The sequence below is a fragment of the Pedobacter paludis genome, from assembly GCF_003173575.1.
Taxonomy (GTDB): Bacteria; Bacteroidota; Bacteroidia; order Sphingobacteriales; family Sphingobacteriaceae; genus Pedobacter; species Pedobacter paludis.
The window spans coordinates 288,358-403,700 of the sequence record NZ_QGNY01000004.1 but is presented as its reverse complement, the minus strand read 5'-3'; the positions used below and the strand labels follow the sequence as shown (position 1 = coordinate 403,700).

At 36.1% G+C, this 115,343-nt stretch carries 104 protein-coding genes and 6 tRNA genes (2 of these 110 only partly in view); 61 read left to right on the top strand and 49 right to left on the bottom strand.

What is annotated here, in order from left to right:
• The 12 genes from DF947_RS13140 to DF947_RS13085 all read left to right on the top strand — a co-directional run.
• Positions 1 to 433, top strand: partial view of a sugar isomerase gene (locus tag DF947_RS13140; RefSeq protein ID WP_109930476.1) — the 3' portion only. 851 nt of this gene lie to the left of the window's left edge; 433 of the gene's 1,284 nt are visible here — the last part of the coding sequence; its start codon lies off the left edge, out of view; the stop codon is at positions 431 to 433.
• Positions 434 to 447: 14 nt separating this feature from the next.
• A complete protein-coding gene (locus DF947_RS13135) occupies positions 448 to 1,827 on the top strand; it encodes an FGGY-family carbohydrate kinase (protein WP_109930474.1) in 1,380 nt (459 codons plus the stop codon).
• Between the two features lie 238 nt (positions 1,828 to 2,065).
• Positions 2,066 to 3,097 (top strand): GntR family transcriptional regulator, encoded by a 1,032-nt coding sequence (locus DF947_RS13130; RefSeq protein ID WP_109930472.1) that lies wholly within the window; start codon positions 2,066 to 2,068, stop codon positions 3,095 to 3,097.
• Positions 3,098 to 3,442: 345 nt separating this feature from the next.
• Positions 3,443 to 4,735: an MFS transporter gene (locus DF947_RS13125; protein WP_109930470.1), complete on the top strand. Its 1,293-nt coding sequence runs from the start codon at positions 3,443 to 3,445 to the stop codon at positions 4,733 to 4,735.
• Positions 4,736 to 4,765: 30 nt separating this feature from the next.
• Positions 4,766 to 5,749, top strand: a complete 984-nt coding sequence (locus DF947_RS13120) for an NAD(P)-dependent oxidoreductase (RefSeq protein ID WP_109930469.1) — start codon at positions 4,766 to 4,768, stop codon at positions 5,747 to 5,749.
• 1 nt (position 5,750) lies between these two features.
• Positions 5,751 to 7,205, top strand: coding sequence for an FGGY-family carbohydrate kinase (locus DF947_RS13115; protein ID WP_109930467.1), 1,455 nt, complete (start codon positions 5,751 to 5,753; stop codon positions 7,203 to 7,205).
• Positions 7,205 to 8,653, top strand: coding sequence for an FGGY-family carbohydrate kinase (locus DF947_RS13110; protein ID WP_109930465.1), 1,449 nt, complete (start codon positions 7,205 to 7,207; stop codon positions 8,651 to 8,653). The genes DF947_RS13115 and DF947_RS13110 overlap by 1 nt, the downstream gene beginning before the upstream one ends.
• Positions 8,646 to 9,245: a histidine phosphatase family protein gene (locus tag DF947_RS13105; protein ID WP_109930463.1), complete on the top strand. Its 600-nt coding sequence runs from the start codon at positions 8,646 to 8,648 to the stop codon at positions 9,243 to 9,245. Before DF947_RS13110 ends, DF947_RS13105 begins: the two co-directional genes overlap by 8 nt.
• Before the next feature lie 12 nt (positions 9,246 to 9,257).
• Positions 9,258 to 10,208: a glycerophosphodiester phosphodiesterase family protein gene (locus DF947_RS13100; RefSeq protein ID WP_109930461.1), complete on the top strand. Its 951-nt coding sequence runs from the start codon at positions 9,258 to 9,260 to the stop codon at positions 10,206 to 10,208.
• Between the two features lie 21 nt (positions 10,209 to 10,229).
• Complete coding sequence (locus DF947_RS13095; protein ID WP_109930459.1) at positions 10,230 to 11,468, top strand: MFS transporter; 1,239 nt, start codon at positions 10,230 to 10,232, stop codon at positions 11,466 to 11,468.
• A gap of 37 nt (positions 11,469 to 11,505) precedes the next feature.
• Positions 11,506 to 12,903 (top strand): FAD-dependent oxidoreductase, encoded by a 1,398-nt coding sequence (locus tag DF947_RS13090; RefSeq protein ID WP_109930457.1) that lies wholly within the window; start codon positions 11,506 to 11,508, stop codon positions 12,901 to 12,903.
• A 3-nt stretch (positions 12,904 to 12,906) separates the two neighbouring features.
• Entirely contained in the window at positions 12,907 to 13,839 is a 933-nt protein-coding gene (locus DF947_RS13085; RefSeq protein ID WP_109930455.1) for an endonuclease/exonuclease/phosphatase family protein, read from the top strand.
• Here DF947_RS13085 and DF947_RS13080 read toward each other — a convergent pair.
• Positions 13,836 to 14,603 carry a DeoR/GlpR family DNA-binding transcription regulator gene (locus DF947_RS13080; RefSeq protein WP_109930453.1) on the bottom strand — a complete coding sequence of 256 codons (768 nt, stop codon included), beginning with the start codon at positions 14,601 to 14,603 and terminating at the stop codon, positions 13,836 to 13,838. The genes DF947_RS13085 and DF947_RS13080 overlap by 4 nt on opposite strands.
• A gap of 197 nt (positions 14,604 to 14,800) precedes the next feature.
• On the opposite strand from DF947_RS13080, the gene DF947_RS13075 reads away from it, so the two are divergent.
• Complete coding sequence (locus tag DF947_RS13075; protein ID WP_109930451.1) at positions 14,801 to 18,190, top strand: DEAD/DEAH box helicase; 3,390 nt, start codon at positions 14,801 to 14,803, stop codon at positions 18,188 to 18,190.
• Positions 18,191 to 18,221: 31 nt separating this feature from the next.
• Here DF947_RS13075 and DF947_RS13070 read toward each other — a convergent pair whose 3' ends face one another.
• Positions 18,222 to 19,022: an SDR family oxidoreductase gene (locus DF947_RS13070; RefSeq protein WP_146202913.1), complete on the bottom strand. Its 801-nt coding sequence runs from the start codon at positions 19,020 to 19,022 to the stop codon at positions 18,222 to 18,224.
• Positions 19,023 to 19,357: 335 nt separating this feature from the next.
• The gene (locus tag DF947_RS13065; RefSeq protein ID WP_109930448.1) at positions 19,358 to 19,939 is read right to left on the bottom strand and encodes a thymidine kinase; all 582 of its coding nucleotides are present in this window, start codon (positions 19,937 to 19,939) and stop codon (positions 19,358 to 19,360) included.
• Positions 19,940 to 20,062: 123 nt separating this feature from the next.
• Here DF947_RS13065 and DF947_RS13060 point away from each other — a divergent pair, with 123 nt between their 5' ends.
• Positions 20,063 to 21,229, top strand: coding sequence for a hypothetical protein (locus DF947_RS13060; protein ID WP_109930446.1), 1,167 nt, complete (start codon positions 20,063 to 20,065; stop codon positions 21,227 to 21,229).
• Positions 21,229 to 22,023, top strand: coding sequence for an SDR family NAD(P)-dependent oxidoreductase (locus tag DF947_RS13055; RefSeq protein ID WP_109930444.1), 795 nt, complete (start codon positions 21,229 to 21,231; stop codon positions 22,021 to 22,023). The genes DF947_RS13060 and DF947_RS13055 overlap by 1 nt, the downstream gene beginning before the upstream one ends.
• A gap of 6 nt (positions 22,024 to 22,029) precedes the next feature.
• Here the strand turns inward: DF947_RS13055 and rodA are convergent, their stop codons facing one another.
• From rodA to purH, 7 genes are all read right to left on the bottom strand, one after another.
• Positions 22,030 to 23,295, bottom strand: a complete 1,266-nt coding sequence (rodA, locus tag DF947_RS13050; protein ID WP_109930442.1) for a rod shape-determining protein RodA — start codon at positions 23,293 to 23,295, stop codon at positions 22,030 to 22,032.
• A 1-nt stretch (position 23,296) separates the two neighbouring features.
• Positions 23,297 to 25,306 carry a penicillin-binding protein 2 gene (mrdA, locus tag DF947_RS13045; protein ID WP_109930440.1) on the bottom strand — a complete coding sequence of 670 codons (2,010 nt, stop codon included), beginning with the start codon at positions 25,304 to 25,306 and terminating at the stop codon, positions 23,297 to 23,299.
• The gene (locus tag DF947_RS13040; RefSeq protein WP_109930438.1) at positions 25,306 to 25,821 is read right to left on the bottom strand and encodes a rod shape-determining protein MreD; all 516 of its coding nucleotides are present in this window, start codon (positions 25,819 to 25,821) and stop codon (positions 25,306 to 25,308) included. Before DF947_RS13040 ends, mrdA begins: the two co-directional genes overlap by 1 nt.
• Positions 25,814 to 26,653 carry a rod shape-determining protein MreC gene (mreC, locus tag DF947_RS13035; protein WP_109930436.1) on the bottom strand — a complete coding sequence of 280 codons (840 nt, stop codon included), beginning with the start codon at positions 26,651 to 26,653 and terminating at the stop codon, positions 25,814 to 25,816. Before mreC ends, DF947_RS13040 begins: the two co-directional genes overlap by 8 nt.
• A gap of 115 nt (positions 26,654 to 26,768) precedes the next feature.
• Positions 26,769 to 27,140, bottom strand: a complete 372-nt coding sequence (locus DF947_RS13030; RefSeq protein WP_109930434.1) for a four helix bundle protein — start codon at positions 27,138 to 27,140, stop codon at positions 26,769 to 26,771.
• A 36-nt stretch (positions 27,141 to 27,176) separates the two neighbouring features.
• Positions 27,177 to 28,199 (bottom strand): rod shape-determining protein, encoded by a 1,023-nt coding sequence (locus DF947_RS13025; RefSeq protein WP_109927103.1) that lies wholly within the window; start codon positions 28,197 to 28,199, stop codon positions 27,177 to 27,179.
• A 165-nt stretch (positions 28,200 to 28,364) separates the two neighbouring features.
• Entirely contained in the window at positions 28,365 to 29,891 is a 1,527-nt protein-coding gene (gene purH / locus DF947_RS13020; RefSeq protein WP_109930432.1) for a bifunctional phosphoribosylaminoimidazolecarboxamide formyltransferase/IMP cyclohydrolase, read from the bottom strand.
• A 173-nt stretch (positions 29,892 to 30,064) separates the two neighbouring features.
• Here purH and DF947_RS13015 point away from each other — a divergent pair, with 173 nt between their 5' ends.
• Together DF947_RS13015 and DF947_RS13010 are read left to right on the top strand one after the other, a co-directional pair.
• Complete coding sequence (locus DF947_RS13015) at positions 30,065 to 30,697, top strand: response regulator transcription factor (protein ID WP_109930430.1); 633 nt, start codon at positions 30,065 to 30,067, stop codon at positions 30,695 to 30,697.
• Between the two features lie 140 nt (positions 30,698 to 30,837).
• Positions 30,838 to 31,485 (top strand): response regulator, encoded by a 648-nt coding sequence (locus tag DF947_RS13010; protein ID WP_109930428.1) that lies wholly within the window; start codon positions 30,838 to 30,840, stop codon positions 31,483 to 31,485.
• A 1-nt stretch (position 31,486) separates the two neighbouring features.
• On the opposite strand, the gene purN is transcribed toward DF947_RS13010, so the two are convergent.
• Complete coding sequence (purN, locus tag DF947_RS13005; RefSeq protein ID WP_109930426.1) at positions 31,487 to 32,065, bottom strand: phosphoribosylglycinamide formyltransferase; 579 nt, start codon at positions 32,063 to 32,065, stop codon at positions 31,487 to 31,489.
• 241 nt (positions 32,066 to 32,306) lie between these two features.
• Here purN and rpsT point away from each other — a divergent pair, with 241 nt between their 5' ends.
• From rpsT to DF947_RS12935, 13 genes are all read left to right on the top strand, one after another.
• Entirely contained in the window at positions 32,307 to 32,561 is a 255-nt protein-coding gene (gene rpsT, locus DF947_RS13000) for a 30S ribosomal protein S20 (RefSeq protein WP_109930424.1), read from the top strand.
• Between the two features lie 77 nt (positions 32,562 to 32,638).
• The gene (gene radC, locus DF947_RS12995) at positions 32,639 to 33,337 is read left to right on the top strand and encodes a RadC family protein (RefSeq protein ID WP_109930699.1); all 699 of its coding nucleotides are present in this window, start codon (positions 32,639 to 32,641) and stop codon (positions 33,335 to 33,337) included.
• Positions 33,338 to 33,431: 94 nt separating this feature from the next.
• Positions 33,432 to 34,292, top strand: a complete 861-nt coding sequence (locus DF947_RS12990; protein ID WP_240615379.1) for an endonuclease/exonuclease/phosphatase family protein — start codon at positions 33,432 to 33,434, stop codon at positions 34,290 to 34,292.
• A gap of 4 nt (positions 34,293 to 34,296) precedes the next feature.
• A complete protein-coding gene (locus tag DF947_RS12985; RefSeq protein ID WP_240615378.1) occupies positions 34,297 to 35,055 on the top strand; it encodes a prolipoprotein diacylglyceryl transferase in 759 nt (252 codons plus the stop codon).
• Between the two features lie 7 nt (positions 35,056 to 35,062).
• Entirely contained in the window at positions 35,063 to 36,457 is a 1,395-nt protein-coding gene (locus tag DF947_RS12980; RefSeq protein ID WP_109930421.1) for a radical SAM protein, read from the top strand.
• Between the two features lies 1 nt (position 36,458).
• Positions 36,459 to 36,647: a hypothetical protein gene (locus tag DF947_RS12975; protein ID WP_109930419.1), complete on the top strand. Its 189-nt coding sequence runs from the start codon at positions 36,459 to 36,461 to the stop codon at positions 36,645 to 36,647.
• Between the two features lie 553 nt (positions 36,648 to 37,200).
• Entirely contained in the window at positions 37,201 to 39,600 is a 2,400-nt protein-coding gene (gene pheT / locus DF947_RS12965; RefSeq protein WP_109930416.1) for a phenylalanine--tRNA ligase subunit beta, read from the top strand.
• A gap of 31 nt (positions 39,601 to 39,631) precedes the next feature.
• The gene (locus DF947_RS12960; protein WP_109930414.1) at positions 39,632 to 39,922 is read left to right on the top strand and encodes a hypothetical protein; all 291 of its coding nucleotides are present in this window, start codon (positions 39,632 to 39,634) and stop codon (positions 39,920 to 39,922) included.
• A gap of 33 nt (positions 39,923 to 39,955) precedes the next feature.
• Positions 39,956 to 40,246 carry a cell division protein ZapA gene (locus DF947_RS12955; protein WP_109930412.1) on the top strand — a complete coding sequence of 97 codons (291 nt, stop codon included), beginning with the start codon at positions 39,956 to 39,958 and terminating at the stop codon, positions 40,244 to 40,246.
• 288 nt (positions 40,247 to 40,534) lie between these two features.
• Positions 40,535 to 42,106, top strand: a complete 1,572-nt coding sequence (gene rny, locus DF947_RS12950; protein ID WP_109930410.1) for a ribonuclease Y — start codon at positions 40,535 to 40,537, stop codon at positions 42,104 to 42,106.
• Positions 42,107 to 42,427: 321 nt separating this feature from the next.
• A complete protein-coding gene (locus DF947_RS12945) occupies positions 42,428 to 42,928 on the top strand; it encodes an Mpo1 family 2-hydroxy fatty acid dioxygenase (RefSeq protein WP_240615377.1) in 501 nt (166 codons plus the stop codon).
• 111 nt (positions 42,929 to 43,039) lie between these two features.
• Positions 43,040 to 45,826, top strand: a complete 2,787-nt coding sequence (locus DF947_RS12940; protein WP_240615376.1) for a TonB-dependent receptor — start codon at positions 43,040 to 43,042, stop codon at positions 45,824 to 45,826.
• A gap of 91 nt (positions 45,827 to 45,917) precedes the next feature.
• Positions 45,918 to 47,390, top strand: a complete 1,473-nt coding sequence (locus tag DF947_RS12935) for a hypothetical protein (protein WP_109930406.1) — start codon at positions 45,918 to 45,920, stop codon at positions 47,388 to 47,390.
• A 117-nt stretch (positions 47,391 to 47,507) separates the two neighbouring features.
• Here DF947_RS12935 and DF947_RS12930 read toward each other — a convergent pair whose 3' ends face one another.
• The 5 genes from DF947_RS12930 to DF947_RS12910 all read right to left on the bottom strand — a co-directional run bounded on the left by DF947_RS12930 (position 47,508) and on the right by DF947_RS12910 (position 52,753).
• On the bottom strand, positions 47,508 to 47,804 hold the full coding sequence (locus DF947_RS12930; protein ID WP_109930404.1) for a hypothetical protein: 297 nt from the start codon (positions 47,802 to 47,804) through the stop codon (positions 47,508 to 47,510).
• A gap of 292 nt (positions 47,805 to 48,096) precedes the next feature.
• Positions 48,097 to 48,372 (bottom strand): hypothetical protein, encoded by a 276-nt coding sequence (locus tag DF947_RS12925; RefSeq protein ID WP_146202912.1) that lies wholly within the window; start codon positions 48,370 to 48,372, stop codon positions 48,097 to 48,099.
• Positions 48,373 to 48,506: 134 nt separating this feature from the next.
• On the bottom strand, positions 48,507 to 49,658 hold the full coding sequence (locus DF947_RS12920; RefSeq protein WP_240615375.1) for a hypothetical protein: 1,152 nt from the start codon (positions 49,656 to 49,658) through the stop codon (positions 48,507 to 48,509).
• 165 nt (positions 49,659 to 49,823) lie between these two features.
• Positions 49,824 to 50,651 carry a lysophospholipid acyltransferase family protein gene (locus DF947_RS12915; RefSeq protein WP_109930398.1) on the bottom strand — a complete coding sequence of 276 codons (828 nt, stop codon included), beginning with the start codon at positions 50,649 to 50,651 and terminating at the stop codon, positions 49,824 to 49,826.
• A 350-nt stretch (positions 50,652 to 51,001) separates the two neighbouring features.
• Positions 51,002 to 52,753: a lysophospholipid acyltransferase family protein gene (locus DF947_RS12910; RefSeq protein ID WP_109930396.1), complete on the bottom strand. Its 1,752-nt coding sequence runs from the start codon at positions 52,751 to 52,753 to the stop codon at positions 51,002 to 51,004.
• A gap of 97 nt (positions 52,754 to 52,850) precedes the next feature.
• Between DF947_RS12910 and DF947_RS12905 the strand changes: the two genes are divergently transcribed.
• The 3 genes from DF947_RS12905 (at position 52,851) to DF947_RS22380 (ending at position 55,514) form a co-directional block, all read left to right on the top strand.
• Positions 52,851 to 53,750, top strand: a complete 900-nt coding sequence (locus DF947_RS12905; RefSeq protein WP_109930394.1) for a ComEA family DNA-binding protein — start codon at positions 52,851 to 52,853, stop codon at positions 53,748 to 53,750.
• A gap of 217 nt (positions 53,751 to 53,967) precedes the next feature.
• Positions 53,968 to 55,122 (top strand): acyl-CoA dehydrogenase, encoded by a 1,155-nt coding sequence (locus tag DF947_RS12900; RefSeq protein ID WP_109930392.1) that lies wholly within the window; start codon positions 53,968 to 53,970, stop codon positions 55,120 to 55,122.
• Between the two features lie 215 nt (positions 55,123 to 55,337).
• Positions 55,338 to 55,514, top strand: a complete 177-nt coding sequence (locus DF947_RS22380) for a DUF6496 domain-containing protein (RefSeq protein WP_167398017.1) — start codon at positions 55,338 to 55,340, stop codon at positions 55,512 to 55,514.
• 86 nt (positions 55,515 to 55,600) lie between these two features.
• Here DF947_RS22380 and DF947_RS12890 read toward each other — a convergent pair whose 3' ends face one another.
• Positions 55,601 to 55,987 (bottom strand): hypothetical protein, encoded by a 387-nt coding sequence (locus tag DF947_RS12890; RefSeq protein WP_109930389.1) that lies wholly within the window; start codon positions 55,985 to 55,987, stop codon positions 55,601 to 55,603.
• Positions 55,988 to 56,214: 227 nt separating this feature from the next.
• Here DF947_RS12890 and rpsU point away from each other — a divergent pair, with 227 nt between their 5' ends.
• From rpsU to DF947_RS12790, 20 genes are all read left to right on the top strand, one after another.
• A complete protein-coding gene (gene rpsU / locus DF947_RS12885; protein ID WP_109927127.1) occupies positions 56,215 to 56,409 on the top strand; it encodes a 30S ribosomal protein S21 in 195 nt (64 codons plus the stop codon).
• Between the two features lie 156 nt (positions 56,410 to 56,565).
• A complete protein-coding gene (locus DF947_RS12880; protein ID WP_109930387.1) occupies positions 56,566 to 57,450 on the top strand; it encodes a tyrosine-type recombinase/integrase in 885 nt (294 codons plus the stop codon).
• A 14-nt stretch (positions 57,451 to 57,464) separates the two neighbouring features.
• The gene (hpf, locus tag DF947_RS12875; RefSeq protein WP_109930385.1) at positions 57,465 to 57,812 is read left to right on the top strand and encodes a ribosome hibernation-promoting factor, HPF/YfiA family; all 348 of its coding nucleotides are present in this window, start codon (positions 57,465 to 57,467) and stop codon (positions 57,810 to 57,812) included.
• A 229-nt stretch (positions 57,813 to 58,041) separates the two neighbouring features.
• Positions 58,042 to 58,114 (top strand) — tRNA-Thr (locus tag DF947_RS12870).
• A 39-nt stretch (positions 58,115 to 58,153) separates the two neighbouring features.
• Positions 58,154 to 58,236, top strand: a tRNA-Tyr gene (locus DF947_RS12865).
• A gap of 87 nt (positions 58,237 to 58,323) precedes the next feature.
• Positions 58,324 to 58,396: transfer RNA gene (locus DF947_RS12860), tRNA-Gly, on the top strand.
• A gap of 86 nt (positions 58,397 to 58,482) precedes the next feature.
• Positions 58,483 to 58,554, top strand: a tRNA-Thr gene (locus DF947_RS12855).
• 125 nt (positions 58,555 to 58,679) lie between these two features.
• Positions 58,680 to 59,867 (top strand): elongation factor Tu, encoded by a 1,188-nt coding sequence (tuf, locus tag DF947_RS12850; protein ID WP_025143265.1) that lies wholly within the window; start codon positions 58,680 to 58,682, stop codon positions 59,865 to 59,867.
• Positions 59,868 to 59,921: 54 nt separating this feature from the next.
• Positions 59,922 to 59,992: transfer RNA gene (locus DF947_RS12845), tRNA-Trp, on the top strand.
• Between the two features lie 108 nt (positions 59,993 to 60,100).
• A complete protein-coding gene (gene secE, locus DF947_RS12840) occupies positions 60,101 to 60,298 on the top strand; it encodes a preprotein translocase subunit SecE (protein ID WP_025143264.1) in 198 nt (65 codons plus the stop codon).
• Positions 60,299 to 60,307: 9 nt separating this feature from the next.
• Complete coding sequence (gene nusG, locus DF947_RS12835; RefSeq protein WP_109930383.1) at positions 60,308 to 60,847, top strand: transcription termination/antitermination protein NusG; 540 nt, start codon at positions 60,308 to 60,310, stop codon at positions 60,845 to 60,847.
• A 145-nt stretch (positions 60,848 to 60,992) separates the two neighbouring features.
• Entirely contained in the window at positions 60,993 to 61,436 is a 444-nt protein-coding gene (rplK, locus tag DF947_RS12830) for a 50S ribosomal protein L11 (protein WP_010601094.1), read from the top strand.
• Positions 61,437 to 61,456: 20 nt separating this feature from the next.
• Positions 61,457 to 62,155, top strand: a complete 699-nt coding sequence (rplA, locus tag DF947_RS12825; RefSeq protein ID WP_109930382.1) for a 50S ribosomal protein L1 — start codon at positions 61,457 to 61,459, stop codon at positions 62,153 to 62,155.
• 2 nt (positions 62,156 to 62,157) lie between these two features.
• The gene (gene rplJ / locus DF947_RS12820; protein WP_109930380.1) at positions 62,158 to 62,679 is read left to right on the top strand and encodes a 50S ribosomal protein L10; all 522 of its coding nucleotides are present in this window, start codon (positions 62,158 to 62,160) and stop codon (positions 62,677 to 62,679) included.
• A 65-nt stretch (positions 62,680 to 62,744) separates the two neighbouring features.
• The gene (gene rplL / locus DF947_RS12815; RefSeq protein WP_109930378.1) at positions 62,745 to 63,122 is read left to right on the top strand and encodes a 50S ribosomal protein L7/L12; all 378 of its coding nucleotides are present in this window, start codon (positions 62,745 to 62,747) and stop codon (positions 63,120 to 63,122) included.
• 157 nt (positions 63,123 to 63,279) lie between these two features.
• Positions 63,280 to 67,083 (top strand): DNA-directed RNA polymerase subunit beta, encoded by a 3,804-nt coding sequence (rpoB, locus tag DF947_RS12810; protein WP_109930376.1) that lies wholly within the window; start codon positions 63,280 to 63,282, stop codon positions 67,081 to 67,083.
• An 89-nt stretch (positions 67,084 to 67,172) separates the two neighbouring features.
• Positions 67,173 to 71,459: a DNA-directed RNA polymerase subunit beta' gene (gene rpoC / locus DF947_RS12805; protein WP_109930374.1), complete on the top strand. Its 4,287-nt coding sequence runs from the start codon at positions 67,173 to 67,175 to the stop codon at positions 71,457 to 71,459.
• 141 nt (positions 71,460 to 71,600) lie between these two features.
• Complete coding sequence (locus tag DF947_RS12800; RefSeq protein WP_109930372.1) at positions 71,601 to 71,912, top strand: DUF3467 domain-containing protein; 312 nt, start codon at positions 71,601 to 71,603, stop codon at positions 71,910 to 71,912.
• Between the two features lie 80 nt (positions 71,913 to 71,992).
• Positions 71,993 to 73,216 carry an OmpP1/FadL family transporter gene (locus DF947_RS12795; protein WP_109930370.1) on the top strand — a complete coding sequence of 408 codons (1,224 nt, stop codon included), beginning with the start codon at positions 71,993 to 71,995 and terminating at the stop codon, positions 73,214 to 73,216.
• Positions 73,217 to 73,308: 92 nt separating this feature from the next.
• The gene (locus tag DF947_RS12790; protein ID WP_109930368.1) at positions 73,309 to 74,592 is read left to right on the top strand and encodes an SGNH/GDSL hydrolase family protein; all 1,284 of its coding nucleotides are present in this window, start codon (positions 73,309 to 73,311) and stop codon (positions 74,590 to 74,592) included.
• 47 nt (positions 74,593 to 74,639) lie between these two features.
• Here the strand turns inward: DF947_RS12790 and miaA are convergent, their stop codons facing one another.
• The 4 genes from miaA to DF947_RS12770 form a co-directional block, all read right to left on the bottom strand.
• Positions 74,640 to 75,566, bottom strand: coding sequence for a tRNA (adenosine(37)-N6)-dimethylallyltransferase MiaA (miaA, locus tag DF947_RS12785; protein WP_109930366.1), 927 nt, complete (start codon positions 75,564 to 75,566; stop codon positions 74,640 to 74,642).
• Positions 75,567 to 75,634: 68 nt separating this feature from the next.
• Positions 75,635 to 76,282, bottom strand: coding sequence for an IS1096 element passenger TnpR family protein (locus tag DF947_RS12780; protein WP_109930364.1), 648 nt, complete (start codon positions 76,280 to 76,282; stop codon positions 75,635 to 75,637).
• A 107-nt stretch (positions 76,283 to 76,389) separates the two neighbouring features.
• Positions 76,390 to 77,844, bottom strand: coding sequence for a CCA tRNA nucleotidyltransferase (locus DF947_RS12775; protein WP_109930363.1), 1,455 nt, complete (start codon positions 77,842 to 77,844; stop codon positions 76,390 to 76,392).
• 89 nt (positions 77,845 to 77,933) lie between these two features.
• Positions 77,934 to 78,500: an L-threonylcarbamoyladenylate synthase gene (locus tag DF947_RS12770; protein ID WP_109930361.1), complete on the bottom strand. Its 567-nt coding sequence runs from the start codon at positions 78,498 to 78,500 to the stop codon at positions 77,934 to 77,936.
• A 195-nt stretch (positions 78,501 to 78,695) separates the two neighbouring features.
• On the opposite strand from DF947_RS12770, the gene DF947_RS12765 reads away from it, so the two are divergent.
• Positions 78,696 to 79,253, top strand: a complete 558-nt coding sequence (locus DF947_RS12765; protein WP_109930359.1) for a DUF4136 domain-containing protein — start codon at positions 78,696 to 78,698, stop codon at positions 79,251 to 79,253.
• Here DF947_RS12765 and DF947_RS12760 read toward each other — a convergent pair.
• Together DF947_RS12760 and DF947_RS12755 are read right to left on the bottom strand one after the other, a co-directional pair.
• Entirely contained in the window at positions 79,246 to 80,457 is a 1,212-nt protein-coding gene (locus DF947_RS12760; protein WP_240615374.1) for a glycosyltransferase family 4 protein, read from the bottom strand. The two genes, DF947_RS12765 and DF947_RS12760, sit on opposite strands and share 8 nt — an antisense overlap.
• Positions 80,458 to 80,480: 23 nt before the next feature.
• A complete protein-coding gene (locus DF947_RS12755) occupies positions 80,481 to 81,299 on the bottom strand; it encodes a 2,3,4,5-tetrahydropyridine-2,6-dicarboxylate N-succinyltransferase (protein WP_205940790.1) in 819 nt (272 codons plus the stop codon).
• Between the two features lie 179 nt (positions 81,300 to 81,478).
• Between DF947_RS12755 and DF947_RS12750 the strand changes: the two genes are divergently transcribed.
• Positions 81,479 to 81,883 carry an RNA-binding S4 domain-containing protein gene (locus DF947_RS12750; protein ID WP_109930696.1) on the top strand — a complete coding sequence of 135 codons (405 nt, stop codon included), beginning with the start codon at positions 81,479 to 81,481 and terminating at the stop codon, positions 81,881 to 81,883.
• On the opposite strand, the gene DF947_RS12745 is transcribed toward DF947_RS12750, so the two are convergent.
• The 3 genes from DF947_RS12745 to DF947_RS12735 all read right to left on the bottom strand — a co-directional run bounded on the left by DF947_RS12745 (position 81,880) and on the right by DF947_RS12735 (position 83,856).
• Positions 81,880 to 82,650 (bottom strand): EcsC family protein, encoded by a 771-nt coding sequence (locus DF947_RS12745; protein WP_109930353.1) that lies wholly within the window; start codon positions 82,648 to 82,650, stop codon positions 81,880 to 81,882. The genes DF947_RS12750 and DF947_RS12745 overlap by 4 nt on opposite strands.
• 59 nt (positions 82,651 to 82,709) lie before the next feature.
• A complete protein-coding gene (locus tag DF947_RS12740) occupies positions 82,710 to 83,192 on the bottom strand; it encodes a nucleoside deaminase (protein WP_109930351.1) in 483 nt (160 codons plus the stop codon).
• A 67-nt stretch (positions 83,193 to 83,259) separates the two neighbouring features.
• Positions 83,260 to 83,856 (bottom strand): OmpH family outer membrane protein, encoded by a 597-nt coding sequence (locus DF947_RS12735; RefSeq protein ID WP_109930349.1) that lies wholly within the window; start codon positions 83,854 to 83,856, stop codon positions 83,260 to 83,262.
• A 479-nt stretch (positions 83,857 to 84,335) separates the two neighbouring features.
• Between DF947_RS12735 and gyrB the strand changes: the two genes are divergently transcribed.
• Both gyrB and amyA read left to right on the top strand, forming a co-directional pair.
• Positions 84,336 to 86,294 (top strand): DNA topoisomerase (ATP-hydrolyzing) subunit B, encoded by a 1,959-nt coding sequence (gene gyrB, locus DF947_RS12725; protein WP_109930345.1) that lies wholly within the window; start codon positions 84,336 to 84,338, stop codon positions 86,292 to 86,294.
• 187 nt (positions 86,295 to 86,481) lie between these two features.
• The gene (gene amyA, locus DF947_RS12720) at positions 86,482 to 87,972 is read left to right on the top strand and encodes an alpha-amylase (RefSeq protein ID WP_109930343.1); all 1,491 of its coding nucleotides are present in this window, start codon (positions 86,482 to 86,484) and stop codon (positions 87,970 to 87,972) included.
• 169 nt (positions 87,973 to 88,141) lie between these two features.
• On the opposite strand, the gene DF947_RS12715 is transcribed toward amyA, so the two are convergent.
• The 6 genes from DF947_RS12715 to DF947_RS12690 form a co-directional block, all read right to left on the bottom strand.
• Positions 88,142 to 89,068 carry a hydroxypyruvate isomerase family protein gene (locus DF947_RS12715; RefSeq protein WP_109930341.1) on the bottom strand — a complete coding sequence of 309 codons (927 nt, stop codon included), beginning with the start codon at positions 89,066 to 89,068 and terminating at the stop codon, positions 88,142 to 88,144.
• 29 nt (positions 89,069 to 89,097) lie between these two features.
• A complete protein-coding gene (locus DF947_RS12710; protein WP_109930339.1) occupies positions 89,098 to 90,093 on the bottom strand; it encodes an FAD:protein FMN transferase in 996 nt (331 codons plus the stop codon).
• A 15-nt stretch (positions 90,094 to 90,108) separates the two neighbouring features.
• Complete coding sequence (locus tag DF947_RS12705) at positions 90,109 to 91,428, bottom strand: Gfo/Idh/MocA family protein (protein WP_109930337.1); 1,320 nt, start codon at positions 91,426 to 91,428, stop codon at positions 90,109 to 90,111.
• A 35-nt stretch (positions 91,429 to 91,463) separates the two neighbouring features.
• On the bottom strand, positions 91,464 to 92,423 hold the full coding sequence (locus tag DF947_RS12700) for a formylglycine-generating enzyme family protein (protein ID WP_109930335.1): 960 nt from the start codon (positions 92,421 to 92,423) through the stop codon (positions 91,464 to 91,466).
• A gap of 147 nt (positions 92,424 to 92,570) precedes the next feature.
• Positions 92,571 to 93,848, bottom strand: a complete 1,278-nt coding sequence (locus tag DF947_RS12695) for a type IX secretion system plug protein (protein WP_109930333.1) — start codon at positions 93,846 to 93,848, stop codon at positions 92,571 to 92,573.
• A gap of 531 nt (positions 93,849 to 94,379) precedes the next feature.
• Positions 94,380 to 96,287: an ABC-F family ATP-binding cassette domain-containing protein gene (locus tag DF947_RS12690; RefSeq protein WP_109930331.1), complete on the bottom strand. Its 1,908-nt coding sequence runs from the start codon at positions 96,285 to 96,287 to the stop codon at positions 94,380 to 94,382.
• 276 nt (positions 96,288 to 96,563) lie between these two features.
• Here DF947_RS12690 and DF947_RS12685 point away from each other — a divergent pair, with 276 nt between their 5' ends.
• The 3 genes from DF947_RS12685 (at position 96,564) to DF947_RS12675 (ending at position 98,916) form a co-directional block, all read left to right on the top strand.
• Positions 96,564 to 96,974, top strand: coding sequence for an Rrf2 family transcriptional regulator (locus DF947_RS12685; RefSeq protein ID WP_109930329.1), 411 nt, complete (start codon positions 96,564 to 96,566; stop codon positions 96,972 to 96,974).
• Positions 96,975 to 97,047: 73 nt separating this feature from the next.
• Positions 97,048 to 97,698, top strand: coding sequence for an NAD(P)-dependent oxidoreductase (locus DF947_RS12680; protein WP_109930327.1), 651 nt, complete (start codon positions 97,048 to 97,050; stop codon positions 97,696 to 97,698).
• Positions 97,699 to 97,884: 186 nt separating this feature from the next.
• Positions 97,885 to 98,916, top strand: a complete 1,032-nt coding sequence (locus DF947_RS12675) for a quinone-dependent dihydroorotate dehydrogenase (protein ID WP_109930325.1) — start codon at positions 97,885 to 97,887, stop codon at positions 98,914 to 98,916.
• A gap of 7 nt (positions 98,917 to 98,923) precedes the next feature.
• Here the strand turns inward: DF947_RS12675 and DF947_RS12670 are convergent, their stop codons facing one another.
• From DF947_RS12670 to DF947_RS12610, 12 genes are all read right to left on the bottom strand, one after another.
• The gene (locus DF947_RS12670; RefSeq protein WP_109930324.1) at positions 98,924 to 99,607 is read right to left on the bottom strand and encodes a 2'-5' RNA ligase family protein; all 684 of its coding nucleotides are present in this window, start codon (positions 99,605 to 99,607) and stop codon (positions 98,924 to 98,926) included.
• Between the two features lie 27 nt (positions 99,608 to 99,634).
• A complete protein-coding gene (locus tag DF947_RS12665; protein ID WP_109930322.1) occupies positions 99,635 to 100,300 on the bottom strand; it encodes a DNA alkylation repair protein in 666 nt (221 codons plus the stop codon).
• 291 nt (positions 100,301 to 100,591) lie between these two features.
• Complete coding sequence (locus DF947_RS12660) at positions 100,592 to 100,915, bottom strand: putative quinol monooxygenase (protein WP_109930320.1); 324 nt, start codon at positions 100,913 to 100,915, stop codon at positions 100,592 to 100,594.
• A gap of 81 nt (positions 100,916 to 100,996) precedes the next feature.
• A complete protein-coding gene (locus tag DF947_RS12655) occupies positions 100,997 to 101,851 on the bottom strand; it encodes an AraC family transcriptional regulator (RefSeq protein WP_109930318.1) in 855 nt (284 codons plus the stop codon).
• 240 nt (positions 101,852 to 102,091) lie between these two features.
• Positions 102,092 to 103,330 carry a dipeptidase gene (locus DF947_RS12650; RefSeq protein WP_240615373.1) on the bottom strand — a complete coding sequence of 413 codons (1,239 nt, stop codon included), beginning with the start codon at positions 103,328 to 103,330 and terminating at the stop codon, positions 102,092 to 102,094.
• A gap of 256 nt (positions 103,331 to 103,586) precedes the next feature.
• Complete coding sequence (locus tag DF947_RS12645) at positions 103,587 to 104,063, bottom strand: DinB family protein (protein ID WP_109930316.1); 477 nt, start codon at positions 104,061 to 104,063, stop codon at positions 103,587 to 103,589.
• A 188-nt stretch (positions 104,064 to 104,251) separates the two neighbouring features.
• On the bottom strand, positions 104,252 to 104,710 hold the full coding sequence (locus DF947_RS12635) for a hypothetical protein (RefSeq protein WP_109930312.1): 459 nt from the start codon (positions 104,708 to 104,710) through the stop codon (positions 104,252 to 104,254).
• A 148-nt stretch (positions 104,711 to 104,858) separates the two neighbouring features.
• On the bottom strand, positions 104,859 to 106,331 hold the full coding sequence (locus DF947_RS12630) for a serine hydrolase (protein ID WP_109930310.1): 1,473 nt from the start codon (positions 106,329 to 106,331) through the stop codon (positions 104,859 to 104,861).
• A 185-nt stretch (positions 106,332 to 106,516) separates the two neighbouring features.
• A complete protein-coding gene (locus tag DF947_RS12625) occupies positions 106,517 to 107,215 on the bottom strand; it encodes a hypothetical protein (RefSeq protein WP_109930308.1) in 699 nt (232 codons plus the stop codon).
• Positions 107,216 to 107,751: 536 nt separating this feature from the next.
• A complete protein-coding gene (locus tag DF947_RS12620; protein ID WP_109927167.1) occupies positions 107,752 to 107,922 on the bottom strand; it encodes a spore protein in 171 nt (56 codons plus the stop codon).
• 33 nt (positions 107,923 to 107,955) lie between these two features.
• A tRNA-Cys gene (locus DF947_RS12615) sits at positions 107,956 to 108,029 on the bottom strand.
• Between the two features lie 68 nt (positions 108,030 to 108,097).
• Positions 108,098 to 108,844, bottom strand: coding sequence for a TrmH family RNA methyltransferase (locus DF947_RS12610; protein WP_109930306.1), 747 nt, complete (start codon positions 108,842 to 108,844; stop codon positions 108,098 to 108,100).
• On the opposite strand from DF947_RS12610, the gene tamL reads away from it, so the two are divergent.
• Positions 108,835 to 111,258 carry a translocation and assembly module lipoprotein TamL gene (tamL, locus tag DF947_RS12605; RefSeq protein ID WP_109930304.1) on the top strand — a complete coding sequence of 808 codons (2,424 nt, stop codon included), beginning with the start codon at positions 108,835 to 108,837 and terminating at the stop codon, positions 111,256 to 111,258. The two genes, DF947_RS12610 and tamL, sit on opposite strands and share 10 nt — an antisense overlap.
• A gap of 6 nt (positions 111,259 to 111,264) precedes the next feature.
• Here tamL and DF947_RS12600 read toward each other — a convergent pair whose 3' ends face one another.
• The 5 genes in view from DF947_RS12600 to DF947_RS12580 are tightly spaced (at most 55 nt apart) and all read right to left on the bottom strand, a layout consistent with a single transcriptional unit that may run on beyond the window.
• Positions 111,265 to 111,840, bottom strand: a complete 576-nt coding sequence (locus DF947_RS12600; RefSeq protein WP_109930302.1) for a 2'-5' RNA ligase family protein — start codon at positions 111,838 to 111,840, stop codon at positions 111,265 to 111,267.
• A 55-nt stretch (positions 111,841 to 111,895) separates the two neighbouring features.
• Entirely contained in the window at positions 111,896 to 112,426 is a 531-nt protein-coding gene (locus DF947_RS12595; RefSeq protein ID WP_109930300.1) for a hypothetical protein, read from the bottom strand.
• The gene (locus tag DF947_RS12590) at positions 112,423 to 114,741 is read right to left on the bottom strand and encodes a patatin-like phospholipase family protein (protein WP_240615372.1); all 2,319 of its coding nucleotides are present in this window, start codon (positions 114,739 to 114,741) and stop codon (positions 112,423 to 112,425) included. The genes DF947_RS12595 and DF947_RS12590 overlap by 4 nt, the downstream gene beginning before the upstream one ends.
• Before the next feature lie 27 nt (positions 114,742 to 114,768).
• On the bottom strand, positions 114,769 to 115,236 hold the full coding sequence (locus DF947_RS12585) for a TspO/MBR family protein (protein WP_109930298.1): 468 nt from the start codon (positions 115,234 to 115,236) through the stop codon (positions 114,769 to 114,771).
• Positions 115,237 to 115,280: 44 nt separating this feature from the next.
• Positions 115,281 to 115,343 carry the end of a M28 family metallopeptidase gene (locus DF947_RS12580; RefSeq protein ID WP_109930296.1) on the bottom strand. It continues 1,287 nt past the right edge of the window, so only the last 63 of its 1,350 coding nucleotides appear in the window; its start codon lies off the right edge, out of view — the gene reads right to left on this strand; it ends in the stop codon at positions 115,281 to 115,283.

The window sequence follows — 115,343 nt, the reverse complement described above, 5'->3', positions numbered from 1 at the left end:
TGGCGATGACGATTTAACCGCTGGAAGCATTAAACCTTATCAACTTTTCTTAATTTTTAATGAGCTTGTAGAAGGTATGGATGCAAAAGGTATGAACCATGCGAGCGGTTTGGGCTGGATGATTGATGCTTCTCATAATGTAAAAGATCCTTTGGAAGATTTACTACAATCAGTGGAGGCCATTATGATTGCTTATGCACAAGCTTTGTTGGTAGACAGAAAGGCTTTAAACAAAGCTCAGGAAAACAATGATGTAGCAAAAGCCCAGGAAATTTTACAAAATACTTTTAGAAGCGATTTAAGAGCTTTGGTTGCAGAAGCCAGATTAAGAGCAGGAGCAGCCTTGTCGCCGATTGGTTTATACCGTGATTTAGATTGCAGAAAAAATTTGGTTAATCAACGTGGATTAAATACTGTTGCAACCGGTTTATAATATTGATAGAGAAGATGCCAAAGCCAGTTGTAGCTATATTTGATGTTGGGAAAACAAATAAAAAACTGTTTTTAATCGATGAAAATTATAAAATTGTTTACGAACGTTCTGCCCGTTTTGTAGAAACTGTTGATGAAGATGGCGAACCATGCGAAAATCTGGAAAGCCTGCGGACATCTGTTTACGATTCTTTGCAACAGGTTTTGAAAATGGATGAGTTTTACATCAAGGCTGTAAATTTTTCTACCTATGGCGCTAGTTTTGTTTATTTAGATGAAAACGGAACACCATTAACGCCACTTTATAATTACCTAAAAGAATATCCAGAAGCACTTAAAGAAGAATTTTATTCTACCTATGGAGGCGAGGAGAAAATTTCTTTAGAAACAGCTTCACCAATCTTAGGCAGTTTAAACTCTGGAATGCAGCTTTATAGATTAAAAAAGGAGCGACCTGCAGTTTTTGATCAAGTTAAGTGGGCATTGCATTTACCGCAATATTTAAGTTATTTAATTACCGGAAAAGCATCTGCAGATATTACGAGTATCGGTTGCCATACCCAGTTATGGGATTTTAATAAAAACGAATACCACAACTGGGTTTCAAAAGAAGGCCTGGATCAGAAATTTGGTGAATTTACGCCAGCTGACGCTAGTTCGGAAACGGAATATGAAGGCGCTAAATTTAAAGTAGGTGTTGGTTTGCACGATAGTTCTGCTGCATTAATTCCATATTTGGCCAATTTTTCTACACCGTTTATTCTGCTTTCAACAGGTACTTGGTGTATCAGTTTAAATCCATTTAATCAGGAGCCGCTAACGGCTGATGAGTTGAAACAAGACTGTTTGTGCTACATGCATTTTAAAGGCAAAGCAGTTAAGGCATCGAGAATTTTTGCTGGCTACGAGCATGAAATTCAGCTAAAAAGAATTGCAGATCATTTTGATAGAGCAGCCTATTTGTTTAAGCACTTAAAGTTTAATCCGGGCATGATTTTAAAACTGGCAAATAAAATTCCAGAAAATCAGGCTCAACAAACAGAATTTACCGCGAACTCTGCCTTTCCCGATCGCGATTTAAATATTTTTCAAACTGCAGAAGAAGCATATCACCAACTTATTTTCGATTTGATTAAACAGCAGATTTATTCTTTAAAATTGATTTTAAATTCTGGCGTAAGGAGGATTTTTGTAGATGGTGGTTTTGGAAAAAATGCCATTTACATGCACTTGCTGGCTACATCCATTCCCGATATTGAAGTTTATGCGTCGTCAGTTTCCCAAGCCACTGCAATTGGAACAGCCTTGGCCATAAATGATGCCTGGAATTCAAATCCCGCACCCAGTGATATTATTCAATTAAAGTACTATTCTGCCATTCAAAGAACTTTATAAAAAAATGTCTGTCTGAGCCCGTCGAAGATCCTTTTTAGTTGAAAAAACATTTGTCCTTCGACAAGCTCAGGATGACAATGTTTTTTCAATGTTATTTAAGGGTTCTTTTTAAACAAATTCACTTGTCAGTCTGAGCCTGTCGAAGACCTTTTAATAATTAAAATTGCCAAGATTCGTGTCCCCACGAACCTAAAAAAATTAAAGATTTTCGTTATCTTCGAAATCCAGTAAAAACAATTTGAAACCCGAAGATTTAATAGCGCACATCCATGTAGATGAATATTCCTCTACACCTAAATATAAGCAGCTAACAAATGCTATATTGTCTGCCATTGAAAGCGGGAAGCTAAAAAAAAATAGTCTTTTGCCATCCATAAATGAATTAAGTTTTGGCTTGGAAATGTCAAGAGATACCGCTGAGAAAGGCTATCGCCATTTAAAAAAACTAGGTGTGGTAGATTCCGTTCCAGGAAAGGGTTATTTTATCATTAATACAGATTTTTCCAGAAAATTAAAAATCTGCCTATTATTCAACAAACTCAGTACGCATAAAAAGATCACTTACGATGCTTTTACAAAGGCAATTGGAGAGCATGCTGCGATAGATTTTTACATTTACAATAACGATTTTGCTTTATTTAAAAAGTTGTTAATCAGTAAAAAAGACGATTACTCGCATTTTGTAATTATTCCACATTTTTTGGAGGGAGGTGAAAATGCGCATGAAATTATCAATACCATCCCGAAAGAAAAACTCATTATTTTAGATAAGCTATTGCCAGGAATAACCGGGGATTATGCTGCCGCTTACGAAAACTTTGCACAGGATATTTATGCGGCTTTAGAACAGGCTTTAGATCGTCTTTCAAACTACAATACCCTAAAAATTATCTTTCCAAAAAACAGTTATTTTCCACAGGAAATTTTGACGGGTTTTTATCGTTTCTGCCAGCAATATGCCTTTGCACATAAGGTAATCCATAACATTAAGGATGAAGAGATTACAGTTGGCGAAGTTTACATCAATTTAATGGAAGACGATCTGGTTATGCTAATCGAACGCCTCATTACTTTGAAATTAAAAATCGGTGAGGATGTTGGTGTAATTTCTTATAATGAAACACCGCTTAAAAGAATCATTTTGGATGGCATCACAACCATTTCTACCGATTTTAATCAACTTGGAACGCAAGCTGCTGAATTTATTTTGAGTGGCAGAACCGATAAGATAGAAATCCCTTTCTATTTAAACCTTCGGAAATCATTGTAAGTCTAAAATAGATGCGATTGTATTTTAGCTATTTTCCTAGCTAACATTTTCTAACGTTTTATCCATTCGGTTAGCGTAAAACCTAGTCGCAGCGTCCCGCTACGACATTCAAGTATAATAACTCACGAAACCTAAAATACCTTGCTTTAACTATTAGCCAGATCAAAATTACATCATATATCACATTTTTGTTTCATTATGTTTCTTTTTTAGTTTTATTTTGTTTTATTAACTTTAATTTATTTAATTTGAAATAAGAATTTAAAACTAACCAAATCAACTTAAGGCAAATGAAACTAACCAGTCATTCTGTTTGAAGTTAAATCAACCTGTTTAATTGTAACTATGAGCACACAAATTAATGCGCAGAATTCTTTCCTTGATCGGATTGGGATTCCAAAAAACCTTGCCTGGGGTTATCTCGGGATTTTAATTTTTATGATGGGTGATGGTTTAGAGGGAAGTTGGTTAAGTCCTTATTTGATTAACCGTGGAATGACCATCCAACAATCGGCCTCACTGTTTACGGTTTATGGCGTTACGATTGCAATTTCTTCTTGGTTTTCCGGCGTTTTGGCTGAGGGTTATGGACCAAAGAAAACAATGTTAATGGGCCTCATTTTATATATTTTGGGTACTGCTGGCTTTGTGGGCTACGGCGTTCCAAATCTTAACTATGGGGTTATGTTGGTAACCTATGCAATTAGAGGTTTTGGGTATCCATTTTTTGCCTATTCATTTTTGGTTTGGATTACATATAGAAGTCCGCAAAAGAAATTGGGAACAGCTGTAGGCTGGTTCTGGTTTGTTTTTACTGGCGGATTAAACGTTTTTGGCGCTTATTATTCCAGTTGGGCAATTCAAAATTTAGGTTATTTAAATACGCTTTGGAGCTCTATTTTTTGGGTATTGATTGGCGCCTTCTTCGCTCTAATTTTAATCAAGGATAAATTTAAAACCAGTGCGGTTGCAACGGGCGCAAGCAAAGCTGAGGAACTTAAGAAAGGACTAACCGTTGTTGTAGAAGAACCGAAAGTGTTGCTTGGTGGAATTGTAAGAATCATTAACACAACGGCACAGTTCGCTTTTCCGGTTTTTTTGCCAACATATATGGCTACACATGGCTTTAGTACAACAGAATGGATTCAGATTTGGGGAACCATATTTATTGCAAATATCGCTTTCAACCTAATTTTTGGCTTCGTTGGCGATAAGCTGGGTTGGAGAAATACAATCATGTGGTTTGGAGGCATAGGCTGTGCCTTAACCACTTTGTTATTCTTCTATTCACCCGTTCTTTTTGGAAGTAATTTTTGGGCAATAATGGCTTGTGGAATTTTATGGGGCGCTTTATTGGCTGGATATGTTCCGCTTTCTGCCTTGGTTCCATCTTTGGTTAAAAAGGATAAGGGCGCTGCAATGGCCATTTTAAACTTCGGGGCTGGATTAGCCGTTTTCGTAGGACCATTAATTGTTTGGTTGTTTATCGGAAGTCTGGGTGACGAAGGCGTTGTTTGGATTTTGGCCGGATTATATTTTCTTAGCGCCATTTTAACCAGGTTTATTACGCTTCCAGACAATGCAAAAACAGCACATTCAAACGAACCGGAAATACAAGTGATTCCGGCTTTAGATTAAGAACATCTTTTTAATATAAAATAAAAATATATGAGGATTTTAGTTACCGCTCCATATAACGAACAAGGAATACGTGTTTTAGAGAAAAATTTTGGTGAAGTTGTTTATAAGACCTGGAAAGAAAATGGCAGATCTTTCAGTGAAGATGAATTGAATGCGCTATTAGATGAAAGTAATGCAGATGCCCTAATTACCGAGCACGATCATGTAACTGAAAAGGTGATTGAATTACATAAAAACTTACAATTTATTGGGGTTTGTAGAGGAACGCCCTCTAACGTAGCGGTTGAAACCGCAGAAAAATATGGAATTCCGGTTTTTCATACACCTGCCAGAAATGCTCAAGCCGTAGCTGAAATGTTCGTAGCTAACGTAATCAATCTGTTAAGGATGACGATACCAAGCTGGCAGTGGCTAACTGGCGAAAATTGGGAAGCTGGAGCCCATACTTCATACCTCCAATTTAAAGGAAACGAGTTAGCCGAAAAAACAATTGGAATGGTTGGTTTTGGAGCTGTTGGGCAACGGATTGCGGAAATTGTTAAATGTTTCCCTTGTAACATTCAGTTTTACGATCCTTTCTTAGAAAATTTCGATCCAATTTATCATAAAACAACACTCGAAGATATTTTTGAAACCAGCGACATTGTATCAATACATTTACCTGTAAATAGCCATACAGTTGGGATGATTAACACTAACTTAATATCCAGAATGAAACCAGACGCTATTTTTGTAAATACGGCTAGAGCAAGTGTTGTAGACCGGGATGCTTTATTGGATGCTATTCAAAATAATAAGATTAGAGGGGCGGTGCTTGATGTTTTTGATCACGAGCCACCTGATGAAAAAGATTATCTATTGATTCATTCTCCAAATGTTTTAGCTACTCCGCATACGGCCGGAGCCACGCATGAGGTCGAGGATCATCATGTTAAAATATTGAATGCAAAATTAATGCACTGGCTTAAAGAAAAACAACTGGTTGATCAAAAACAGGATAATCAAATTTAAAATGGCCTTAAAAGAACAAGCTTACTTGGTGGTTGATATTGGTACGGGTAACGTTCGCGTTGCCCTAGCCAAACCTAATGGCGAAATCATTAGTATTGAAAGAGAAAATCTTCAATATCATAAAGATAACAATTACCCAGAAGCATTATATTTCGAACCAGATACACTTTGGGTACAAATTCAGCGCTTGGCAAAAGCTGTTTTAGTTCATTCGGGTGGTTATGAAGTTGAAGCAATAACCTCCACAAGCCAAAGAGAAGGAATTGTTTTAGTTGGTAAATCAGGTAAATCTTTAATCGGCTTGCCAAATATTGATCATCGGGGTAGGGAATGGGAAAATCTTATTGAAGATAAAACCGATGTTTATAAATTAACAGGGCGATACCCAACTTCTCTTTTTTCTGCTTTAAAAGTGGTGGGTATTCGGAATAAAAGACCGGAAATCTGGTCAGATTTTTCCACTTTTATGAGCATTAGTGATTGGGTAGAATATATGTTTTCAGGCGTTTTTCACTATGAACATTCACAGGCATCAGAAACCTTATTATACGATGTTGAAGGAAAAAAATGGTCAGATCATTTATGTTCGATCTTTAGTTTAAACCTAGAGGATTTACCTAACCTTACCCATTCTGGAAGTATTTTAGGCAAAATCAAACCTGATGTTGCCTCTCTTTTTAGTATTTCTAGTGAGGCAGTGATTATTGTTGGGGGTGCTGATACACAGCTTGCAGTTAAGAGTACACAACCATCAGAAGCTGATGTTGTAATTGTTTCTGGAACAACTACGCCAATAATTAAGCTTACCAAAAGTTATGAGCTTGATGAACAACAACGCACTTGGACAGGCAGACATATAGACGAAGATAGTTTTATGTTGGAAGCTAATGCAGGCGTAACCGGATTAAACTATCAAAGGTTAAAGGAAGTATTTTACCCAAATGAAGGTTATGATGTTATTGAAGAAGAGGTTAATGCGTTAGACTGCTTTCAGTGTGTGGCTTCTTTAGGTTCCTTATTGGCCGACGAAAAAACGCCATTAACGCGTGGTGGCTTTTTATTTGATGCACCAGTTTCACATCAACTTAGTCGTGGTAGTTTTGTTTGGGCAACTTTATGGGATATTGCCTGTAGCATAAAGGAAAATTACAATAGTCTTTGCAATGTTACAAGCCATAATCGGGATTATATTTGGGCATGTGGTGGCGGGGTTCAAAGCAAAACCTTAAGACAGTTTATTGCAAATTTATTGGGTAAGAAAATTATAATTTGTGATAGTTACCGCCAGTCATCAGTTGTTGGTGGAGTTTTTATCTGTAACGAAGCTTTAGGAAAAACACAACCAGAACGCGAAATTTTGGAAACGGTTTATCCACAAGATAAAGAAGAAGATAAAATCAATTATTTGGAATGGAAAAAAACCCGTTCATCTTTTAGAACATTGTTAAATCATTAATGGAGGCATATTTTTTAGGTATAGATATTGGTACTCAGGGTGCGCGGGTTATTCTACTAGATAATAATGGTGGAGTTGTCGGCGAAGCCGAGGAAATTTTTCCACTTAGTGATTCCTCTCGTGAAGAACAATCTCCACAAGATTGGTGGTTGTCTTGCCTAAAATCCTTGAAAAAATTGCTGGCAGAAGTTAAAATCGATAAAAGTAAAATTTTATCAGTTTCTGTTACCTCAACATCAGGAACAGTAATTCCAATCGATAAAAATAATGAACCGCTCCACAACGCAATTATGTACAGTGATAAACGCTCGGCTAAAGAAGGCGAAGTTTGTACTAAAGCGGCATTAAAATTTCATAATAAAGGTTTTACGGCTTTTGGTTCTTCAAGTGGTTTGGCTAAAATGTATTGGTTTGTTCAAAATTATCCTGCCAAAGCAGAAAAAATTCAAACATGGATTCATGCTGCGGATTATGTTACGGCTAAGTTGAGTAATGTATGGGGAATAACCGATTATACAAATGCCTTTAAATCCGGTTATGATGTAAGCGATTATTTTTGGCCAGAATATATTTCAACCGAGCTGGGCATAAAGAAAGAATGGTTGCCTCAAGTTGTTCCCTCGGGTTCGGTAATCGGAAAATTAGACGAAAAATTGGCGAATGAACTTGGCATAAATCAAATTTCCGTTACAGCCGGAATAACAGATGGCTGTGCATCGCAAATTGCTTCGGGTGCAATAAAACTTGGCGACTGGAATACCACAATTGGAACTACTTTGGTTATAAAAGGAGTAACCAAAAACGAAATCTTAGATCCCGAAGGAAGAATTTACAGTCACCGCCACCCGCTAGGTTATTGGATGCCAGGTGGAGCGAGCAATACGGGCGCAGACTGGGTATCGGAAGAATTTGGGAACGATTTAAAACAGCTCAATGAATCGGCTTGGAAACTTATTCCAACGGGTAAAATTTCATATCCTTTAATGCAAAAAGGAGAGCGTTTTCCAATTTTAGCTCCCCAAGCTTATGGTTTTGAAGATGGAAATTTATCTTTTGAAGAACGGTTTACCGCAAATATGGAAGGTGTTGCCTATTTAGAAAGATATGCTTTTGAACTGATTCATCATCTTTCTGGCGAAAAAATAAATGTTGTTTACACCGCTGGCGGGGGAAGTAAAAGTGATGCTTGGTTAAAAATCAGAGCTAATGTTTTACGTTGCCCGATTGTGAAAATGAAACACGTTTCCGGTGCAGTGGGCGCAGCAATATTGGCCTCATCTTCAACTTATTTCGAGAACTTGGTTGAGGCCGTAAAAGCATTAACCATAGTAGAAAAAGAAGTTTTTACTGATGATGAACTGGCCCATAAGTACGATATTTATTATAAGGAGTTTTTAAAGACCTTTATTGAAAAAGGCTTTATAAAAAGAGAAGAAATTTATGCTTAAAGTATATTTATTGCGCCATGGCGAAACGGCTTACAACGCTGACGGAAATCGTTATTGTGGCAGGACAGATATTGAACTTACAACAAAAGGCTTGCGACAGGCTAAATTTGTTTTTGAACAGTTAAGAGATACCAAAATAGATGAAGTTTATGCTTCGCCACTTTTTAGGGCAAAACGAACAGCTGAAATTGCTTCTGGTGAGCGGAAAGTAATTACCGATGAACGCTTAATCGAAATTGATTTTGGTAGCTGGGAAGGTAAAACCAGAGAAGAGTTTATTGCGGAAGATGCTTCGCTGTGGGAGAATTGGAGTAATGAACCCGAAAAATTTAAGGCCGGGGGCAGTGGAGAATCGGGCGCAGAAATTATTGATCGATTAAATAGCTTTTACGATGAAATGATCAGTAAACACAATGGAAAAACCATTCTTGTTGTGGGCCATAACGGCGTTAATAGATTGTTCATGGCGGGCAGATTGGGTATGCCATTAAATAATTACAGACAACTGGCTCAAGAAAATTCTTCCATTACATTGTTGGAATTTGATGAAGCAGGGGTAATGACTTTAAAACTTTTGAATAGCAAAATATAATTCAATACAGAAATGAAAATTAACTTTAGAATTCTTGTTTTTTGCAGCTTGGTTTTTGGTATTGCAAGTGCCAATGCTTATGGTCAGAATGCAATAAACACACTCAAGATTAAAAATGTAAACGAACTTCATGAATTTTTTAAATATACTGGGAAAAACACTCCAATTATTAGCGGCCACAGAGGCGGGACGGTAAAGGGATTTCCGGAAAATTGTGTTGCAACTTTCGAAAACACCTTAAAGTATACCCCTGCATTCTTTGAGATCGATCCTCGCCTAACAAAAGATAGTGTGGTGGTTTTAATGCACGATGCTACTTTAGAAAGAACAACTACAGGTACAGGAAAAGTATCAGATTATACCTACGCCGAACTTCAGAAATTTAGATTAAAAGATCCAGAGGGAAATGTTACCCAATACAAAATCCCAACATTAAAGGAAGTGATGGATTGGAGTGCCGGAAAAACGGTTGTAAATCTCGATCGTAAGGATGTTCCGCTTGAAATGCAGGAACGCATTTTAAGAGAAAATCCAAATAAAGTGATCATGATTACCGTACACGATGCCAAACATGCAAAATTCTACTACGATAAAAATCCCAATAGGATGTTTTCTGCCTTTGTAAAAACCAAAAAAGCTTTGTCGGAATATGAATCAGCTGGCATTCCCTGGAAAAGTATGATTGCTTACATCGGGCCAACAAATACTCCAGAAAACAAGGAACTTTTTGATCTGCTTCATGCTAGAGGTGTAATGTGTATGATTTCTGCCGCACCAACTTACGATAAGCTGGCAACAGCAGAAGAACGGGCAAAAAATTACAGAGAAACGTTTATTCAAGGTGGCGACATCTTAGAATCTGACCTGCCAATTGAAGTTGCAAATGCCATTAAAACTATTATTCCGAAAGATAATCCAAAGAATAAATTTATCGGTAAGCTAAGCCTGCCAAAAGCAAAATAATACCATCTGATATAATCCATTATGGCAATATCAATCTTACCTGAAAGAAGACGCTGGTTTATCATTTTTGTGATATTCTTGGCCATCGTTTTTAACTACTTCGATCGGCAGATTGTTTCCATACTGAAACCGGTTATTAAGAAAGAATTTCAGTTACAAGATGATGGTTACGCCTTCATCCTAAATATTTTTACCATTTGCTACGCCATTATGTATCCGGTAACAGGCTGGTTGGTTGATCGGTTTGGTGCAAAACTGATTATGTTTTTTGGGATTATCGGTTGGTCTGTTGCCTGTATTGGCGGTGGCATTTCTAGAACAGTTGGTCAGTTTACTTTTTTTAGAGGGATGCTTGGAATGGCAGAACCCACAAATTTCCCCGCTCAGCTGCGGGTGGTTACCATTTGGTTTCCAGGTAAATTTAGAGCAACTGCCAATAGCCTTTGTGTCGCCGGAAGCTCCATTGGTGCTATAATCGCACCTCCCTTGGTTGCTTGGTTAGCAATAACATACAATTGGCATGTTGTATTTATTGTTGCCGGCGCTGTTGGCTTAATTATAGCATTACTTTGGGTATTAATTTACAAAGATCCTCCTGCTAAAATTCTTCAAGAATCTACAGGGAATTCATCATTAAAGGAAGATACTGGTTTTAAATGGCCACAACTCTGGACAACTAAAAGTTTATGGGGCGTTTTGTTAATTCGTTTCGTCACCGATCCTGTTTGGTACTTCTGTCTTTTTTGGTTGCCCGGTTATTTGCAAGAACAATCCGGACTTACGCTAAAGGAAATGGGCTTGTACGGATGGATTCCATTTTTAGTGGCAGATTTAGGAGCAATAGGTACTTCGGCTTGGTCTGATTATATGGTTAGAAAAGGAAAAAAACCTTTAAAGGCTAGAAAAATTATGCTCAGTTGTGTTGCCATACTAACCCCTTTCTGCATACTTACACCTTACCTACCAAGTGCTTTCTCTACGCTATTGATTTTTAGCACGGTTGCCGTGGCTTGTCTCAGCTGGTTATTTACAATTAGTGTGGTGGTTGCCGAGGCCTTTCCAACAAAAAATGTGGCAAGTGTTTTAGGTATTGCAGGAGGTTTCGGCGCCTGTGGAGCGGTTCTTTTTAACTATTTTGTTGGTCAATTGATGGGGAAAATAGGCGCAGAGCAAATATTTATAGTAATGGCATTTTTACACCCCATTGGGGTAATCATTTTATGGACGATGATTAAACCTGAGAAGCCAAAACAGGATTAAGTCTTGAACTCAATTTAATACGATTAGATTTTTTAGCATGGATAATAAAATTTTCACAATAACCGAACCCGCAAAGGAACTTCCAGTACGGGCAAATGTTGATGTTTTGGTAGTTGGTGGTGGTCCGTCAGGTTTAATTGCTGCCCAGGCTGCCACAGACGATGGCTTGAAAGTTATGCTTATTGAAAGCCGAAGTTTTGTAGGTGGAAATATGACCATTGGTTTGCCAATTCTAGGTTTTCTGGGTCAAAAAGGGAATCAGATTATTAAGGGTTTGCCTCAAAAATTTATAGATCGATTAAAAGAAAAGAATGCGGCCAGTGAGCATCGCCCTTGTCCGCTTCACATGAGCTTAACTTTGGTAGAGCCCGAAGCAGTAAAAAATGTGGGTTTAGAAATGCTTCTAGAAAGTGGCGTAGATGTTCTGCTGTATGCTTTTTGCGTGGGTGTAATCAAGGATGGAAATGTACTCAAAGGCATTATCATCGAAAGTAAATCAGGGCGGGAAGTTATTTTAGCTAAAACCATAATAGATTGTACCGGAGATGCTGATGTTGCTTTTAAGGCTGGTGTTGAATGCGAACAAGGAAATGAACAAGGTGGAGTACAACCCCCAACGCTTATGTTTTGCCTAGCAAATGTGGATACAGAAAAACTGAGATTAAGCATTTCTGAAGAACCGAGGACTTATTTAACCGACTTTATTCCCAATGAATATTTTGGGCAGAATAATCAGTTTATCGTAGTAGGTTTACGTTCCCTAATTCAAAAGGCTCAAGAAGACGGTTTTCATTTACCTACAGAACGAACAATCGTAATTACGGGTTTAAGAGAGGGCGAAGTTTGGGTAAACATGACCAGAGTAAACGGAGTTGATGGAACAGACCCTGCAAGTTTATCTTTTGGAGAAGCAGAGGGAAGAAGACAGATTACAGATATTCAGAAATACTTAATTAAATATGTACCCGGTTTTGAAAACGCATATTTTACCAAAATGGCTCCATTTATTGGAATTAGGGAAACACGGAGAATTGTTGGAAAGTATGTAATGACGGCTGCCGACGTTTTAAACTGTGGCCGATTTGATGATGCAATTGCCGTTGCCAGTTACCCATTAGATCTTCATCACCCACAAGGCGGTGGCTGTACGTTAGAATGGTGTGGAGATTGTTACGATATTCCTTACCGATCTTTAATTCCCGAAAAAATAAAAAATTTAATTGTTGCAGGAAGATGTATTTCTACGACACATGAAGCCATGTCTGCGATTCGCGTTATGGCGCCATGTATGGCAATGGGTGAAGCGGCGGGTAGGGCGGCGAAATTATCAGTACGTTTAGGCATTTCGCCCGATCAGCTCGATACGGAATTATTACGTAAAGAACTTGCCGAAAAAGGCGCCTTTTTAAATCCAATGGAAATGGCTCAATCCTAATTTATGAAATCAACCAGAAGAAATTTTGTAAAAGGAATTGGTATTGTCGCATCAGCCAGTTTATGGCCACTAAAATCTACCGCAAATCTATTATCTGGTGAGCATGCTTTCGCTACAAACACGCATAAAATTTTAGGATGCAACATTAGGGTAGCGCTCCCTGAAGATGACGCCGTTGGCCGAGGATGGAAGGCAAGAAAAGACAGCTGTATAAAAGTTATACAAGCGCAAAAACCAGATATTATTGGTTTGCAGGAAGTATTGAGAATCCAGGCAGAAGATTTTCAAAAAGCTATGCCCGATTATTTTGCTTTTGGCTTTGATGGCCCAGAAATGGATGTGAACAAAGAAACGTATAACGGCATTGCTAAAAATCTTGTTATTTTCTCCAAAAAGAAATATGCTATGGTTTCGGCTGGCTGTTACTGGCTATCGGAAACACCAGAGATTGGGGGCAGTTTAGCCTGGAATACGGCAAGAGCAAGGCATGTAAACTGGGTAAGATTGTTGGATAAAAAATCTGGAAAGGAATTTAGGGTTTTGGCTACGCATTTGGATCATAAGGCACAGGAAGCCAGAAATAAACAAGGTGAAATGATTGTAAGAGAAAGTGCACAGTACACAGCCGATTTCCCCCAAATTTTAATTGGAGATTTTAATGTGGATATGAAAAATCCGGTTTTTAAAATTATAACCAATGGTGGTTGGAGCGAAAGCTATTTAACAGCTAACGGACCAAATGAACCGGGACCAACCTTTCATAACTTTTTAGGTCCAGAATATTTAAAGACAAAAGGAACCCAAACGGGCAAGATAGATTTCATTTTTACGAAAGGCAAAATTAAAACCGAAAGTGCAAGCATTATTTATGATCAGATAAATGGAATTTACCCAAGCGATCATTATTTTGTAAGCTCTAACATAAGTTTTATTTAAGAAGCAACTATAACCTTAACGCCTTTTTCTTCTATTTGATTGATAACCGTTGGCGACACTTTATCATCTGTAATGATATATTGAACTTGCTCAAAACCACAAATTTTACCGAGGCCTCTTTTATCGAATTTTGTACTGTCAGCCAAAATTACAACGGTTTGTGCAGTTTCAATCATCTTTTGATTAAGTGTTGCTTCAGAAAGATTGGTAATTGAAAAACCAAAATCCAGATCAATTCCATCGACACCAAGAAATAAAACACCGCAAGAAATTTCTCCAAGAATTTTCTCTGCATAAGAACCTGCAACAGATGAAGAATTCGCTCGGATTAACCCGCCAAGCTGGAGTACTTCAAGATTTGGCCTTCCACTTAATTCTAACCCAACTTTTAAGGCAGGCGTAATCACGGTTAAATGTTTGGTTGGGTATAGGCATCTTGCAAATTCAAAAACAGTAGTTCCAGAACCAATACTAATCGAATCGTTCTTTTCAATTAAGGCAAGCGCAGCTTTTGCAATCTTTTGTTTTTCGTCAGAATTTATAAAGGCTTTTTCATTTATGGTACGCTCATTTGCGTAAGGATTATTTATAGAGCCACCGCCACGCGTTCTAAACAATAAACTTTTATCTTCTAACAGTTTTAAATCTTTACGGATGGTTACACCAGAAACTTCCATTAAATCGGTAAGTTCCAAAATGCTCACTTTTCCGTCTTCTTTTAGTTTTTTAAGAATGAATTCGTGCCTGTCTGTAATGTTCTTCATGTATTTGGTTTTGAGGCTAATTTATAGCAAATGCTTTAGCAAACTTAAATGAAAATTAGATTATTCAAAATAATATTTACTTAAATTACCATTCAATGTATTTCTTTTTAAACAATTAGGTGTTTAAAAATACCAATAATGTAAGGCATTTTAAACCCTTTAATTCGCTAATTTAGAGCTTTTACATTTTCGTATTAATGAGTGAACAAACTGCAGGCGGGCAATCGATAGAACAGAATCCTTATGATTACATTATAAGCGATTTTAATCTTAAAAACTTAAGCAGTATTGTAATTTTAAAACATGTAAACCATCAGGTATATACCGATACGAAAGGCTATTTTAATGTTTTTCCAGAGCAGATTGAAATTGATTTCGGAGCATTTAGCTATGAAGATTCTACACTGCCTTTTCCAATTGTACAAGTACAGCAAAATGAACATTCTGTAAAACTTTCCTGTAGATGTGCCACTCCTAAAAACAAACTCTGCGAACACCAAACACAGGTTCTTTACAATATTTTACAGCGCCAGGATTTACTTATTTTCTTTGATGAAAACCTACGGAGGCAAAAAATGTCCAAAATTGCACTTGATTATGGCCTGGAAAAAGAGCGTAATTTCGATGATGTTTTCTTATTGAAATATCAGGATGGATTAACAGAAATTAAGCCTAGAATGAAATTTTTGCAACCCTTTAATTTAGAGGCGAAGCAACATTTGGAAACGCTTTTATTGCCAGCAAAAAAAATCAAAACCATTTCCTCTTCAACAAAAAAGGCAAATGAAAAAATGTTCATGGTTTTGAGTCAGCATCGTTACTACAATAATCTTACTATAGAATTATTTGAGGCAGAGACCACAAAAGCCGGAAAAGTTAAAAACCCATTAAAAGGCTTAAATCCTGCCGAGTTGCTTTTCAAAACTGACGATGGTAATCTTATTAAGTTTTATAGTGGCATTTCTACGTTTCAGCAAAACTACAATACCGATCAAACAGAGGCTGAACTCGAAGCCTTAAAATCCATCGTTAAAAATCCGCTAGATATTCCGGTTTATCAACACGATGCCAAGCTTTCGTCCAATATACAGGCATCATCTATAAAGCCGGTTAAGATCCATATTTTGGATGTTGATTTAAGGCTGTCAGTAAATCAAAGAGATGATTATTACGAAATAACAGGGCGTTTGATTATTGAAGGCAAATCTTACGAATTGGATAATCTTGTTTTATGCTACCAATACTTCATTCAGCTAAAAGATGATCTTTACTTAATTACCCGACCAGATTTTTTGCGTGTAATTGGCTTTTTTAAAAAACAAAGCAATCGGTTAATTCTTCACAAAACAAAATATCCAGAGTTTCAAAAAACGATTTTAATTCAGTTGGAAGGCAGTATTAAGGTAGATTATTCTTATTTAAAACCTGCTTCAAAAAGTCAGATCGAAGAAAAGGGTTTCGATTTAGAAAATGAACAACTCATCTATTTATCCGAGTCGGAAGATTACATTTTAATAACGCCAGTTATGCGTTACGGAAATATGGAAATCCCTGTTTTATCTAAAAAGCAAATTCAGGCACAGGATAAACTTGGAAATCTTTTTACACTCCATCGAGATGAGGAAGCCGAGTTGCAGTTTATTGCCAATGTTTTAAAACAGCACCCTTATTTCTACGAACAGGAAACTAATGATTCTTTTTATCTTCATCGCAAAAGATTTTTGGAAGACTTATGGTTTCTAGATGCATTTGAGATATGGCGTAACAAGGGAATCCATATTTTGGGTTTCAATAAGCTTAAAAACAACAAATTAAACGGGCATAAGCCAGAAATTAATATCGAGGTTTTAAGTGGAACCGACTGGTTTGAAACTAAGGTGAAAGTGAAATTTGGCAAACAGAACGTTGCACTTAAACATTTACATAAATCCATTAGGAACAAAAGTAAATTTGTAACGCTTGATGATGGTACGCAAGGAATTTTACCCGAAGAGTGGATTGAGAAATTTATTGGATATTTTAATGCAGGCGAAATTGTAGAAGACAAACTGCTTACGCACAAAATAAAGTTTGAAACGATAAATGATTTATATGAAGATGCGCTTCTTGATGGTGATGTAAAAAATGAGCTACGTGTTTATAAACAGAAATTTGAAGGTAGAGACGCCATTGAAGAAGTTGAAGTGCCAGAAACACTTACGGCAACCTTGCGCCACTATCAGAAAGATGGCTTAAACTGGCTTAATTTTTTGGATGATTTTAACTTTGGATCGTGTTTGGCAGATGATATGGGTTTGGGGAAAACCATTCAAATTTTGGCTTTTATCTTGTCTCAGCGGAAAAAGGTAAATCATAATACCAATTTAGTTGTTGTTCCGGCATCTTTAATTTTTAACTGGAAGGCCGAGATAGAAAAATTTGCCCCCTCTATAAAAGTTAAAACCATTTATGGTAATGAGCGAACAAAAACTACAGATACTTTTGATAATTTTGAAATCATTTTAACTTCTTACGGAACCTTGCTTTCTGATATTCGTTTCTTAAAAGATTATCGCTTTAATTATATCTTTTTAGATGAATCTCAGAACATTAAAAATCCAGAATCTCAGCGGTATAAAGTGGCTAGAATGCTCCAATCGAGAAATAAGGTTGTAATGACAGGAACGCCAATTGAGAACAATACTTTTGATCTGTACGGACAACTTTCTTTTGCCTGCCCGGGTTTGTTTGGAAGTAAACAACAGTTTGCAGATTTATATTCCACTCCAATTGATCAGTTTAAGGATAGCCGACGGGCAGAGGAATTGCAGAAAAAAATTAAGCCATTTATCTTACGTAGAACTAAAGAGCAGGTAGCGAAGGAACTTCCGGATAAAACCGAAATTGTATTGTACTGCGAAATGGGCGATGAACAGCGAGAGATTTACGAAGCCAATAAAAAGGAAATTCAGGATTATATTCTTAATAAAACCGAAGATGAGTTGCCAAAAAGTTCTATGCATGTGTTGAGGAGCATTACCCGATTGAGGCAAATCTGTAATTCTGCCGCATTGCTGGCTGATGGGAAATCTTACATTCAGGCTTCCTCGAAAATTGAAGTTTTGTTAGAGCAAATAGAAAGCAAAGCTAAGAACCATAAAATTTTGGTTTTTTCTCAGTTTGTCAGCATGCTCGATTTAATAAAAAAACAGCTGGAAATACGCGGAATTAAATATGAATATTTAACCGGTCAAACGAAAAAGAGGGGAGCGGTTGTAGAGTCGTTCCAAAAAAACGAGGAGATTCCGGTTTTCTTAATCAGTTTAAAGGCTGGTGGGATAGGACTTAATTTAACCGAGGCAGATTATGTTTATTTAGTAGATCCATGGTGGAATCCTGCGGTCGAAAACCAAGCGATTGACCGGGCATACAGAATTGGACAACATAAAAATGTTATGGCTGTACGCTTAATTTGCCCGGATACGATAGAAGAAAAAATCATGAAACTTCAGTCCACGAAAAAAGATTTGGTTAAGAATTTAATCCAAACCGAAAATGGCTTCTTTCAAAATTTAACAAAAAAAGAGCTACTAGGTTTATTGAGTTAAGTAGCTATTGGTTGGTGTCTCACCGACCAAATTAAATCTCTACTTTAAATTCATAACCCAAAAATTCTGGCACATTCACACTCTCCACAACTTTCCAGTTTTTCTTTTCAGCAATAAATTGGGGTTCAATTAATTCAGATGATTTAGCGGTTTTAGTGTAAAAATCCTGTTTTGCTGGGTGCGTTGGAGAACATGCATTATATGTTCTGCCAAAAGCTTGTTTGTTCAGGATTTCGCAGGCAATGCCAACCGCATCAATTTGATGGATTAAATTTACTGGGGCCAAGCCATTAGGAACATAGGTTTTTCCAGCAAAAAATCTACCTGGGTTGCGTTCGGGGCCAATTAATCCGGCGAAGCGGATAATAGTATAATTATCAGAATGAAGCCCCTTCAATATTTCTTCAGCTTCTAAAACCACACGTCCAGAATCTGTATCGGGATTGGTTTTGCTATGCTCGTTAACAAATATGTTTTCATCCGCATAAACACTCGTAGAACTGATTAAAACAATATTTTTTACATTGTTTTTTGATGCCTTTATAATTGCGTTTATTTTGTTCGGATAATCTTTAAGCTCGGTAGAGTTCCTTTTGGGCGGAATACAGATGAACAATACATCTGCATTAAAAAAAGAATCATCAGCAATAATTTCTTCGGCGATAAAGCTAACCAAATACGGTTCAATTTTATGGATGGAAAGCATCTCCAATTTTTCTGGAGTGGTTGTAGAACCCTTAACAAAATAGTTTAGTTCAATTAATTTCTTGGCTAAGGCCAATCCAAACCAGCCACAGCCCAAAATAGAAACAGTTTTAATTTCTTGATCCATAAATGTATTTCTTATTTTTTTGAAAATGTTTGGTTCTGTAATGCTTTGCCGATTACAGTCCTGCCATTCGCTGTAGCCCTCATTGAAAAAATTCGGGGCTGTCGCTGCTGTCAGGTTTAAGAACAGCAAAGGTAACCCAGCCGTTTAAAAAACAGTAGATTTTTGGCCACCTAGCCCCGGGTGTAGCCAGTACCCTGCAGGGCTAATGAAATTGCCCGAAGCGTACAGGCGAAAAACGGGAACAAACGCTAAATTTTTTTGCAGGCACTGCGCTCCAAAAGAATTTTTAGGTTAGGAACGGTTTACAGTTTAGCAATTAAAAAAATTAACCCTAGCTATCCTCGTTCTAAGTTATAACAGGCTCTGCAACGTGGTTCGTAACTTTCCTTTTCGCCTAGCAAAACAGTAGATTCGTTGGCAACTGTTCGGTAACTAAAAAGTGCGGGATTTCCACAACAAACGCAAACGGCATTTACCTTGGTAACGTGCTCTGCAATGGCCATTAAAGCAGGCATAGGGCCGAAAGGTTTTCCTGTAAAATCCATATCCAAGCCTGCAACAATTACCCGAATTCCCTTAAGCGCCAGCTTATTGCAAACATCAGGAAGCTCATCATCAAAAAACTGAGCTTCATCTATTCCCACAACCTGGGTATTTGTTCCAAGCAATAAAATAGCCGATGCACTATCAACCGGTGTAGAATTAATCGAATTTAGATCGTGCGACACCACTGCGGTTTCATGATAACGCGTATCTGTTCTAGGTTTAAAAATCTCTACATTTAATTTCGCAATCTGTGCTCTTTTTAGTCGTCGGATAAGCTCTTCGGTTTTGCCAGAAAACATAGAGCCACAAACTACCTCTATACTGCCCGAAAATTCGCCTCTTCTTCTAAAATTTTGTTCGCTAAATAACATGCTCGATTTTTTACTTCCTTATGTCTGTGCTATAATTTTTAAACCGAACAAATATGAGAATTATGTGTTATTTTTGAATACATAGTTACCAACATAAATTAGCCAAAAATTCGTTTAAACTTTATGATGAACCAACAAGATATTTTCAGGAAAATAGGTAATATTTTATCAGAATTAAATGAGCAATATCAGTTTCTAGCTCAAAATCCGGATCAATTAAATGATTTGGAGGTAGAACTTTTTCTCGCTAATGCCAATTTTCTGTCTGATCATGTTCAAATTGTAAAGAAACTGAATACCATTAATACGCAAGATAAAACTCCGAAAGTAGAAGTCCCTAATTTGAAAAACGAGGAGATAAAAGAAGAACTTCCAGCACAAGGATTAGCTTACCAAGTAGAGGAAAGTTTATCTGATTTGGAAGAGCTTGCAGATGTGGCAACTGCCGAGGAAGAGGAAGAACGTGTTGATGTGAGGCAGGGGCAGGAAGTTTTTGATGATGAAAAAATTCATGAGGAAACAGCACAGAAGGTTTTGGAACAGGATTTTTTTAAGCCCGATCAAAGTGATAATACGTTTGAATTTGTTTTGGGAAATCATAGTGAGGATGATCAATTTGATTACGAAGCCAAACCTGTTGAAGATATTTTTGATAGACCTTTAAGTAAAGCCGAGGAAGAAATTCTTGCACAGAAGAAACGAATTCATGAAAAGGATGAACTGCAGGCTGAAACCCCGGATGAAACTGAAAATGCAGCAGATGATGAAATCGGACCGGAACCATTCTTAATCTCTCACGATGAAGAAGCAAAAACTTCAGAACCTGAGTTGGAGTTTCCTACGGCTGATGAAATTACGGAACCAATTGAAGCACTAAAAGATGTAGATTTTGATGAACCGATCATATCGCCACCCGTAGCTGAACGCCCAATTTTTACACCTGAAGCAGTGCCGGTAAAACCAATTGTTGAACCCATTTCTTCGAAACCTGCACCAAGCTTAAATGATTTGCTTGCCAGAACGAATAATACAACTGAGCCGGTAAAAGCACCAATTGCTGATCTAAAACAAGCCATAAACCTAAACGAAAAACTGCTTTTTATTAAAGACTTATTCAATGGTTATAATCTGGCCTATTCTGAAGCGATAGATATTGTAAACAAAATGAACAATTTCGAAACAGCCGATAGTTTTCTTCAGAATAATTATGCCGTAAAAAACAATTGGGCAACAAAGCAGGCAACGGTTGATCAGTTTTATGAGTTGTTAAACAGAAGATTTTCTAAATAATGGATTTAAAACTAAAAGATAAAACAGCTTTTATAAGCGGTTCTACTGCTGGAATTGGTTACGCAATTGCCGAAAGTTTATTAAAAGAAGGTGTTTCTGTAATTATTAACGGCAGAACAAAAGAAAGTGTTGATGCTGCGGTTGCAAGTTTAAAAAGCACTACTGGAAGTGAAAGCGTTACAGGCTTTGCAGCCGATTTTTCGAAAGTGGAAGATGTAAACCAACTGATAGAAAATTTGCCTGAAGTTGATATTCTAATTAATAATGCGGGTATTTTTGAGCCAAAATCTTTTGAAGAAATATCTGACGACGACTGGTTTAGATTTTTCGAAGTTAATGTAATGAGTGGCATCAGATTATCCCGTCATTTATTTCCAAAAATGTTGATGAAAAACTGGGGCCGGATTATTTTTATTTCGAGCGAATCTGCAGTTTTTATACCTGATGAGATGATTCATTACGGAATGACTAAAACCGCTCAATTGGCAGTTAGCAGAGGACTTGCAGAATTGACAAAAGGTACAGCAGTAACCGTAAATTCGATTTTACCGGGACCAACAAAATCTAAAGGTGTTGGTGGTTTTATCGAAGATCTGGCAAAATCAGGCAATTTAACTGTTGCTGAAGTTGAAGATGATTTCTTTAAAAATATGAGACCAACCTCACTCCTAAAAAGATTTTTAGACGTTGAGGAAATCGCGAATGCAGTAACTTATTACGTTAGTCCTTTAGCCTCTGGAACAAATGGAGCGGCAATAAGGGTAGAAGGAGGCTTAGTCCGTTCAATCTTATAAGGTGATTTAAATAAAGCCCATTCTATTCGAGTCTAGCTTAAGAAATATAAAAAGCAGAATAGTAAAACTCCACAACGATGATCCGCCATAACTAATTAATGGCAACGGAATTCCGATTACTGGGATGATACCAATCGTCATACCAATATTAATAAATACGTGGAAGAATAAAATACAAGCCACACTGTAGCCGTAAACTCTTGAAAAAGTAGACCGTTGCCTTTCAGCAAGATTAACCAACCTTAACAGTAAGAAAATATATAATCCAATAACGACAGAGCATCCCATAAATCCCCATTCTTCGCCGATTGTAGAAAATATAAAGTCGGTGCTTTGTTCTGGTACATAGCCATATTTTGTTTGTGTACCCTGCAAAAAACCTCGGCCTGTAGCCTGTCCCGATCCTATGGCAATTTGCGATTGAATTACATTATAACCCGCTCCTTTATTATCGGTTTTTAAACCCAGCATAAGCTCAATGCGGCTTCTCTGGTGTGGCTCTAAAACTTTGGTGTAAGCAACCTTTACCAAGAACAAATATCCAATTGCAATTAATGTAACAAATACCGTTGTAATAATTAACTTTTGCTTCCGCTTGTTCGCATAAATAAATAACGCTCCAATTGTGGTTAAAACCAAAATCAATATATAAGTTGGAACTAAGAAATCGGCCACAAAGAGTACGATCATTCCTAGGAAAATTAAAAGAAAATAGCCTGATAAACCTTCTCTATACAATGGAAACATGAAGGCTAAAAAGACCAAGGCAGAACCGGTATCCGGTTGAAGCATAATTAATAAAAGCGGAGCAAGAACAATAGCCGCCGCAATAAAAATTGATTTAACATCCCTAAACTTAGGGTTAAAAGTGCTAACGTAACGTGCCAAAAGTAGGGCCGTTCCGAATTTAGCAAATTCGGATGGTTGCAGTCTAAATGAGCCTATGGGAATCCAAGCTTGGTTTCCGCCAACATTTCGGCCCACAAAAAGTACAATTATAAGTAATACGAGGGTTATGCCATAAATAAATGGGGCGAAGACGTTAAATAACCTCCCGTCAAATAATAAAATTGATAAACCTAAAATTAGTCCGGTAATTACATAAATTAACTGCTTGCCGTAACTACTGGCGAAATCAAAACCAACGGCTTTATCCGGATTATAAATGGAGGCGTAGATATTTGTAAAACCAATGGCACAAAGCGCAATGTAGATTAAAACTGTAATCCAATCTACATTAAAAAAAAACCGATTGCCCTGTTGCTGTATCATTTTATTTGGTTTCTGGTTTTGTACCTACAATAACAGTTCTGTTCATTGCTGGCTTAGTGGAAACAGACTGTTTTATTACTGCAGATTTTATTTTTAGGCTATCTTTAACTCGCTTTACAGAATCTGCTTTTTTAATGGTTAGGCTATCGGCCTTGGTTAATTTTAGTTTTTTGTTCTGATCTATAAGTGGCGGAAGTAGGTTTTGTCCTTTCATCCACTCTACTTGGTTGGCCCTAGCTCCAGTTACCGTTCTCTTCAAATATTTTTCTACCATATAACTCGCAATCGGAGCAGCATAAGTACTTCCATAACCTGCATTTTCTACAATAACTGCAATCGCTATTTTTGGGTTATCTCTTGGCGCAAAACCGATAAAAACAGAGTGATTCTTGCCATGTGGATTTTGAACCGTACCTGTTTTACCGCACATTATAATATCGGGAATTCGAGAAAGTGTTGCAGTTCCCCATGCGCTGTTAACTGCCTCCTGCATGCCGTCAATTACAGGTTCAAAATATTTGGGATCAATATCTACATAATTTTTAGTTACGTATTCTTTTTTAACCAATTTTTTATCGCCCATTCCTTTAATTAGGTGAGGCTTAATGTAATATCCGCGATTGGCAATAATGGCCATTGCATTTGCAATTTGTAGTGGCGTGGCCGTAATTTCTCCTTGGCCGATGGCTTGAGAGATTACCGTAGTATATCCCCATCTTTTACCGTAAATTTTATCGTAATGATCAGCACTGTAAAAATAGCCTTTACGTTCAAAAGGCATATCGATATCCAGTTTAGAGCCGAAGCCAAATTTTGCAACCTTATCACGCCATTCCTGATAGGTTTGGCGTTGATTTTTCATGCCGTTTTTGGTAATTAAATTCTGAAAAACATGACAAAAATAAGTGTTGCAACTTCTGGCTATTCCACGTCGCATCGCAATATTTCCATCAACGTGTTCGCATTTTACCTTGTGGTTTCCGGCCATGTAATATCCGGGGCAGTTAAATGTTGTATTTGGATCTATAACCCCCTCTTGTAAAGCAATTAAAGCATCAATAGGTTTAAACGACGATCCGGGAGGATAATAACCTTGTATCGGGCGCACAAGAGATGGCCGGTAAGGATTGCCCACAATAAAATCCATATAGTTATTGCCAAAACCTTTTCCAACCAAAATATTCGGATCGTAACCGGGACTGCTCACTAAGGAAATGATTTCGCCCGTTGAAGGCTCGATTGCTACAACAGCACCAACTTTATTTTGCATCAACTCTTCGCCCAGTTTTTGAACATCGATATCAATTCCAGAAATTAAACGTTCACCAGAAACTGCATTAACATCGTATTTGCCATTTGCATAACTGCCTTGCGGTGTATTTCTAGCATCATATACGGTATTTACAACACCCTTTTCTCCGCGGAGGACTTCCTCGTAAGATCGTTCTAACCCACTTTTCCCGATGTAATCGCCCGATCGGTAATATCCATCAGATTTATCAATATCGGCTTGGCTCACCTCTTTAACATATCCAAACAACTGGCCCGCAACACTATCTGGATAATGGCGAATGGTTCTATCTTGAGTAGAAAAACCGGGAAAGCGATACATGATTTCCTGAAGACGGGCATAACTCTGAACAGAAATCTGTTTTGAAAAAGGGGTAGACTGATAATTGGATTTTGCTTTTGCTTTTTTTAAACTTTTGCGAACATCATCAAAAGAAATTTCCAGGGCATTTGCAAGTGCTAGGGTATCAAAAGATTTAACCTCGTTTGGAATAACCATTAAATCGTAAACAGGCTCATTCTGCACAATAACCTTCATATTGCGATCCAGTATGGCGCCCCTAGCTGGATATTTGAATTTTTTCTTCAATACATTACTCTCAGCGGCAACGAATGCTGCATCACTAAAAATTTGAATATAAAAGAGCTTTGCCAATAAAATTAAGGCTATAACTATAAATAAACCCTGAATAATATATTTCCGATTAAATAATTGCTCCATTAGCGAGATGTTCTTTTATAGAATATAAACTCTACCAGTAAAATAATAAGTAGTGTAAAGATACAACTTAAGCCGCATCTCATTAAGGTATAACCAATTTCTGTTAACCTAAATGTTTCTAAAAAAAAGAGCACAAGATGATGCGTTAAAACGCAAAGAAAAGCATATAATGAAAACCATTGGAAACCCATATAACTTAAAGAAGGTTCAGGGTCATCAATAGCATCTTTATTTAAACTGATCGAGATAAATGAAATTCTTACAAAGGCCAAAACAACGCAGGCTGTAGCATGAACGCCCATGGTGTCATAAAAAGCATCCATGGTTAAGCCGGTTCCAAAAGCCACCAGATAGAGGAGGATGTTTGGCATACCGAAAGGTAAGAGAAGCAGAAACAAAACGTAAATAAAAGGTGTAGAAAGATCATAAAAACCCATATTCTTGAGCAAGAATATTTGCACAAAAAGTAATAAGAGCCATCTGATGATGTTGATAATTATTATTCTACTATTCATTTGGCTTAGCTATGCTTTCTAAAGCTTTTTGTTCTTCGGCTTTTTTGTCTTTTACCACATAAACATACTGCAATGTGCTAAAATCGTTAAATAAATTCAGTTCTGCGGAAAGAAAATTATCATTTGTAGCAACATTGGTACGACTAATTTTGCCTACAAGAATTCCAGAAGGGAAGGACGCAAAACCGGAGGTAACGATGGTATCTCCAACATTCATTTTAATGTGATTGGGTACTTCCTTTATAAAGGCTTTTCTGATATCGAAATTTCCATCACCCCAAACTAAAGATCCAAGAGCATTATTCTTTTTTACCACAACGCTAATTCTCGTATCCTTATGTAATAGAGATTGAATTGTTGCCAAATGCTCAGATACATCTCTAATAAAACCAACAACACCACGCTGGGGTGAAATAACAGCCATTCCGCTTTTAATTCCATCAGAGGTACCTTTATTAATCGTCATTACATTATTGCGCAAAGTAACCGAGTTTTTAACAACTTTTGCCGCTAAATAAGTGTATTGTTGGTGGGTGTTGGTATCAATAACCTTAACATCTTTTGCAGAATCGATTGTAGTTAAGGCCAATAGCTTGGTTTTAAGTTTAGCATTTTCGGCCGCAAGACTATCATTAACCATTCCCAGGTTTAAATATCGCTTAAAAACATTTAGTCTTTCGTAAGCAGTACCAACAATTTCATTAGTAGAATTCAAGGTTGCACTTCGCTGATAAGCGTTGTTTTTAACTGTTAGGAAAACCCCAATGGTAAAAAAGATAATAAACAGGAAAAATGCGTTGTATCTGCTTATGAAAATCCAAAGGTTACGCATATTGATTTACGATTTTAGATTTACGATTAACACAGTTTGCAAACCAAGCCCTTTAATAGAATTTACGATTTTAGATATAAGATGTACGCTTGCTTTCATAGTTTCTAATCAAGATTTAAGATGTTTTACGATTTTGTTCGTTTTTTCTAATCGTGATAATGGAAGAAACCATTATTGAAAGTAATTCATTTCCTTCTTTCCAGTTTTTAGAAATTTCAACTTTCAAATCAGGATTAAATTCTTCCAATAACTCAAAAAAAAACATAGTTTCATCTAATTCTTCTTCAACTATTTTTAGTTTATTCAAAAAATCTGCGGTAGATTTTGCTCTGCAGGCCGCTCGATAATTTGCACCAACCGAACTTGAACATCTAACCAATTGATTTGAATAATTTTTATTTAGTACATTAAAAGGCAATGTAGATATTAGTTTTCCGATTGAGATAGAATATGCTTTAGTTCTTGTTTTTAAGGTTTCGCTATACATCAATCGTCAATCTAAAATCTACATTCGTAAATTAGCTTATTGCATTAAGAATTTATAACTGCCAATATTTTTAAGGGCTATGCCAGTTCCACGTACAACTGCACGTAATGGATCTTCGGCCACGTGAACAGGTAATTTTGTTTTCGCTGCAACACGTTTGTCCAAGCCTCTTAATAATGCACCACCGCCAGTTAAATAAATACCTGTTTGATAAATATCTGCAGAAAGTTCTGGTGGCGTAATCTCTAGCGCTTTTAAAATCGCCTCTTCAATTTTAGAAATCGATTTATCCAAACAATGCGCAATTTCGGTATAAGAAACAGTAATCTGTTTTGGAACGCCTGTCATCAAATCACGACCTTGAACCGCAAAATCAGCTGGAGCATCCTGTAATTCTGGTAAAGCGGCACCAACTTCGATTTTGATTTTCTCTGCTGTACGATCACCAATCATTATGTTGTGCTGGCGACGGATATAGTTTACAATATCAGAATCGAAGTTATCTCCCGCAACGCGGATAGATTGATCACAAACAATTCCGGATAATGCGATAACGGCAATTTCTGTTGTACCACCACCAATATCGATGATCATATTACCCATCGGTTCTTCTACGTCAATTCCAATACCTACGGCAGCGGCCATCGGCTCATGAATTAAATAAACTTCTTTTGCTCCGGCAATTTCGGCAGAGTCACGCACGGCACGCTTCTCTACCTCGGTAATACCCGAAGGAATACAGATTACCATGCGTAAAGATGGAAACATCCAGCCTTTACCGCCATTAAGCATACGAATCATACCTTTAATCATTGCTTCAGCAGCGTTGAAATCGGCAATCACACCATCCTTTAAAGGGCGAACTGTTTTAATATTATCGTGGGTTTTACCCTCCATTTGCATGGCCTGACGACCAATAGCAATAACTTTGTTTGTAGTCCGATCAAAAGCAACAATAGATGGCTCATCTACAACTACTTTGTCGTTATGTATAATTAGGGTGTTCGCTGTGCCTAAATCGATGGCAACTTCCTGCGTAAACCAATTGAATAATCCCATGTATGAGTTATATTTTCTTTAATTTGTTAAATCTATACTATTCCTAATGTAAAAATAGCTTTTTTATTGTTTAGTCGGTTAGTTTTTTGGTTGGACAGCTTTTTGGTTTTTTCGTTTGGGGCGAAATGCTAAACAACTAACCATCTTATCAACCAAACACCTAAACTAATGTTTAAAATGTCTTACCCCAGTTGTTACCATTGCAATGCCCATTTCATTTGCTTTTGCAACAGAATCAGCATCTTTAATAGATCCACCGGGCTGTAAAACAGCAGTAATTCCTGCTTCGGCAGCTATTTCCACACAATCAGGAAAAGGGAAGAAGGCATCAGATGCCATGGCGCTTCCTTTAACACTGAAACCGAAAGATGCTGCTTTTTCGATGGCTTGTCTTAATGCATCAACACGGGAAGTTTGGCCAACACCGCTAGCAATCAAAACATCATCCTTAACCAAAACGATGGTGTTTGATTTTGTGTGCTTTACAATCTTATTTGCAAAATATAAGTCTTTTAATTCTTGTTCGGTTGGTGCTTTATCTGTAACAGTTGTCATTTGCTCCGGACCCTCGATAATTAAATCTTTGTCCTGCTCGATAACACCATTTAATAAAGTTTTAAATTGCTTTTTGCTCAATTCTACATTGTTGCGTTGTAAAATTACGCGGTTTTTCTTTTTGCTAAACAATTCAATTGCTTCAGGCTGATAAGATGGCGCAATTAAAACTTCGAAAAACAAATTGTTTATTTCTTGGGCTGTTTCTAAATCAACTTCTACATTGGTGATTAATACACCGCCAAAAGCAGAAACAGGATCGCAGGCCAAAGCGTCAATCCATGCTTGTTTTACAGTAGAGCGAGATGCGATACCACAGGCATTTGTGTGTTTTAAAATGGCAAAGGTTGGATCTTCGAATTCATCAATTAATGCTACTGCCGCATCCACATCTACCAGGTTGTTATATGAAAGTTCTTTTCCGTTAAGCTTGGTAAACATAGCATCCAAATCGCCATAGAATACGCCACCTTGATGTGGGTTTTCACCATAGCGCAAAGTTTTGGCTGTATTTACACTTTGTTTAAAAACATCCAGAGGTTCTTCTGTATTGAAATAATTAAAAATTGCTGTATCGTAATGAGAAGAAGTATGGAAAGCGATTTTAGCATAATTTTTACGTTGTGCTAAAGTAGTCTCTCCATTTTGCTCTTCTAGCTGAGCCTGCAAAGTAGGGTAATCGTTTTTTGATGCGATAATTACAACATCGTTAAAGTTTTTGGCGGCAGCACGAATTAATGAAATGCCACCAATATCAATTTTTTCTATAATTTCTTCAGGTGTTCCGCCGGCTTTTAAGGTTTCCTCAAATGGATACAAGTCAACAATAACAAGATCAATTTCAGGGATTTCGTATTCTGCAATCTGTTCCTGATCGCCTGCCAAGGCTCTACGGTTTAAAATCCCACCGAAAACTTTTGGATGTAGAGTTTTAACTCGTCCACCCAAAATAGACGGGTAACCGGTTAAATCTTCAACAGCCGTAACCGGAAGGTTTAAGTCTTTAATAAATTGTTCTGTACCACCTGTAGAAAATAACTGTACGCCTTGGGCGGCCAATAACTTTACCAAAGGCTCTAAACCATCTTTATAATATACTGAAATTAAAGCGTTTTTAATCTTAATAGGCTGACTCATTCTACTGTAAATTTTGAGCCGCAAAGGTAGTAAAACACGATGGTTTTTTTGTTATGTTGGGTTCTTAAAAATTGATGATTTTTTAAAAATAAACATCTAAACGTTTAATGTGCAACAAAATTTTATAAATTGCTGAAGCTTAGTATTAGTTTTTGTGCCAAAACAGTTAAATAATGGATATCTCTATAGTAGAAGATCATAAGCTTGTTGCCCAGTTTTTAAAAACATCGCTGCTGCAATTAAATTTTGTCGAATCGGTTAGGATTTATAATTCGGCTACAGAGTTTCTTCGTAATTTAGATATACTAAAAACAGACCTGTTAATTTTGGATGTTTACCTGCCCGAGGTAAATGGTTTGGATTTGGTTTCTGAACTTAGGCATACCAAAACAAAGGCTGCTTTAAGGATTGTAATGTTTTCTTCATTAATCGATCGAGATTTAATAAATAATGCACTTGAACGCGGTGCAAACGGCTTTTTTCCCAAAGATATTTCGCTCGATGAACTTTCTAAAATGATCAGATTGATTTTTAACAATCCATTGGAAACTTATTTGGGAGAAGGTTTAGTCCGAGCTGTTTCTTCGCAAAAAGAAGGTTTTAAGACTGACATACACCTTTCTCCAATAGAAAAACGCCTTACCAAATCATTGGAAACTTCTAAGACCATCAATGATATCGCTTTAGAGATGGATTTGAGCTTTGAAACGGTTCAATTCTATGTTAATCAAATTATGCGAAAATTTGAAGTTGACAGCATGGATCAGCTACAATTCAAATTAGTGGAGCAGGGTTTTGTTTGCTAATTGGGTAAATTTGGGAATCGAGTGTGGATAATTGGGGAATTATATTCTCAAAAATTAATCTCTGTTTGTTGTAATCTAGCTTTTTAATATCGTAAGGCATTGTTTTTTAGCATGGTGTTGTTTTTGCATCCCACTGTGTAATGAACATCTCCATTATTGACGACCACAAGCTTGTATCCCAGTTGCTCAAGCTCTCTCTCTCGCAATTCGATTTTATCGAGGCGATAAATATATTTAGTGATCCTGAAAAATTTTTCGAGCACCCAGATTTTTGGGGAACCGATATCTTAATAACCGATATGTTAATGCCCAAAATGAATGGGGTTGATGTGGTTAATAAATGTAGGGAACTGCAAAGTAAGGATAAGCTTAAAATTTTGGTGCTTTCTACTGTTGATGATGTTACAATTATAAATGATACATTTACCATTGGAGCCAATGGCTATTTAGGTAAGGATGTATCTATCAAAGAATTAATCAAAGCGATAAAATTTGTAGATAAAGAAATTAATCGCTCTTATTTAGGCGAAGGCTTAAAAAAGATTCTGACGGAATACCCGCTTTCCGATTCTTTTAAATTTAATTTATCACCAAGAGAAAAACAACTTCTAAAAAATGTTTGTGTAGGTAAAACGGCGAAAGAGATTTCTTCAGAACTGGATTTGAGTATAAATACGATTCAGAGTTATATGAAGAAGTTGATGAAAAAGATGGAAGTAAAGCGTACCCCAGATCTTATTTTAAAAGCGATTAAATACGGTATGTATCAGCCACACTATGTAGCATAATTTATTTTTTGATTTTCTTAACTAAACCCTCTATTATTCTAGGGTAGTGTAGGTGCTCGAGTTGCTGACCTTTGAATTTTACCATTTCAAGATTATCGTTTTTGTCAATCTTATACTTGGCCTGATAGATATATTCACCTTCATCGTAATTTTCATCAACATAATGAATGGTAATTCCGCCTTCAGTTTCTCCTGCAACCATAACCGCGTTGTGGACATGATCTCCATACATGCCTTTTCCCCCAAATTTTGGTAAAATTGCAGGGTGTATATTAATTATCCGCCCTGGGTACGCTGCAATTAAATTTTGTGGAACCAACCATAAAAAACCAGCAAGCACGATAAAGTCTATATCAAGGTTTTTGAGGAGGTCTATAACGTTGTCGGTTTTGTAAAACTCATGCTTGTCAAAAATGTGGCTTGGAATTTCGAAGTTATCCGCCCTTTGTAAAACATAAGCGTCGGCATTATTGGTTAAAACCAATGAGATTTCTATGTCGGTACTGCGTTTAAAATGTTCCATCAGCTTTTGGGCATTTGAGCCAGAACCTGATGCAAATATGGCTATTCGTTTTTTCACTCGAAATTCGTTTTCCTCAAAAATAGTATTTTAAGCGTGTATTCATAATAGAAACTCATTTTTATTAAATTAAATAATTTGCTTTTTATGATTCAAAATGGCGTAATTTTGGGCAATAGAATTAGGGTTTTATTTTAGTTAAGAAAAAACCTAAAAGTGTTTGCATTTTAAAAACATTAATTCTATATTTGCAACCCGAATTATAGGAAACGATTAGTAAAAAATAAAAGGCTAAATAGAAATGGCAAATCATAAATCTTCATTAAAAAGAATTAGAGCAAACGCAACAAAACGTTTACGTAACAGATATCAGGCAAAAACTACACGTACTTTCATTAAAAGACTGCGTGCATCAGAAGATAAAAATTCTGCTTCTGATTTATTGCCTAAAGTAATCTCTATGTTAGATCGTTTAGCTAAAAAGAACATCATTCACAAAAACAAAGCAGCTAACAATAAATCAAAATTAACGAAATTCGTTAACGGTTTAAAATAAGCTAACTAAAGCTAGTTTTTTACAATATTTAAAAGGCATCCCAACCAAAAGTTGGGATGCCTTTTTTGTTTAAAAAAATGGAAAATTACGAACAGAAATTGGGTATTAAGCTTTGGGCAGAAGAAGATCGCCCGCGAGAGAAGCTTTTGCAACATGGCAGAAGGCACTTAACAGATGCCGAACTTATAGCCATTCTAATTGGTTCTGGCAATAGAACCGAAACAGCGGTAGATTTAAGCAAGAGAATTTTAGCTTTTTATGAAAATAATTTAACCAAACTTGGTAAGGCATCAATAAGCGATCTCTCTAAATTTAAAGGAATAGGGGAGGCAAAAGCAATAACTATCGTTGCTGCTTTAGAACTTGGTTTAAGGCGTAAGGAAACTTTAAGTGATGAAATTTTTCAGGTCACTACATCGAACGATGTTTACAAATATCTTCACCAAACTTTTGCAGATCTTAACCATGAAGAATTCTGGATTTTATTGCTAAATAGATCTAACCATATAATTGGAAAACACCTGATTAGTAAGGGCGGACAGGCAGGAACAATAGCCGATCCAAAAATAATTTTTAAAGTGGCCTTGGAAAATAACGCGGCCAATATCGTTTTAGCGCACAATCATCCTTCGGGCAGCTTAAAGCCAAGCGACAGCGATAACAAATTAACTAAACAACTTATTGCTGCAGGTAACTTTTTAGGCCTTTCAGTTGTCGACCATCTTATTTTTGCAAATAACAGATACTACAGTTATAAAGATGATGATATGATGTAGCCCAAAAGATTTCTCCCTCAAATTTTTACGATACTTTCTATAACAATTTGATAACTTAAAACTCAATTAACACTAAATTGGTAATATTGGCAAAATGAAAATTGAATACAATATGAAAGTTTTTAAAATCGTCTTCTCGTTGTTGCTTGTTTGTGGCTTTGCATTCGCTCAGAAAAAGGAAAGTATCCCAATTAACGTTATCACGTATAACATCCGCTTAAATGTAGCTTCTGATGGTATAAATGCCTGGCCAAATCGAAAAGACAATGTTAAGGCTTTAGTGAAATTTCACGATGCAGATATTTTGTGTGTGCAAGAAGCTTTGCCCGAACAGTTTGATGCTCTGTTGGAAAATTCAAATTTCGATGTTGTTGGCGTAGGCCGCGATGATGGCAAAAGAAAGGGTGAGTTTTCTGCCGTTTATTTTGATAAATCTAGATTCACTAAAAAGGACGGAGGAACTTTTTGGCTTTCTCAAACACCGGGTGTGCCATCGAAAGGATGGGATGCAGCTTTAAATCGCATTTGCAGCTGGGTAAAATTATACGATAAATTAAATAAGAAAGAATTTATCGTCTTTAATACACATTACGATCATATAGGTGTTCAAGCAAGGATTGAGTCTGCAAAACTCATCAAACAGAAAATTCAGGAAATTGCTCCAACTTTACCTGTAGTTTTTACTGGAGATTTGAATGTTACCCCAGAAACTGAAGCCGTTGCCACCATTAAATCTTTTTTAATTGATACAAAAGATGTTACGGAAGAACCACCATATGGCCCAACAGGTACTTTCAATGCTTTTGATTTTAACAGTGATTTGAAAAACAGAATCGACTATGTTTTTGTAAATAAAAAATTTAATGTTCAGAAATTTGCCGTACTTACGGATAGTAAGGACAAAAGATATTTTTCTGACCACCTTCCTGTTTTTGTTAGACTTTTCTTTAAATAAACATTTGGAACAAGCTCATTCATCACACTTTCCTTTTCAATTTGAGCTTTTTGGGCAATTTTATCATTGGCATTATATATTCGAAACTCTAGCTTTTATAGTAGGTGTTCGAGTTTACTACTTTTTAAAGAAGGGCATAAATGATCCAATATCAGATGAAAATCGATTGTGGATTATGCTGGGTGCTATGCTCGGCGCCTTAATTGGTTCTAGAGTGGTAGCCATTTTAGAAACTCCAGAAGTTTTGAAAAACCTTACATTTTTAATGCTTTATCAAAGTAAAACCATTGTTGGTGGGTTGCTTGGCGGTTTATTTGGTGTAGAACTGATTAAAAAAATAATTGGGGTTAAAATTGCCTCCGGAGATATTTACATCATCCCGATTTTGGTTGCACTTTTTATTGGCCGAATTGGTTGCTTTTCTATGGGGATAGATGAGCCAACATACGGTATAGAAACAACCTTTTTTATGGGGATGGATTTGGGCGATGGAAAATTAAGACATCCTATAATGCTTTATGAAATGATGTTTTTGGTAGGATTATTTCTGTTATTTCAGGGCATCAAAAACAAGCATTTGATCAATGGAGATCGATTTAAGCTCTTCATGGTTTTGTATTTTTTATTTCGATTTCTGATAGAATTTATAAAACCGTATCATCCATTATGCTTAAATTTAAGCAGCATTCATTGGTCTGCAATATTTATTTTTTTATATTACTTCAAGTTTCTAATCAGAATAACCAGAGTCACTTTTAGCTAATCAACTTATGGCAAATACCCGCGATTACATTTATTACGATTATACGAAAAGTCTTTGCCCTGAATGTTTGCAGCTGTGCGATGCAAAAATTGTATTTCAGGATGCAAAAGTTTTTATGTTGAAAAACTGTAGAGTCCATGGCGATAGTAAAGTGATGATTGCCGATGATGTTGAATATTATAAGCAGATTAGAAACTACAACAAACAATCGGAAATGCCCCTTAAATTTAATACTAAGGTGCATTATGGTTGCCCATACGATTGTGGTTTATGTACCGATCACGAGCAACACTCTTGCTTAACCGTAATCGAAGTTACGGATAGATGCAATTTGGCATGCCCGACTTGCTATGCCATGTCTTCGCCCAATTACGGTAGGCACAGAACATTAGAGGAAATTAACAGGATGATGGATGTGGTGGTTGCGAATGAAGGAGAGCCTGATGTTGTTCAGCTCTCTGGTGGCGAGCCAACTGTGCACCCAGATTTTTTTGCGATTTTAGATTTAGCAAAAACAAAGCCGATTAAACATTTAATGGTTAATACAAATGGGATTAGAATTGCAAAAGACATCAATTTTGTAGAGAAGCTGGCAAGCTATATGCCCGATTTTGAAATTTATCTGCAGTTTGATAGTTTCAGCCCAGAGGTGTTAACTAAACTTAGAGGGGAAGATTTAACGGAAGTTAGAAAGCGGGCAATAGATCATTTAAATCAATTCAATGTTTCAACAACCTTGGTGGTTACATTACAAAATGGCTTAAACGATCATGAAATTGGCGATATTTTGGATTACGCACTGAAACAAAAGTGTGTTCGAGGCGTAACTTTTCAGCCAACGCAGGTAGCAGGAAGAAATGACGATTATAACGATCAGAAAGGAAGAATTACCCTAACCGAAGTAAGGCGTAAAATTTATGAGCAGTATCCCATTTTTACACCCCAGGATTTGATACCCGTTCCATGTAATCCGGATGCACTTTGTATGGCTTATGCTCTAAAAATTGGCGATGAAGTAATTCCAATGACGCATTTGATCAATCCTGAAGATTTATTAAATAACTCTAAAAATACCATCGTTTTTGAACATGATGAGAAATTAAAAGAGCATATGCTAAATTTGTTCAGTACCGGAGTATCAGTAGATTGCGCCGAAGATACCTTTGGTGAGTTAATGTGTTGCTTGCCAAGGGTTAAGTCTGATAACTTGAGTTACGATAATCTTTTCCGTATTATTATAATGAATTTTATGGACCCTTTAGATTTTGATGTTCGTGCAGTGAAAAAATCCTGTGTCCATATTGTAAGTGATAAGTATAAAATTGTACCATTTGAAACAATGAACATTTTTTATCGAGATAATAAAATAGATGCCATAAGAGAAAAATTAAACATGAACTGATATGCTTTTAGTCCTTTTGTTTCTTTATGGCTTAACTGCAATTGTACTCTTTATTGTTGGAATAATTCAGGTAATTATAAAATCTACTAATAACGAACCTGTAAAACCAGGCCTAAAACTCATTATCATATCAGTAATTATGGTGGTAATAGGTTTTGGGGCATGTGCTGTAATTCTAAGTCAATCTTAATTATGGGAATATTTATTTTATATTGGATAATAGTTGCAATTTTATTTATAGTTGGGATTATTCAAATTATAATCAAGGCAGCAAATAATAAACCCTTAAAACCAGGATTAAATCTTATAATCATATCCGTAGTTATGCTTGTAATCGGCGCAGGAGCCTGTGCAGTCATTCTTTCGAATCTCCATATTAGTCATTAGTTTTTTTTAAGCTTGGGAGTCGTCATTTTGGATAAAGCAGAGATCTTTGAGGCTGAAGACAAACGGTTGTAAAGTTCAAAGATCACACCACTTCGTTACACTTCGGTCGAGATGATGGGCATGGGATTAGCTAAGACGATAATGGTGTTCGAGAGTCGTCAATTTCGAGCTTAGCCATGAAAGCTTCAAGCTCTGTTTCCTTATATTTTTGTCAAGGTGACGGAATAATTTTATTACACCAAGATTTCCGGTTTAGCTTTCTGCTTTAACCTTTAAATAATATCTTTGCGTTTTATAAATTGAGTATCACTCGAGATTCGTCTTGATAATGACACTCATTACTTGATACCTTAACAATGAAAATATCATATAACTGGTTAAAACAATTCGTACAAATCGATAAAAGCCCAGAAGAACTCTCTTTAATTCTTACCAATGTTGGTTTAGAAGTAGAAAGTGTAGATAAAGTTCAACCCATAATTGGTGGATTGGAAGGCTTGGTTATAGGCGAAGTTTTAACTTGTGTACAACATCCCAATGCCGATCGCTTACGTGTTACCACGGTAAATGTTGGCGGAGCAGAAAATCTTCAAATTGTTTGCGGAGCGCCAAATGTGGGGGCTGGTCAAAAAGTTGTGGTTGCTACTGTTGCTACAACTGTTTATCCTTTGGAAGGCGAGCCTTTTAAAATCAAGGAATCAAAAATTAGAGGAGAGGTTTCTCAGGGAATGATCTGTGCTGAGGATGAAATCGGTTTAGGAAAATCTCACGATGGGATTATGATTTTACCGGAAGATACTCAAATTGGTATTTTAGCTAAAAATCACTTCGAAATGGAAGATGATTTTGTTTTCGAAATCGGGTTAACACCTAACCGTGCAGACGCAGCCTCGCACTTGGGTGTTGCTAGAGATTTGGCTGGTTATTTCCGCAGTAAATATGAGCATCCAAATTTATCTGCTTTTAAAACAGATAACGAAAGTTTGGTTATTCCTGTCGAAGTTGAAGATTTAGAGGCCTGCCCGCGATACAGCAGTTTAACTATTTCAGGCGTAACTGTTACCGAATCTCCGGAATGGTTAAAAGATAAATTAAAAGTAATCGGCTTGCGCCCAATTAACAATGTTGTTGATGTTACCAACTATGTTTTGCATGGCCTTGGCCAGCCTTTACATGCTTTTGATGCCGATAAAATTGTTGGTGGAAAGGTAATTGTTAAAAAAGTTGCAGAGGGTACATCATTTTTAACACTTGATGATGTTGAGCGAAAACTAAGTGCTGATGATTTAATGATCTGCAATACCGAAGCGCCGATGTGCATCGCTGGTGTTTTCGGTGGCAAAACTTCTGGAGTTTCTGCAGAAACCAAAAATATCTTTTTAGAAAGTGCATATTTTAATTCAGTCTCAGTACGGAAAACTTCTAAAAGACACGGTTTAAAAACCGATGCTTCGTTTCGTTTCGAACGTGGTACCGATCCTGAAATTACCGTTATAGCTTTAAAATACGCGGCAATTTTGATTAAGGAACTGGCCGGAGGAGAGATTTCATCCTCAGTTTCTGATATTTATCCAAATCCGATTAAGCCGTTTGAGTTTGATGTAACCTATAACGGAATCACAAAATTAATTGGCGCCGATATTCCTGCGGAGGAAATCAAAGCAATCATTTTAGCTTTGGGAATTGAGGCAACTGCAGAAAGTGCCGAAGGTTTATCGTTAAAAGTTCCGGCTTACAAAGTTGATGTAACCCGCGAATGCGATGTAACCGAAGAAGTTTTAAGGATTTATGGATACAATAATATTGAGATTCCTGCTAAAGTAAATGCCTCACTTTCTTATAGTATCAAACCCGAAAAGGAAAATACAAATAACGTAATTGCCGATATGTTAACTGCAAATGGTTATGCAGAAATCTGGTGCAACTCGTTAACCAAAATGGCTTATTCTAAAAATTTGGATGAGGCTGTGCAGATTTTAAATCCTCTAAGCAGCGATTTGAATGTAATGCGTCAAAGTTTGTTAATGCCCGCCTTAGAAAGTGTAGCTTACAATCAGAACCGTAAAAATGCCGATGTTAAGTTTTATGAATTTGGTAAAACCTATCATTTAATTAACGAAAAATATGTGGAGCGCCCAAGATTGCTTTTGGTAATTTCTGGAGCAAAACAAAGTGAGCAATGGAATCAAAACTCCAAATCAACAAGTTTTTATAATTTGAAATCGGCGGTTGATGCTGTAATGTCCCGTTTAGGAATCTTAAATTATCAGACGGATACCTTAACCGATGAGAATTTCGCTTATGGGATTAAATATTTCCGCGGTGATAAAACCTTGGTAAGCTTTGGAGCGGCGACAAAAGCAGATCGTAAATTAACGGATGTAAATGCCGAAGTTTTTTATGCCGATTTTGATTGGTCTGGTTTATTGGATATTGTTAAAAAGAATAAAATTGTGAATAAAGAGGTTTCAAGATATCCTCAGGTTCGCCGTGATCTTTCTTTATTAATTGATCAAAACGTAACTTTTGATACCTTAAAAGGAATTGCTTTTAAAACCGACAAAAAACTGATTAAGGAAGTTGGCGTATTCGACGTGTATGTTGGAGACAAATTACCGGAGGGTAAAAAATCTTATGCTTTAAACTTCATTCTGCAAGATGAGGAGCAAACCCTTACAGATAAGCAGATTGAGCAAACCATGCAGAAATTAATAAGCAATTTAACCCAACAAGCAGGGGCAGAAATTAGGAAATAAAATATAAATTCGTATTTTTAGAAATAAATTCATGACTTCTGTTGCAGATCAATTAGATAAGGTAATACAAAAAACGGCTCAAGTAATTGAGTTATGTAATGCTTTACAAGAAGAAAATGATTTATTAAAGCTTGAAAATCAATCGTTAAAGGTTGCACTTGATACCGCAAAAGGCAAAAATGTAGAATTAGATGAAAAACTAAGGGTTACAAAATTGGCTAAAAGTATTGAAGGCACGAGTGAAAAGTCTCTTGACATTAAACAAAAAATTAACGATTTTGTGCGGGAGATTGATAAAAGTATTGCAATGCTTAAGAAATAAGGAATGCAAAAGAATCAGAAACTAAGCTAACAAATGGGAGAAATCTCGATTAAAATAACCATTTCCGACCGTATTTACCCATTAAAGGTTAATATGGAAGAGGAAGAGATTGTGAGACGGGCAGCAAAAATGATCAATGAGCGCATAAAAGACTACCAAGAAAATTATGCGGTTAGAGACAAACAGGATCTACTTTCTATGGCAGTATTGCACTATGCAACAGCCGTATTAAGAACAGAAAATAAAGTGCAAAATCAAGATTCTGCCGTTGCTGATAAAGTTGAAGAATTGGATGTTTTATTAAACGATTTCTTTGTAAAATAAGGTACGTTCTTTATATTTTTTGTCTAATTAATATGTGCGCTGGATGAATTTCTCTCGCTTAATTATAATGAAGACAATATGACATTAGCACAAAAATATAGCCGCAGCTAGTTTTTTGAGTTTCAAATTTTATAAACTTAACACTTCAATATCTATAGGGTTAAGAGGGCGTATTTCATCTGCTATGGCACCTGAAAATGGCTTAAACCCTAATTATGCTTAGTTGAGGTTTAAAATGGATGAGACTTAAAAAAATTAGTTGCGGTTTTTTTTTACTTAAAAAACAAAATGGAAATAGTTGAAATATTAGGATACGTATTTGCCGTAATAGCAGGTTTAGCTATCGGAGTAGTGGTGGGAAGATTCCTCCTGCGTAACTTGCTAAAGCAACAAGAAATTGCTGCTCAAAACAAGGTGAAGAAGATTTTAAAAGATGCAGAAAACAATGCTGAAATCTTAAAAAAGAATAAACTTTTGGAGGCAAAAGAGAAATTTTTGCAGATGAAAGCCGAGCATGAACAAGAAGTTAATGCTAAAAACAACAACATCAACCAGCGTGAAAATACGATGAAACAGAAAGAACAATCTGTTAACCAGCGCATGGAAAACTTTAATAAAAAAGAGCAAGAACTTGATAAGCAAAAAGCGCTTTTAGAAAAGCAAACTGAAATTGCTGTTAAAAAGCAGGAAGAAGTAGAAGTTCTTAAAAATCAGCACTTAACTCAGCTCGAAACCATTGCAGGTTTATCTGCCGAAGAAGCTAAAAACCAATTGGTAGAAAACTTAAAAGAAGTTGCACGTACACAGGCAATGATCCAGATTAAGGATATTGTAGACGAAGCAAAATTAACCGCAAGTAAAGAAGCTAAGAAAGTTGTAATACAAACCATTCAACGTACGGCTACCGAAGCTGCTATTGAAAACTCCGTATCTATATTTCATATCGAAAGTGACGAAATTAAAGGGCGTGTAATTGGTAGGGAAGGTAGAAATATTCGTGCTTTAGAAGCCGCAACCGGAATTGAAATTATTGTTGACGATACTCCAGAGGCCATTATACTTTCTGGTTTCGATCCTGTAAGAAGAGAAATTGCCCGTTTGGCATTACACCGTTTGGTAACAGATGGACGTATTCATCCCGCTCGTATTGAAGAGATTGTGGCTAAAACGAAAAAGCAAATCGAAGATGAGATTGTAGAAATTGGAGAACGTACAGTTATCGATTTAGGAATTCATGGTTTACATCCAGAACTGATCCGTATGGTTGGTCGTATGCGTTATCGTTCGTCTTACGGACAAAACCTTTTACATCACTCACGCGAAGTGGCCAATTTCTGTGCTACAATGGCTGCAGAATTAGGCTTAAACGCAAAGATGGCTAAACGTGCCGGTTTATTACATGATATAGGTAAGGTTCCTGATGATAATCCAGAATTGCCACACGCAATTTTAGGAATGCAGTTGGCCGAAAAATATAAAGAACATCCAGAAATTTGCAATGCAATTGGAGCTCACCACGATGAAATCGAAATGACATCGATGATTTCTCCTATTATTCAAGCTTGTGATGCAATTTCAGGTGCTCGTCCGGGTGCTCGTCGTGAGGTTGTAGAAAGTTATATCAAACGCTTAAAAGATTTGGAAGAGTTAGCGCTTTCTTATCCTGGTGTTGAAAAAACATTTGCTATACAAGCTGGTAGAGAATTACGTGTAATTGTAGAAAGTGAACGAATTACGGATGCTCAGGCAGAATTATTGGCGGCAGATATTTCAACCCGTATCCAAACTGAAATGACTTATCCGGGGCAAATTAAGGTTACCGTAATTAGAGAAACCCGTTCGGTAGCATTTGCGAAGTAAGTTTTTCGTCACGCTGAACTTTTTTCAGAGTCTTACTAAAGAGATGCTAAATTAAATTCAGCATGACGATTTAGATAAAAAAAGCGATGGCTATTCCATCGCTTTTTTTGTTTCCCGCAGATTTATGTGATCTCCGCAGATTTTTTAATACGACCATTTCTAAACTGAAGTGCAGGTGCTTCACAACTTGGTTCGTGTCTCCATCATGCGCCTCGGTTCGTGTCTCCACTTACCGAAACTAGAACCACCACAATTACAAAAATTAAAACAATGAATATCGGGTGCTTTTTTTTATTTTTACAGTAGATGAGCAAGCAAAAAATGAAAACTGAAACCCAACGTCCTGTTGATGTTTATTTTGATAAATACCAGGAAAGCCATAACAACCAAACCAATGAAGTTATCCATTGGATCTGTGTTCCGTTGATTATTTTTAGCTTATTGGGCTTAGTTTGGTCTATTCCTTTTCCTCATATGGGTTTCTTGGGTAGATACAATGGCTATGTAAATTGGGCTTCCTTTCTTATCGCATTTTCTATTTATTATTATTACCGTCTTTCTCCGGTATTATCTTACATGATGTTATTACTCGTTTTTTTAATGAGCTGGGGAATTGTATCAATCGAATCTTGGGAAAAAGTTGGCGGGCCAGCATTGTGGCAGGTTTCCTTAATTATTTTTGTATTGGCTTGGATTGGGCAATTTATCGGTCATAAAATTGAGGGTAAAAAACCATCATTTTTAGATGATGTTAAATTCTTGTTAATAGGCCCAATCTGGTTATTGCACTTCATCTGCAAGAAAGCGGGTATAAAATATTAATCCGAGCTATGGTAACACTAAATTAACCTTTAGCTAAACAAAACTTAATTAACATCTAACATACAGCTAACATTGTGGTAATAGCTTTGCCTAAAATTAAATACAGGCAAATTGAAATCAATCACAATCTTTAAAAGAGCAACAGTAACTGTGTTTGCTCTATTTCTAAGTATCGCAGCCTACGCTCAAACAGGTAAAATTTCTGGAACCATTTCCGATAAAAAAACTGGAGAAACCTTAATTGGTGTAACCGTAAAAATTAAAGGTACAACCAAAGGTGTTTCTACTGATGTTGATGGAAAGTATGTTCTTCAAGCTATGGCTAGCGGAAAATACACCCTTGAATTTTCTTACGTAGGGTATCAAACAAAAGAAGTATCAGATGTTGAGGTTAAATCGCCTGCGGTTACCAATTTAAATGTTATTCTTAATGAGGCCGGCGGACAGAATCTGCAGGAAGTTGTTGTTAAGGCAAACTTTAAGCAAGAATCTGTTAATTCGCTTTATGCTCAGCAAAAAAACAGTGCTTTAATATCTGATGGTATTTCAAGTGATCAAATCAAAAAATCTCCAGATAGAAATACTTCTGATGTATTAAAAAGAGTAAGTGGTGCAACCATTCAGGATAATAAATTTGTTATCGTACGTGGTTTGAGTGATCGCTACAATACCGCAACCTTAGATAACTCAACCTTACCCAGTACAGAAGCAAATAAAAGAGCTTTCTCTTTTGATATTGTTCCTTCAAATTTGGTTGATAAGATAACCATTAGCAAAACAGCTACGCCAGATTTGCCTGCAGATTTTGCGGGAGGTGCTGTTCAGATTGTAACTAAAGACATTCCGGATCAAAACTTTATCTCTTTTGGTGTTGGTTACGGTTACAACACTCAATCTACTTTTAAAGATTTTTTAGGTACAAAGAAAAACGCACTTGCTTATTTAGGATACGAAGATGGCGCAAAACAGTTGGCTGAGAATTTTCCAAGTAGTGCTGCTGTTGCTGCGGGTACAATTTCAAATGCAAAAAATATTGCTGCGTTAAAATCATTGCCTACAGATTACACTATAAAAAATAATAATGCATTACCAACCCAAAATTATCAGTTCAGTTTGGGCAGGGTTAAGCACTTTGAAAATGGAAACAAGTTTGGAGCCTTAATTTCTGGTACTTACAGAAATGCACAGACCTTTTTTCAGGATGTAGAGCGTAATTTTTACATCTATAACTATAACGATAATCAATACAAGTTCTCTACAAACGTAGGTGCCCTAGCAAACTTTGCCTATAGTTTCGGTAAAAATAAAATCAGTTTCAAAAACATCTACAATAAAAACTACGATGATAACTATACCGAACGTACAGGTATAAGAGATGGAAACTCACTAAACAAGTTTTACGCTTTAGATGTAATGCAGAAATCGCTTTTCAAAACAACTTTAGAAGGAGATCATCAAATTGGAGAGGGCAATAACAAATTAAAATGGACTGCTTCTTATAGCAACATTGGCAACAATCAGCCCAACCAATTAAAAATTAACTACACTAAACCGCTTAACGATCCATCTACACCATATCAGGCAAACATTACTTCGTTGGGTAAAGAAAATACAAGATTGTTTTCTGATTTGAGCGAGAATGTTTATGCTGGTGATGTAAACTACAGCACGCCTTTCAAATTATTTGACGCCTCAACCACTATGAAATTAGGTTTAGGTTCACAATATCGCGAAAGAACTTTCGATGCACGTTTCCTTGGAGCACAATTAGAAACAAATAACCCAGATCTACAGACAGCAATCAGATCATTGCCTCTTGATCAGATATTCTCAACTTCCTTAATAGAATCTGGCGTTTACAAATTGGTAGAGGTTGGCGGAGATTTAGATAGCTATAAAGCAAATTCATTTACCAATTACGGTTATTTAATGCTTGATCAAAAATTCGGTGAAAACTTCAGAGCCGTTTATGGTGTAAGAGCAGAAAATTACAATGTTAAAGTAATGAGCGCAACTAAAAATTATGTTGACGATACCAAACTGGATTTTCTTCCATCGATAAACTTAACCTATAGCCTAACCAAAAAGGCAAATCTTCGTGCATCTTATTACCGAACTGTGGCAAGACCAGAGTTTAGAGAATTATCACTATCTTCATATTACGATTACGAATCATTGGGTAATATTGCAGGTAATCCCAACTTAAAAAGATCTTTAATTGATAACGCGGATATTAGATACGAACTTTATCCAGAAGCAGGTCAATTGTTTTCGATTTCAGGATTTTACAAGCACTTTACCGATGCGATAGAATCTTATCGTTACGATGTACTTTCTACACCAGACGTATCTTTCTTCAACACACCAAAAGCCTATACTTATGGTTTAGAGTTAGAAGCCAGAAAAAACCTAAACTTTTTAGGCGAAAGCAATTTCCTTAAAAATACAACCGCTTATTTTAACCTTTCATTAATAAAATCTAAAGTTACCAACCCAACCGATCAGAATTATATCGATAAAACCCGCCCAATGGTCGGCCAGTCACCATATGTAATTAATGCAGGTTTGCAGCACAGTGCTTTGGATAATAAGTTAAACTTCAACATACTTTACAACAAAATCGGAAGAAGAATTATTCAGGCAAGCGGGATCAACTTCCCAAGCACTTGGGAAAACCCAAGAGATGTACTGGATTTCCAGGTAAGTTATAAAGTCCTTAAATCAAAAGGCGAATTAAAATTAAATGCGGGTGATATTTTAAACCAGAGAAGCATTATTTATTTCGACTATAACGGCAATAAAAAATATGATGGCAGTGTACTTAATGGCGGAGACGAAACCATGATGTCGTACAAACCAGGAACAAACATTTCTTTATCATTTAATTACACATTTTAGTCTTTAACAATAAGTTAATCACAGGTTAATCCTAAAGAAAAACTAAAAGTATCTCTTTGTAAAAAATAACAAAATATTAAAAACTGAAAAAATGAAAAACCAATTTTTACTACTTGCATTATCAGTAGTTTTATTTGCAACCTCTTGTAAAAAGAACGTAATTGTTGAAGGTCCTTCAACAGAAGTTCCGGGTGGAGGCTCAACTTCGAATGTTGTAGAAGTTTCAGGAGAAATTTCGGCAAATACAACTTGGTCTGCAAGCAAAATCTATTTGTTAAAAGGATTTGTATTTGTAAGTAACGGTGCAACTTTAACCATAGAAGCTGGTACAATTATAAAAGGAGATAAGGCAACCAAAGGTACGTTGGTTGTAACCCGCGGATCGAAAATTAATGCAACAGGTACTGCAGATAAGCCAATTGTATTTACTTCGGCTTTAGCTGCAGGTGCAAGAAGCCAGGGAGATTGGGGTGGTGTAATCCTTTTGGGTAAAGCGCCGGTTAACCAAGGAAATGATGTTAAAATTGAAGGCGGTTTGGTACAGCCAACCGGTAAAGATGAAAAAGCATATATCTACTATGGTGGTACAGATGCGGCAGATAATTCTGGTACAATGAAATATGTACGTATCGAATTTGCTGGTATTGCTTATTCGGTAGATAACGAAATTAACGGATTAACAATGGGTGGAGTTGGTAACGGTACAACTTTAGATTATATTCAGGTTTATCGCTCAGGTGATGATGCCTTTGAATGGTTTGGTGGTACTGTAAATGCAAAACACCTGTTGGCTATTGGTACTTGGGATGATGATTTCGATACAGATTTCGGATACTCAGGAAACGTACAGTTTGCTTTGGCACAACGTGTTTCAACAGTTGCCGATCAATCACAATCTAACGGTTTCGAATCTGATAACAACGCAACAGGAACAGATCAAACCCCTAAAACATCTGCTGTTTTTTCTAACGTAACCATATTAGGCCCAATAAGAGCAGCTGGTGGTGCTTATAATGCAAACTATTATCACGGTGCACAAATTCGCCGTAACTCTTCGATTAGTATTTTAAACTCAGTAATCTCTGGTTTCCCTATCGGATTATACATCGACGATACTAAAGTTGTAACGGCTGGTTCTACTTCTGCAAACTTTAGTGCAGGCAACATGGTAATTGCAAACAACTTAATTTACGGTACAAAAACTACTGAGGTAATTGTTAGTAACGCTGCAGCAGCTGCAACTATCGAAGCTAAATTACGTGTAGATAACATATTTACCCAAGGTAGTTTCGCAAATGCATTGTTCACTGGTCCTTATTTATATACAACTGATTTTGGAAGTGCAACAGCAACTCCACTACCAACTTTAGGAACTGCTAACTTTACTTTAGCAACAGGTTCATTGGCTGCAACAGGTGCTGCTTTTACAAATGCAAAAGTATCTGGTGCTTTCTTTACACAAGTAGCTTATAAAGGTGCTTTCGGTACTGATAACTGGGCTTCTGGATGGGCAGAATCTGATGCACAAGCTTTAGCTTACACTACGCCTGGAGCGGTAAAATAATTTAGCTAAATAATATAAAACAAAGAGCCAGAAATTTATTTCTGGCTCTTTGCGTATAATAGATTTTTACTTGTGTTTCTGGGAACACCTACAAGTTCAACAACAATAAACTTTTGGTTATTTAGTTTCTGCCTCAGTTTTTGGCTTTTTAACAACCGCGGGTTTAGCAGCTTTTGCTGGCGTTTTTACCGGAGCAGTTTTTTCTTCAACTACTGGAGTAAAATCTTTTTCGGTTTTAAGAGCAAGCTTTTTGATTATTTTTTTTGAGAATCGCTCTATTGCTTTATCCCCCTTTTTAACCTTTCCAAGCTGAGCAATTGCCTCTCTAATTTTTTCTGCTAAACTTAATTCCAGCTCTTTTTTCTTCTTTTTATCTGCCGATTGGCTTTTTAATTTAGACTTATTTTTTTTCATATACCTTTTGTGTGCCCAAAGATATGTTATCGCAAAATTAAATCCATATTATGATTGTGTTAACAAGTTTCTGCGTTGTTAACATATAGAATATTTAAGGTAAATTTAAAAAAGTCTGATTTTTAATAACTGAAATTACGAGCATAAATTATGTAATCGTAGCTATCGTTGTTGCAATTGTTTTAGCACTAATTATTTTCATTATCTTCAGAAATAAAAAAGATGAAAAGAAATTCGAACAGGATTTAATCGAATCAGAGCCTGAAGCGGAAAAAGACGACAAAGAAAATCTCTAAAAGGTAGAGCCTTGAGCAATTTCGCCTCCTAAATCCAAAGTGTTTTGAAATTCTTCCAAATACTGTAATAAGTGTCGTTCTGCATTTGCAAATGATGTAAAGCTTGATGCTGGCTGATTTGCATCTAAATGACTTTTGCTTTTATAATATAAACTGGTTTGGAAAACAAAAACATTTTCGTCAGAAACTGGTGACATAATTCTAGCTTTAACTGGGTGATTATGTATCTCTACAAAATATTCTTTTAGGATGGTATAAATAATAATAGACATAAGGATCGTTTAAATGATTTCAATTTAGTAGTTAAATATACTTCCTATCCACTATGCTTGTGTCTGTTATTGATAAGATAACACTTTGGTAACATTAAATTAACATGGTTTTTGGGGATAAAAAACCGTCACACTTACCTTTTAGCAGGCTCGTATGCGTATACAATTTCGTATTTAATGTTTTTAAGTCTTGTAGAAACTTCCCCAATTTTTAAATCTTCAGCTTGCGGAGTAGGCTCGCAGAATGAATATTTTTTGCCGTTGTAAGTAATGTAGTTGCCCACGGGTTTCTCAAACTGAACCGCCATGGTTAAGTGTGAAGGGTAAAGTAATGCAATCATCGGCAGATTATAAATTTCCTTTACTAAAAAGAAAAATAAACCGGCTCTATCATCGCAGTCACTATACTTATTTAATAAAGTTTGCTCAGGCGATAAACGTTTTTCCTTCCCAAAATTCTGTTCATCGTTTTCATAGAGAAAAGCATAACGAGTAAATCTCATCAGATAATCAACTCCTTTTTTCTGATCCATTCCTTTTAAATTATTCTTTAAAAGAGGGATTAGAGAACTATAGGTTTCCCTGCTTAAAGGAATGTTAAAGTAAGTTTCAAAATCAACTACTGGATAATTCTGAAATATCGTTTTCACGTTTTCGTTTACCTTCAATTTAAAATGATAGACCTTCTGGCGGTAGCTAAACTCTACATCTCTTTCTTCATAAGAATCTGGTTTAAAATCGGGCATTCTAGTTACTTTATACGAAAACTGATTTTGCCCTTCTGGAAAAAAAATATTAATGGGTTTGTAAGTATCTGACTGCTTAAATAGTTTCCCATAATCGTGATAGTTTAAACACATATATTTTTTTCCATCAACCATAAAAAAGGGAATGTCGCTAATGTCTTCATCATTGCGGACATAAAAAATAATCTGTTCGTTACCTACGGCTATTCTTGCATCGTAACCGCATTTGTTTAATAAATACCATTTGTACAGTGTGTAACGAAAATAATTATCAGCCTTTGGACTAATTTGTTCGGCTGTTTTTCTGATCAATTGATAATAAATCCAGTCGTTTAAATTGTACTTATTTCTATAATCCTTTAATGAGACAATTAATGCAGTTGAGTTACTCGAACTAATTTGATTATAGAATGCAGTTACAGAATTTGCTGAAGCGATTTTGGGGGAAGAAATTATAGAAGAAGAATCTATATTGAAATTAAAGGTTCCATTATAAAAATCAAAAGAATGGTTCTGCGCATCCGCAGTGAAAAAACTCACGGTAATGCACACGAGAAAAAATGTATGTAGAAAATATTTGCGAACCCTGCTCATCATCTCTAAATATTTGGTTAAAATAAATTTAGCGATAAATAATACAAAACCAATAATTTCTTTCTGTGAATAAATTAACGTTCTGTTAATATTAATTTAACATTGGCAATGCTAATTTATTAACGTTTTTTTTGTTTTGGCCAAGCTATACAAAGATGTTCTTAGAAATTTCAACATAGAAACATTGCAATTTCGGCAGTCAATATCCTTAATCAAAATGGGTTCACCAATTCTGATTTTCAGCACATGACCTTTTTTGTTAAATAGCTCTGATATTAATTTGGCCGTTTGTAAAGAAGGATGAATCAATTTTAATAAGCTAAAAAATATGCCATTGTTGCCATGAAAATAAACAGGCAAGATAGGGACATTGGCTTTCGAAATAATTTTGCCAACTACCGGATGCCATTCTCGATCGGTAATTTGGTTGGTTTTTATTTTGTAAGAGGAAACCTCGCCGGCTGGAAAAATAGCTACAGGAGTTCCGTCCTTTAAAGCCTTCAACGTTGTTTTTAACCCACTTATGCTAGATGCATCTATAACCTTTTCAAAAGGATTAACCGCGATGATGCATTTTTCTAAGTTTGGTATTTTCTTTAATAAAAAATTACCCATAAACATGGTATCTGGCCTATGTTTAGCTAAAGTGCTGAGCAAGGCTAGCGATTCTATGGCTCCATAGGGATGATTGGCAATTGCTATAAAAGATCCCTCTTTTGGAATATTAACTAAATCCCTTTCATCTAACTGGATTCTTACCCCAAGGGTTTCGAGCAAATGCGTTGCAAATTCTTGACCTTCTAATTCGTTTGCATTTTTTATTATCCCGTTAAAATCGTTAATTTTTAAAACCTTCATTAAAAAGGAAGCAAGACCAGGAATAGGAACATTACAAATACCTGTGGCTTTAGAAAAATTTTCTTTAGAGATGACCGTCATAATTACAATTAAAAATTGATTTTTTGAAAATCAACCTGCGTAAAGGGATTAAATATTTGAGCTAAATATAAGGGTGGGAAACAATCGATTCTCATAAATCAAATGTTAGTCTTAGCTCATACAGAGTATATAAAGATAACAGATTATTGTTAATAAGCAAGTAATTTCCTTACAACTTATTGTTAAGTAAATTGGCTTTAATCAGTTTCGTAAAATAACATTTCATTAATATCAACTTAACAGGGCAGAGTTACTTTTGCGGTATAAATATTTGGTTAGTATTTATAAAGTTTAGGTTAGTTGATAATAAAAAACCCAGATGGATGTCTGGGTTTTTTTGTTTTAAAGAATTACAAGTTCTTGCCGAGTTTCTCTAACATCTCTGGTGGGATATTATGTGTATCCACAACCAAGAAACCATCTAGGCAATCAGAAAATTTAGGATCGATGTTAAACGAAATGATTTTCGCATTTAGGTTCATATATTGTCTTAATAATACAGGAATCTTAATGTGAGAGTTTTCAATATCGCCAATAATACTGTCCAAATCTTTAAAAGATTCACTACTATCTACCAAAGTATCAGTAGAAATGGGTAAAAGATCTGCCTTAAATTTATTTTTGGGTTTTACATATTTTGCCATTTCATAATCGAAATGGTTTTTGGTAATGTAATCAACAATCAACGCCTTACTAAACTTAGAAAAATTGTTGCTTATACTTACCGGCCCGAACATATAACGGTATTGTGGATTATCGATTAAATACTTTAAAATCCCTTTCCATAGTAAAAATAACGGCAGTGGTTTACCCTGATACTCTTTTCTAATCCACGATCGGCCAAGTTCTATTCCCTGTCTCAACATCGGATAAAACTGATCTTTCATTTTAAAAAGTTCAGAAAGATAGAAACCGCGTCTACCCATGCTTTCCAAAATCTCATCGCCCTTGCCAATACGATAGGCGCCTACAATATTTTCAAGATCCTTGTCCCAAATAAATAAGTGATTATAATAAATGTCGTAATTATCAAGATCGATTTTTTTATTCGTGCCCTCACCAACCTCGCGGAAAGTAATCTCACGCAAACGACCTATTTCTCTTAATGTATTTGGGATTTTTAGGGTTGGCACAATATAAACTTCGTAGTTTTTCTCCGTCCAAACTTTAAAATCTTCTAAAGTATCTACTTCTTGTTTAATCAATTCCCTAGAAGTTTCCTCAATAATATCAGCTGGTTTTTTCTTGATCTTGAATAAGTTTAAGGGATTGAAAAGTTTCTTTTCTTTATCCAAGCCAACGCCCAAAGCATATGTACGCGCACGCAAAAAGTCCATTAACTTATTGGTGCTGTTCATGTGCGAAATCTCAGAAATAGAAATTGGTTTCCCAACTCTAATCTTTATCGTAAGACCCTGCTTATTTAAAAATTCTGAAGGTAACTTCGCCGTACGTAAAGTTGGGTGAATAAAGCTCAAAATATTAAATAAAACGCCGTTATTACCATGGAAATAAATGGGTACAACCGGAACTTTTGCTTTCGCGATTAGCTTTCCAACAACAGGGTGCCACATTCTATCGGTAACTTGCTGTGCATCCAATTTAAAGGTAGATACCTCGCCTGCCGGGAAGATACCGATTGGTGTTCCACTTCTCAATAAATCGAAAGTCATTTTTAAGCCACTAATGCTAGATGAGTGCTGAACATTTTCGAAAGGATTTACCGCAACAAAAAATTCATCCAGATTAGGTATTTTTTTCAGGATGAAATTCACCATTACCTTAGCATCTGGCCTAACGGTGCACAGAAGTTTCACTAAAGCTAATCCTTCAACACCACCATAAGGGTGATTGGCAATTGCAATAAATGGACCTGTTTTTGGAATACTATTTAAATCGTCCTCATCAAAATCTATCGAAACGCCAATCGTTTCTAATATTTTATCTACAAATTCTAAACCTTTAAAATGCTGATTCTGAGAGAAAACATCGTTAATGTCGTTCAGTTTCATCAGCTCCATCATCAAACCTGCTAATCCAGGCACACCAAGTTTATCAATCTTTGTCGCCTTAGCAAATTCTGAGGTCGTAATGATTTTCATATAAATAATTGTTAGGTTGTTGATTTGCTAAACCCGTTGAGTTTCGCAATTCCAAAAATAAGATTTATATTTATAATACACATGTCATATCGCACCATTGAGAATTTGGCTTAACAAACATTTTGGTTTTAGTAAAGGCGAGTTCAACGGACTACTTTTCCTAATCGTTATAATTATTGCCCTTAAGGCAACTCCGGCTGTTTTTGAGCATTTTAAACCGGTAGAAAAGGATGGACCAAATCTTTTGGCTCAAATCCAAAAAATCGAAGTAACTGATCAAAATAATTTTCATTATACCCAAGGTCGGATTGAAGAAGCAAATCCAGGCAAAGCAGGTAAGCTTTTTGCTTTCGATCCAAATAAAATTGATGCAGAGGGATGGCAAACTTTAGGTTTATCTGTAAAACAGGCAAATTCAATTGTCAACTATAGAAACAAAGGTGGCAAGTTCTACAAAGCTGAGGATTTACAGAAAATGTATACAATCTCCCCAGAAATGTATAAAAAGTTACTGCCTTATGTTCATATTGAAAATCAGGAATCTAGTTATTCGAAGAATGATTTTAAATACGAGAAGAAAGAATTTGTTAAGAAAGCCTTGGTTATAGTTGATATCAATCTCGCAGATTCTGCTCAATTGGATGAAATTAAGGGTATTGGTGGAGCATTTGCCAATCGAATTTTAAAGTATCGCGAACGTTTGGGTGGTTTTTACAAAAAGGAACAGTTGCTGGAAGTTTATGGACTCGATTCTGTTAAGTATGAGGAAATAAAAAATCAAGTATCTTTAAGTCCAATAAAGCTTAAAACTGTAAATATAAATAACGCGGTTTTTAATGATCTTAAATCTAATCCCTATTTATCTTATAAGCAGATTAATGCAATTATTCAATATAGAAAACAACATGGTAATTATTCAGGCCCAAATGATTTAAAAAAGGTAGTAATTCTTAACCAGCAGACCATCGATAAAATTACGCCGTATATTTCTTTTTAATAAAGTTCCTCTCTTTCGTTTGGACTGGCGTGAGATTCCTTGTTTAATGGAAAAAAAAATAAAAAAACTTTAAAGGGATCATTTCAAGGTTTCAAATTAACCGAATAACTAATTGAACCAAATACCATTTCATTCTATAACTCCACGAATATTTAATGGTAACTAACTATAAAATAATTGTTTATAATTGCACCAACTAGCTTAAAATATAAACTTAATGAGCGTAAGCTTTAATTTTTCAGAAACAGAAACTCAGCAGAGTGTAAAGGCCATGGTCCGCGATTTTGCAGAGAAAAACATTCGCCCAAATATAATGGAGTGGGATGAAGCGCAATATTTCCCAGTAGAATTGTTCAAGCAATTGGGAGAGTTGGGTCTAATGGGCGTATTGGTTCCAGAAGAATATGGTGGCTCGGGTTTGGGTTATCAGGAATATGTTGATGTAATTGTAGAAGTAGCAAGAGTTTGTGGTTCGATTGGCTTATCATTGGCTGCGCATAATTCTTTATGTACAGGGCATATTTTGGCCTTCGCAACTGAAGAACAAAAACAAAAATGGTTGCCAAAATTGGCTACAGCAGAATGGATAGGTGCTTGGGGTTTAACAGAAGCAAATACAGGTTCTGATGCCTTAAGAATGATGACCACTGCTGTTGAAGATGGCGATGATTATATTATTAATGGCGCAAAAAACTGGATAACCCACGGAAAAAGTGGAGATGTAGCTGTTGTAATGGTAAGAACAGGTGAACAAGGTAGTTCGAAAGGGATATCAGCAATAGTAGTAGAACGAGGAACGCCAGGTTTTTCTGCAGGGAAAAAAGAAAATAAATTGGGAATGCGTGCATCAGAAACTACAGAAATGATTTTCGATAATTGCCGAGTTCCAAAAGCCAACTTATTGGGTAATGTTGGCGAGGGCTTTAAGCAGGCCATGAAAGTTTTAGATGGTGGAAGAATTTCAATTGCCGCATTAGCATTGGGAATTGCAAAAGGTGCTTTTGATGCTGCGGTTGCATATTCTAAGCAGCGCCAGCAATTTGGTCAGCCAATTTCGAGCTTTCAGGCCATTAGTTTTAAACTGGCTGATATGGCTACGGAAATTGAAGCCGCTGAATTATTAATCCGCCAGGCGGCAGATTTAAAGAACAGGCATTTGCCAATGACTAAAGAATCTGCAATGGCGAAATATTTTGCTTCGGAAGTTTCGGTTAAAGTGGCGACAGAAGCCGTACAGATATTTGGAGGCTACGGTTATACGAAAGACTTTCCGGTAGAAAAGTTTTATCGCGATAGTAAATTATGCACAATAGGCGAGGGGACATCCGAAATACAAAAGATTGTAATTGCCAGAGAGATATTATCAAGGTAGAAGGCCTTTAAAGGTAGTGGTTTTAAGTAATACTTAAGCCTTACACCTTAAACCTTCATCCTTCAACCTTATTAAAACCAAATATATTATGAGTAATCCGGAGTGTTTAACCACCTCCGGATTTTTTTTAACAAAAAATTTTAAAACCAACGTTTACCCAAAGGTGTTTTTACCAATGACCAATGACCAATGACCAATGACCAATGACTAATATTATGGCAAAGTATTCAGAAAAAGCTGGTGACAAAGTAGAAAAAACCATACACGAAATGAAAGAGGGAAAACTTAAAAGCGGATCAGGCAAAAAAGTAACCTCCAAAAAGCAAGCGATAGCTATTGGTTTATCCGAAGCTAGAAAAGAAGGCGCAAAAGTTCCAAAGAAAAAAGGCTAGCCTTTAAAGGATTAAATTTTGAATGATTGAATTAGTGAATGGCTGTGTGCCAAATTATTTAAAATTCAATCATGCTCCCGTTCAATTTATTGCGGTATATCTTTCGAAGTAAGAATGCTATCTACAACATAAACACTAAAACCTCTCCAGGGCAAGGTGTTTTTGTATTCTTTATAATGCAGCTCGTAAAACTTACCACTGTTGGCCATCATTTTATCGGCTATATCCTTATTCGCAATAGAGAATTCAAATTCATTATTCTGCAAGGTTCCGGTTTGGCGAGATTTAATTCCACTTTGAATTAATTTTCCCTCATAGGTTTTAAATATATAACCTTTCTTTACAACGTAGTTTAGTTCTCCAGCCTTAACCCCTTCACCAAAAACAAAGAAATATCGGTAATAACACAGGCCAACCAAAATTAATATAAGAACTACGGAGATGATGGAAATTACTTTTTTACCTTTTGTCATAAAATATAATGTTATAAATTAAATGTAGGGAAAGAATAGAATAAAACATGATGAGATTGAATAAAAATTTATCAACTTTATGTATTAAAGAATAAGAGTAACTTTTAGTTTTTTGCCTATATATTATTTCTTTTAAAAACCTTTCTCATTCTCAATAATTTACTTACATTTGCATCCCCGATAATAAGGGAATTAAAAAAAACCACGAGAGGAGGTATTTCAGCGTTATGATCATTATTAACATTAAAGATGGCGAATCATTAGATAAAGCCCTAAAACGTTTCAAGAAAAAGTTTGAAAAAACTGGTGTATTGAGAGAACTACGTAGTCGCCAAGCATACGAGAAAAAATCCGTTGCTCGTCGTACTGAAATTAAACATGCTGTTTATATTCAAAACATGAATCAAGATCCAACTGTATAAGTTGTTCAAGATATATAATTAAAGCCTTCAGATTTTTTCTGAGGGCTTTTTTGTTTTATGCTACTTTTCAAAATTTACAATAAACAATTAATTAATGATTTCTTTATATCAAAACAATTTGTAACTTCATATTAATGCCTTTGCAAAATATACCGAATGTTGCTAAAAAGTTTTATTACATATTTAACTCACGAGAAGCGCTATTCTCAGCACACCATCACTTCTTATCAAATAGATTTAGATCAGTTTGAGGAATACATAAATACTACATTCGATCTCAAATTTCAAGAAATTAAGCATACGCATCTTCGGAGCTTTATGGTTGATTTGATGGAAAAGGAAACATCAGAGAATACCATCAATAGAAAAATATCTGCTTTAAGAAGTTTTTATAAATTTTTATTAAGGGAAGAAAAGATAGATCAAAACCCAACAGTTTTAATTAAAGCGCCTAAAATACCAAAACGCCTTCCGGTTTTTATTGATGCGCAAAAAATGGATCATCTTTTAGATTCTGAACAATATTTTGATAATAGTTTTCCTTCTGTTAGAGATCATTTAATAATAGAATTGCTCTTTGGTACGGGTATGCGTTTAACCGAGTTATTACAGTTAAAGGAGCTTGATGTTGATTTATATTCTGGAACAATTAAAGTTTTGGGAAAAAGGAATAAGGAAAGAATTATCCCGGTAAATAAACAGCTTATCAATCAGATAAATAACTATCTTGAACTAAAAAAGTTGCAAAACTTTAATAACAATTTGTTAATATTAATCGTTACAAATACAGGAGCACCGGCTTATCCTAAATTGATTTACCGGGTAGTAACCTCGTACCTAAACCATATTTCTACAAATGAGAAAAAAAGCCCGCATGTTTTGCGTCATAGTTATGCTACAACGTTATTAAATGCAGGGGCAGATTTAAATGCAATTAAAGAACTTTTAGGCCACGCAAGTTTAGCAGCCACCCAGGTTTACACACACAATTCGATCGAAAGATTAAAAACAATTTATAAACAAGCCCATCCAAAGGCATAAAAAAAGGAGGAAAAATGAAAATCGGAGTTCAATCAATCCACTTCAGTGCAGACAGTAAGTTGTTAGATTTTATACAGAAGAAGGCTAACAAGCTTGATCAGTTTTTTGACCAGATTATTAGTGGTGAAGTGTATTTAAAATTAGAGAACGTAGAAGACGAGGCCAATAAGATCAGTGAGATAAAACTCATTGTACCGGGCGGAACGCTGTTCGCTAAAGAACAATGTAAATCATTTGAAGAAGCCACAGATTTGGCAATTGAATCGTTAAGAAAGCAAATAACAAAACATAAAGATAAAACCCGTGCAAAATTAAGTGAGCATAAAGCAATTTTAAGCGAAAGCGAAACAACTGATTATTAAGCACCTATTCTTTTATTGAGTAAATATTGGGTTAGCGAACTGAAAAGTTCGCTAATTTTTTTTCAAATTTATTTTGAAGTGAAATATAATTGTGTAGATTTGCATTCCCTTTCGGAAACGGTGTTAAGCTAAGAAGAAAAGGTTAGTTCTGTGAATAGATAATAGTTTTAAAAAACACGTTAATAATATGAAAAATGAAGATTTTTCGTATCATTGCAGAAAATTTAAAGCCTCCTTAGCTCAGCTGGTAGAGCAACTGACTTGTAATCAGTAGGTCATTGGTTCGATTCCGATAGGAGGCTCTTTTTATTTTAAAGTGTTGGTATTTTGAAATAAAAGTAGGGGGGATTCCAGAGCGGCCAAATGGGACAGACTGTAACTCTGTTATCGCAAGATTTCGAAGGTTCGAATCCTTCTCCCCCCACAGTTTAATGTACAAATGGTTAGTTTTAATGATAGGATGTTTGCATTCCGTCGTTTCATAATTCACTCATTCAATCATTAAGAAAAAGCGGAAGTAGCTCAGTTGGTAGAGCGATAGCCTTCCAAGCTATAGGTCGCGAGTTCGAACCTCGTCTTCCGCTCTTGGATTGTTCATTAATAAGTTGGTTCACTAGTTCGTTAAAAACGAATGAGCTAATGAATGATTGAACTAATGAGCTTTTAAAAAGCCGACTTAGCTCAGCGGTAGAGCACTTCCTTGGTAAGGAAGAGGTCATGGGTTCAATTCCCATAGTTGGCTCAGGATAATAAAGCTTTGTTAAATCTGTTTAAGTTACAGAGTAGACAAGGTTTTTTGTGTTGCATTGCAATAAAACAATAAATAAAAATAATAAAAAGTTAACCTACTAATTAGTTATAAATAAAATGGCAAAAGAAAAATTTGACCGTAGTAAACCGCACTTAAACATCGGTACAATCGGTCACGTCGATCACGGTAAAACAACTTTAACAGCAGCTATTACAAAAGTTTTAGCTGATGCAGGTTTATCTGAGGCACGTTCATTCGATTCAATTGACTCAGCTCCTGAGGAAAAAGAAAGAGGTATTACTATTAATACTGCGCACGTTGAGTATTCAACTGCAAACCGTCACTACGCACACGTAGATTGTCCAGGTCACGCGGATTATGTTAAAAACATGGTTACAGGTGCGGCTCAAATGGATGGTGCTATTATCGTTGTTGCTGCTACTGATGGTCCAATGCCACAAACTCGTGAGCACATCTTGTTAGCTCGTCAGGTTGGTGTACCTTCGTTGGTTGTATTCATGAACAAAGTGGATATGGTTGATGATCCTGAATTATTAGAATTAGTAGAAATGGAAGTTCGTGAATTATTATCGTTCTACGATTTCCCTGGTGATGATATTCCTGTTATTCAAGGTTCTGCTTTAGGTGGTTTGAACGGAGATGCTAAATGGGTAGCAAAAATTATGGAATTAATGGATGCTGTTGATAGCTACATTCCAATTCCTCCACGTTTAACTGATCTTCCATTCTTAATGCCTGTTGAAGATGTATTCTCGATCACTGGTCGTGGTACTGTAGCAACTGGTCGTATTGAGCGTGGTGTAATCAACTCTGGAGATCCAGTTGAAATCTTAGGTATGGGTGCTGAGAACTTAAAATCTACAGTTACTGGTGTTGAGATGTTCCGTAAAATTTTAGATTACGGTGAAGCTGGTGATAACGTTGGTTTATTGTTACGTGGTATTGAGAAAACTGATATCCGTCGTGGTATGGTAATCTGTAAACCAGGTTCGGTAACTCCTCACACAGATTTCAAAGCTGAGATCTATGTATTATCAAAAGCAGAAGGTGGTCGTCACACTCCATTCTTTAACAAATACCGTCCACAATTCTATTTCCGTACTACAGACGTAACTGGTGAAATTTCACTAGCTGAAGGAACTGAAATGGTAATGCCTGGTGATAACGTTACAATCACAGTAAAATTGATTAACGCAATCGCAATGGAAAAAGGTCTACGTTTCGCTATCCGTGAGGGTGGTAGAACAGTAGGTGCTGGTCAGGTAACTGAAATCTTAGCTTAATTTTAAGCTTAAATATAATACAAAAAGAGCTAGTTTAGGCTAGCTCTTTTTTATACGGGAATAGTTCAACGGTAGAATAGAGGTCTCCAAAACCTTTGATCAGGGTTCGAATCCTTGTTCCCGTGCTAAACATAATGATTGAGTTTTAGAATGAGTGAATGATTGAATTTGAAGCTAAGCTTTAAAGTTATATCGTTCACTCATTTACTCATTCACTCATTCAATAATTTGATATGGCTAAAGTAGTTGAGTTTATAAAAGAATCATACGATGAAATGACCAATAAGGTTACATGGCCTACTTGGGGCGAGCTGCAAAGTTCTGCGATTCTTGTTTTAGTAGCTTCTTTAATAATTGCACTTGTTATTTTTGCAATGGATAAAGGATCTACATTTGTGTTAGATACTTTTTATAAATCACTTTCTAATTAATATTTCCCGATGAGCGATCTAAAATGGTATGTTGTAAGGGCTGTTAGCGGTAAAGAAAAGAAGGTAAAACAGTATATTGATGCGGAGATCAGCCGTTTAGGTTTCTCTCATTTGGTTCCACAGGTGTTAATCCCGATGGAAAAATACTATCAAATGAAAGATGGTAAAAAAATTGCCAAAGAACGTAACTTTTATCCTGGCTATGTTTTAATCGAAGCATCATTAGATGGAGAATTAGAGCACATCATTAAAGGAATAAATAGTGTTATTGGTTTCTTGGGTGATAAAGCAGGCAATCCAATTCCAATGCGCCAGGCAGAAGTTAACCGTATTTTAGGTGTGGTTGATGAAATGAGCGAACAGGGTGAAACCATGAATGTTCCTTATTATGTTGGCGAGGGCATTAAAGTTATGGATGGACCTTTCAACGGTTTCTCTGGTGTAATCGAAGAGGTTAACGAAGAGAAGAAAAAACTAAAAGTAATGGTTAAGATTTTTGGTCGTAAGACACCACTAGAACTTAACTATATGCAAGTAGAAAAAGAGTAAGAAATTTATTTTCAAAATATATTGTAGGACTGCAAGATTATCCATATCTTTGCAGTCCTTTTGGTTTTGTATAAAACCGTCTGGAATTAAATGTTACATGCTTCCAATATTTAACATTGAGTTTTAAATAAACAAAAAACACAAAATGGCAAAAGAAGTCAGTGCAATGATCAAATTACAGATCAAAGGCGGAGCTGCAAATCCATCGCCACCAGTAGGGCCTGCATTAGGTGCTAAAGGTGTTAACATCATGGAGTTTTGCAAACAGTACAACGCTCGTACCCAAGATAAAGCAGGTAAAGTATTGCCAGTTGTAATTACTGTTTATGCTGATAAGTCATTCGATTTCATCATCAAAACCCCTCCTGTAGCTATCCAATTAAAAGATGCTACTAAATTACAGAGTGGTTCTGCTGAGCCTAACCGTAAAAAAGTTGGATCGGTGACCTGGGACCAGATTAAAGTTATTGCTGAAGATAAAATGCCTGATTTAAATGCATTTACAATCGAATCTGCAATGAGTATGGTTGCCGGTACAGCACGCAGTATGGGAATCACCGTTTCTGGTGACGCACCCTGGAACAATTAATTAAAAAACAGTTTACAACAGTGGCGAAATTAACTAAAAATCAAAAAAAGGCACATGCTAAAATAGAAGCTGGTAAAGCTTATACTTTACAGGCTGCTGCTGCTTTGGTAAAAGAAATCACTACCACTAAATTCGATGCATCAGTTGATATTGATGTATCTTTAGGTGTAGATCCACGTAAAGCCAATCAAATGGTTCGTGGTATTGCTACTTTACCACACGGAACAGGTAAAACTGTACGTGTTTTAGCTTTAGTAACTCCTGATAAGGAAGAAGAAGCAAAAGCAGCTGGCGCAGACTTCGTAGGTTTAGACGAATATGTGGCTAAAATTGAAGGTGGTTGGACCGATGTAGACATTATTATCACTACTCCAGCTTGTATGGCTAAGGTGGGTAAATTGGGCCGTGTTTTAGGTCCAAGGAACTTAATGCCTAACCCAAAATCAGGTACAGTAACTAACGAAGTTGGTAAAGCTGTAACTGAGGTTAAAGCAGGTAAAATTGATTTTAAAGTAGACAAAACGGGTATCATACACGCCTCGATAGGAAAAGTATCATTCCCAGCAGATAAAATTTATGAAAACGCACTTGAAATTATTCAAGTAATTTCTAAATTAAAACCTTCTGCTGCAAAAGGAACTTATTTTAAAAGCATTCACGTGTCTTCTACAATGAGTCCTGGAATTGCAATCGAAACTAAATCAGTAGCGGGGATTTAATCATGAACAGAGAAGAAAAAAACGAAGTAGTTTTAGAACTACAAGGACAAATGCAAGAGTATGGCAATTTCTATATTGCAGATACATCTAGCCTTTCTGTTGAGCAGGTTAATAATATCCGACGCAAATGTTTTGAAGGAGATATCGTAATGAAGGTTGCTAAAAACTCTTTAATCCGCAAAGCGATTGAAGGTTTAGATGGCGATGCTTCTGAGATATACGAAGCCCTTAAAGGCTCTTCATCATTATTATTCTCAAAAACAGCTAATGCTCCGGCTAAGTTGATCAAAGCTTTGAGAAGAACATCTGATAAACCGTTGCTTAAAGCAGCATTTATAGATTCATCAGTATATGTTGGCGATGACCAATTGAATAACTTAGTAAGCTTGAAATCAAGAGAAGAGCTTATTGGCGATATCGTTGGATTATTACAATCACCAGCTAAGAATGTTATATCTGCGCTTAAATCAAGCGGTGGTAAAATTGCAGGAATTGTTAAAACTCTACAAGAAAGAGAAGGTTAACGAACACCTTAAGTTCGCAAATTAAACAAAATTATTTTTACATAAATTTTTAAAATCTTAATAAAATGGCAGATTTAAAATCGTTTGCTGAGCAATTAGTAAACTTAACCGTTAAAGAAGTTAACGAATTAGCTCAAATCTTAAAAGACGAGTATGGTATCGAGCCTGCAGCTGCTGCTGTAGTTGCTGGTCCTGCTGCTGGTGGTGATGCACCTGCTGCTGCTGCAGAAAAAACATCATTTGATGTTATCTTAAAAGAAGCTGGTGGCGCTAAATTAGCAGTTGTAAAACTTGTTAAAGACTTAACTGGCCTTGGTTTGAAAGAAGCAAAAGACTTAGTTGATGGAGCACCAAAAGAATTAAAAACTGGTGTTGCTAAAGACGAAGCAGAAGCTCTTAAAAAACAATTAGAAGAAGCTGGAGCAGTAGTTGAAATTAAGTAATCACTTAATTTAGCTAAGCTAAAAATGTATTAGACACCGACTGAAAATGTCGGTGTCTTTACCTGTTTATAAACATCTCATTTTGCTTGGTTGATGAGAATGTTTCAAACCCGAACCAAACAAATAGTTTATTCTTAAACTAAAATCTTTTAGTCCATTGGCAAAGACAGTCGAACAAAGAGTAAATTTTGCAACTAGTAAGCACATTATAGACTATCCGGATTTTCTGGATGTGCAATTGCAATCATTCAGAGAATTTTTCCAGATAGATACCACATCAGACGATCGCTCTAGCGAAGGTTTGTTCAAAGTGTTTGCTGAAAACTTTCCAATAACAGATTCAAGAAATATCTTCGTATTAGAATTTCTTGATTATTTTGTTGATCCGCCACGTTACGATATACACGAGTGTATTGAGCGTGGATTAACCTACAATGTTCCATTAAAAGCAAAGCTTAAGCTTTCTTGTAACGATGTTGAACATGAAGATTTTGAAACCATTATTCAGGATGTGTACTTAGGTACTATCCCGTACATGACACCAAAAGGTACATTTGTTATCAACGGAGCAGAACGTGTTATCGTTTCGCAATTACACCGTTCTCCAGGCGTGTTCTTCGGCCAAAGCCGTCACACTAATGGAACCAAATTGTATTCTGCACGTGTTATTCCTTTCAAAGGTTCATGGATCGAGTTTGCTACAGACGTTAATAACGTAATGTATGCTTACATCGATCGTAAGAAAAAATTCCCGGTTACCACTTTATTACGTGCTATCGGTTACGATTCTGATAAAGATATCTTAGAACTTTTTGATCTTGCTGACGAAGTAAAAGTTAGTAAATCAGGTTTAAAGAAATATATCGGTCGTAAACTGGCAGCAAGAGTTTTAAAGAAATGGGTTGAAGATTTTGTAGATGAAGATACAGGTGAGGTAGTTTCTATCGACCGTAATGAAGTGATTCTTGAAAGAGAAACCGTTTTAGAAGACGAACACATTGATATGGTTATCGAAGCTGGCGTAAAAAGCATCATCTTATCAAAAGAGGATGGCGCAAGTCAGGCTGATTATACCATTATATATAATACATTACAAAAAGATACCTCTAACTCAGAAAAAGAAGCTGTAGAAAACATCTATCGTGCTTTGCGTAACGCAGAACCACCTGATGAGGAAACTGCTCGTGGTATCATTGATCGTTTGTTCTTCTCGGATAAACGTTACGATTTAGGAGATGTTGGTCGTTACCGCATCAACCGTAAGTTGAAAATGAATACCCCTGATGAGGTTAAAGTTTTAACAAAGGCAGATATTATCGCAATTGTTAAATATCTGATCAAATTGATCAACTCAAAAGAAGAAGTAGATGATATCGATCACTTATCAAACCGTCGTGTACGTACCGTAGGTGAACAATTATACGCACAATTTGGTGTTGGTTTAGCCCGTATGGCTAGAACAATCCGTGAGCGTATGAACATTCGCGATAACGAAGTGTTTACACCAACTGATTTGATCAACGCTCGTACGTTATCATCCGTAATCAACTCTTTCTTTGGTACAAACCAGTTGTCTCAGTTTATGGATCAAACAAATCCGTTAGCAGAGATTACACACAAACGTCGTTTGTCAGCTTTAGGCCCAGGTGGTTTATCACGTGAGCGTGCTGGTTTCGAGGTTCGAGACGTTCACTACACGCACTATGGTCGTTTATGTACTATTGAAACACCTGAGGGACCAAACATTGGTTTAATTTCATCACTTTGTGTGCATGCAAAAATCAATAATTTAGGTTTCATTGAAACACCATACAAACGTGTTGAAGATGGTAAGGTTGTTGTTGATTCAGACGTTATTTACTTATCTGCAGAAGATGAAGATGGCAAAACCATTGCTCAGGCTAATGCAGAGTATGATGATAAAGGTAACTTTACTACGCCACGTGTTAAAGCACGTTATGAGGGTGACTTCCCGATTATTGAGCCTGAGAAATTAGACTTAATGGATGTTGCACCAAATCAGATTACTTCAATCGCTGCTTCGTTAATTCCGTTCTTAGAACATGATGATGCGAATAGGGCTTTGATGGGATCGAACATGCAACGTCAGGCCGTACCATTGTTACGTCCGGAAGCGCCAATCGTTGGTACAGGTTTAGAAGGTCGCGTTGCTCGTGACTCAAGAACTTTGATCAATGCTGAAGGTAACGGTGTTGTAGAATATGTAGATGCAAATGAAATCACCATTAAATATGACCGTAACGAGGATGATCGTTTAGTTTCATTTGAAGGTGATAGCAAAACTTATCGTTTAATTAAGTTCAAAAAAACCAACCAGAATACTTGTATCAACTTAAAGCCAATCGTTAAGAAAGGTCAGAAAGTTACTAAAGGACAAGTGCTTTGCGAGGGTTATGCAACTCAAAACGGTGAATTAGCCTTAGGTAGAAACTTGAAAGTGGCGTTCATGCCTTGGCAAGGTTTCAACTTTGAGGATGCGATTGTTATTAACGAGCGTATTGTTCGTGATGACGTTTTCACTTCATTACATATTGAAGAGTTTGAATTAGAAGTACGTGATACTAAACGTGGAGAAGAGGAATTAACACCAGATATCCCTAACGTTTCTGAAGAGGCTACTAAAGACCTTGATGAAAACGGTATTATCCGTATTGGTGCTGATGTAAAAGAAGGTGATATTTTAATTGGTAAGATTACTCCAAAAGGAGAATCTGATCCTTCACCAGAAGAGAAATTACTACGTGCAATCTTTGGTGATAAAGCAGGTGATGTTAAAGATGCGTCTTTAAAAACTCCTCCTTCAATCCAAGGTGTGGTAATTGATACAAAACTATTCAGCCGTGCTAAGAAAACTACAAAAGCTGAAGAAAAATCGGCAATTGAGAAATTAGACAAAGAATATAATAGTACAACTGAGAAATTAAAAGCAGAATTAGTAGACAAATTATTCACTATTGTAAATGGAAAAACATCTCAAGGGGTATTCAACATTTACAAAGAATTATTGGTTGCTAAAGGCGCTAAATTTACTCAGAAAATTTTAGCAGATCTTGAATTTGCGCACATTAGCCCTAACAAATGGACTACTGATGATGACAAAAATGAGATGATTAAATTATTGCTTCACAACTACGGTATCCGTGTTAACGAAGAACTTGGAGCTTACAAACGCGATAAATTTGCGATCAGTGTAGGTGATGAGCTTCCATCAGGTATCGTACAAATGGCAAAAGTTTATGTTGCTAAGAAACGTAAATTAAAAGTAGGTGATAAAATGGCAGGACGCCACGGTAACAAAGGTATTGTTGCACGTATTGTACGTGATGAAGATATGCCTTTCTTAGCTGATGGTACTCCAGTTGATATCGTGTTGAACCCACTGGGTGTACCTTCACGTATGAACCTTGGCCAGATTTATGAAACGATTTTAGCATGGGCAGGTCAGGAATTAGGCGTTAAATTTGCAACTCCGATTTTTGATGGTGCTACACATACTGAAGTAGAAGAGTGGATTGCTAAAGCGGGAGTTCCTGCTTCAGGAAAAACCTACTTATACAATGGTTTAACAGGTGAGCGTTTCGATCAGACTACAACTGTAGGTATTATCTACATGTTGAAATTAGGTCACATGGTTGATGATAAGATGCACGCCCGTTCAATTGGACCATACTCATTAATTACACAACAGCCATTGGGTGGTAAAGCTCAATTTGGTGGTCAGCGTTTTGGTGAGATGGAGGTTTGGGCATTAGAGGCATTCGGTGCAGCTAATATTCTTCAAGAGATCTTAACCGTTAAATCGGATGATGTTATTGGTAGAGCCAAAACTTACGAAGCCATTGTTAAAGGTGAAAACCTACCAACTCCAGGTGTACCAGAATCGTTTAACGTATTGGTACATGAGTTACGCGGTTTAGGTTTAGATATTACGTTAGACTAAGAATGATGTAAAATGTATTATGGAAGATGGATTAGGTTCATCTTCCATCTTCCATCTCACATCTTACATTTTAACCTTAAAAGAGAGATATGTCTTACAAAAAGGATAATAAATTAAAAAGCAATTTCACATCAATCACGATTAGCTTATCGTCTCCAGAAATTATTTTGGAACGTTCTAGCGGTGAGGTGTTGAAACCAGAAACCATTAATTACCGTACTTACAAACCTGAACGTGATGGTTTGTTCTGTGAGCGTATTTTTGGTCCGGTAAAAGATTACGAATGTCATTGCGGTAAATACAAACGTATCCGTTATAAAGGTATAGTTTGCGATCGTTGTGGTGTTGAAGTAACTGAAAAGAAAGTACGTCGTGAGCGTATGGGGCACATCGCATTGGTGGTTCCTGTTGCACACATCTGGTATTTCCGTTCTTTACCAAACAAAATCGGTTATTTATTAGGTTTACCTACTAAAAAATTAGATTTAATTATCTATTACGAGCGTTACGTAGTTATCCAATCCGGTTTAATGGAAGAGGATGGCATTAAGTATATGGACTTCTTAACAGAAGAAGAATACTTAGATATCTTAGATAAATTACCTAAAGAAAACCAATATTTAGATGATAAAGATCCTAATAAATTCATCGCCAAAATGGGTGCTGAAGCGTTAGAAGATCTTTTGAAACGTATTAACTTAGATACTTTATCTTACGATTTACGTCACCAAGCTGCTAACGAAACTTCTCAACAACGTAAAAATGAGGCTTTAAAACGTCTTCAGGTTGTTGAAGCTTTCCGTGGTGCTAATACACGTATTGAGAATCGCCCTGAGTGGATGATTGTTAAAATCGTTCCGGTTATTCCACCAGAATTACGTCCTTTAGTTCCATTAGAAGGTGGTCGTTTTGCTACTTCAGATTTAAATGATTTATACCGTCGTGTAATTATCCGTAACAATCGTTTAAAACGCTTGATCGAGATTAAAGCACCGGAGGTAATTTTACGTAACGAAAAACGTATGTTACAGGAAGCTGTAGATTCGTTATTCGATAACTCACGTAAAGTTAATGCGGTTAAAACTGAAGGTAACCGTGCTTTGAAATCACTTTCAGATATTTTGAAAGGTAAACAAGGTCGTTTCCGTCAGAACTTATTGGGTAAACGTGTGGATTATTCAGCTCGTTCGGTAATTGTTGTAGGGCCTAGCCTTAAATTACATGAGTGCGGTATTCCTAAAGATATGGCTGCTGAGCTTTACAAACCGTTCATTATTCGTAAGATGATTGAGCGTGGTGTTGTAAAAACAGTTAAATCTGCTAAGAAAATCGTTGATAGAAAAGATCCATTGGTTTGGGATATCTTAGAAAATGTATTAAAAGGTCACCCGGTATTATTAAACCGTGCACCTACCTTACACAGATTAGGTATTCAGGCTTTCCAGCCAAAATTAATTGAAGGAAAAGCAATCCAATTACACCCATTAGTTTGTACTGCATTCAACGCCGATTTTGATGGTGACCAGATGGCTGTCCACTTACCTCTAGGTAACGCAGCAATTTTGGAAGCCCAAGTGTTAATGTTGGCTGCACATAATATCCTAAACCCTGCAAACGGTACACCGATTACAGTACCATCTCAGGATATGGTTTTGGGTCTTTATTATATTACTAAAGGCCGTAGAACAGATGAATCTCGTGTTGTAAAAGGACAAGATTCTTCTTTCTATTCTCCAGAGGAAGTAATTATTGCTTATAACGAGAAAGAATTAGATCTTCATGCATTTATCAAAGTAAGGGTAAATGTTAAGCAAGCTGATGGTTCTATCGTTAATAAATTAACTGAAACTACTGTTGGTAGAGTATTATTCAACCAAATGGTTCCTGAAGAAGTTGGTTATATCAATGAGTTGTTAACTAAAAAATCGTTAAGGGATATTATCGGTGAAGTGGTAAAAATGACTGGTATGGCTCGTTCTTCTCAGTTCTTAGATGATATTAAGGAATTAGGTTTCCGTATGGCTTTCCAAGGAGGTTTATCGTTCAATTTACAAGACGTAAACATTCCGGTAGAAAAACATACTTTATTAGAGCAAGCAGCTGCTGAAGTTGAAGAGGTAAGAAACAACTATAACATGGGTTTCATTACCAACAACGAACGTTACAACCAGATTATCGATATCTGGACTCGTATCAACAACAGATTAACCACTTTCGTTATGACTCAGTTATCGTCAGATAACCAAGGTTTTAACTCGGTTTACATGATGCTTGATTCGGGAGCACGTGGTTCGAAAGAGCAGATTCGTCAGCTTTGCGGCATGCGTGGTTTGATGGCGAAACCTCAAAAATCAGGTTCAGGTGGTGATATCATTGAAAACCCGATCTTATCAAACTTTAAAGAAGGCTTATCGGTATTAGAGTACTTTATCTCTACTCACGGTGCTCGTAAAGGTTTGGCAGATACGGCGTTAAAAACAGCTGATGCGGGTTACTTAACCCGTCGTTTGCATGATGTTGCTCAAGATATGATCGTTAACGATAACGATTGTGGTACTTTAAGAGGTATGTATACTACCGCTTTAAAAGATCAGGAAGATATCGTTGAACCATTATACGACAGGATTTTAGGTCGTACTTCATTACATGATGTTTACAATCCTTTGGATAATACATTATTAGTAGGTGCGGGCGAAGATATTAATGAAGATGTTGCCAAATTGATCGAAGAATCTCCGTTAGAAGGTATCGAGATCCGTTCAGTATTAACTTGCGAATCTAAACGCGGTGTTTGTGCACTATGTTATGGCCGTAACTTGGCATCTGGTAAACGTGTTCAAAGAGGTGAGGCAGTTGGTGTAATTGCAGCACAATCAATCGGTGAGCCGGGTACACAGTTAACACTTCGTACTTTCCACGTGGGTGGTACTGCATCAAACATTGCTGCAGAATCAAACATCGTTGCTAAGTTTGATGGTGTTATCGAGTTCGAAAACATTCGTACTGTTGATACACAGACAGAAGAAGGAACAGTTCAGGTTGTATTAGGTCGTTCAGGTGAGTTCAAAATTGTTGAGCCAGGAACAGGACGTATCATTGTAACCAACAACATTCCTTACGGTGCATTCTTATTTGTTAAAGAAGGTGATAAATTATCTAAAGGCGATAAAATCTGTTCATGGGATCCGTATAACGCGGTTATTCTTTCAGAATTTGCTGGTAAAGCACAATTTGATGCGATTATTGAAGGTGTTACCTTCCGTGAAGAATCAGATGAGCAAACTGGTCACCGTGAAAAAGTTATTATCGATACCCGTGATAAAACTAAAAACCCTTCAGTACAAATCGTTGATAAAAAAGGCGAATTTATTAAAGGATATAACATTCCAGTAGGTGCTCACGTTTCAGTAGATGAAGGCGAAAACATTCAAACTGGTCAGATTATCGCTAAAATACCACGTGCAACTGGTAAAACCCGAGATATTACAGGTGGTTTACCACGTGTAACGGAATTATTCGAAGCACGTAATCCATCTAACCCAGCTGTAGTAACTGAAATTGATGGTGTGGTAACTTTAGGTGGTGTTAAACGTGGTAATCGTGAGATTACAATCGAATCTAAAGATGGTGAAGTTAAAAAATACTTGGTTCCATTGTCTAAACACATCCTTGTACAGGATAATGATTTTGTGAAAGCGGGTATGCCTTTATCAGATGGTTCAATTTCTCCGGCAGATATCTTATCAATTAAAGGCCCTGCAGCGGTTCAAGAATACCTAGTAAATGGTATTCAAGAGGTTTACCGTTTACAAGGTGTAAAAATTAACGATAAGCACTTCGAGGTAATTGTTCACCAGATGATGCAGAAAGTTCACATTGAAGATCCAGGAGATACGATTTTCTTAGAAAACAATGCTGTTGACCGTTGGGATTTTGCTGACGAGAACGATGCAATGTACGACAAGAAAGTTGTTGAAGACGCAGGTGATTCAAATGATTTCAAACCAGGTCAGATTGTTTCATTACGTAGATTAAGAGATGAAAACTCTCAATTAAAACGTAAGGATTTAAAACAGATTACGGTTAGAGATGCAAGACCAGCAACTGCAAGTTCTATCTTACAAGGTATTACTCGTGCATCATTAGGTACTAAATCGTTCATTTCTGCGGCTTCGTTCCAGGAAACTACGAAAGTATTAAATGAGGCAGCTATTGCAGGTAAACGCGATAACATGTTAGGCTTGAAGGAAAACGTAATCGTTGGTCACTTAATTCCTTCGGGAACAGGTGTACGTGGTTACGAAAGAATCATCGTTGGTTCTCAAGAGGAGTACGATAAATTATTAGCTTCAAAACAAGAAGAAGTAGAAGCATAGTAACAAATCATATTATTTTAAGGGGCTGTTTCATAACTTGAAACAGCCCTTTTTATTTAAATATTTTTTTTTTTGCAACTGATTCTTAAACATTACCTTTATAAGCTCTTATTTAAGAACATACATTAATAACAGTCGACCATGGAAGAACAACAAAACGAAAACCAATTAAATATAGAGCTATCAGAAGAAATTGCTGAGGGGATATTTTCAAACCTAGCAATTATTACCCATTCCAATACAGAATTTGTTCTTGATTTTATCCGTGTAATGCCAGGCCTACCTAAAGCAAAAGTTAAATCAAGAATCATCTTAACTCCAGAGCATGCAAAACGTTTATTATCTGCTTTAGAAGATAATATTCAAAAATTTGAAGCGGTTAACGGACGCATCAAAACTCAAGAAGAACCACCATTTCCAATGGGCTTTGGAGGTCCAACGGCACAAGCCTAATTTCTTTTTAAAATCTTTTAAACAAATGTTTGTTTGCTATGTTAGCATAGTATACATTTGTGCTATAACCATATATAAGAATGAAAAAAATTTTATTGAGCGTATTACTATCTGTTCCATTTTGGGTTATGGGGCAGGGTTTCCAGGTTAATTTACAAGGACAAAAACAAATCGGTATGGCCGGTGCAGGTTCTGCACTTGCACTTGATGAAGCTTCCGTATTTTTTAACCCCGGTGCAGTTACTTTCTTAGAGAAAAACTCAGTTTCAGCAGGTGTTAACCCATTATTATTTAAATCTGCTTTTCAACAAGCAGGTTCGAACATTACAGAGAATGTTAAAAACAAAATTGCCCCTCCTTTCGAATTTTATGCAGTTTGGGGACCAAAATCAAACAAATGGAAATTGGGTTTGGGTGTTTATACTCCCTTTGGTGGATTGGTAGATTGGGGTGATAACTGGTCTGGCAAGTATTCTTTAACCTCTTTAAACCTTAAAGCAATTTACATACAGCCAACTTTAAGTATCAAAATTACAGATAGAATTGGTATTGGTGCTGGTTTTGTTTACAACCATGGAGATGTAAACCTGCAGAGAGCTATTCCAGTTAACTTCCCTGATGGACATTCGGGAAAGGTTACATTGGATGGTACAGGAAAAGGTTATGGATGGAATGCTGGGATTTATATCAATACATTAAGTAACATCACTTTCGCCATTACACATAAATCTAAGGTTATTACCAAATTAGATGGTGGTTCAGCTGAATTTGATGTTCCAAATTCTTTAAGAACTTCTTTCCCTTTAGGCAATACTTTTAATGCCGAACTCCCTTTGCCAGCCACAACAACGCTGGGAATCGGTATTCCACTTTCAAAATCAACAAAGTTAGCGTTTGATGCGAGTTGGGTTCAATGGCACATTTATCAGGATTTATCTTTTGATTACGCTACAAATACCTCTGCTTTGGCCGATACTAAATCAGCAAGAAACTACCGTGATGGTTCTTCGTTTAAATTAGGAATCAATCATCAGGCAACCGATAAATTGGCTTTAAGAGCTGGTGTAGGTTACGCTTTCAGTCCGGTTCAAGATGGATACGTTACTCCTGAGGCTCCAGATGCGGATCGTTATATTTTGAGTGCTGGTATTGGATACGCCCCGACTAGCCATTTTGAAGTCAATGCATCTTTCTTTTTTGAAGATGTTAAATCACGTACACAGAAAAATATTGAAACTGGTTTAAACGGTACATTTAAAACATTAGTTTATGCACCAGGTATTTCGTTAACTTATAAATGGTAGGAGAAATTACGATGAAACCATCATAATTTTCAGCTTAATTAAGCCAAATAAATCATGATAGCTTCATCACCATTAAAAACAATTTAGAAACGATGAAAAAATATATATTAAATAGTCTTTTAGTTGCTGCTGTACTTTTTGTAGCTTCTTGTAAACCAGAAATTGAAAGCCCTGCTGGTACAACTGCAGGCACTGCAAATTTCGGTAAGTATATAGCTGTTGGCAACTCTTTAACTTCTGGATTTGCAGATGGAGGTTTGTATTTGGAAGGGCAAAAAGTAGCTTATCCAAACTTAATTGCGGAGAAAATGGCTACCGTAGGCGGTGGAAGTTTTACTTCTCCTTTTTTTACGGATGCTCAGGCAAATGGATCAGGATATCTATCTTTAACAGCATTAGTTAATGGTGTTCCAACTTTAACACCTGTTACCACAAACTTAGCTTATCGCGATGCAACGCATTTAGCTAAATACACAGGAGAAGTTCAGAATTTAGGAATTCCCGGAATGCGTGTTGATTTGGCTTTTGCAGGTCCTTTTAGCGCAGCTAATCCATATTTGGAAAGATTGCTTCCTGATGCTCAGGTAGGCGTTACTACATATTTTCAATTTATTCAAGGTAGAAATCACACGTTCTTCTCTTTGTGGTTGGGTAATAATGATGCTTTAGGTTATGCAACAAACGGAGGGGTAACAACAGATGCAACCAATGTTTTAACCGACAAATCTACATTTGCACTTTTATATTCAAACCTGGTAAATTCACTTACTGCTGGTGGCCAAAAGGGAATAGTTGGTACAATTCCCGATGTAACTGCAATCCCTTATTTTAATACTGTAACCGTTGCTGCTTTGTTGAATGCCGCGAAGGCGATCAATCCCGCTGCTGCTGCAATTTATATTCAAACTGGTACTGGCGCAGTTAGAGCGGCAACTAGTGAAGATTTAATTCGATTGCCATTTCAGTCTGCAGGTTTATTTGGTGTTCCGAACGCTTCGAGTATTCCTTATGGATTACACCCTTTAAATCCTATTGCAAATAACTGGGTTTTGGATAAAGATGAAGTTGCAAAAGTGAAAGATTATGTACTTAGCTACAACAATACCATCAAATCTTTGGCAGATAGCAAAGGATTGGCCATTGCCGATACTTATACATATTTAAATCAAGTTAAAACAGGAATTGTAATTAACGGAATTGGAATCAATTCAGCTTTCATTACTGGCGGTGCATTCTCTCTTGATGGTGTCCATTTAACACCTCGTGGTAATGCTGTAATTGCAAATGTATTTATCAATTCCATTAATGCTAAATATGGCTCAACAATTCCGATTGTGGATGTTACGCAATATAGAGGAGTAAAATTCCCTAACTAAGCGACTATACTATTTGAAAAGGCTTGCAGATTTGCAGGCCTTTTTCTTTAAAGCTGTTTTTCTATAAGCTTAATAATCTCGTCTTTTTTGGTTGGCTCAAACCAATTTACTTCCTGATCTTTTCTAAACCAGGTTAACTGGCGTTTTGCAAATCGACGTGTGTTTTGCTTGATTGATGAAACTGCATCTTCTAAAGAAATCTTTTCATCCAAATAATCAAATAACTCACTGTAACCAACCGTATTTAGGGCATTGTATTTTCTATAGGGCAGGAGGGATTTAACTTCTTCTAATAATCCTTTTTCCATCATCTTATCTACGCGGAGGTTAATCTGAGCGTAAAGCTTAGCCCGATCTATATTTAAACCGATTTTGATGATGTTAAATGGCCGTTCTTTTTTTGTTGCAGAAAGCATCGACGAAAGTTTTTGACCTGTAGATAAGAATACCTCCAATCCTCTAATCATTCTCTGAGGATTATTCTGATCGACTTTTTCAAAGTATTCTGGATCTAATTCTGCAAGTTGTTTTTTAATAACATCAATGCCCTCAACTTCAAATTGCTTATTTAATTGATCACGGATAGATAAATCAATTTCTGGCATCTCATCTAAGCCATTAATAACAGCATTTATATACAGTCCAGAACCACCAACCATAATTGCGACATCATGATTCTCAAAAATGAGTTCTAATGATTTTAATGCTTCCAACTCAAAATCTCCTGTGCTGAACAGTTTTTCGATAGAGTGTGAATTAATGAAATGGTGTTTGGCATTAGCAAGTTCTTCTTTATCCGGTTTTGCGGTACCAATTTCCATCTCCTTAAAGAATTGTCTGGAATCGGCAGAGATGATTTCGGTTTTAAAGTGCTGGGCAAGTTCAATCGCTAAGGCAGTTTTTCCAATTGCCGTAGGACCAACAACTGAAATTAGAGTCTTTGCTTTTTTTTGCTTTAAATTATCTACCGACATATTGCTTATTAAAACAAAAAGTCAGATGATTTCATCTGACCGTTTGTATTCATTTTTATGTTTAGTGATTAATAGTCGTCTTTATGGCTTTCGTCTTCATAACCTTCACTGTCAGAAAATTCATCTCCAAATTCGTCGCTATCCTCAGTCTCGTCTTCTTCGTCTCTCTCCTCCGCATTGATTCCCATTTCACCCATTGCTTCCAATTCATCGGTATCCTCTGGCACAAAGTTCATCTCATTTAAGAAATCAAATTCGCTAGAAACCGCTGTGCCTCTTGGATCAACTGATTGAGGGCTGTTTTGCTCCATTATTTTAGGCGCTTCTCCAGAACTTTTTGCTAGGAAAGGATATTCGATATTAGGATCTGGATCTAAGACGATTTTAACCAATTCTACGTGGAAATCGTAAGGACGATCAAAATTGTAGATGTAATAAAATTTCTGATGCGGATCTTCAATAAAACCACTAAGTTTAGAATTTTCCATCAATACTACGCGGTCTTTTTTGCGTTCGCTCGGTAAATAAGCTATCTCGTCGCCTTTTAACCAGTTATCAGTACTTACATAAAATGAAGATGATTTTTCGGCATTGTAACCTGTAGATCTATGAATAGCCTTGTGCAGGTCTTCAAAAGTTTGGTTTGATTTAATGTCGATCTCTCTCACAACATCATCAAAATCTTCGAAAGTAATTCTAAATTTATAAATAGCCATTATTGTATTTTGGAACCGTAAAAATAAAGTTAATTTGCCTTACCACAAAACAGTAAAAGTCACAATAAGGTGTCTATTGCTTTGTTTCGGCTTTTATTTTAAGTAAATTATTTATTAACAGGATTTAATCCCATTTGTTTTGCCTGATTAAGCATAAAGTTAAACGCTTCGGCGTAATCATTTGTTATCTCACCCTCCAAAATTGCTTCGCGAATTGCATTTTTAATTAGACCAACTTCCTTACCTGCCTCCAGACCGAAAGTTTCCATAATATCGGTTCCTGTAATGGGTGGTTGCCAGTTTCGGATTTTATCTCGTTCTTCAACATCTTTCAGCTTCTGTTTAACCAGCTCAAAATTGTTGCGATACTTCGTTTTTTTATATTCATTTTTAGTGGTAACATCTGCATTGCACAGCAACATTAGGCTTTCTATTTCCTCACCGGCATCAAAGAGCAATCTTCTAACGGCAGAATCTGTAACGGTTTCTTGTGCTAAAACAATTGGACGCAAGTGAAGTAGAACCAATTTTTGAACGTACTTCATTTTTTCGTTAAGCGGCAACTTAAGCTGAGTAAAAATTTTGGGAACCATTCTGGCGCCTCTGTCTTCATGTCCGTGAAATGTCCAACCATGCCCTTCTTCAAAACGTTTGGTTGCAGGTTTTGCAATGTCGTGCAAAATAGCTGCCCATCGAAGCCATAAATCTTCCGTAGTTTCACAGATGTTATCCAAAACCTCTAATGTGTGGTAAAAATTATCCTTATGTCCTTTTCCTTTAATAATCTCGACACCATAAAGCTGAGCCATTTGAGGGAAAATGATATGCAATAAACCAGTATCAAATAAGTGTTTAAAACCGATGGATGGTTTCTTAGATAAAATGATCTTATTCATCTCATCAGTAATCCGCTCTTTTGATACAATACTTATGCGTTGTTTTTGAGTTTTTATCGCATTTAATGCAGTGGGATCTATATTAAAATTTAATTGTGCAGCAAAGCGGATGGCCCTCATCATTCTTAAAGGATCATCAGAGAAAGTAATCTCGGGATCGAGCGGGGTACGAATAAGCTTGTTTTCTAGATCCTGAATCCCGCCGAATGGATCAAGCAATTCGCCAAAACGGTTTGCATTTAGGTTAATGGCTAAGGCGTTGATGGTAAAATCTCTTCTGATTTGATCATCCTCTAATGTTCCGTCTTCAACAATCGGCTTACGCGAATCGGAACGGTAAGATTCCTTTCTTGCGCCTACAAATTCGACTTCTAAGTCTTTGAATTTAATATTTGCAGTTCCAAAATTTTTAAACACCGCAACTTTTGTCTGCAATTTCTTTCCTACAGCTTCTGCATAATCAATTCCCTTTCCAACAACCACAACATCAATATCTTTTGATGGACGATTTAAAAATAAATCGCGTACAAAACCACCAATAACATAGGCTTCGGTTTTATTTTGATCTGCAATGGCAGATAATGTTTTAAATATTGGATCTTTTAAATGAACTTCTAAATCCCCCAGAGGAAAATTCTTGCTTTCATTACTTAAGTTAGCTTGCATAAAAAGGCAATTGAATTAGCGAAATTAAGAAAAACATTTGGGGCTTATATGTTTTAAGCGTAATAAAGCCCCTTTAGATGTGGGGATTATTATTTTCTGATAAATTCAAATTGGCCACTTGGCGAAAGCTTCATAATGGTTGAAGGCTTTTTTACAGAACGGTTTTCCTGTTCAAAATCAACCACCAAATCTACGGCTTCTAAAATTTCAGGATGGATATCATCAAAAAATTTAGGTGATGGTTCTCCACTTAAATTTGCTGATGTAGATACGATAGGTTTCCGAAAACGTTGAAGAAGCGGAGTGCAAAAATCGTGTTTAACTATTCGGATACCGACACTTCCATCAGCATTAATAACATTTGGAGCTAAATTTTTCGCCCCAGAAAAGATTATTGTTAGGGGGTTTTCGGCATATTCAATTAAATCGTAAGCAATTTCCGGAACTTCATTTACATAGCTTTGAAGTTTACTGTCTATATCCAACAGTACAATTAAGCTTTTTTCTGCAGGGCGATTTTTAATTTTTAAAAGCTTTTCTACAGCTTCTGCATTTGTTGCATCGCATCCCAATCCCCAAATGGTATCGGTAGGATAAAGAATTACTCCACCAGATTTTAGAACTTCAAAAGCCTTGTTAATTTCGTCTCTAAGCATAATGCAAAGTTAGTTTTTAAAACAATATGTTAAATAATGTAAACCCTTAATAATTTAACAATTAGCATAAAACATTCATGCGTTACCTAGCGTTTTTAACATAACAATCTGATTGTAAAAATTATAACAGATTCTAACGTTTCCAATTTAAAATCGTTATTTTTAATACAGGTTATTTAAATAAAACAACGCACAATGAAAACAATCAAAAATTTATTAATGCTTTTTACCGCGGTAATTGCATTAGCAGGTTGTTCATCACTACGAACAGCTTCAGACTATGACAAAAACGTAGACTTAAATGGCTATAAAACTTACAATTTTTACCAAAAGGGAATTGATAGGGTTAGGTTAAACAATCTAGATAAACGCAGATTAATAGCCGCTGTTGAAGCACAGATGAATGCCAAAGGTTTTACAAAATCAGACAAACCAGATCTTCTTGTAAATTTATTTGTAGTAGCTAGGGAAAAAACAGATGTTTATGGCCCAGGTTATTACGGTGGATGGGGTTGGGGCGGTGGCTGGGGCTGGCGTTCTCCATATTGGGGTGGCGGTGGCACCTATGTTAACCAATATATCGAAGGAACCATTATCATCGACTTCTTAGATCCTAACAAAAAGATTTTGTTCTGGCATGGTCAGGGAAGTGGATTTAATCTAGATAACTTTACCAAAAGAGAAGAAAGATTAAATACGGGCGTTAAAGAAATTTTAGCACAATACCCACCAAATGCGATTGCTGCTAAGTAGTTGCAGAATCTAAAACATTTAAATAGCAATCCATTAATTGCTTCGTAACTACAGGGCTGTTGAATTTTTGAACAAATTCCAGCCCTTTTTCTTTCATCGTTTTTTGAAGCTGTGGGTCACAGACAATTCGATTTATGGCTTCAGCCAAGGCATTATGATCTGTAGGTGAAATATATATTGAATTTGGTCCACCTGCCTCTTCTAAACAAGAGCCCGTTGCTGCAATTGTTGGAACGCCTGAGTATAAAGCCTCTATAATTGGAATGCCGAAACCTTCATAAAAAGATGGGTAAACAAAAATTGAAGCCATTTGATAGATGCCAGGTAAATCGACAAAGGGAATATTTTGAAGAAATAAGATTCTTTTTCTTAATCCCAATTTCTCAATCTCTTTTTCTACTGTTTTAAAATAGGAAGTCTGTTTTCCGATTACAACCAATTTATAATCTTCATTTACATCCTTTAAGGCCTGAACGATTAATTTTAAGTTTTTTCGTTCTTCAATTGTTCCGACGCTTAAAATATATTTATCAGGAAGTTTATAGGTGTGTCTTATTCTATTTAAGGTTGATGATTCAAATGCTTTTTTGAAATTATCATCACAACTCTGATAAATTACCTCAATTTTATTTGGTTCAATACCATAAAATTCAACAATATCTTCTTTCGTTTTTTCGCTTATTGCGATAATTTTGTTAGCATTTTTGCAAGCAGATTTACTTTTCCACTCATAAAGTTTTCGATCTATAAACTTATAATACCGAGGAAAGCGGAGAAAAATTAAATCGTGTATGGTTACAATAGATTTAATTCTGGTATGCTGAATGGCAAAGGGGATTTCGTGACTTAAACCATGATAAATCTGAATCTCATCCCGACTTAAATCTTTTAGGATATTTACACTTCGCCATAAAAAACTGCCATTTTTTGGGAGCTCGAGCTTAATGTTTTCCTTTTGAAAAAAAGAATCGATCTGCTTTGCAGTCTTTACTTTTGGAGTATATACATGATATTGATTCTCTGGATATTGTATTGCTAAATTTTCTATTAAAGATCGGCTGTAATTGCCTAAACCAGTTAAATTATTTGCAGCACGCTTACCGTCGTATCCAATTTTTAGTTTTGAGTTTAAAGTTGAAAGTTGAAAGTCTTCTTGCATAGAAATCAATATTTCGTGATTTTCCGGCATAATGTTACTTTCCACTTTCAACTTTTAACTAAGTAAGCTTAAACGGCTACATTATTTTCTCTTAACGCATCGTTAAGCGAAGTTTTCTTATCTGTACTTTCTTTACGCTTACCAATAATTAAAGCACAAGGAACCTGATATTCTCCAGCTGGATATTTTTTGGTGTAACTACCTGGAATAACAACTGAACGGGCAGGAACAACTCCTTTATATTCGACAGGGGATGGGCCTGTTACATCAATAATTTTGGTTGATGCAGTTAAAACTACATTCGCACCTAAAACAACTTCTCTTTCTAATTTAACACCTTCTACAACAATTGCTCTTGAACCTAAAAAGCAATCATCTTCGATAATTACCGGAGCCGCCTGAACGGGTTCTAAAACACCACCAATACCAACGCCACCACTTAAGTGAACACGTTTACCGATTTGTGCACATGAACCAACCGTTGCCCAGGTATCTACCATGGTACCCTCATCTACATATGCACCAATATTTACATAAGATGGCATCATGATTACACCTTTAGCCAAAAACGAACCATAACGGGCACTTGCCATTGGTACAACCCGTACACCAGTCGCTTTATAATCGGTTTTTAAATCCATTTTGTCGTGGTAAACAAATGGGCCACTTTTAATTTCTTTCATCTCACGGATTGGGAAATATAAAATCACAGCCTTTTTTACCCACTCATTAATGCCCCAAGAGTTTAAAACTGGCTCAGCAACACGAATCTCACCTTTATCTAAGCCCATAATAACGGCTTCAATGGCTTCGCAATAATTGCTATATTTTAAAAGGGTTCTATCTTCCCAAGCGGCTTCAATTAATTTCTTTAAATCTGAATACATGATGTTTTTAAATTTTACGCAAAATAACTTAAAATTTTTGGTTTTTTAGTTTTTTAGGTGTTTGGTTTTTTGGGTTTAGGTTGCTTAACTTTGGTTTTTTAGTGTTTTTTGTTTCTAATAGTATGGATAAACGGAGTCATGCCAATCAACTAAAAAACCAATTAGCAAACCAACTACCAATGTCAGAAACAGAAAAACTTAGGATTGATAAATATTTGTGGGCAATTAGGCTTTTTAAAACCAGGAGTTTGGCTACAGATGCCTGCAAAGCAGGAAGGGTAAAACTAAATGGACAAAATCTTAAAGCTTCGGCAATTGTAAAAGTAGGAGAGATATATTCGGTATCTAAAGGGATAGAGAAAAAAATTATTGAAGTTGTTGAGTTATCTTATAACCGAACCGATTCTCCAACAGCCCTCACCAAATACAAAGATTTAACTCCAGTTGAAGAAACGCACGCATTTAAATCGATGTTTCATTCGCCAAATTTAAAACGAGATAGAGGGACAGGTAGACCAACCAAAAAAGACAGAAGAGACACAGATGATTTGATTGGTGGTCTTTTTGAGGACAAAGAAGATTAATGGGGTTTTAACACTAGATTTTTAATTTCTTCAGAACTGATGATTGGATATTGTAAATTAAAATATCTCATTCTGTAACTCATCATAGCCGTTTTGCCAAGCTTTTCTATTAATTTATAATTGGCTACAGCACCAACTGCGGCGCCAACAAAAGGCAGCATCTGTGCAAGTTTGGCCAAATCAATATAATCACGATATTGTTGCTGAAAGGTTAACCAATCAAACTCATCAATATTGGTTGGCAGCTTATGGGCTTGGTTATCCCAATCTTGCATTTTAATAAACACATTTTTACTTTTTGCTTTGCTCGAAAACGCCAATTGAAAGATATGGAGAATAAATAAACGCTCGCGGTAATCTTTAACATCATAACCATAAACGGCAGCTATATCGAAAAGCATTTTCATCTTAATACCGAGTAATAGGGGAAAATCAGCTAAGCTCATCAAAAATCCTCCGGCACCTGTTATACCACCTTCTGCAGCACCTGTTTTTTTATAAGCGTCAATTTTCTGTTTAACCAAGGCTTCGCGATGCATTAAAGTTAAATCGGTTACTGGTTTGGATGTTGTAAAAGTAGAACCAAAAAGTACCATTTTAACCATCTGCTTAATTGCAGTTGTAATGGCATTATGAATCTTATCTGGAATAAAACTGTTAATCTTCTTTTGAACCCCATCGGTAACCTTGCTTAAAAGCGAAGGTTTCTGTAAAGTTTTAAACTTCCAGAAATCCAGTTCGCTTGTTATCTTTTGTTCGTAAGTCATTGTGTTTTATTTATAGTTAGACTTTAGAACCTGCCGTTTTGTTTCAAAAAGAATTCATCTTAGTAGTCTATCCGCATTGGCGAGGTTTCCCAAAGTTTAAAAGCATGGCTTGCTTCATCCCTAAGCAACTGCAAAACAGGCAAAGAACGTTTTTCCATCGGTTTATCCAGTTCATCATAAATAAATTTATCATCAAAACCGATTTTGCCCGCATCGGCCTTTGTATTGCCGTAATAAATGGTTTCAATTCTCGACCAATAAATTGCGCCTAGGCACATCGGACAGGGCTCACAACTGGTGTATATTACGCAGCCGCTTAAATCAAAAGTGCCCAGTTCGGTACAGGCCAATCTAATTGCAGAAACTTCTGCATGCGCAGTAGGATCATTTGTAGATGTTACTTTGTTCGCAGATTTTGCAACTACTTTACCGTCTTTTACCACAACGGCACCAAATGGCCCACCTATATTCTCGTTCACATTTTGTACGGATAGCGCAATAGCCATTCGCATAAAATCTTCGTGTTGTCCGTTATCTTTCATATTGTAAATATTAGAGCAAAAAAAATGCCCCGATTGTTCGGGGCATTTTTTCTGAAATATATCAAAATTATTTTTTTGTATAATCTGCGTTTAATCCTTTAATCACTTCGGATGTTACATCTAAACTTTCATCGGCAAATAAAATCGCACTGTTTCCTTTAGAATAAGTTAACACCATTTTATAGCCTTTTTCTTTGGCATAACCTTTTAGGTAAGTAGCAACTTTATCGTATAGTTTTTCGTTTTCCGCTGCCTGTTCATTCTGCAAAGCACCACCAGCATTTTGCTGATAGGTTTGTAGTTCTTGTTGTTTACGAGCCAGACGCTCTTCCGTTGCTTTACGCACATCGGCAGCTAAAGTGCCTGCAGTTTGCTGATATTGAGCAACTTCTCTTTGAAAAGCTTGTCCTCTTGCCTGCATATCTGCCTGTGCATTTTTAGACTTACCTTCAAATTTAACTTTAAGATCTTTGTAGTAATCGTATTTTGTTAATAACGAATCTGAGTTTACAAATACAATTTTTTCGCTGGCAGAAACTGCGGTTGTGCTATCTGTTTTTTTAGTTTCAGTAGTTTTAGCGTCTTTGTTTTGACATGCAGAAAATGCAGTAATTAAAGCTGCAGATGCAAATAAACCAAAGGTTTTAAAGGTTTTTCTTTCCATTCTTGTTTAATAAATTTTAGCAAACTTATATAAATTAGTTTTTAAATGCAATTTAAGCGTAATTAAGACAGCCACTTAGTCCAATTATTTGTAGAATTAAATATTTTGAAAAGCAATGGCCGCATTTTATTTTAATGTTACCCCCGCCAAACGCTTTACTGTGTGCTCGCTTATGTCGGGTTTAATTGGCCTTTTCCTTACAAATATTTACGGTTGCTGGTTACATAACCAACCGAAAAGCAACAAATGTGGTTACCTAAACCCGATTAAAATGGAAAGCGCCCAATTCTTATTTGGGCCTTGAAATGCAAAGCGGGACTAACGCCAGATTGAAACACGGGTTTTGCTTTCTAAAACCTTATTTAAACCAGCTAGAATGCGTTTTATTGTTTGCTTGGTGGTAGGCCAAAACTTATCCACATATTAGTTTAATTGCCAAAATTTGCGTATTTTTGATACTTATTGTTTTTAATTAAAATATGAGCGAAGAACAGGATTTAAAGTCAAATTATTCGGCAGATAATATACAGGTTTTAGAAGGTTTAGAAGCGGTGCGTAAGCGCCCTTCGATGTATATAGGTGATACTGGTGTAAAAGGTTTACACCATTTGGTTTACGAAGTTGTAGATAATTCAATTGATGAGGCATTGGCCGGTCATGCGGATACAATTGATGTAAGAATTTTAGAAGGAAACTCAATCAGAGTTGAAGATAACGGTCGTGGTATTCCAACCGGAATTAATACAAAAGAGAACAAATCGGCACTTGAAATCGTAATGACGGTTTTACACGCAGGTGGTAAATTCGATAAAGATACATATAAGGTTTCTGGTGGTTTGCATGGTGTTGGGGTAAGTTGCGTTAACGCATTATCTACGCATTTAAAAGCCGAAGTTCACCGTGAAGGTAAGATCTGGATGCAGGAATACAATATTGGTAAACCTCTTTACGATGTTAAAGAAACAGGTACTACTGATAAGCGTGGAACAATTGTAACTTTTAGTCCTGATGCTACAATTTTTACGCAAACTACAGAATACAAATACGATACTTTAGCTGGTCGTTTACGCGAACTGGCTTTCTTAAATAAGGGCATTAAATTAACACTAACTGATGAGCGTGAAACTTTGGAAGATGGAACTTTTCTTTCAGAAGTTTTTCAGTCAGAAGGTGGTTTAAAAGAATTTGTTACATTTTTGGATGGAACCCGTGCATCTTTTTTGCCTCAACCTATTTATATTGATGGGGTTAAAAATGGTGTTCCGGTAGAACTGGCTTTTCAGTATAACGACAGTTATTCGGAAAATGTACACTCTTATGTTAACAACATTAACACGCATGAAGGTGGAACGCACATTGCAGGTTTCCGTAGAGGTTTAACCCGTACCTTAAAAAGTTATGCAGATAAATCTGGCTTGTTAAAAAATCTTAAAATGGAAATCACGGGTGATGACTTTAGAGAAGGTTTAACCGCTGTGGTTTCAGTTAAGGTTCAAGAGCCTCAATTTGAAGGGCAAACCAAGACTAAGCTGGGTAACAGTGAAGTTATGGGGGCTGTAGATATTGCGGTTGGAGAGGCATTAGGTGCTTATTTGGAAGAAAATCCTAAAGAAGCCAAAATGATCATCAACAAAGTTATTTTAGCTGCAACTGCTCGTGCTGCTGCCCGTAAAGCTCGCGAGATGGTTCAGCGGAAGAGTGTAATGGGCGGTTCTGGTTTGCCAGGTAAACTTGCCGATTGCTCTGACAGTGATCCCGTAAAATGTGAAATCTACTTAGTAGAGGGAGATTCGGCAGGTGGAACTGCAAAGCAAGGTCGTGATAGAAATATTCAAGCCATTTTGCCTTTAAAAGGTAAAATTTTGAATGTTGAAAAAGCGATGGAGCACAAAATTTACGAGAACGATGAGATTAAAAATATGTTCACCGCAATTGGTGTTAGCATTGGTACGCCAGAAGATGATAAGGCTTTAAACTTAACAAAATTGCGTTACCATAAAATCGTGATCATGACGGATGCGGATATTGATGGTTCGCACATTACAACCTTAATTTTAACGTTCTTCTATCGTTATATGAGAGCTTTAATCGAGGCGGGTTATGTTTACATTGCATCGCCACCGCTTTACCAAGTGAAAAAAGGTAAAGATTTCGAATACTGCTGGAATGATGTACAACGCGATGCGGCTGTACAACGTTTAAAAGGTGCAGGTAAAGAAGATAGCGTTCACATTCAACGTTATAAAGGTTTGGGTGAGATGAATGCAGAACAACTTTGGGATACTACTCTAAATCCTGCTACACGTACGTTATTGCAGGCTACAATTGAAAGTGCTGCAGAATGCGATCATACTTTCTCGATGTTGATGGGCGATGAAGTTGCTCCACGTAGAGAGTTTATTGAGCGTAATGCAAAATATGCAAAAATTGATGCTTAACCGCTAAATCCCTTAAAAGGACTTTAAAATACAAAAACCTCTTCAGAATAAAATTTGAAGAGGTTTTTTTTATGAAATCGAATTATAAAGGAATAAAGCTTTTCAATCTGATTTTTCTCTTTACATCTCTTTTACAATCTCGAAAAACAATTGAAAACATATCCTGTTATCTTACCAAAATTTAATAATGCAAAACCAAACCATTATCCAATATTTTCATTGGTATTATAACGAAGAACAAAAATTATGGATTAAAGTAGCTTCTGAGGCTAAGCACTTGAAAGAAATCGGAATAACATCGGTTTGGTTACCGCCTGCATATAAAGCAAGCGCTGGTGGCTATTCTGTAGGTTACGATACTTATGACCTGTTTGATTTAGGGGAATTTGACCAAAAAGGGAGTGTTGAAACAAAATATGGATCAAAAGATCAATATATAAAAGCTATTGATGCTCTACACGATCAAGGCATACAAGTTTTGGCTGATGTTGTTTTTAACCACAAAGCAGGTGGCGATGAATTGGAGAAAATCTCGGTAAGAACGGTTAATGAAGATAATAGGACCGAATTTACAAGCGATGTTTTTGAGATAGAGGCTTGGACTAAATTTAATTTTCCTGGAAGACAAGGGAAATATTCTGAATTTATTTGGGATCATCAATGTTTTAGTGGAGTAGATTGGGCAGAAGATTTAAAGGAAACTGCCATTTACTCAATCCAGAATTTTGTTGGTGAAGGCTTTGAACAAGTACCCTCTACCGAGCTTGGAAATTATGATTATTTAATGTTTAACGATATTGATTTTAGAAATAGAGCCGTTATCGATGAACTTAAATATTGGGGAGAATGGATTGTAGATAATACCAAGATAGATGGTTTTAGGCTTGATGCAGTTAAACACATTAATCCACATTTTATAATAGAATGGATTGATCATTTAAATACAAAGTACAACCGCAGTTTTTTCGTTGTTGCAGAAAATTGGGATGTTATAAATACGGTTGAACAAGAAGAGTATATTCAGTTAACAGAAGGACGGACACAGATTTTCGATTCGCTCTTGCATCAAAATTTCTTTGTTGCAAGCAAGGAAGGTAATAATTTCGATTTAAGAACAATTTTTGATAATACATTGGTGCAAACTACACCAGAATTGGCGGTAACATTTGTAGATAATCACGATTCTCAACCCCTTCAGGCGTTAGAGGCCTATGTTGATTTTTGGTTTAGGCCAATTGCATATGCCATTATTCTGCTTCGTTTACAGGGAATTCCATGTTTGTTTTTTCCAGATTTATATGGTGGCATTTATGACGATAAAAATAAGGATGGTGAGGATACGCATATAGAATTGGCACCACTTCCAGAGGTGGAGATTATGAGCAAAATCAGAGCTTCATTGGCTTATGGTGAGCAAAGAGATTATTTTGATTTTGGAAACTGTGTAGGCTGGACAAGAGCTGGCGATGATGAACATGAAAACAGTGGTTTGGCTGTAATTTTAAGCAATGGCGATGAAGGTTATAAATCAATGGAGATTGGGAATAAATTTTCTGGAAAAACTTTTATAGATGCTTTAGGGCATCGCGATCAAGAAGTTGTAATAGATGAAAACGGTTGGGCAGAATTTCACTGTAACGCAGGAAGCGTTTCTGTGTGGGTGTTAAAATCTGAATAAATTTTAATTAAATACCTCGGTTCGTGGAGACACGAACCGAAGTATTATCATAATTATTTTTATAAATTTTTTCACATTGTGCCTGTCAAAATGCTTTAAATACATTTTATTAAGCCTTCGATAGGCTCAGGATGGCAATCTTCGTTGAGCATGCCTCTTTGTTGAGCACTTAGCTTAAGAAATTGTCTTCCGCTCTATACGCAGCAATTACGGCTAATTCGCCTTCTTTTCCGCCTTTGGAATTTCCATGCTCCATTCCCATAACGCCTTTATAGCCTTTTTTATGAAGGAACTTGAAAATATTTCTATAATTTATTTCTCCTGTGGTAGGTTCCTTTCTGCCGGGATTATCTCCAATTTGGATATAAGCAATTTCGTCCCAGCAACGATCCATCGTTTTAATTAAATCGCCTTCTGTGCGCTGCATGTGATAGATATCAAATAGAATTTTACAGGCTGGGCTTTGTACGGCTTTACAAACTGCAAATGTTTCGTTGGTTTTTTGAAGAAATAATTCTGGAGTATCGCTTAGCGTTTCTAAAACCATAATCAGCCCGTGAGGTTCGAAAATTTCTGCACCGGCACGCATTGCATCAATAACATTTGCAAATTGATTTCCGTAGGGTAAATTACGTTCGTAAAAACCGGGAACAACTGTAAGCCATTTGGCATTACATCGCTTGGCGGCTTCAACTGATTTTTTACAGGTTTCAATAAATTTATCCTTAAATTCTTTTTTGCCAGTTGTTAAGGATGTTTTCCAATTATCGCCACCATCAACAACAAAAACGCCCATTCTCATGCCAAGCTTGGAAAGTAAATTTCCGATTTTTTCCTGTTCTTCTACAGATCTATTTAAAAAACCATTGTCTTCTATCGATCTAAATCCCTTATCGTACATAAACTGAATCTGATCCAAAAAGCTTTTGCCCGCATGGTTTTCGAACATGCCCTGATGTGGCGCATAATCTAAATTAAAGGTTTTATCTGCAAAAGTGATTTCTTTTTCACTTGCAAAAGTATTTGTTATTCCCACTCCGGTAGTTAAAGCGCCAGCGGTAAATAAGGTATTTCTGATAAACTCACTTCTTTTCATCTGTTGGTTTTAATTAGTTGAAAGCTGATTTATTTGGTGATCATTTTCTTAAATCCAGTTGTTAAAGTATCGGCAACTGCTCCATTTTTTTTGTGATAAACAAAGTAGGCTTCGAGATTTTTCCTTTCCTCTACAAATTTCATTGCCTCATTTAAATGCATACCCATTAAGGCATTATCATAGCCGTCTGCCGTAATCGCGTCATTTGCAAAAACAGTTACACTAATCATTTCATTATCTAACGGATAGCCGGTTTTAGCATCTATTAAATGAGAGATCTTTCGGTTTCCGTTTTGGTGAAATTTCCTATAGTTACCTGATGTTGTTATGGCACCAAAATTTAACGAAGCAATATGCCTTATTATTGGCGTTCCATCCGAATCAGGTCCCTCAATGCCAATTTTCATGGGTTTCCCATCCGGTTTTGGTCCTAAAATTCTAAGCTCGCCACCTAATTCGGCAACATAATTGTTAATCCCTTTTTTACTTAAATAATCGGCAATAACATCAACACTGTAACCTTGTGCAATTCCATTTAAATCAATCTGGATACAAGCTTTGTTCTTGTTTAAATAACCATTTTTCAAGGTCAGGTTTTTCATTCCCACGCATTTCAAAATGGATATAATGCTTAAGCTGTCAGGCTCGATTTTATTTTCTTTTGGCCCGAAGCCCCAAGCCTGTACCAAAGGTGCAACGGTTATATCGAAAATCCCTTTGGTATCTACATTAATTTCAAAGCTTCTTTTCAGTACATCGTTTATAAAATGATCTGTTTTGATTCCCTTTTCAGCCACATTGAATTGATTTATCAATGAACCTTTTTTGTATAAGGACATCGATAAATCAATTTCATTTAAAATACTGTCAATGTTATCTTTATTAACTAAACTATCTGTTGCATAATAAGTTATAGTATAGTCTGTTCCTTGGGCATAACCAGTTATCTTATATTGCTTTATTTCATTTTTAAAAAAAAATGAAACCAAAAGCGGTAAAAGAAAAAACAGTGTTTTATAGTTCATTAATTAAATATAAAACTATAAAACTTTAGTTTTTCCAGGCATTGCATAAGGATATAGTCCATTTGCATCAGGTAGCACTTTAGGCATTGCATCCCAGGCTAAGCGATCTGGCAATAAACTGTTGTTAGCCGCTAAAGCTTCGTCCCACTTAATTGTTTGTCCTGAATAGGTTGCATAACGGCCTATAATTCCAGTTAGGGTTGTTGTAGCACCATAATCTGCATTGGTAAATTTATATTCTCCTTTTGATACTGCTTCAAATAATTCGTCGTGCTCGGTTTGGTAAGGATTTTTATTTCCCTTTGTATCATGGCGATAAATTTCTTTACCCTTAGCATCCCAAAGCACGGCTTCATTGCTTCCTGATAAATAAACTTTTCCTTTTGTGCCTTGAAAAGATTCGTCGACACGATTACTAGTACCTTCAAAATGCCTACATTGGCTGTATATTACAGCGCCATCTGGATAGGTAAGTTCTAAAGCGTGATTATCATAAATTTCTCCATAATCTTTGCCCGTTCTCCAAGCTCTGCTTCCAGTGCCCTGTACAGAAACTGGATGCGCATTTTTTACCCAATTGGCAATGTCTAAATTGTGAACATGTTGCTCTACTATATGATCGCCACATAACCAGTTAAAGTAATACCAGTTGCGCATTTGATATTCCATTTCGGTTTGGCCAGCAGTACGTGGACGCACCCAAACACCACCACTGTTCCAATAAACCTGACCAGAAACAATATCGCCAATGGCACCATCATTTATGCGTTTCATCGCTTCGCGATAATTGGTTTGATAGCGTCTTTGCAGACCAACAACAACATTAAGTTTTTTCTTTTTTGCTTCTTCTGCAGCGGCCAACACTCTTCTAATCCCGGGAGCATCAACAGCTACAGGTTTTTCCATAAAAATTTGCTTGCCCTGTTTTACGGCTTCTTCAAAATGTATTGGTCTAAATCCTGGTGGCGTAACCAGTAATACTACATCAGCTAATGGAATGGCTTTTAAATAAGCATCAAAACCAACAAACTGACGTTCTTTTGGAACATCCATTTTGGCGGCGAATTTCGAACTCAATGCTTGATAGCTGTTGTCTAGTCTATCCTGAAAAGCATCGGCCATTGCAACCAGCTTAATGTTGAATTTCGTGCTCAGGGCCTGAAATGCTGCACCTGTACCGCGATCGCCACAGCCTATTAATGCAATTTTAATGGTGTCGCTACCGGATGCATAAGCTCCAGCAAGTGGTATACTGCTAATAATTGCACCGCCGGCCAATAGGGCAGATGCTTTTAAAAAATCTCTTCTTTGTTGGGTAAGTGGTTCTTTTTCCATTCTTGTAGGTTTATATTGGTTTTTGTATGTTTCGACTAATAATCCTTTATTGGAGATTTATTATAGTAAGCTTCAATCATTTCTTTTGATGGAACCTTAACAGGTCTTACCAATCTCATTCCAACAAAAGGTGCTTCAGGAAACCACCAGTTGCTCTTTGGAATTTGCGGATCAAGTTGTTTCCAGGATGGATCGGATGGTAATCTAACCGTTGAGGTTAAATTCTTAGCAACCTCATCGTAAGATCCTCCACGAACTGTATTTGGGTAAAGCTTTTCTGGAATGGCGACAGGGTTTTTAGCAGTTTTATCAACCTTGTAAAAATCGGGGATGTATTGATCGTAAGTCCATTCGGCAACATTTCCGTGCATATCGTATAAGCCCCAGCTGTTCGGTTTTTTTTGTCCTACCGGATGGGTTTTATTGCTGCTATTTTCTTTATACCAGGCATAATCTTTAAGGTTTGAGGCATCATTACCAAAAGAATAAATTGTATTGGTGCCTGCCTTGCAAGCATATTCCCATTCAGCTTCTGTTGGTAAGCGATAAAAAATCCCTGTTCTTACATAAAGCCATTTACAGAATTGTATGGCATTGTATTGAGTCATGGCTAATGCGGGCTGATTCTCTTTGCCCATACCGAAAGTCATATCGAGATATGGTTTAGTTGGCCGGGTTACGGCATCAACTTCTGCAGAAATTTTTTCAGTGCTTGCTTTTTGTTCATAATCACGATAAAGAAATGGCTCGAAAATATCCCAGGTAACTTCGTATTTTCCAATCCAAAAGGCATCAAGTTCCACTTCGTGGATGGGTTGTTCATCAGGTTTGCCCAGCTTGCTTCCCATCTTAAATTTTCCTGCAGGAATGGCAAGCATTTCAAAAGTTAATTTTGTTCCGTTAATATTTTGAACATAAGATTTTGAATCGCCCTGCGCAAAAATAGAGGCACAAGGAAATAGGATTAATGCCGAAGCGATTAACTTTTTAAACATAATAGTTGGTTAGAAAATGCCTTTTTTATCGGCATTTATGGTTTTCTCAATAATCTGATTACTAAAGTAATTACTCTGGTTTTAAATTAAGAAATTTTGTGTAACAATAAAGGTAGAATTGACAATTATTCCGATTAGTAAAAGGTTTTATCTTCTATCAGAAGGCTTATTACTCAAATTTACATAACCTACCAAAGTTTCCCAACGGGCACCTGGTCTGCGATAATAAATAAAGATTTGGTAGCTGTTTTCGGTCTGAAAAAATGCACCTTCGAATGGTTTTGTTTCTACTGTATTGGCCGTTTTATCTTGCCAGGCATATTCATAATCATAAAGCCCCTGTTTAAGCAAAATGTTTCCATAGAATTGTTTTCTACTTGCATCATAAAGCAATTTATTTTCGTTGCTTAAGGTATAATTATTAAATCTTCCTACCACGTAGGCATCGCCATTAGCACTGGGGGCAGGAGCATTCAACGTAAACAGAACGCCGGTATATTCTGATTCGGTTCTATCATCGCGGCCATCGGTATTTCGAACAAAGAAATTTCCGTTTTCATCATACTGATTTGCAAATGCACCAATATTCCTTGGTATATCTTGAAACAGCATTACATTTACTAATTCATTATCTCTAAAAATATCCTTTACATTATCGGCTTTATAGCGTAAGCTTCTGGTGTCAAATTTTCGATATTCATTATCGCCCCAGAAATCGTTGGTGTTTAAATCATTATAAACCAATTGGTTTGGTCTAATAAAAGCTGGCTTGGTATTAATTTGTGCCGTATTGGAGTTGAAATTCTGCATCACCACAGCTTTCAGATCCTGATAAGGATTTGAAATTGGGATGGAATGATTAATCGTGAAATTTATTTTTTGTTTATAGTTTCGATCGGCAACCTGCATAGAATTGGTTACTTCGGCAGAAACTGCCACTTGACTATCAACAATATAAAAACGCTGTGAGATAACAGGCTTTTTTATATCTCCATCTAGATAAACCTTTAACAGATAATTGCCACTAATTTTTGGTTTAATTTGATAATTAGGAAGGCTTATCTCGTAATGCGTATATTTTCTGGTGGTATTGGATGAATATCGGTAATTGATAATTCTGTCATCGTTAAAGCTCTCTAAATAATCGATGCTCGAAATTCGGGAAGGTTGCCAATCTGATGTGCAATGCTCAACCGTATACCAATAGTTTTTAGTCCCGGCAAGTAAATCATCAAAAGCAAATGTTATGGTTTCTGATGAGTTTAAAAGAATAACTGGCAAACTTTGTTCTTTGTTGCTGTTGAAGCAGAGAACGGTTTTGATATTGGGCAGATAAACCTTGTTTTCATAAGTAAATGTTTTATCTGTTTGGGCAAAGCTTAGGGTAGGGATGAAAAATAAAATTATAAATAATATTTTTTGCATGGATAAAAGTAAAGTTTTATTGGAGATTGACAAAACCTCACCCTATTAAAGTTTGTGGTTTTTGTTTGTACAATGCTCTCCCTCTCCTTGAAGAGCGGGAAACAAAGCTATTGCTTTTAACCTTAGGGCTTAAGTAATGTAAAGAATTAAATTATTCTTTGGGTTTTAAGTACCGAACCCCAAAACCCTTTCTTCAAGGAGAGGGAGGTTACAGGTTACGCCTGCCTTCTTGCTTTGATAGGGTTAGGCAGTAAAAAAAAACTCACCCTATTAAAGTTTGTGGTTTTTGTTTTTATAGCGCTCTCCCTCTCCTTGAAGAGCGGGAAACAAAGCTATTGCTTTTAACCTTCGGGCTTTAGTAATGTAAAGAGTTAAATTATTCTGTGGGTTTTAAGGACTGAACCCCAAAACCCTCTCTTCAAGGAAAGGGAGGTTACAGGTTTTGCCTGCCTTCTTGCTTTGGTAGGGTGAGGTCTTAAAAACAAAAAAGCCACAGAATATTTTCTGTGGCTGTATTATGAAAGATTAATATTATCCTTCTAATTCCATTATTTCTCCGGCTAATTCTTCCCATCTGCTTTGGCTTTTATCCAAATCACTTTTGGTTGCTAAGTAGCGTTTGTTTGCTTCAGCTAATTTATCTGCTTTGGCATAAACATTTTCATCTGCCAACTCTGCTTCGATATTTTTAACGTTTTGCTCCAATTCTGAAATCAAAGTTTCTGTTTTCTTTAATTCTTCGTTCAGCTTTTTTAGTTGATTTGCTGTATTTGGTGCAACTGGTTTTGGTTGTTCTTTAACTTTCTCGGGCATTTTAATTGGAATGGGTTTAGAAGCGGGGATAACCCGTTTACTGTTCCATTCTTCATATTCGGCATAGGTGCCCGGATATTGCTTAATCTGCTCGTTTTCTATAAACCAGATTTTATTGGCTACATTATCTAAGAAATATCTATCGTGGGATACTGCAATAAATGTGCCCTCAAATTGCTGTAAAGCTTGAATTAGTATATTAACCGATTGGATATCCAAGTGGTTGGTTGGTTCATCAAGAATCAAGAAATTAGAATCTGTTGTTAAAGATTTTGCCAAGGCAACACGCGATTTCTCACCTCCAGAAAGTACCTTAATTTTTTTGAAAACATCGTCGCCAGTAAATAGGAAGCATCCTAAAATACTTCTTAGTTCTGTATCAGAATGTTTAGGTGCAAAAGCCTGTAGTTCTTCTAGAATTGCATTGTCTAAATGGAGAGATTCCAATTGGTGCTGGGCAAAAAATGTTGTGGTTACATTATGACCTGTTTCACAAAAACCTTCAAATTTTTCAGCTCCGGCAATCATTCTTAACAAAGTAGATTTACCTTTACCGTTGGCGCCGATTAAAGCAATTTTATCGCCTTTTTCAATTACAGCTTCAGCATCTTCCAAAATATGAACATTAGGATAGTGTTTTGTTGCGTGCTCAATGCGCACTACATGCCTGCCTGAAGGTTTTGTAAACTTAAAGGCGAAATTAACCGTTGGGTTATCATCATCAACATCGTCAACTCTTTCCAATTTATCCAAAGCCTTCATTCGAGATTGCGCCATTTTGGCTTTACTTGCTTTGGCTTTAAAACGCTCAATTAAACGCTCTTCCTGTTTGATTTTAGCCTGTTGGTTTTTAAATTCACCTTTTTGAATTTCTCCACGTAAAGCTTTTTCTTCAACATAGAAGCTGTAGTTGCCCGCGTACACATTTAATTTTCCCTTGCGAGATTCTACTGTACGGTTTACAATTTTATCCAGGAAATATCTATCGTGTGATACAATTACGATTGCACCTTCAAAACCCATTAAATAGTTTTCTAACCATTTAATTGATGGTAAATCCATATGGTTGGTTGGCTCATCCAGTAATAAGATATCTGGCGTTTGAAGAAGAATTTTTGCGAGCATTACACGCATTCTCCAGCCTCCTGAAAAGGTATTTAGCGGGCGCAATTGATCTGCCGTGCTAAATCCTAAACCTGCTAAAATTTCATTTGCCCTGTACTCGATGTTGTATCCATCCAAAGCCTCAAATTCTTGCTGTTTATCGCTCAGTTTGAATAAAACCTCTTCGCTGTAATCTGTCTCGATTTTTTTAAGCAACTCTTCAATTTCATCGTGCAATTGGTTTTGACGCTCGAAAGCTTCCATGGCCACATGCAAAATGCTATGGTGAGAATCGTAAGAAAGTAAATCCTGGTTCAAGTATCCGATTTTCAAATCTTTAGACATGGAAACCGTACCTGAAGTAGGTGCGTACTCGCCAACAATTATTTTTAAAAGTGTAGATTTTCCGGTCCCGTTGGCACCAATTAACCCAGCTCTATCGCCCGGTTTAATGTGCCAATTTGCTTCATCGTATAAGGCTCTTGAGCCAATTAGGAATGTTAAATTATTTATTGAAATCATTTCGGGTGCAAAAGTACGAAATTTAAAGGCTTTTTGTTAGTTTGAAATCAAATTGGACATGATAAGATTTTTAGCAGGTTATCAGTTAGCCGGGATTGCAAATTTAGACAATTGCTTTAATTACATCCTTTAAACCGATACTGCAATTATTTTATAGCTGTAGTGGTAAACATGCATTTCAATGCCCTTAACTTTAGTCGGTAAACTTATTTCGCAAAAAATTTGGTTTTCATTAAAATTTACCTACATTTGTACTGTAATAAAAATAATTACAGAATGAACAACAGCAGATTTCCAATTTCTTTACATATCCTTACTTTGCTCGATGATGCAAGTGGAACAGTTGTGAGTTCGGAATATCTTGCGGGTAGCATTAATATAAACCCTGTTTTGGTTCGTAAAGAAATTATGAACTTGCGCAAACATGGTTTTGTAGATAGTAAGGAAGGAAAGGGTGGCGGTTCTTTTTTGGCTAAAAGTGCTGAAGATATTAATCTGGGAGAGGTTTATAAAGCCGTTAAAAACAGTAATATATTGGGGCAAAGTAAAAATGAGCCGAATCCCAAATGCCCGGTGGGAAGGCAGATCAACCAGCATTTAAATACACTTTATGATGATGCTGAAAAGGCTTTGATCGAAAATTTATCGAGACAAACTCTTGCAGATTTTGCATTGAAGTTTAAATAAAATTTTTTTATATAAAACTGTAACAAAATACATTACAATTAATTAAAATTTAAATCATAAATAAAATTATAACATGAAAGTAGCATTAATAGGTGCCTCAGGATTTGTAGGCAAAGCCCTTTTAACTGAATTAGTTAGTCGTGGAAATGAAGTAATCGCAATTGCCCGCGATACAAAAAAAATTGAAAGTACAAATGAGAAAGTAACCAAAGTTGCTGTAGATGTATTAGATACCGAAAAATTGGCCGAGACTTTAAAAGGAGCTGATGCGGTTATCAGTGCATTTAATGCCGGTTGGACTAATCCAAACCTTTACGATGATACAGTTGCGGGCGCAGAAGCCATTCAGAAAGCGGTTAAAGCATCTGGTGTTAAGCGTTACATTTTTATTGGTGGTGCAGGCACATTGCAAATTGATGGAAATCAGTTGGTAGATGGGCCACAATTTCCAAAAGAGATTTATCCAGGTGCATCTGCGGTTAGGGATTACTTCAACAAATTAAAACAAGAAAAAGAGTTGGATTGGTTGTTTTTTAGTCCTGCAATAGAAATGCATCCTGGGATTACCATCGGTCGTACAGGGAAATATCGTTTAGGAAAAACTTCGCCAGTATTTAATGAGGAAGGCCGCTCGATTTTATCGGTAGAAGATTTATCTATTGTATTGGCAGATGAACTGGAAAATAATGCTCATCACCAAGAACAATTTACCGCAGCATACTAAGAGATGGAAAATGGGATAGGGACGATGTAGGATGGAAGATGTGGAAATGTAAAACGGACGATGGAAAATATAGGATGTGATAAATGCAGTTTGTTGTTTTCCATCGTCCGTCTTCCATTTTCCGTTTTACCTTTCTCTTAGCCATTTTCCCTTTTCCATCTTCCATATTTTATTTATCTTCGTTGCATGTATCGCCTTATTAAACCAATATTCTTTAAATTTGACCCAGAAAACGTACATTATTTCGTTGTTAAGCGGTTAAAATGGTTTAATGATAAATTCCCTTTAGGAAAAACCATTATTCGAAGCAGTTTTGATGTTCACATTAAAGGTTTGGAAAGAGAGGTTTTTGGAATTAAGTTCCGCAATCCTGTTGGTTTAGCTGCGGGTTTCGATAAAAATGGCGAATATGTAGAAGCCCTGAGCAATCTTGGTTTTGGTTTTATAGAAGTTGGTACAGTTACACCAATGCCTCAGCCCGGAAACGATAAACCACGCATGTTTCGTTTACCAAATGATGAAGCCTTAATTAATAGAATGGGTTTTAACAACAAGGGCGTTGATGTAATGGCAGAACGTTTGCGTTTGTTAAAGGATAAACATCCAGAAATTGTGGTTGGCGGAAACATTGGTAAAAATAAAGCAACACCAAATGAAGATGCGGTGAGCGATTACATTAAGTGTTTCGATAGGTTATTTGATGTTGTTGATTATTTCGTGGTGAATGTAAGTTCACCAAATACACCTGGTTTGCGTGAGTTACAGGAAAAAGAGCCACTTAAAAAAATCTTAAATACGCTTCAGCAGCGCAATCGGAAAAATGATTTCTCGCGACCAATCCTATTGAAAATTGCACCCGATTTAACCGATGCGCAACTGGATGATATAATCGAAATTGTTGCCGAAACTGGCATTGCTGGCATTATTGCAACCAATACAACGATTAGCAGAGAAAACCTAGCTACAGAAAAAACCTTATCAGGAGAAATGGGTGGTTTAAGCGGTAAGCCCGTTAAAGAACGCTCGACAGAAGTAATTAAATATCTTTCAGAGAAATCGCATAAAGCTTTTCCGATTATTGGAGTAGGCGGAATTCATTCGGCTAAAGATGCTCAGGATAAGCTGGATGCCGGAGCAAGTTTGGTGCAGCTGTATACTGGATTTATTTACGAAGGACCTGGTTTAATTAAACAAATTTGCAAGAGTTTGGTGAAATAAAACCCTTCTATCTCAGGTTAAAGGAATGTAAATGTTTAACAAACTTCTCTCTCTGATACCAATCATTATAAACCAACTCCAGGTTTTCGACTTTAAAAGAACCAAAATTGTAATCTCTGTATCTTTCTACCATGTTTAAAAAAGAGTCTTTTTCCTCAAGTTCTTTCCTAAATCGAACAACGGTTGAATGTGCAGTTTGGATGGAATAGCGTTTATCAATACTTTGTTCTAAATCAGAATTTCTGAAGTTTATTCGCAAATTATTTCGGATATCTTCCAACGTATCATCGTCAAAAAAACCTTGAACAATTACGCAAGATGGTGAAAGTGTAAGACCCTTAAAATGAATTGCAAAACTTTTTATTCCTGATAAACTCTTATTAATCAGCTCAATATATTTCGGAACAGAAATTTGATTTAAATTAAAGCCGGTATAACAGGAAATAAGAGACATTACGGTAATATGGAGATCAGAATTTAGATAATAGTATTGATTGCCATCTATCGCTTTTAATTCTGTAAGAAAATTTTGAATGTTATTTTTAACTGAAAGACTTGGTCGGGCAACTATGGTTATTCCAAATCTATAATCGTCCAAAACATCTATTAGAGGATCGATTGTATAATCTCCATCTGATATTTTTTTATATGAATCCTTATAAAGATTTGAATAATGTTCTTCTAAGTTCATTTCGATGGTTATCCATTTATGTAGATGCTATTTCTGTCTGCTAACCATTTCGTTTATCCAAATAGGAGCAAAAGGAGAGGTACAGCCTTTTGAAACTGGATAATCACGATAAATACCTAGTTTTTCTCCAATAGCCAATGCCCTTGCTCTATAGTTTGGATGATGAATACCAACCTGCACTAAGGCAGAATTCATTGTCCATTGAACTTCTGTGGGCAAATTCGGCATTTCAGATTCAATCCTGTCAAGGATTGCCGAAATGTTTATCCCCTCAGGCGCTCTAGCTATACGGCCACTGGTTAAACTCCAGCCAGCACGAGCTAGCATTTTATCGCTCGAGTTCATCCATTTTTCTCTAAATTGTTCTTTGTTGGGATATTCCTTAACAATATAATTGTAAAACCAATCTGCCGCCCAGGCAAATTGTTCAGAAGATACCATATTCTCGATTTCCTCTGGCGATAAATCCTTTGGTTTAATAATTAAAATGGCCAACATTCGAGCATCAATATTTTCGGTTTTCCACAGTTCTAAGGCTAATGGATGGTCAGATTTAATTTTTTTAGCCAGTATTCTAATGTCGCCCATTTTAGCGCCAAAAAGATTTTCGCGAGCTCCATTTTTTAGATGTTGCTTACGAACCTTCTCGTCTGCGAGAGATTCAAGGGTGGATAGTGTTTCTTGAAGATTCATGGTCCATAGCGTTTTTACGATTTCAAATTTATTTAAATTTTAAGCATAAAAAAAGCATCCTGTGATCAATAGAATGCTTTAAATTTTTCAGAAATCCGCTGGCAGTCTGTAGAAATGATAGACATCTTTACCTCTGCCCTAAATTCTCCAATACTGTCGTAATTTTTCTGTTGTTTTGTTGGATTTAGAATCACAAATTTCAATTTACATAACGTTTATTAGAAATCCGATGTTCAATTTAGAACTGAATCCACCATTTTGCCATACTGTGGCTGGTGGAAGCTTTTTCTCTTAGCTAGAATAAGCTATACGAATGTGTTCGCGGATGCCCAATTCATCGGCATCTTCAGCAAGCAAATCCATAACCCGTTTATGCCCCTCATCAAGATCAGGGTTGGAATAGTGACGGTCAAATGAAGCATCATCGCGGTAGAACTCAAATGCCCACATAATGTTAGGGTCCTCAACTGAACGAGCAAGTACCCAATTTACTGGCCCATCTGGATCTCCAGTAAAATGTAAGTCATTACATAGTTTGAATAATTCGTCTCCTTTGCCTGGTTTCGCCTTAAAGCGCAATACGTATCCGGGCTGATCTACTTTTGATGTTTCCATGTCTATTATTTTTAAATTTGATACTGCAAAAGTACCTGATACGATAGGGCTTTAAAAGGTCAATACAGGGTGAATATAGGACTAATTAAGGTTTTTGCTCCTAAATGCAGTTGGAGTCATTCCTGTAATTTTTTTAAAGAGCCGTATAAAATAGGAGCAGTCATCATATCCCAATTCATTAGATATTTCTTTTATAGATTTATTGGAATGATAGAGTATACGTTGTGATTCTAATATAACACGCTTTTGTATTTGGTATGAAACAGGATAGCCGGTAGCGGTTTTAATGCACTCATTCAGATAAGCAGTTGATATGTTTAATTTTTTTGCGTATTCAGCTGGACTTTTAGTTTCCAAATAGTTTTGTTCCAGTAATAATTTGAACGTCTTAGTGATAATTGTAAAACGTGATAATTGAGAGGTTGATTTGGATAATGATAAATATTGAGATATAACCAAAGCCACGAGTGTGTTACAGCTTTCTTTAAGGATGGAGTAATAGAGCTTTTCGTCTTTTCTCTCAGAAAGTTTTATGCAGAGAAAGAGCATTTCTGAAATAATGGATAGGGAATCTTTTTTTAGCGATAGAAATTCTACCGGGGTAAGATCTTCTAATAAGGTTATGTATTCTTTGTTAAGATTTTCGCCTGTTATCATCCAGGTCCCTATTATTGCATTTTCAAACCTTATTAGACGATGTACTTGGTTAGGATTTATATAGATAAGGGCAGGTGCTTTAATTTTATGTTTTTGGAAGTCTATTTCAATATATGTTGTTCCTTCTTCCTGTAAGATAAATAAGTGCCCTTCATCTCTATGAGATTGTTCTATTTCTTTTGAATTTGGTAAACCATTCAATGAGGCTCTCGCAATGATAATCCCTTCTCTATACTTTTCATTGAAACTGTTTACGGGAATGGATTTTTTCTTTTTCATCTAAGTTTTTAATTCTTTACAAACTTAATTATAGCTCGTTATTTCATAACTAAATTTGACAAATAGATAGAATTTTATTGATTAGCTGAAGTAGCCACCGACGTTTCTGAGCTTGGCGAAGGTGGGGAAATCAGCGAACTTCAGCCCAACCTTAGTACTAATGTTAAATTGAAAAACTGAATTTGAGCCTTTGTTCTTCAGCTCCATGCCGCCAAATCCCCGTTAGCGGTAGTGGCTTTATCAATGTCCCTTTGTTGCTTCGTTAAATATTCTCAAATAGTTTCCACCACCTATCTTTCCAATTTCTTTTCGGGTGTAGCCTGCTTTTAGCAAAGCTTCAACAACTGTAAAATAAAAGCCTTTTTTTTGGTTTCCCCAAACGGTATTGGTAGTATCGCCACCTTGATTTTTATTTTCATTGCCTTTTGGCTTATCATCATTGTTGAAATTGCTGTCATTCTTGTTCTGCTTTGGCCTTTCTTTAGGTTGTTCCCATTTATCATTTGGTGAACGATAGGCAGGTGTCATTTTGGTATCTGTACCAATAGCAACATGGTCAATTCCCACAATATCCACCATAGCTTTTATGTTGTCGGCAAATGCTGTTGGTGTATCCGCTAGATGTGTCCAAATGCCAATTACGCCACCTGTATTGGCAACTATTTTAGCTTGTTCTTTACTGATTAATCTTGGCTTCATCATTTTTGCCATAAATTCATTATCACCCAAACGTGTATCTAAACCTGAATGAGAAATGATGAATGGTTTTGTCATAACTTTTAATGCACCGTTAATGGTATTATTGTCGCAGTGCGAAAGGTCAACCAAAATTCCAAGTCGTTCACATTCTTTAATTACCTCCGTTCCAAAAGTGGTAATTCCTCCCCATTTTGGCGGATTTGTAAAAATATCGCCTAAAGGAACGGATGCGTCATTATCGTGCAGTAATGTTAAATGTCTTAATCCTCGGTCATAAGCAACTTTAAGTCTTTCAATTTTTCCTTCTAAAAAGTGTGCGCCTTCCACCGATTGAATTACAGTTGGTGTTTTTGTTTTATGTGCATTTTTTATGTCAGAAAAATTGAGAGATCGTTTCATTTTATTAAGCTCTAGAACCGTATCCATTGCTGTAAGTCCATTTAAAAATCGTTCATAAGCTTGTCCTACTTCAGTTAATCTTTGATAGTCTACTGCAAATGTCATAACAAGGGCAGATAAGCCAGAATTTTTCATTTGTCCGATTAAATCAATTTTGGGCCCCGGTAATTCTGACGAAATTAATGGAACATCAATGTGATTATGAGTATCAATACCGAAAGTTTCAGCAACAATCTCAGCTACTTTTTTTTCATCATCGCTCAACGAAGCCCAAGATGAAATGGGATTAACAATAATTGCTGCACTTACTGCTGACATTGTTGCCAAAAACTTTCTCCTTGTCCAGTCGTTTTGTTCGTCTATTTTATTTTTTGTTGCCATATTGTAAAAGGTTGTTCTTGAGTTAGGTTTGTCTTACCAATACTGCTGACGTTTAGGGGCTTTGCGATGGTGGGGAAATCAGCGAACTTCAGCCCAACCTTTGTACTAATGTTAAATTGAAAAACTGAACTGGAGCCTTTGTTCGTTAGCGCCATTTGCAAACCCCTGTAAGTGGCAGGTTGTCTATTCGTTGTTAATAATGTTTGTATTATTTAGCCTTTGTCCATTGTTTAGTCTAATGTCTGGTTAAATATATTTATGTTAAGTTTGGCATTGCTATTTTTCGGATCAAAGAAATTTGTCCCAAATGATAATAGCTATGTTCAATGATACCTTCGATATTTCGTAAATAATTGCCATATTTTTCATCCACAAATGGTTGATCAAAAATGCTGTCATCCATTTGTTCCACTTGATTTATGAATTGCTCAGAGTTGTACAAAAAGTCTGATACCAATTTATTCCAATCTGTTTCCGAATTAATTTGTGGAACATCAAAACTATATTTGTCGCTAATGTCAAGTTTTCCATTTTCAAAAGCTCTCAATAGTCCCGCTAAATAATAGTTTATATGATAGGTCAAAGCTGCAATAGTGTTCAAATTGCCCACTTTTTGTATAGCCAGTTGCCAACTTATTTCATTTAATTGTTCCTTGTAATTTGTGTTAGCAATCCAATGCCCATTAAGTAGCACTTCTCTAAGTCTGCCTGCAATAGTTAAATTTATTTTCATTATTTGTCAACTTAAATTTACTTGTTTAAAGTGTGACTTGTCAGCCTGCCACCAACGTTTTGGGACTTTGCGAAGAAGCGGATTTAGAAGAACCACAATATCAAGCCAACACCACAGTTGATGCGAGTTAGAATGTTCAATAAACCACTGAACCACCGCTTTTTCCAAATGATTATTATAGGCTGGTTTTATTTCTTGCTCCATCCCTTCCAATAGTTTTTACATATTTCTCCGAACTGTTCTATTGTCAATTCGTTTTTATTTTGGTCAGACACTTTTATTGCCTGACTATTTATTGTCAAATTACCACCGAAATAGTCAAAACTTGTGTCGTGTTGGTTACAAGTTATTACAACATCGTCATCTTTAATCTCTGCTGAAAGTATTTCAAGTCCTGCTTTAAAAATTTCTTGATAGTCTTTCTTAATAATTGTAGGCAAGTCAATTGGATTTGTCCATGGATCGAGTTCTAATTTATTCACATTAATTAGGTAAACATAAAACAGGTCAAATGACTTGTCAATTCGTTCGGCTAAATATTCACAATCCACAGTTAAAGTCAGCAATTCTTTGTCACCTGTGCAGCCAGAAATTGTCCCATCATGAAGGATTGAAAAAATGTCTCTTATGTCTTGGGTTGCTGCCATTTAAATTTGTTTATAACGTTTTTCGGCTTAGCGATGTGGCGGAATTTAGTACAAAAGTTCAATAGAATCCCAAAAGTTGAACTTAATATAAATGTTTCATAGAAGCACTTCATCCCCACTATTGCCAAACCGATGTTGGCAGTAGGTATTATTTTGTTTCAATGTCAACTATTTTTTGTCCATTGATGCCTAAATAATGTTTTATCAAACGTTCATAGATGTTCCCACCTGTGTCCGAATTTGTAAAAATCAAAAGTCCTTGCTTGGTTTTTGGCAAAATAAAAACTATTGTTTGAACACCATTGTCTGAACCACCATGAGACAATGCCATTTCTCCATTTCCTAAATCATAAATTTCAAAACCTAATCCAAAATGCTTTCCTTTTGTACTTGCTACTTGGTTTTTGGTCATTTCTTGAAATACATTTTTTGATAAACCATCGCCATTCATAACACTAACCAAAAAGTTTCCGTAATCTTCAATCGTTGTCAATAAATCGTCTGCTGCATTAGGTGTTGTATTCTTTACCGTTTCGTATGTATTTCCATTTTTGTCGTAGCCAATTGCAAGTCTTGCTGTGTCCACATTCTTGTCCCAAACATATTTTGTATCGGTCATTTTTAAGGGTTGAAAAATAAGTTCATAGGCTAATTGTTGTAATGATTTATTAAACTTCTTTTCAATTGCCTTTCGTAAATATTCCATTCCTTCGCCCGAATATTGATATTTGGTTCCCGGTTCAAATTGAAAATTAAGTTTTTTAGTTTCGTTCATATATCTCCAATTCGGAAATCCCGTTTGATGGCTCAAAATAATTCTCGTTGTAAGTTTCTTATTGCGTGGGTCGTTGGCAATATCCGGGTCAGTCCAATATTTGTAAATGGGTTCGTCTAAATTCCATTTTCCTAAACTCACCAACTTTAAGGCAACCAGTGCTGTAACAGGTTTAGTTAAAGAAGCCACATTAAAAATCGTGTTAAATGGCGCTGAAATACCTTTTGAAATTTCGCCAAAAACTTTTACTTGTTGTAGTTTACCGTTTTCAATAATTCCAATTCCCAAAGTCGGAACTTTATTTTCTTTCAGCCAATTTTCAATTTCAGTTTCGTTGTCAAAAATTAATTTTTCGACTTTTTTATTTTCGTCAGGTTGATGGTCAAAACTAAATGAGGTTGTTAGTTTCCATTCATGGTCTTCTAATTGCCAAACGTTGGTAAACTTTGCAATTCCACCTTGACTTTCTCTTTTTTCTGAAAATTTATGTTCGCCATTCTGAACTGCACCATAAAGAACCCCATTTTTATAAAGAGGAAATATTTCGGTGCTTTCTTTTACTAAAAATCGCTGAACTTGGCGATTGGTTTGGTTATTGCAAATTCCATTTTTTAAGTCAGTTAAAAACTTTGTTTTGTCAGAAATTCCGTCTTTGTCGTGATAAAATTTGAGGTTGTCGCTCAACAATTTCTCAAATTGTTTGATGTCGCAATGGTTAAAACCAACCTCAAAAAGCAAACTGTCATTTGTTAGAATTGTTTTGTATAAATCCGAGTTCTTGTCAACTTGTGCAAATGCCGAGAGAGTTGTAAGTAGAATAGAAAGGATTGTAAATAGTTTCTTCATTAATTTTTTTGTTCAGTTTAGTTGTGTCGTGGGGTGAAATAAAAGCTAACGTTTCGGGGCTTTGCGTTCGGGCGGGTTTCGGAGCACAAAACTTCAATTTATTACTAATGTTTCATAGGAGCATAAAGCTCCAAGTTTGCACGTCAGCCAGCCTGACGCAAAACCCGTGTTACCAGCAGTTTTTTTTATTCATCACTTCCAATGTAGCTTAATTCTTTGTCTTTTTTGTCTAATTGAAATCGAAAGTGATATGTCCCATTTTCCATTTTTTTATTTGCCCAATACTCTCTTTCAAAATGATTATCTGTTTCAAAGTCAATTGTGTCAGTAGTTTTGTAGTCTGCTGACGGAAGGTTAGAATAGTCTGTAAAATGTCCTTTATAATGATTAGATGTCTTTATCGTCTGGGAAATACGGTTGAAATCACTGTCGGATAGTTTTAGCGTAAATGTTTCATAGTAGTCTCTGAAACCTCCTGCTTCGTTCTTTAAAATTTTGAAATCGTCTTTTAGTTCTATATTATGAAAGCTTAGAATTTTGGTCACATCTTTCTTGCTAAATGTCCAGTCTAAAATCCAAGGTTGCATTATAAGAAGAAGAAATCCAATGGTCAGAATTGTCGATAATACCAGTCCTGTTTTCTTTTTATTAAAGGCAGTAAAAGTCCAATAGGAAATGAAAATTATTTGGAACATAATAATCAGGGGCCAAATAAAAATTACAAGAAAGTCTAAATTTCCGATTAGTGTCAAAGTTATTATTACTGCTAAAGTTCCTCCTGCGATATATCCAGTCTGACGTTGTCCTTTTTTGAACGGGATGAAAAAGCATAGAAATGTCAGTCCATAAAGTATTAAGGTTGCTATTATCGTAAAGGCATTCATTTCTTGCAATGTGTCGTCTTAAAATTGCTGGTAACATCTAAATTTACGCATTGCGCAAAGCCGAATTAAATAACTTTCGCAGATAAAATTTTATAAGTATTATAATATAACTGTATTTTACTTATTTTCAACAGATTAGCTCTTTTTTTTTGATATGTTTTTGGGGTTTGCAAATATTTAGCAAAATAAGATTAATATGAAATATTCAGATATTTTTAAGCAGAAAATGGAATTCGCCAGGGTATGGTGCATCTACAATAAAATCTTAAACAGCAGTGCTGTCTATCTTTTTTAAAGAAACAAAGAAAGCGGAGTGGAAGATGTTAATGAAAACACCATCGAAATGGGCTATTTGATATATCCAACAACTATTAGAACATAAACAATTTAAACACCACGCAAATTTATTTGCACATTACTGATGTTGCCAGGCAGAAGGTGAGAAGTCTTCTGGATTTTTAGAAAAAACATAAAGCATAAAAAAAGCATCCTGTGATCAATAGGATGCTTTAAATTTTTAAGAAATTATCTAAAAACTATTTTGCCAAAGCAGCTAAAACAGCATTGTTTTTAGCCAATTGGTCGTTTTTAGGTTGTGCAGAGCGACTTCCTAACTCGATGTTAGTTGCTCTTTTTAAAAAATCTACATCTTGTTGAGCAAAGTTTTTATTTCTTCTGTCTTTTCTTTTTAATCTGGTAACTGCCATGGTAATAACCTTTTATAATTTTATTTGTACAAATGGAGGTCGAGAGCGGATTCGAACCGCTGTAGAAGGTTTTGCAGACCTCTGCCTAGCCACTCGGCCACTCGACCTTGAATTCAAGGGTGCAAAAATAGCAATTAATACTTACCTAGCAAATATAAATGAATAAATATCCCTTTTAATTTTTAACTCTCACAATTTCAGAACAGAATATAGATGCACTTACCGCTACGTTTAGAGATTCTGCTCCTCCAATTCTTGGAATGGTTACCGGTTGATTTATCTTCTCAATCACGCCATCCGAAATTCCTTTTCCTTCGTTTCCTAAAATAATTAAACCTGCTTTGCCCCAGTTCGTTTCGTAAATAGATTGACCATTTAATAGCGCTCCAAAAACCGGGATTTTATTGTGCTCAAGTAACAAGTTTAAATCTTCGTAATACACATTTACTCGTGCCAGCGAACCCATTGTGGCCTGCACGGTTTTTGGATTATATGCTTCTACGCAATCTTCAGAGCAAATTATATTTTTAAACCCGAACCAATCAGCTGTTCTAATAATTGTGCCCATATTTCCGGGATCTTGTATGCCATCAAGGACTAAAGTAAACTGATTTTTTAATTCTTGTTGATTTATTTTTTCGTTTTCAGGAATCCGAATTAAAGCAATTAGGCCTTGTGGAGTTTGCAAAGTACTAATCTTGCTTAATTCAGCGTTGTTTACTTCAAATAAGTTTATATTTGCGGGCAGTTTGGGTAACAAATTGTATTGTTCGCTTGTATAGAATAGGCTATGAATTTTAAAGTTCGATTTTATAAATTCCTTAAAGGATTTGATACCTTCGACTAGAAATAAACCATGCTCTTTACGGTACTTTTTTTGATGTAACGATTTTACAAAACTAATCTGAGATTTTGAAAGCATACAAATACTTAATAAATAATAAACTGAAAAGCCCTGCAATATTACTATTTATTATTGTGTTAATACAGGCCTGTTCATCAACAAAATATATCGCCGATTACCAATCTATCGTTAAAAAAGTTACCATTGATAGCGTTGATAAAAAATTTGAAGAGCAAGCTTATAATTACGTTCAAAAAGATATCCGCCCGGCATCTGCATTTAGCATTAACGTTCCGCTTTATAATTTATTTAACACAAAAGATGGTCGTTATAAAACAAATAACATTAAACCATTTGGTACACCACCTGCAATTTTAGATAGCACATTGGTTGAAATATCCCGTACGCAGATTCAAAAATTTTTAAAAAGCAAAGGCTATTTTCAGGCTCAGGTAACTTCTGATATTAAGGTTAAAGACAAAAAAGCTGAGGTGAAATTTAGTGCTAAACCAGGGCCAGCATATTTTGTAGATAAATTATCAAATTCTATTGCTAATACAAAAATCAAACAGCTTTACGAATCTAACAAACCGGGTATGACGCATTTACATACCAGAATGCAGTACGATGAAGATTCTTTGAGCTACGAACGCGAACAGATTTATCGTGTAATGAAGGAAAACGGTTATTTTTATTTCCTGCGGCCTTATGTTAATTTCGATGTTGTAGGTGCAGAGGCAACTTCAAAAACGAACAAAATTGATTTAAGATTAAATGTTACCGATCCAGAAAAAGGACCGCACAGGCAATATAATATTGGTACAACCTACCTTATTATCGCACCAAGTCCGGATGGTTTCCCAGATTCGCTGAGAAATTATGTAAGTAGAGATACTACCCATGGCTTATCCTTCACAGATTTATCAAAGCGATATCGACGTAATCCCATAACCCGCTACGATTTTTTGAAGCAAGGCGATCTTTTCGATATACGGAACGAAAATTTAACTTATGATCGTTTATATGAATTAAATATTTTTAAAAATGTAAAGATCGATTACTTTAATAGAGACAGTACTTCCAATAAAATAAATCCTGTAATTCAGCTCATTCCTCAAAAGGTAATGAGCAACAGAATAGAAGGGGAAGTTCCGTTTAATGGTGGTACGGTTGGTTTCAATTTAAGTAATACCTACACTAATAATAATTTATTTAGAGGTGCAGAGCGATTTGAGCTTCAGGTAAAGGGAGGCCTTCAATCTAGAATAGGAAATGGCACATCTCCATTTAAAGACATATATCAGAGAGATTTTTCTATAAGTGCAAGCATAACCGTACCAAGATTATTAATTCCTTTTTACAACCCTACTTTAGGTGGGAATGGAATGCCACATACAACGTTTTCATCAAGTTATATTTATGCCTTACAAAAGGACGTTTCAGTAAGACGCGTATTCATAAATTCAATAACCTATGATTGGTACGAAACAAAATCTAAACTTCACTCTTTTACTCCATTAAATTTCGAATACAGATTTGGGAATTTAGACGATGGTGTAGATACTACGATAATACTTAATAACTTATATTATGCAACGTTGTTGGCAAGAAAAGATCTAACCCTTGGCATGAAATATAATTATACCTTAAACGCTGATAAGTTAAGTCAACTGAGAACTTTCGTTTATTTAAGGGCTGGAGTGGATATTGCAGGAAACTTACTTCAGGGTATATCTAAATTAACTGGCTCTAAAAATGATCCAGCAAATAATGATCCCGCAAAAATTTTTGGACTTCCATTTAATCAATATTTCCGACCAGAAGTCGATCTTCGATGGTATAAACATTTGGGTGGCGAGAAACAATTTGTAGCAAGGTTAAATACAGGGGTAGCTTATGCATATGGTAATTCCATATTAACAGGTATTCCATTTGAGAAGCAGTTTTTTGCAGGTGGATCTAATGGGCTTCGGGCATGGCAAGCTAGAACTATTGGCCCAGGTAATTACAATAGGCAAGTTCTTGCAAGTGATGCAGTGCGAAAAGCAGTTTTTGGCCTAGATCAATTAGGTACCTTAAGAATCGAGACAAATCTTGAATATCGTTTTACGATTGCCAAGAAATTTTTTGGTGCAACTTTAAAGGGAGCGACATTTATTGATGCTGGAAATATTTGGAATTTACGTAAAGGTGAATCTATTACGCTTGAACGACCAGAACTTGATGAGTTAACAGTTTTTAAACTGGGCAAACTGGCTCAACAAGTCGCTATAGGAACAGGATTTGGGCTCAGATATGATGTACAGTATTTCGTATTCAGGTTTGATATTGGTTTAAAACTTAAGGATCCCCAGTTTACAGGTTCTGATCAATGGGTTATTGGAAAGTATTTTTCTGGAGCTCGCGATTTTAAAAACAATTACAACGCCACGCATGCACCAGATACCTATCGTTTTGTTCAGTATAATTTCGGTATCGGAATGCCATTCTAATTTTAATTAGTCGAAAAGGCTTAACGGCCTTGGCTTTTCATGTGGATTTTTAAATGCATATTCTTTAAAAGGTTGCCATCTTTTATCAATGTGCTTGTATACCGAAAAACCACTAACCTCAAAACTGCGTTTAAATTTCCTTTCTTTGTATTCATCCATTATTAGCGGAAAAACAGCTGGCTTTACATCTTTAAAGGCTACTGTAAGATGAGGATTAAATTTAGGTTGATTTGTCTTCTCTAAAAAGAGTAATGATTTCAAGGCCTTATTAATTTCGGCTTGAATATTCATAATTCCATCGCTATGCTCAACATCGATAAAAACAGTATGTGGCGGAAAAGAGCTAAAGTTTTTTAATACCTGCGTAAAGGGGCTTGCAAACACAACCTCATCAAGTTTATTGAAAAAAATTTCTTCCTGTTCTTGTGATGATAATTTAACAGGATTATACAATGTAATATGTGCTGGTCTTTTTAAAGATTCACGAACATTAAATTGATCTGCAATTTCATTCCTAATTACATCAACGTCTTCCACAATTGATGCAGGCGGAATTAAACAGACTAAAAATAGATTTTCCATGATCCAAATTTACTAAAAATTTTAGCAAAATTGAAGTGAAAATGTAATTTTTTTATCAGAATAGATTTTTTAATCCGTCAAAAATACTTTCAAAAAAGGTAGATAAATTTAATCCGCTACTGTGGTTAAAGTAAACGAAAATCAAAAATGCGATTACAACGAAGATGATCAGTTTTCTGAATGCAAAGGCAATAATGACCAAAATTATAGGGATGATGAAAAGCCAAAGACTATTAATGGCATACGGAGTTAAATCTGTATCTTTTTTGTAAACATAAACCAGCTTGCTATGTGTGCCTGCATCGTTTTGATGTTTAATATACACAAATGTCGATTTATCAATAGGCAATTGTAAAACAGCAACGCCATCATTAAATTTAAGACTTTGAGTAAACCCACTTACACTAAAAGTATAAACGCCATTAATTTTTTCGTTGGGGTTGTTTAAAGAATCTGCTGCGATTATAGCCAGTTTGCTGTTTTTAAGCAAATTTTCTTTTACCAGAAAGTTGTTAATGGCTGCGGTTTGTGCCGAACAATAAAGGCCAATTAAACATAAGATGGATAATATAAATACTCGTTTCATTCGATAGAACGTTTGTTATAAATTAAATAGCCAATATGCAATAATACACCATTTCTTTTAACTGCATCATTATATAAATTATAACTTAGGCTTACAGGGCCAAGTGGTGTATGGTAAACAAGTCCGGCGGTGGCCGCATATCTCAATTTTGTTATCGCCTTTGCATAATCTACATCCTGAAAATTATTTAATTCGAACTCTTTGTGAGGTAAAAATAAATAGCCTTCCAATCTAAAATCGAAATTTTTTCTAAAATTATAAATATTTTTTATCCCACCAGCTACGTAGGTTGTTGCCCTAAATCGGTCAAGAAATAACGAACGGCTATCTTGCAGGGGATAAAATGCAGGTGCAACTAAAAGTGTAGAATAATAGTTGCTAAATAAGGGTTGGTTTGAAATTACACCTTCAATTAAATACCCTAAAGTGTATTTTTTAAGATGAAAAAAGTAGTTTTCCTGTGAGAGTTTTATACTGCCCCAATGGTGTAAATGACTAGATTCGGGAAGTTTGACAAAGCCCGGTGTGTTGCGGAAAATATTTCCTGGATCGTAATTCTCCCGGCCGGTTGTATAGTTAAAACTTAAAGAAAAACTTTGTCCGTTTGTGGCGTATTGTTTTCTATTGAGCGAGTTTTTTTCCAGTTTTATTGATCCTCTAAACCCGTTAAAATTTGTTTCATCCAATAAATCGCCAACGGCGAAAGTATTGTTTGGGCTGTAGCGATCGCTATTGTTTATAAAAGTAGAGTGAAGTACAATCTTGGTATTATAATTTAAAGGCATCCCGATTATTAAATCTATTTTCCGATCTGATTGCTCTATATAAATTGGATGCGGGTTTTCAATAAAAATCTGACTGGTATTATAATAATTCCAGTGATTGTAAGTAAGTTCTGCAGCTAAAAAAAGTGGGAGTTTTGTTGGGTAATCTACCCGGCCATTAAGTTGTACAGATTCGTAAAAACGACCAGAATAAAAGCTGGTTCCAAAAGTATAGGCCTTTCTATTTAAGTAATTATATTCTGCACCAAGAAATACATTGCTTATTGGTCTGGTCGAAATATTACCACCCAATTCTAGTTTGAAGCTTTTTTTCGGCTGTGCCACCACCTCGAAAGTATAACTGTCTGTTGCTGGCTGATAAGATATTTTGGGATAAACGGTTTCGAAAGTTTGATCGGCAACGAGTTTGTAATACCCCCGCTTTATGTCCTGTAAATTAAAAGTTTCCTTATCACTTTTAAAAAGTCTTTCTATATATTTTTTCTGTTGATTGTTAACGCCACTAACGGTAATGTTGCTAAAAACCAGATCGGGTTTTTGGCTGTTGAACTTTTCTCTGCGTTTGGCTAATTCTTCATCACTTGTTCTTTTGCTAATTAAGGCTTTAATTCGAGGCATATCTGCCATCGTGGCATCGTAACCTTTTTTAATCAGCTCTGCTACCGGAGTAAAATTTGTAACGCTGTAATCGGCTAAATCTGGTTGGATATAAACTCCGTTTTTGCCAATCATGGTCGAGTCTGATTTGGAAAGGAACATGAAAACCAAAAAACGATTCATCAAACGGTCATCGTTATTTTTAGGATACTCATTATAGGTTTTTGATGAAACATTGGCTCCGATAACGTAATCGGGCTTAAATTCTCTCTCCATTACATCGGCTGGGAAGTTGTTGTAAAGGCCACCGTCAAAAACATATTTTCCATCCAATTTTATTGGTCGGTAAATAATGGGCACGGTCATCGTTGCACGAACGGCCTCAGCCAGACTCCCTTTACTTACCGTGATACTTTTCTGCGATAGTACATCGGCAACCATACATCTATAAGGAACAAAAAGATTGTCAAAATTATCTTTCGAGGCGGCAGATGCCTGAGAAAAAAGTTCTAAAAAGGCAAAATTTAACGGAATATCGTTAATTAAATTAGAACGGAAACTGAAATGGAAGCCCGTATCAATGGCCACCTTTGCTGTAAGCATAGATGCGTTGGGTTCATTTTTTTGAAAGTAATACGTATAATCACTGGTATATCTTCCGTTAACCCAATTTTGAAAATCGTTACTTAAGGCAATTTTTTCTATTTGTGCCGGAGAATATCCCGCCGCATACATAGCACCAACAATCCCACCCATTGATGTACCTGTAATGTAATCTATCGGTATGTGGTTTTCTTCTAATGCCTTTAATGTACCAATATGAGCCAAACCCTTAGCGCCGCCACCACTAAAAACAAGGCCTACCTTTTGCGCCTGCAGTTGGTTACAGCACAAAACGAAAAGGATCAGCAAATATCTTTTAAAAGTAAACACCCCTAAAAATAGGGTTTTCTTTTAAAATTAATTTAATATGAGGATGTTGTAAGTTAAAAATGATGCAAAACTTACCCAAAGTATATAGGGGATAAATAAATAACCTGCTCGTTTATCTATTTTGTAAAATACTATTGCGTTAATAACAATTACAATGAGTAGGAGAATAATTTCTGCCAAAGCAAAGCCGACTTCATGTAAATAAAAAAAGATAAATGACCAGGCTAGATTTAAAATCAGCTGAATGAGATAGATGGCAACTGTTCTGGGAAAGTGGATAATTTGATCTCTCTTTAGCCAGATTAGATAAGCTGAAATTCCTATTAAAATGTATAAAATGGTCCAAACAGGAGCAAATAACCAGTTTGGTGGATTGAATGACGGTTTATTTAATGTTGGATACCAAATTTTTACAGATTGAGCTGTTGCATAACCACCCAATGCCCCAACGCATAAGGTTAAAGCTATATTTAGAATAAATGCTAGAAATTTCATGTTGCCAATTTGAGGTTAAACACCTTTATAAGATAAATGTTTGGCTAGCGACCAATACCAGGCACAACAGGTAAACTTTCGTTATCTTCCTTTCCAACACTTTGAAC

Coding starts and splice junctions, on each gene's coding strand:
- tuf (WP_025143265.1), top strand. CDS start 58,680: ATGGCAAAAGAAAAATTTGACCGTAGTAAACCGCACTTAAACATCGGT.
- rpsU (WP_109927127.1), top strand. CDS start 56,215: ATGATCATTATTAACATTAAAGATGGCGAATCATTAGATAAAGCCCTA.
- DF947_RS12715 (WP_109930341.1), bottom strand. CDS start 89,068: ATGAAAAGAAGTGAGTTTATCAGAAATACCTTATTTACCGCTGGCGCT.
- DF947_RS12645 (WP_109930316.1), bottom strand. CDS start 104,063: ATGAAAATAAATTTAACTATTGCAGGCAGACTTAGAGAAGTGCTACTT.
- DF947_RS13010 (WP_109930428.1), top strand. CDS start 30,838: ATGAACATCTCCATTATTGACGACCACAAGCTTGTATCCCAGTTGCTC.
- rplK (WP_010601094.1), top strand. CDS start 60,993: ATGGCAAAAGAAGTCAGTGCAATGATCAAATTACAGATCAAAGGCGGA.
- DF947_RS12660 (WP_109930320.1), bottom strand. CDS start 100,915: ATGGAAACATCAAAAGTAGATCAGCCCGGATACGTATTGCGCTTTAAG.
- DF947_RS13115 (WP_109930467.1), top strand. CDS start 5,751: ATGGCCTTAAAAGAACAAGCTTACTTGGTGGTTGATATTGGTACGGGT.
- DF947_RS12770 (WP_109930361.1), bottom strand. CDS start 78,500: ATGCTTAGAGACGAAATTAACAAGGCTTTTGAAGTTCTAAAATCTGGT.
- DF947_RS13095 (WP_109930459.1), top strand. CDS start 10,230: ATGGCAATATCAATCTTACCTGAAAGAAGACGCTGGTTTATCATTTTT.
- DF947_RS12650 (WP_240615373.1), bottom strand. CDS start 103,330: ATGGCAACAAAAAATAAAATAGACGAACAAAACGACTGGACAAGGAGA.
- DF947_RS12910 (WP_109930396.1), bottom strand. CDS start 52,753: ATGAAAATCATTACGACCTCAGAATTTGCTAAGGCGACAAAGATTGAT.
- rny (WP_109930410.1), top strand. CDS start 40,535: ATGGAAATAGTTGAAATATTAGGATACGTATTTGCCGTAATAGCAGGT.
- rpoC (WP_109930374.1), top strand. CDS start 67,173: ATGTCTTACAAAAAGGATAATAAATTAAAAAGCAATTTCACATCAATC.
- DF947_RS12705 (WP_109930337.1), bottom strand. CDS start 91,428: ATGGAAAAAGAACCACTTACCCAACAAAGAAGAGATTTTTTAAAAGCA.
- DF947_RS12600 (WP_109930302.1), bottom strand. CDS start 111,840: ATGGAAAATCTATTTTTAGTCTGTTTAATTCCGCCTGCATCAATTGTG.
- gyrB (WP_109930345.1), top strand. CDS start 84,336: ATGAGCGAAGAACAGGATTTAAAGTCAAATTATTCGGCAGATAATATA.
- DF947_RS12945 (WP_240615377.1), top strand. CDS start 42,428: ATGAAAACTGAAACCCAACGTCCTGTTGATGTTTATTTTGATAAATAC.
- DF947_RS13015 (WP_109930430.1), top strand. CDS start 30,065: ATGGATATCTCTATAGTAGAAGATCATAAGCTTGTTGCCCAGTTTTTA.
- rpsT (WP_109930424.1), top strand. CDS start 32,307: ATGGCAAATCATAAATCTTCATTAAAAAGAATTAGAGCAAACGCAACA.
- DF947_RS12990 (WP_240615379.1), top strand. CDS start 33,432: ATGAAAATTGAATACAATATGAAAGTTTTTAAAATCGTCTTCTCGTTG.
- DF947_RS12675 (WP_109930325.1), top strand. CDS start 97,885: ATGTATCGCCTTATTAAACCAATATTCTTTAAATTTGACCCAGAAAAC.
- DF947_RS12935 (WP_109930406.1), top strand. CDS start 45,918: ATGAAAAACCAATTTTTACTACTTGCATTATCAGTAGTTTTATTTGCA.
- DF947_RS12670 (WP_109930324.1), bottom strand. CDS start 99,607: ATGAACTTAGAAGAACATTATTCAAATCTTTATAAGGATTCATATAAA.
- DF947_RS22380 (WP_167398017.1), top strand. CDS start 55,338: ATGGCAAAGTATTCAGAAAAAGCTGGTGACAAAGTAGAAAAAACCATA.
- DF947_RS12890 (WP_109930389.1), bottom strand. CDS start 55,987: ATGACAAAAGGTAAAAAAGTAATTTCCATCATCTCCGTAGTTCTTATA.
- nusG (WP_109930383.1), top strand. CDS start 60,308: ATGAGCGATCTAAAATGGTATGTTGTAAGGGCTGTTAGCGGTAAAGAA.
- DF947_RS12680 (WP_109930327.1), top strand. CDS start 97,048: ATGAAAGTAGCATTAATAGGTGCCTCAGGATTTGTAGGCAAAGCCCTT.
- DF947_RS13135 (WP_109930474.1), top strand. CDS start 448: ATGCCAAAGCCAGTTGTAGCTATATTTGATGTTGGGAAAACAAATAAA.
- DF947_RS13060 (WP_109930446.1), top strand. CDS start 20,063: ATGATGAACCAACAAGATATTTTCAGGAAAATAGGTAATATTTTATCA.
- DF947_RS12595 (WP_109930300.1), bottom strand. CDS start 112,426: ATGAAACGAGTATTTATATTATCCATCTTATGTTTAATTGGCCTTTAT.
- purH (WP_109930432.1), bottom strand. CDS start 29,891: ATGAGTCAGCCTATTAAGATTAAAAACGCTTTAATTTCAGTATATTAT.
- DF947_RS12610 (WP_109930306.1), bottom strand. CDS start 108,844: ATGCTTTCAAAATCTCAGATTAGTTTTGTAAAATCGTTACATCAAAAA.
- DF947_RS12690 (WP_109930331.1), bottom strand. CDS start 96,287: ATGATTTCAATAAATAATTTAACATTCCTAATTGGCTCAAGAGCCTTA.
- DF947_RS12635 (WP_109930312.1), bottom strand. CDS start 104,710: ATGGCAGCAACCCAAGACATAAGAGACATTTTTTCAATCCTTCATGAT.
- DF947_RS12695 (WP_109930333.1), bottom strand. CDS start 93,848: ATGCAAAAAATATTATTTATAATTTTATTTTTCATCCCTACCCTAAGC.
- DF947_RS13070 (WP_146202913.1), bottom strand. CDS start 19,022: ATGGATCAAGAAATTAAAACTGTTTCTATTTTGGGCTGTGGCTGGTTT.
- DF947_RS13065 (WP_109930448.1), bottom strand. CDS start 19,939: ATGTTATTTAGCGAACAAAATTTTAGAAGAAGAGGCGAATTTTCGGGC.
- DF947_RS12800 (WP_109930372.1), top strand. CDS start 71,601: ATGGAAGAACAACAAAACGAAAACCAATTAAATATAGAGCTATCAGAA.
- hpf (WP_109930385.1), top strand. CDS start 57,465: ATGAAAATCGGAGTTCAATCAATCCACTTCAGTGCAGACAGTAAGTTG.
- DF947_RS13090 (WP_109930457.1), top strand. CDS start 11,506: ATGGATAATAAAATTTTCACAATAACCGAACCCGCAAAGGAACTTCCA.
- DF947_RS12700 (WP_109930335.1), bottom strand. CDS start 92,423: ATGTTTAAAAAGTTAATCGCTTCGGCATTAATCCTATTTCCTTGTGCC.
- DF947_RS12915 (WP_109930398.1), bottom strand. CDS start 50,651: ATGACGGTCATCTCTAAAGAAAATTTTTCTAAAGCCACAGGTATTTGT.
- DF947_RS13080 (WP_109930453.1), bottom strand. CDS start 14,603: ATGAAGAACATTACAGACAGGCACGAATTCATTCTTAAAAAACTAAAA.
- radC (WP_109930699.1), top strand. CDS start 32,639: ATGGAAAATTACGAACAGAAATTGGGTATTAAGCTTTGGGCAGAAGAA.
- amyA (WP_109930343.1), top strand. CDS start 86,482: ATGCAAAACCAAACCATTATCCAATATTTTCATTGGTATTATAACGAA.
- DF947_RS12765 (WP_109930359.1), top strand. CDS start 78,696: ATGAAAACAATCAAAAATTTATTAATGCTTTTTACCGCGGTAATTGCA.
- DF947_RS13025 (WP_109927103.1), bottom strand. CDS start 28,199: ATGGGATTATTCAATTGGTTTACGCAGGAAGTTGCCATCGATTTAGGC.
- DF947_RS12735 (WP_109930349.1), bottom strand. CDS start 83,856: ATGGAAAGAAAAACCTTTAAAACCTTTGGTTTATTTGCATCTGCAGCT.
- DF947_RS12745 (WP_109930353.1), bottom strand. CDS start 82,650: ATGACTTACGAACAAAAGATAACAAGCGAACTGGATTTCTGGAAGTTT.
- DF947_RS13030 (WP_109930434.1), bottom strand. CDS start 27,140: ATGTATAGCGAAACCTTAAAAACAAGAACTAAAGCATATTCTATCTCA.
- DF947_RS13085 (WP_109930455.1), top strand. CDS start 12,907: ATGAAATCAACCAGAAGAAATTTTGTAAAAGGAATTGGTATTGTCGCA.
- DF947_RS13120 (WP_109930469.1), top strand. CDS start 4,766: ATGAGGATTTTAGTTACCGCTCCATATAACGAACAAGGAATACGTGTT.
- DF947_RS12955 (WP_109930412.1), top strand. CDS start 39,956: ATGGGAGAAATCTCGATTAAAATAACCATTTCCGACCGTATTTACCCA.
- mrdA (WP_109930440.1), bottom strand. CDS start 25,306: ATGGAGCAATTATTTAATCGGAAATATATTATTCAGGGTTTATTTATA.
- DF947_RS13105 (WP_109930463.1), top strand. CDS start 8,646: ATGCTTAAAGTATATTTATTGCGCCATGGCGAAACGGCTTACAACGCT.
- DF947_RS12780 (WP_109930364.1), bottom strand. CDS start 76,282: ATGGCTATTTATAAATTTAGAATTACTTTCGAAGATTTTGATGATGTT.
- DF947_RS12900 (WP_109930392.1), top strand. CDS start 53,968: ATGAGCGTAAGCTTTAATTTTTCAGAAACAGAAACTCAGCAGAGTGTA.
- DF947_RS12975 (WP_109930419.1), top strand. CDS start 36,459: ATGCTTTTAGTCCTTTTGTTTCTTTATGGCTTAACTGCAATTGTACTC.
- DF947_RS13100 (WP_109930461.1), top strand. CDS start 9,258: ATGAAAATTAACTTTAGAATTCTTGTTTTTTGCAGCTTGGTTTTTGGT.
- DF947_RS12960 (WP_109930414.1), top strand. CDS start 39,632: ATGACTTCTGTTGCAGATCAATTAGATAAGGTAATACAAAAAACGGCT.
- secE (WP_025143264.1), top strand. CDS start 60,101: ATGGCTAAAGTAGTTGAGTTTATAAAAGAATCATACGATGAAATGACC.
- DF947_RS12790 (WP_109930368.1), top strand. CDS start 73,309: ATGAAAAAATATATATTAAATAGTCTTTTAGTTGCTGCTGTACTTTTT.
- rodA (WP_109930442.1), bottom strand. CDS start 23,295: ATGATACAGCAACAGGGCAATCGGTTTTTTTTTAATGTAGATTGGATT.
- DF947_RS12925 (WP_146202912.1), bottom strand. CDS start 48,372: ATGTCTATTATTATTTATACCATCCTAAAAGAATATTTTGTAGAGATA.
- DF947_RS12685 (WP_109930329.1), top strand. CDS start 96,564: ATGAACAACAGCAGATTTCCAATTTCTTTACATATCCTTACTTTGCTC.
- DF947_RS12655 (WP_109930318.1), bottom strand. CDS start 101,851: ATGAAAAAGAAAAAATCCATTCCCGTAAACAGTTTCAATGAAAAGTAT.
- DF947_RS12665 (WP_109930322.1), bottom strand. CDS start 100,300: ATGAATCTTCAAGAAACACTATCCACCCTTGAATCTCTCGCAGACGAG.
- rplJ (WP_109930380.1), top strand. CDS start 62,158: ATGAACAGAGAAGAAAAAAACGAAGTAGTTTTAGAACTACAAGGACAA.
- DF947_RS12755 (WP_205940790.1), bottom strand. CDS start 81,299: ATGTATTCAGATTTAAAGAAATTAATTGAAGCCGCTTGGGAAGATAGA.
- pheT (WP_109930416.1), top strand. CDS start 37,201: ATGAAAATATCATATAACTGGTTAAAACAATTCGTACAAATCGATAAA.
- DF947_RS13125 (WP_109930470.1), top strand. CDS start 3,443: ATGAGCACACAAATTAATGCGCAGAATTCTTTCCTTGATCGGATTGGG.
- DF947_RS12775 (WP_109930363.1), bottom strand. CDS start 77,844: ATGCAAGCTAACTTAAGTAATGAAAGCAAGAATTTTCCTCTGGGGGAT.
- rplL (WP_109930378.1), top strand. CDS start 62,745: ATGGCAGATTTAAAATCGTTTGCTGAGCAATTAGTAAACTTAACCGTT.
- DF947_RS13055 (WP_109930444.1), top strand. CDS start 21,229: ATGGATTTAAAACTAAAAGATAAAACAGCTTTTATAAGCGGTTCTACT.
- DF947_RS12980 (WP_109930421.1), top strand. CDS start 35,063: ATGGCAAATACCCGCGATTACATTTATTACGATTATACGAAAAGTCTT.
- DF947_RS12630 (WP_109930310.1), bottom strand. CDS start 106,331: ATGAAGAAACTATTTACAATCCTTTCTATTCTACTTACAACTCTCTCG.
- DF947_RS12625 (WP_109930308.1), bottom strand. CDS start 107,215: ATGAATGCCTTTACGATAATAGCAACCTTAATACTTTATGGACTGACA.
- DF947_RS12750 (WP_109930696.1), top strand. CDS start 81,479: ATGTCAGAAACAGAAAAACTTAGGATTGATAAATATTTGTGGGCAATT.
- DF947_RS13075 (WP_109930451.1), top strand. CDS start 14,801: ATGAGTGAACAAACTGCAGGCGGGCAATCGATAGAACAGAATCCTTAT.
- DF947_RS12740 (WP_109930351.1), bottom strand. CDS start 83,192: ATGAAAGATAACGGACAACACGAAGATTTTATGCGAATGGCTATTGCG.
- DF947_RS12930 (WP_109930404.1), bottom strand. CDS start 47,804: ATGAAAAAAAATAAGTCTAAATTAAAAAGCCAATCGGCAGATAAAAAG.
- DF947_RS12795 (WP_109930370.1), top strand. CDS start 71,993: ATGAAAAAAATTTTATTGAGCGTATTACTATCTGTTCCATTTTGGGTT.
- DF947_RS12585 (WP_109930298.1), bottom strand. CDS start 115,236: ATGAAATTTCTAGCATTTATTCTAAATATAGCTTTAACCTTATGCGTT.
- miaA (WP_109930366.1), bottom strand. CDS start 75,566: ATGTCGGTAGATAATTTAAAGCAAAAAAAAGCAAAGACTCTAATTTCA.
- DF947_RS12710 (WP_109930339.1), bottom strand. CDS start 90,093: ATGAACTATAAAACACTGTTTTTTCTTTTACCGCTTTTGGTTTCATTT.
- mreC (WP_109930436.1), bottom strand. CDS start 26,653: ATGCGTAACCTTTGGATTTTCATAAGCAGATACAACGCATTTTTCCTG.
- DF947_RS12880 (WP_109930387.1), top strand. CDS start 56,566: ATGTTGCTAAAAAGTTTTATTACATATTTAACTCACGAGAAGCGCTAT.
- DF947_RS13040 (WP_109930438.1), bottom strand. CDS start 25,821: ATGAATAGTAGAATAATAATTATCAACATCATCAGATGGCTCTTATTA.
- DF947_RS12620 (WP_109927167.1), bottom strand. CDS start 107,922: ATGGCAGTTACCAGATTAAAAAGAAAAGACAGAAGAAATAAAAACTTT.
- DF947_RS13110 (WP_109930465.1), top strand. CDS start 7,205: ATGGAGGCATATTTTTTAGGTATAGATATTGGTACTCAGGGTGCGCGG.